Origin of the sequence: Microbulbifer salipaludis (genome assembly GCF_017303155.1) — a bacterium.
Classification (GTDB): domain Bacteria; phylum Pseudomonadota; class Gammaproteobacteria; order Pseudomonadales; family Cellvibrionaceae; genus Microbulbifer; species Microbulbifer salipaludis.
Window position 1 is genome coordinate 461,372 of the sequence record NZ_JAEKJR010000002.1, and the last position, 115,343, is coordinate 576,714.

Annotated in this window: 101 protein-coding genes, 1 other RNA gene and 1 riboswitch (2 of these 103 running past the window's edge); of the genes, 54 read left to right on the forward strand and 48 right to left on the reverse strand. The window is 59.3% G+C overall.

What is annotated here, in order from left to right; all coding sequences use genetic code 11:
* Both JF535_RS07570 and zntB read left to right on the forward strand, forming a co-directional pair.
* Positions 1 to 85 carry the end of an aldose epimerase family protein gene (locus JF535_RS07570; RefSeq protein WP_207000872.1) on the forward strand. It extends 791 nt beyond the left edge of the window, so the window shows 85 of its 876 coding nt (coding positions 792-876); its start codon lies off the left edge, out of view; its stop codon occupies positions 83 to 85.
* A gap of 5 nt (positions 86 to 90) precedes the next feature.
* Positions 91 to 1,083 carry a zinc transporter ZntB gene (zntB, locus tag JF535_RS07575; RefSeq protein ID WP_242523753.1) on the forward strand — a complete coding sequence of 331 codons (993 nt, stop codon included), beginning with the start codon at positions 91 to 93 and terminating at the stop codon, positions 1,081 to 1,083.
* Between the two features lie 43 nt (positions 1,084 to 1,126).
* On the opposite strand, the gene JF535_RS07580 is transcribed toward zntB, so the two are convergent.
* The 10 genes from JF535_RS07580 to dksA all read right to left on the reverse strand — a co-directional run bounded on the left by JF535_RS07580 (position 1,127) and on the right by dksA (position 12,785).
* Positions 1,127 to 1,954, reverse strand: coding sequence for a thioesterase family protein (locus tag JF535_RS07580; protein ID WP_207000874.1), 828 nt, complete (start codon positions 1,952 to 1,954; stop codon positions 1,127 to 1,129).
* A gap of 57 nt (positions 1,955 to 2,011) precedes the next feature.
* Positions 2,012 to 2,827: a 3-methyl-2-oxobutanoate hydroxymethyltransferase gene (gene panB, locus JF535_RS07585; RefSeq protein WP_207000876.1), complete on the reverse strand. Its 816-nt coding sequence runs from the start codon at positions 2,825 to 2,827 to the stop codon at positions 2,012 to 2,014.
* A gap of 64 nt (positions 2,828 to 2,891) precedes the next feature.
* On the reverse strand, positions 2,892 to 3,554 hold the full coding sequence (locus tag JF535_RS07590) for a deoxynucleoside kinase (RefSeq protein WP_207003626.1): 663 nt from the start codon (positions 3,552 to 3,554) through the stop codon (positions 2,892 to 2,894).
* 91 nt (positions 3,555 to 3,645) lie between these two features.
* Entirely contained in the window at positions 3,646 to 4,119 is a 474-nt protein-coding gene (gene folK / locus JF535_RS07595) for a 2-amino-4-hydroxy-6-hydroxymethyldihydropteridine diphosphokinase (protein ID WP_207003627.1), read from the reverse strand.
* Positions 4,120 to 4,135: 16 nt separating this feature from the next.
* Positions 4,136 to 5,596 carry a polynucleotide adenylyltransferase PcnB gene (gene pcnB, locus JF535_RS07600; protein ID WP_207000878.1) on the reverse strand — a complete coding sequence of 487 codons (1,461 nt, stop codon included), beginning with the start codon at positions 5,594 to 5,596 and terminating at the stop codon, positions 4,136 to 4,138.
* Positions 5,597 to 6,610: 1,014 nt separating this feature from the next.
* Positions 6,611 to 8,008 (reverse strand): sigma-54-dependent transcriptional regulator, encoded by a 1,398-nt coding sequence (locus JF535_RS07605; protein WP_207000880.1) that lies wholly within the window; start codon positions 8,006 to 8,008, stop codon positions 6,611 to 6,613.
* Positions 8,009 to 8,136: 128 nt separating this feature from the next.
* The gene (locus tag JF535_RS07610; RefSeq protein WP_207000882.1) at positions 8,137 to 11,133 is read right to left on the reverse strand and encodes an ATP-binding protein; all 2,997 of its coding nucleotides are present in this window, start codon (positions 11,131 to 11,133) and stop codon (positions 8,137 to 8,139) included.
* Positions 11,123 to 11,299 carry a hypothetical protein gene (locus JF535_RS07615; protein WP_207000883.1) on the reverse strand — a complete coding sequence of 59 codons (177 nt, stop codon included), beginning with the start codon at positions 11,297 to 11,299 and terminating at the stop codon, positions 11,123 to 11,125. Before JF535_RS07615 ends, JF535_RS07610 begins: the two co-directional genes overlap by 11 nt.
* A 105-nt stretch (positions 11,300 to 11,404) precedes the next feature.
* Positions 11,405 to 12,262: a tRNA glutamyl-Q(34) synthetase GluQRS gene (gluQRS, locus tag JF535_RS07620; protein WP_207000885.1), complete on the reverse strand. Its 858-nt coding sequence runs from the start codon at positions 12,260 to 12,262 to the stop codon at positions 11,405 to 11,407.
* Between the two features lie 85 nt (positions 12,263 to 12,347).
* Positions 12,348 to 12,785, reverse strand: a complete 438-nt coding sequence (gene dksA / locus JF535_RS07625; protein ID WP_207000892.1) for an RNA polymerase-binding protein DksA — start codon at positions 12,783 to 12,785, stop codon at positions 12,348 to 12,350.
* 295 nt (positions 12,786 to 13,080) lie between these two features.
* Here dksA and sfsA point away from each other — a divergent pair, with 295 nt between their 5' ends.
* Positions 13,081 to 13,791 carry a DNA/RNA nuclease SfsA gene (sfsA, locus tag JF535_RS07630; protein ID WP_207000894.1) on the forward strand — a complete coding sequence of 237 codons (711 nt, stop codon included), beginning with the start codon at positions 13,081 to 13,083 and terminating at the stop codon, positions 13,789 to 13,791.
* Between the two features lie 6 nt (positions 13,792 to 13,797).
* On the opposite strand, the gene JF535_RS07635 is transcribed toward sfsA, so the two are convergent.
* From JF535_RS07635 to JF535_RS07650, 4 genes are all read right to left on the reverse strand, one after another.
* On the reverse strand, positions 13,798 to 14,142 hold the full coding sequence (locus JF535_RS07635; protein WP_078083414.1) for a Rieske (2Fe-2S) protein: 345 nt from the start codon (positions 14,140 to 14,142) through the stop codon (positions 13,798 to 13,800).
* 148 nt (positions 14,143 to 14,290) lie between these two features.
* Positions 14,291 to 15,352, reverse strand: a complete 1,062-nt coding sequence (locus JF535_RS07640; RefSeq protein WP_207000896.1) for a S1C family serine protease — start codon at positions 15,350 to 15,352, stop codon at positions 14,291 to 14,293.
* Positions 15,353 to 15,422: 70 nt separating this feature from the next.
* Positions 15,423 to 16,310 carry a protease HtpX gene (gene htpX / locus JF535_RS07645; protein WP_207000897.1) on the reverse strand — a complete coding sequence of 296 codons (888 nt, stop codon included), beginning with the start codon at positions 16,308 to 16,310 and terminating at the stop codon, positions 15,423 to 15,425.
* 185 nt (positions 16,311 to 16,495) lie between these two features.
* Positions 16,496 to 16,780 (reverse strand): TfoX/Sxy family protein, encoded by a 285-nt coding sequence (locus JF535_RS07650; protein WP_066966556.1) that lies wholly within the window; start codon positions 16,778 to 16,780, stop codon positions 16,496 to 16,498.
* A gap of 313 nt (positions 16,781 to 17,093) precedes the next feature.
* Here JF535_RS07650 and JF535_RS07655 point away from each other — a divergent pair, with 313 nt between their 5' ends.
* The 3 genes from JF535_RS07655 (at position 17,094) to JF535_RS07665 (ending at position 19,405) form a co-directional block, all read left to right on the forward strand.
* The gene (locus tag JF535_RS07655) at positions 17,094 to 17,822 is read left to right on the forward strand and encodes a M15 family metallopeptidase (protein WP_207000899.1); all 729 of its coding nucleotides are present in this window, start codon (positions 17,094 to 17,096) and stop codon (positions 17,820 to 17,822) included.
* A gap of 150 nt (positions 17,823 to 17,972) precedes the next feature.
* The gene (gene cysE / locus JF535_RS07660; RefSeq protein ID WP_207000901.1) at positions 17,973 to 18,731 is read left to right on the forward strand and encodes a serine O-acetyltransferase; all 759 of its coding nucleotides are present in this window, start codon (positions 17,973 to 17,975) and stop codon (positions 18,729 to 18,731) included.
* An 83-nt stretch (positions 18,732 to 18,814) separates the two neighbouring features.
* On the forward strand, positions 18,815 to 19,405 hold the full coding sequence (locus JF535_RS07665) for a hypothetical protein (RefSeq protein ID WP_207000903.1): 591 nt from the start codon (positions 18,815 to 18,817) through the stop codon (positions 19,403 to 19,405).
* Here JF535_RS07665 and JF535_RS07670 read toward each other — a convergent pair.
* Together JF535_RS07670 and ppa are read right to left on the reverse strand one after the other, a co-directional pair.
* Positions 19,394 to 20,008, reverse strand: coding sequence for a DNA-3-methyladenine glycosylase I (locus tag JF535_RS07670; protein WP_207000905.1), 615 nt, complete (start codon positions 20,006 to 20,008; stop codon positions 19,394 to 19,396). The two genes, JF535_RS07665 and JF535_RS07670, sit on opposite strands and share 12 nt — an antisense overlap.
* A gap of 243 nt (positions 20,009 to 20,251) precedes the next feature.
* On the reverse strand, positions 20,252 to 20,788 hold the full coding sequence (gene ppa / locus JF535_RS07675; RefSeq protein ID WP_207000906.1) for an inorganic diphosphatase: 537 nt from the start codon (positions 20,786 to 20,788) through the stop codon (positions 20,252 to 20,254).
* Positions 20,789 to 20,999: 211 nt separating this feature from the next.
* On the opposite strand from ppa, the gene JF535_RS07680 reads away from it, so the two are divergent.
* The 4 genes from JF535_RS07680 to JF535_RS07695 all read left to right on the forward strand — a co-directional run bounded on the left by JF535_RS07680 (position 21,000) and on the right by JF535_RS07695 (position 26,515).
* On the forward strand, positions 21,000 to 22,466 hold the full coding sequence (locus tag JF535_RS07680) for a glutamine synthetase family protein (protein WP_207000908.1): 1,467 nt from the start codon (positions 21,000 to 21,002) through the stop codon (positions 22,464 to 22,466).
* Between the two features lie 74 nt (positions 22,467 to 22,540).
* The gene (locus JF535_RS07685) at positions 22,541 to 23,938 is read left to right on the forward strand and encodes an aldehyde dehydrogenase family protein (protein ID WP_207000909.1); all 1,398 of its coding nucleotides are present in this window, start codon (positions 22,541 to 22,543) and stop codon (positions 23,936 to 23,938) included.
* An 8-nt stretch (positions 23,939 to 23,946) separates the two neighbouring features.
* On the forward strand, positions 23,947 to 25,143 hold the full coding sequence (locus JF535_RS07690; protein ID WP_207000911.1) for an iron-containing alcohol dehydrogenase: 1,197 nt from the start codon (positions 23,947 to 23,949) through the stop codon (positions 25,141 to 25,143).
* Positions 25,144 to 25,399: 256 nt separating this feature from the next.
* Entirely contained in the window at positions 25,400 to 26,515 is a 1,116-nt protein-coding gene (locus JF535_RS07695) for an acyltransferase family protein (protein WP_207000913.1), read from the forward strand.
* A gap of 25 nt (positions 26,516 to 26,540) precedes the next feature.
* Here the strand turns inward: JF535_RS07695 and JF535_RS07700 are convergent, their stop codons facing one another.
* The 4 genes from JF535_RS07700 to JF535_RS07715 form a co-directional block, all read right to left on the reverse strand.
* Complete coding sequence (locus JF535_RS07700; RefSeq protein WP_207000915.1) at positions 26,541 to 27,446, reverse strand: choline kinase family protein; 906 nt, start codon at positions 27,444 to 27,446, stop codon at positions 26,541 to 26,543.
* The gene (gene pnuC / locus JF535_RS07705; protein WP_207000917.1) at positions 27,412 to 28,068 is read right to left on the reverse strand and encodes a nicotinamide riboside transporter PnuC; all 657 of its coding nucleotides are present in this window, start codon (positions 28,066 to 28,068) and stop codon (positions 27,412 to 27,414) included. The genes JF535_RS07700 and pnuC overlap by 35 nt, the downstream gene beginning before the upstream one ends.
* Before the next feature lie 3 nt (positions 28,069 to 28,071).
* Entirely contained in the window at positions 28,072 to 28,332 is a 261-nt protein-coding gene (locus JF535_RS07710; RefSeq protein WP_066966529.1) for a YkoF family thiamine/hydroxymethylpyrimidine-binding protein, read from the reverse strand.
* A gap of 189 nt (positions 28,333 to 28,521) precedes the next feature.
* On the reverse strand, positions 28,522 to 30,666 hold the full coding sequence (locus JF535_RS07715) for a TonB-dependent receptor (RefSeq protein WP_207000919.1): 2,145 nt from the start codon (positions 30,664 to 30,666) through the stop codon (positions 28,522 to 28,524).
* A 60-nt stretch (positions 30,667 to 30,726) separates the two neighbouring features.
* Positions 30,727 to 30,842: riboswitch (TPP riboswitch) on the reverse strand.
* A gap of 223 nt (positions 30,843 to 31,065) precedes the next feature.
* On the opposite strand from JF535_RS07715, the gene JF535_RS07720 reads away from it, so the two are divergent.
* Positions 31,066 to 32,454, forward strand: a complete 1,389-nt coding sequence (locus JF535_RS07720) for a glutamine synthetase family protein (RefSeq protein WP_207000921.1) — start codon at positions 31,066 to 31,068, stop codon at positions 32,452 to 32,454.
* Between the two features lie 4 nt (positions 32,455 to 32,458).
* Here the strand turns inward: JF535_RS07720 and JF535_RS07725 are convergent, their stop codons facing one another.
* Entirely contained in the window at positions 32,459 to 34,537 is a 2,079-nt protein-coding gene (locus JF535_RS07725; RefSeq protein WP_207000923.1) for an acyltransferase family protein, read from the reverse strand.
* 235 nt (positions 34,538 to 34,772) lie between these two features.
* Positions 34,773 to 36,041, reverse strand: a complete 1,269-nt coding sequence (locus tag JF535_RS07730) for a 6-phosphofructokinase (protein WP_207000925.1) — start codon at positions 36,039 to 36,041, stop codon at positions 34,773 to 34,775.
* Positions 36,042 to 36,409: 368 nt separating this feature from the next.
* On the opposite strand from JF535_RS07730, the gene mpl reads away from it, so the two are divergent.
* The 5 genes from mpl to JF535_RS07755 all read left to right on the forward strand — a co-directional run bounded on the left by mpl (position 36,410) and on the right by JF535_RS07755 (position 42,193).
* A complete protein-coding gene (mpl, locus tag JF535_RS07735; protein WP_207003628.1) occupies positions 36,410 to 37,792 on the forward strand; it encodes a UDP-N-acetylmuramate:L-alanyl-gamma-D-glutamyl-meso-diaminopimelate ligase in 1,383 nt (460 codons plus the stop codon).
* Between the two features lie 31 nt (positions 37,793 to 37,823).
* Complete coding sequence (locus JF535_RS07740; RefSeq protein WP_207000927.1) at positions 37,824 to 38,444, forward strand: flavin prenyltransferase UbiX; 621 nt, start codon at positions 37,824 to 37,826, stop codon at positions 38,442 to 38,444.
* 12 nt (positions 38,445 to 38,456) lie between these two features.
* Entirely contained in the window at positions 38,457 to 38,735 is a 279-nt protein-coding gene (locus JF535_RS07745) for an Rdx family protein (RefSeq protein WP_207003629.1), read from the forward strand.
* Between the two features lie 62 nt (positions 38,736 to 38,797).
* Positions 38,798 to 41,431, forward strand: a complete 2,634-nt coding sequence (locus tag JF535_RS07750) for an efflux RND transporter permease subunit (RefSeq protein ID WP_207000929.1) — start codon at positions 38,798 to 38,800, stop codon at positions 41,429 to 41,431.
* A gap of 156 nt (positions 41,432 to 41,587) precedes the next feature.
* Positions 41,588 to 42,193, forward strand: a complete 606-nt coding sequence (locus JF535_RS07755; RefSeq protein WP_207003630.1) for a lipase family alpha/beta hydrolase — start codon at positions 41,588 to 41,590, stop codon at positions 42,191 to 42,193.
* A 9-nt stretch (positions 42,194 to 42,202) separates the two neighbouring features.
* Here the strand turns inward: JF535_RS07755 and yjgA are convergent, their stop codons facing one another.
* The 12 genes from yjgA to JF535_RS07815 form a co-directional block, all read right to left on the reverse strand.
* Positions 42,203 to 42,733: a ribosome biogenesis factor YjgA gene (gene yjgA, locus JF535_RS07760; protein WP_066966510.1), complete on the reverse strand. Its 531-nt coding sequence runs from the start codon at positions 42,731 to 42,733 to the stop codon at positions 42,203 to 42,205.
* A 52-nt stretch (positions 42,734 to 42,785) separates the two neighbouring features.
* Positions 42,786 to 44,129, reverse strand: a complete 1,344-nt coding sequence (mgtE, locus tag JF535_RS07765) for a magnesium transporter (RefSeq protein ID WP_422880014.1) — start codon at positions 44,127 to 44,129, stop codon at positions 42,786 to 42,788.
* A gap of 99 nt (positions 44,130 to 44,228) precedes the next feature.
* Positions 44,229 to 44,498, reverse strand: a complete 270-nt coding sequence (locus JF535_RS07770) for an HPr family phosphocarrier protein (RefSeq protein WP_066966504.1) — start codon at positions 44,496 to 44,498, stop codon at positions 44,229 to 44,231.
* Positions 44,499 to 44,530: 32 nt separating this feature from the next.
* Positions 44,531 to 45,391 (reverse strand): RNase adapter RapZ, encoded by an 861-nt coding sequence (gene rapZ, locus JF535_RS07775; protein WP_207000933.1) that lies wholly within the window; start codon positions 45,389 to 45,391, stop codon positions 44,531 to 44,533.
* A 97-nt stretch (positions 45,392 to 45,488) separates the two neighbouring features.
* A complete protein-coding gene (gene ptsN / locus JF535_RS07780; RefSeq protein ID WP_207000935.1) occupies positions 45,489 to 45,950 on the reverse strand; it encodes a PTS IIA-like nitrogen regulatory protein PtsN in 462 nt (153 codons plus the stop codon).
* 54 nt (positions 45,951 to 46,004) lie between these two features.
* Positions 46,005 to 46,298: a ribosome hibernation-promoting factor, HPF/YfiA family gene (gene hpf, locus JF535_RS07785; protein ID WP_207000937.1), complete on the reverse strand. Its 294-nt coding sequence runs from the start codon at positions 46,296 to 46,298 to the stop codon at positions 46,005 to 46,007.
* Between the two features lie 169 nt (positions 46,299 to 46,467).
* Positions 46,468 to 47,943 carry an RNA polymerase factor sigma-54 gene (locus tag JF535_RS07790; RefSeq protein WP_207000939.1) on the reverse strand — a complete coding sequence of 492 codons (1,476 nt, stop codon included), beginning with the start codon at positions 47,941 to 47,943 and terminating at the stop codon, positions 46,468 to 46,470.
* 233 nt (positions 47,944 to 48,176) lie between these two features.
* Complete coding sequence (lptB, locus tag JF535_RS07795; protein ID WP_207000941.1) at positions 48,177 to 48,902, reverse strand: LPS export ABC transporter ATP-binding protein; 726 nt, start codon at positions 48,900 to 48,902, stop codon at positions 48,177 to 48,179.
* Between the two features lie 84 nt (positions 48,903 to 48,986).
* Positions 48,987 to 49,532, reverse strand: coding sequence for a lipopolysaccharide transport periplasmic protein LptA (lptA, locus tag JF535_RS07800; protein ID WP_207000943.1), 546 nt, complete (start codon positions 49,530 to 49,532; stop codon positions 48,987 to 48,989).
* Entirely contained in the window at positions 49,519 to 50,082 is a 564-nt protein-coding gene (gene lptC, locus JF535_RS07805) for an LPS export ABC transporter periplasmic protein LptC (RefSeq protein WP_207000945.1), read from the reverse strand. The genes lptA and lptC overlap by 14 nt, the downstream gene beginning before the upstream one ends.
* Positions 50,083 to 50,171: 89 nt before the next feature.
* Positions 50,172 to 50,735, reverse strand: coding sequence for an HAD-IIIA family hydrolase (locus tag JF535_RS07810; RefSeq protein WP_207000947.1), 564 nt, complete (start codon positions 50,733 to 50,735; stop codon positions 50,172 to 50,174).
* Positions 50,736 to 50,783: 48 nt separating this feature from the next.
* Positions 50,784 to 51,755 (reverse strand): KpsF/GutQ family sugar-phosphate isomerase, encoded by a 972-nt coding sequence (locus JF535_RS07815; protein ID WP_207000949.1) that lies wholly within the window; start codon positions 51,753 to 51,755, stop codon positions 50,784 to 50,786.
* A gap of 504 nt (positions 51,756 to 52,259) precedes the next feature.
* On the opposite strand from JF535_RS07815, the gene JF535_RS07820 reads away from it, so the two are divergent.
* From JF535_RS07820 to hisD, 5 genes are all read left to right on the forward strand, one after another.
* Complete coding sequence (locus JF535_RS07820; RefSeq protein ID WP_340674140.1) at positions 52,260 to 52,913, forward strand: MlaC/ttg2D family ABC transporter substrate-binding protein; 654 nt, start codon at positions 52,260 to 52,262, stop codon at positions 52,911 to 52,913.
* A gap of 104 nt (positions 52,914 to 53,017) precedes the next feature.
* Positions 53,018 to 53,251 (forward strand): BolA family protein, encoded by a 234-nt coding sequence (locus tag JF535_RS07825; protein ID WP_207000951.1) that lies wholly within the window; start codon positions 53,018 to 53,020, stop codon positions 53,249 to 53,251.
* A 103-nt stretch (positions 53,252 to 53,354) separates the two neighbouring features.
* Positions 53,355 to 54,617 carry a UDP-N-acetylglucosamine 1-carboxyvinyltransferase gene (murA, locus tag JF535_RS07830; RefSeq protein ID WP_207000953.1) on the forward strand — a complete coding sequence of 421 codons (1,263 nt, stop codon included), beginning with the start codon at positions 53,355 to 53,357 and terminating at the stop codon, positions 54,615 to 54,617.
* Positions 54,618 to 54,782: 165 nt separating this feature from the next.
* Entirely contained in the window at positions 54,783 to 55,421 is a 639-nt protein-coding gene (gene hisG, locus JF535_RS07835) for an ATP phosphoribosyltransferase (RefSeq protein WP_207000963.1), read from the forward strand.
* An 88-nt stretch (positions 55,422 to 55,509) separates the two neighbouring features.
* Positions 55,510 to 56,826 (forward strand): histidinol dehydrogenase, encoded by a 1,317-nt coding sequence (hisD, locus tag JF535_RS07840; protein WP_207000965.1) that lies wholly within the window; start codon positions 55,510 to 55,512, stop codon positions 56,824 to 56,826.
* A 79-nt stretch (positions 56,827 to 56,905) separates the two neighbouring features.
* On the opposite strand, the gene JF535_RS07845 is transcribed toward hisD, so the two are convergent.
* Both JF535_RS07845 and JF535_RS07850 read right to left on the reverse strand, forming a co-directional pair.
* Complete coding sequence (locus JF535_RS07845) at positions 56,906 to 57,394, reverse strand: nuclear transport factor 2 family protein (RefSeq protein WP_207000967.1); 489 nt, start codon at positions 57,392 to 57,394, stop codon at positions 56,906 to 56,908.
* A 25-nt stretch (positions 57,395 to 57,419) separates the two neighbouring features.
* Positions 57,420 to 58,568, reverse strand: a complete 1,149-nt coding sequence (locus tag JF535_RS07850) for a S1C family serine protease (protein WP_340674141.1) — start codon at positions 58,566 to 58,568, stop codon at positions 57,420 to 57,422.
* Positions 58,569 to 58,737: 169 nt separating this feature from the next.
* Here JF535_RS07850 and sat point away from each other — a divergent pair, with 169 nt between their 5' ends.
* A complete protein-coding gene (sat, locus tag JF535_RS07855; RefSeq protein WP_207000969.1) occupies positions 58,738 to 59,928 on the forward strand; it encodes a sulfate adenylyltransferase in 1,191 nt (396 codons plus the stop codon).
* Positions 59,929 to 60,001: 73 nt separating this feature from the next.
* On the opposite strand, the gene JF535_RS07860 is transcribed toward sat, so the two are convergent.
* Positions 60,002 to 60,478, reverse strand: a complete 477-nt coding sequence (locus tag JF535_RS07860; RefSeq protein ID WP_207000971.1) for a ZapG family protein — start codon at positions 60,476 to 60,478, stop codon at positions 60,002 to 60,004.
* A 258-nt stretch (positions 60,479 to 60,736) separates the two neighbouring features.
* Between JF535_RS07860 and zapE the strand changes: the two genes are divergently transcribed.
* The 8 genes from zapE (at position 60,737) to JF535_RS07900 (ending at position 68,134) form a co-directional block, all read left to right on the forward strand.
* Positions 60,737 to 61,876, forward strand: a complete 1,140-nt coding sequence (gene zapE / locus JF535_RS07865) for a cell division protein ZapE (RefSeq protein ID WP_242523755.1) — start codon at positions 60,737 to 60,739, stop codon at positions 61,874 to 61,876.
* A gap of 136 nt (positions 61,877 to 62,012) precedes the next feature.
* Complete coding sequence (rplM, locus tag JF535_RS07870) at positions 62,013 to 62,441, forward strand: 50S ribosomal protein L13 (RefSeq protein ID WP_010132512.1); 429 nt, start codon at positions 62,013 to 62,015, stop codon at positions 62,439 to 62,441.
* A 13-nt stretch (positions 62,442 to 62,454) separates the two neighbouring features.
* Entirely contained in the window at positions 62,455 to 62,847 is a 393-nt protein-coding gene (gene rpsI / locus JF535_RS07875; protein WP_010132513.1) for a 30S ribosomal protein S9, read from the forward strand.
* Between the two features lie 508 nt (positions 62,848 to 63,355).
* Positions 63,356 to 63,955: a ubiquinol-cytochrome c reductase iron-sulfur subunit gene (petA, locus tag JF535_RS07880; RefSeq protein WP_066966450.1), complete on the forward strand. Its 600-nt coding sequence runs from the start codon at positions 63,356 to 63,358 to the stop codon at positions 63,953 to 63,955.
* Complete coding sequence (locus JF535_RS07885) at positions 63,952 to 66,153, forward strand: ubiquinol-cytochrome c reductase (RefSeq protein ID WP_207000973.1); 2,202 nt, start codon at positions 63,952 to 63,954, stop codon at positions 66,151 to 66,153. The genes petA and JF535_RS07885 overlap by 4 nt, the downstream gene beginning before the upstream one ends.
* Positions 66,154 to 66,278: 125 nt before the next feature.
* Entirely contained in the window at positions 66,279 to 66,908 is a 630-nt protein-coding gene (locus tag JF535_RS07890; protein ID WP_066966445.1) for a glutathione S-transferase N-terminal domain-containing protein, read from the forward strand.
* A 23-nt stretch (positions 66,909 to 66,931) separates the two neighbouring features.
* On the forward strand, positions 66,932 to 67,324 hold the full coding sequence (locus tag JF535_RS07895; RefSeq protein WP_066966442.1) for a ClpXP protease specificity-enhancing factor: 393 nt from the start codon (positions 66,932 to 66,934) through the stop codon (positions 67,322 to 67,324).
* Positions 67,325 to 67,516: 192 nt separating this feature from the next.
* Positions 67,517 to 68,134, forward strand: a complete 618-nt coding sequence (locus JF535_RS07900) for a Yip1 family protein (RefSeq protein WP_207000975.1) — start codon at positions 67,517 to 67,519, stop codon at positions 68,132 to 68,134.
* Positions 68,135 to 68,195: 61 nt separating this feature from the next.
* Here the strand turns inward: JF535_RS07900 and JF535_RS07905 are convergent, their stop codons facing one another.
* Complete coding sequence (locus tag JF535_RS07905; RefSeq protein WP_207000978.1) at positions 68,196 to 70,205, reverse strand: M48 family metallopeptidase; 2,010 nt, start codon at positions 70,203 to 70,205, stop codon at positions 68,196 to 68,198.
* Between the two features lie 9 nt (positions 70,206 to 70,214).
* Positions 70,215 to 70,811 (reverse strand): LemA family protein, encoded by a 597-nt coding sequence (locus tag JF535_RS07910; RefSeq protein WP_207000980.1) that lies wholly within the window; start codon positions 70,809 to 70,811, stop codon positions 70,215 to 70,217.
* Positions 70,812 to 71,015: 204 nt separating this feature from the next.
* On the opposite strand from JF535_RS07910, the gene JF535_RS07915 reads away from it, so the two are divergent.
* Complete coding sequence (locus tag JF535_RS07915; RefSeq protein WP_207000981.1) at positions 71,016 to 72,206, forward strand: acetyl-CoA C-acyltransferase; 1,191 nt, start codon at positions 71,016 to 71,018, stop codon at positions 72,204 to 72,206.
* Positions 72,207 to 72,312: 106 nt separating this feature from the next.
* Here the strand turns inward: JF535_RS07915 and JF535_RS07920 are convergent, their stop codons facing one another.
* The 4 genes from JF535_RS07920 to JF535_RS07935 form a co-directional block, all read right to left on the reverse strand.
* Positions 72,313 to 72,912 carry a BON domain-containing protein gene (locus tag JF535_RS07920; RefSeq protein WP_340674142.1) on the reverse strand — a complete coding sequence of 200 codons (600 nt, stop codon included), beginning with the start codon at positions 72,910 to 72,912 and terminating at the stop codon, positions 72,313 to 72,315.
* 3 nt (positions 72,913 to 72,915) lie between these two features.
* Entirely contained in the window at positions 72,916 to 73,509 is a 594-nt protein-coding gene (locus JF535_RS07925; protein ID WP_207000983.1) for an SIS domain-containing protein, read from the reverse strand.
* 28 nt (positions 73,510 to 73,537) lie between these two features.
* Complete coding sequence (locus tag JF535_RS07930; RefSeq protein WP_242523756.1) at positions 73,538 to 73,915, reverse strand: YraN family protein; 378 nt, start codon at positions 73,913 to 73,915, stop codon at positions 73,538 to 73,540.
* 66 nt (positions 73,916 to 73,981) lie between these two features.
* A complete protein-coding gene (locus tag JF535_RS07935) occupies positions 73,982 to 75,895 on the reverse strand; it encodes a penicillin-binding protein activator (protein ID WP_207000985.1) in 1,914 nt (637 codons plus the stop codon).
* A gap of 35 nt (positions 75,896 to 75,930) precedes the next feature.
* Between JF535_RS07935 and rsmI the strand changes: the two genes are divergently transcribed.
* Positions 75,931 to 76,773, forward strand: a complete 843-nt coding sequence (gene rsmI, locus JF535_RS07940) for a 16S rRNA (cytidine(1402)-2'-O)-methyltransferase (protein ID WP_207000987.1) — start codon at positions 75,931 to 75,933, stop codon at positions 76,771 to 76,773.
* 56 nt (positions 76,774 to 76,829) lie between these two features.
* Positions 76,830 to 77,207: RNase P RNA component class A (gene rnpB / locus JF535_RS07945), an RNA gene on the forward strand.
* Positions 77,208 to 77,329: 122 nt separating this feature from the next.
* On the opposite strand, the gene JF535_RS07950 is transcribed toward rnpB, so the two are convergent.
* The gene (locus JF535_RS07950) at positions 77,330 to 78,007 is read right to left on the reverse strand and encodes a phosphoadenosine phosphosulfate reductase domain-containing protein (protein ID WP_066966420.1); all 678 of its coding nucleotides are present in this window, start codon (positions 78,005 to 78,007) and stop codon (positions 77,330 to 77,332) included.
* Positions 78,008 to 78,573: 566 nt separating this feature from the next.
* On the opposite strand from JF535_RS07950, the gene mraZ reads away from it, so the two are divergent.
* From mraZ to mutT, 19 genes are all read left to right on the forward strand, one after another.
* On the forward strand, positions 78,574 to 79,017 hold the full coding sequence (mraZ, locus tag JF535_RS07955) for a division/cell wall cluster transcriptional repressor MraZ (RefSeq protein ID WP_207000989.1): 444 nt from the start codon (positions 78,574 to 78,576) through the stop codon (positions 79,015 to 79,017).
* Positions 79,018 to 79,070: 53 nt separating this feature from the next.
* Complete coding sequence (gene rsmH / locus JF535_RS07960; protein WP_207000991.1) at positions 79,071 to 79,997, forward strand: 16S rRNA (cytosine(1402)-N(4))-methyltransferase RsmH; 927 nt, start codon at positions 79,071 to 79,073, stop codon at positions 79,995 to 79,997.
* A gap of 10 nt (positions 79,998 to 80,007) precedes the next feature.
* Positions 80,008 to 80,292, forward strand: coding sequence for a cell division protein FtsL (gene ftsL, locus JF535_RS07965; RefSeq protein ID WP_340674143.1), 285 nt, complete (start codon positions 80,008 to 80,010; stop codon positions 80,290 to 80,292).
* A gap of 100 nt (positions 80,293 to 80,392) precedes the next feature.
* A complete protein-coding gene (locus JF535_RS07970) occupies positions 80,393 to 82,156 on the forward strand; it encodes a peptidoglycan D,D-transpeptidase FtsI family protein (RefSeq protein WP_207000993.1) in 1,764 nt (587 codons plus the stop codon).
* Complete coding sequence (locus tag JF535_RS07975; protein ID WP_340674144.1) at positions 82,153 to 83,691, forward strand: UDP-N-acetylmuramoyl-L-alanyl-D-glutamate--2,6-diaminopimelate ligase; 1,539 nt, start codon at positions 82,153 to 82,155, stop codon at positions 83,689 to 83,691. Before JF535_RS07970 ends, JF535_RS07975 begins: the two co-directional genes overlap by 4 nt.
* Positions 83,688 to 85,058, forward strand: coding sequence for a UDP-N-acetylmuramoyl-tripeptide--D-alanyl-D-alanine ligase (locus tag JF535_RS07980; RefSeq protein WP_207000995.1), 1,371 nt, complete (start codon positions 83,688 to 83,690; stop codon positions 85,056 to 85,058). Before JF535_RS07975 ends, JF535_RS07980 begins: the two co-directional genes overlap by 4 nt.
* Positions 85,059 to 85,069: 11 nt before the next feature.
* Positions 85,070 to 86,155 carry a phospho-N-acetylmuramoyl-pentapeptide-transferase gene (gene mraY, locus JF535_RS07985; protein WP_066966399.1) on the forward strand — a complete coding sequence of 362 codons (1,086 nt, stop codon included), beginning with the start codon at positions 85,070 to 85,072 and terminating at the stop codon, positions 86,153 to 86,155.
* Between the two features lie 34 nt (positions 86,156 to 86,189).
* Positions 86,190 to 87,593: a UDP-N-acetylmuramoyl-L-alanine--D-glutamate ligase gene (murD, locus tag JF535_RS07990; protein ID WP_207000997.1), complete on the forward strand. Its 1,404-nt coding sequence runs from the start codon at positions 86,190 to 86,192 to the stop codon at positions 87,591 to 87,593.
* Entirely contained in the window at positions 87,590 to 88,828 is a 1,239-nt protein-coding gene (gene ftsW, locus JF535_RS07995) for a putative lipid II flippase FtsW (RefSeq protein ID WP_340674145.1), read from the forward strand. The genes murD and ftsW overlap by 4 nt, the downstream gene beginning before the upstream one ends.
* A complete protein-coding gene (gene murG / locus JF535_RS08000; protein WP_242523757.1) occupies positions 88,828 to 89,922 on the forward strand; it encodes an undecaprenyldiphospho-muramoylpentapeptide beta-N-acetylglucosaminyltransferase in 1,095 nt (364 codons plus the stop codon). Before ftsW ends, murG begins: the two co-directional genes overlap by 1 nt.
* A 55-nt stretch (positions 89,923 to 89,977) precedes the next feature.
* Positions 89,978 to 91,432 (forward strand): UDP-N-acetylmuramate--L-alanine ligase, encoded by a 1,455-nt coding sequence (gene murC, locus JF535_RS08005; protein WP_207000999.1) that lies wholly within the window; start codon positions 89,978 to 89,980, stop codon positions 91,430 to 91,432.
* Positions 91,433 to 91,450: 18 nt separating this feature from the next.
* Positions 91,451 to 92,293 carry a cell division protein FtsQ/DivIB gene (locus JF535_RS08010; RefSeq protein WP_207001001.1) on the forward strand — a complete coding sequence of 281 codons (843 nt, stop codon included), beginning with the start codon at positions 91,451 to 91,453 and terminating at the stop codon, positions 92,291 to 92,293.
* 92 nt (positions 92,294 to 92,385) lie between these two features.
* On the forward strand, positions 92,386 to 93,621 hold the full coding sequence (gene ftsA / locus JF535_RS08015; protein ID WP_207001003.1) for a cell division protein FtsA: 1,236 nt from the start codon (positions 92,386 to 92,388) through the stop codon (positions 93,619 to 93,621).
* Between the two features lie 63 nt (positions 93,622 to 93,684).
* Positions 93,685 to 94,893, forward strand: coding sequence for a cell division protein FtsZ (gene ftsZ / locus JF535_RS08020; RefSeq protein ID WP_207001005.1), 1,209 nt, complete (start codon positions 93,685 to 93,687; stop codon positions 94,891 to 94,893).
* 487 nt (positions 94,894 to 95,380) lie between these two features.
* Positions 95,381 to 96,292, forward strand: a complete 912-nt coding sequence (gene lpxC, locus JF535_RS08025; protein WP_066966379.1) for a UDP-3-O-acyl-N-acetylglucosamine deacetylase — start codon at positions 95,381 to 95,383, stop codon at positions 96,290 to 96,292.
* Positions 96,293 to 96,532: 240 nt separating this feature from the next.
* Positions 96,533 to 97,471, forward strand: coding sequence for a M23 family metallopeptidase (locus JF535_RS08030; protein ID WP_207001007.1), 939 nt, complete (start codon positions 96,533 to 96,535; stop codon positions 97,469 to 97,471).
* A gap of 172 nt (positions 97,472 to 97,643) precedes the next feature.
* Positions 97,644 to 100,391: a preprotein translocase subunit SecA gene (gene secA, locus JF535_RS08035; protein WP_207001009.1), complete on the forward strand. Its 2,748-nt coding sequence runs from the start codon at positions 97,644 to 97,646 to the stop codon at positions 100,389 to 100,391.
* A 222-nt stretch (positions 100,392 to 100,613) separates the two neighbouring features.
* The gene (argJ, locus tag JF535_RS08040; RefSeq protein ID WP_207001011.1) at positions 100,614 to 101,810 is read left to right on the forward strand and encodes a bifunctional glutamate N-acetyltransferase/amino-acid acetyltransferase ArgJ; all 1,197 of its coding nucleotides are present in this window, start codon (positions 100,614 to 100,616) and stop codon (positions 101,808 to 101,810) included.
* Positions 101,810 to 102,220 (forward strand): 8-oxo-dGTP diphosphatase MutT, encoded by a 411-nt coding sequence (mutT, locus tag JF535_RS08045; RefSeq protein ID WP_207003643.1) that lies wholly within the window; start codon positions 101,810 to 101,812, stop codon positions 102,218 to 102,220. Before argJ ends, mutT begins: the two co-directional genes overlap by 1 nt.
* A gap of 373 nt (positions 102,221 to 102,593) precedes the next feature.
* Here mutT and nagX read toward each other — a convergent pair whose 3' ends face one another.
* From nagX to JF535_RS08065, 4 genes are all read right to left on the reverse strand, one after another.
* Complete coding sequence (nagX, locus tag JF535_RS08050) at positions 102,594 to 103,691, reverse strand: transmembrane glucosamine N-acetyltransferase NagX (RefSeq protein ID WP_207001013.1); 1,098 nt, start codon at positions 103,689 to 103,691, stop codon at positions 102,594 to 102,596.
* Between the two features lie 264 nt (positions 103,692 to 103,955).
* The gene (locus JF535_RS08055; RefSeq protein ID WP_207001015.1) at positions 103,956 to 107,087 is read right to left on the reverse strand and encodes a glycosyl hydrolase family 18 protein; all 3,132 of its coding nucleotides are present in this window, start codon (positions 107,085 to 107,087) and stop codon (positions 103,956 to 103,958) included.
* A 258-nt stretch (positions 107,088 to 107,345) separates the two neighbouring features.
* Complete coding sequence (locus JF535_RS08060) at positions 107,346 to 107,804, reverse strand: hypothetical protein (RefSeq protein WP_066966356.1); 459 nt, start codon at positions 107,802 to 107,804, stop codon at positions 107,346 to 107,348.
* A gap of 207 nt (positions 107,805 to 108,011) precedes the next feature.
* The gene (locus tag JF535_RS08065; RefSeq protein ID WP_207001017.1) at positions 108,012 to 109,154 is read right to left on the reverse strand and encodes an acyl-CoA desaturase; all 1,143 of its coding nucleotides are present in this window, start codon (positions 109,152 to 109,154) and stop codon (positions 108,012 to 108,014) included.
* A 598-nt stretch (positions 109,155 to 109,752) separates the two neighbouring features.
* Between JF535_RS08065 and JF535_RS08070 the strand changes: the two genes are divergently transcribed.
* Both JF535_RS08070 and JF535_RS08075 read left to right on the forward strand, forming a co-directional pair.
* Complete coding sequence (locus JF535_RS08070; RefSeq protein WP_242523758.1) at positions 109,753 to 111,852, forward strand: sensor histidine kinase; 2,100 nt, start codon at positions 109,753 to 109,755, stop codon at positions 111,850 to 111,852.
* Between the two features lie 77 nt (positions 111,853 to 111,929).
* A protein-coding gene (locus JF535_RS08075; protein WP_207001019.1) for an EAL domain-containing protein crosses the window boundary here: on the forward strand, positions 111,930 to 115,343 show its 5' portion. Its footprint extends 75 nt past the window's final position; 3,414 of the gene's 3,489 nt are visible here — the first part of the coding sequence; it begins with the start codon at positions 111,930 to 111,932; its stop codon lies off the right edge, out of view.

The window sequence follows — 115,343 nt, forward strand, 5'->3', positions numbered from 1 at the left end:
CGTTGAGCACGGCAATGCGTTTGCCAATAGCTGGCAGTTGGCGGCTGGCGAAACGGCCCATGCCAGCCTGACCCTGAGCCGCTGACTCCCATGTCTGATGACGGAAATGTGCCCATGCAATCCGGATTGATTCACGCTTACCTGCTGGATGGGCAGGGCCGCGGAACACGTCTCCGCTGGCCTGAAGTGGAGGCCTGGGTACCGGAACAGGGCAAATTGTGGCTGCATTTTGACTACACCGATCCGCAGGCGCGGGCGTGGATCAGCGGGCCGGCAGGGCTCGATACGCTGGTCGCCGATGCACTGTTGACGGAAGAGACCCGGCCGCGCACCAGCGGTATTGGGGATGGGCTGCTGATCGCCCTGCGCGGTGTCAATCTCAACCCCGAATCGCAGCCGGAGGACATGGTCTCGATCCGCCTGTGGGCGGAAGAGCACCGGGTCATCAGTACGCGCAAGCGCCAGCTGTTGTCGATTAGTGATCTGTGCCAGCAACTGGAAAGCGGCCGCGGGCCTCGCACCTGTGCGGCACTGGTGGTGGAGCTTGCCGACCTGCTGGTATGGCGGATGAGCGACACGGTGGATATGTTTGAAGACACCATCGACGAACTGGAAGACCGGGTTGTCACCGGCGCCAGTGGCGGTTTGCGACTGGATCTTGCGATGCTGCGCAAACAGACGATTACCCTGCGGCGCTACCTCTCCCCGCAGCGGGAAGCGCTGGCGCGGTTGATGGTGGAGAAACTGGACTGGATCGAAGAGGCCGATCGGCTGCAGTTGCGCGAGGTAAGTGACCGCTTGCTGCGTCACATCGAGGATATCGATGCAGTGCGTGAACGCGCCGCGGTGACGCAGGAAGAGTTGATGAGCCGCATTTCAGAGCAGCTCAACAGTCGCATGTACGTGCTGTCGATCATTGCCGCAATTTTCTTACCCCTCGGTTTCCTTACCGGGTTGCTGGGCATCAATGTGGGCGGCATTCCCGGGTCGGAAAATCCCCGGGCGTTTGCGGTTTTCAGTGTGTTACTGGTGATTACCGTGGCCATCCAGTTGGTGGTGTTTCGCTGGAAAAAGTGGCTCTGAAAAGTGGCTCTGAACCGCGCCGGCGGTCAGCGCCATCTCGTTTTCAGCCGAACACCGTGACCGTCTGGCGCGACAGCGCGATCAGCTGCCCCTGGTTATCCCACAAGCGCGCGCGAATTACCGCGTAGCCATCCTCTGACTGTTCCACTTCCGCCAGGTACTGCCACCAGTCGTCACTGTGGGCGCTGGCGTTCGCTTTGGCGCGATGGGCCGCCGGTGTCATTTCCAGTGTCCAGGTGAGGGAGCTGGCCGCCGCGAAGGTGTTCAGTTGCGCGAGCACCGCCGGTGGCCAGGCGTCAATGAGCGCAAGCAGGTGGGCGGTGGTGATCGGGCCCGCCGGTGTCCTGAAGCGGATCCAGCCACCCACCCGGGTCTCGTTACTGCCGGTAAAGGGCAGGGCACCGCAGGCCAGGCGGTGATCGAAGTGCTGCGCGAACTCCGGCACCAGGCCCTCGATGTAGGGCAGGGCTTCACACTGCTCCGGGGCATCAAAACCGGGCGCGGGCTCGGGCGTGACAGCAATGGCGGATTCGCGCGGCTTGCCAAAGCTGGCCAGTGCCGCGGTGACCACCTGGGTACCCTGGGAAGCCTGCGCCTCGATCTGAACCGCGGAGCGGCCTGCACGCAATACCTGTGTGCGGGTATCTAGTTCGCCGGCTTGCGCGGGTGCGATAAAGGAAATGGTCAGTGAGCGCAGCGGTGTCTCCGCAATACTGCCCTGAGTAGCACTTTCCAGTGTGGCCTCTATGGGCTGGTACAGCAGGGCTGCAGCGAGGCCGCCAAAAGTGGCGCGGCCCTGGCTCCAGCCGCCGGGGATGACGCAGGCACTACCTGCGTCGCGGGCGCCGTCGAGAATGGCCTTGAATTCCATCCGATACCTCTACTACTAACTGCTTTTCTACTGCCTGCTTTTATGGCGATTGCGCGATCAGCTGAAGCTGTGCGCCGCATCGGGGAAAGAGCCGTTCTTCACGTCTTCCGCATACTTGCGCAGTGCGCCGGGGATGTCGCCCGCTTCCACCAGGAAGTTCTTGGAAAACTTGGGCGGTGTTTCCGTGAGGCCGAGGATGTCATTGATGACCAGTACCTGCGCATCGGTATGCGGGCCGGCGCCAATGCCGATGGTGGGCATCGAGACCGTATCGGTGATGCGCTTGCCCAGCTCCGATGGCACGCACTCGAGTACCAGCAGATCGGCCCCGGCCTGGTCGAGTTGTACGGCGTCGTCGAGAATTTCCCTGGCGCGATCATCGTCCCGCCCCTGTACCCGGAAGCCACCGAGTTTGTGCACCGACTGGGGTGTCAGGCCGAGGTGGGCGCACACTGGAATGCCGCGCTCGGTGAGCATTTTCACAGTGGGAGCAAGCCAGGCTCCTCCTTCGATTTTCACCATGTGCGCGCCCGCCTGCATGATGCGGGTCGCGTTGGTGAGTGCCTGCTCCGGTGTGGCGTAGGTCATAAACGGCAGGTCTCCCATGATCAGGGACTTCTTGTTGCCGCGCGCGACCGCCTCCACGTGATAGATCATCTGCTCCATGGTCACCGGAATCGTGCTGTCGTAGCCCAGTACCGTCATGCCCAGTGAGTCGCCAATCAGTACGCTCTCCACACCGGTTTTCTGCGCCATGGCGGCCATGGGAGCATCGTAGAGCGCAACGCAGATAAATTTTTCTCCATCCGCTTTCATCTTGCGCAGTGTTTGCACGGTCACTGGCTTGGTCAGTTCACTGGGGGCGTAGGGCATGGTGGTGGCTCATGTGGTGGGCTTGTGGCCCGGTAATACGTTGGGCAGTAGTCCCGGAATCGGGTTACTTGCCGGGGTTGTAGTAGTGGCGGCCGCTGGACACATTCAGCAGGTACTCCACCAGCTGCAGGTAATCATCCTGCTGATCGACAATATCGATTTCCGCGCAGTTCACGATCAATAGCGGCGCCTGATCGTAGTAGTGGAAAAAGTGGGTGTAGGCCTCGTTGAGTGTGGCCAGATACTCGTTACTGATGTTGCGTTCGGCGGCGATACCCCGCTTGTGGATACGCTCCTGCAGGACGTCCAGCGGTGCCTGCAGGTAAATCACCAGGTCGGGCTTGGGGGCTTCCAGGGTCAGGTGCTGGTACACCTGCTGGTACAGCGCCAGCTCATCACTGTCGAGGGTGACCTCGGCGAACAGGTAATCTTTTTCAATCAGGAAGTCAGCCACCCGTACCGGCTTGAACATATCGTCCTGGCGCAGGGCCTGGATCTGCTGTGAGCGCTGCAACAGGAAGTGCAGCTGGGTGGGCAGGGCGGCGCTTTTGGGGTCGCGGTAGAAGCGCTCGAGAAAGGGGTTTTCCTCGGGGAGCTCCAGCAACGTATCGTAATTGAAGGTTGCCGCGAGCTTCTTTGCCAGCGTGGTCTTGCCCACGCCGATATTGCCCTCCACGGCAATAAAGCGCGGCAGGGTCTTGCCCTCCAGGTCGAGTTCCTGGGCCAGGTTTTCGGCGCTGTAGTCTGCGCCGTGAGCGGTGTCAGAAGTGGGATGTCTTGTCACCGGGGTGCACCTTTTCTTGCGGTTTAGTCCCTGATTACAGTCGGTGTAACCGGTTGGGCGGGCACTGTTTCAGTAATGCCTGCAGCGATGTACCACCGGGCAGGATCAGTGCCGGCGCCAGCTCCGCCAGGGGTTCCAATACAAAATTACGCTCTGCTATACGTGGGTGCGGCACCTGCAGGCGCACCGTATCGATCTGTTGATCGCCATACAGCAGAATGTCCAGGTCCAGCGTGCGCGCACCCCAGCGCAGGGTGCGTTCGCGACCATGAGAATTCTCTATGGCCTGCAGGGCGTCCAGCAGGGCCTCGGCCGCCAGGTCGGTGTCCAGTTCAGCCACCGCATTGACATAATCCGGTTGCTCGCCGGGGCCGATGGGCGCGCTGGCGTAAAATGCCGAACTCGCGCACAGCGTTGTTTGCGGAATGCCCTGGATTTGCTCAAGGGCACGGCGCAGTTGCGCGGCCGGGTCATCCAGATTGCTGCCGAGGCCAATATAACAGCGAATCACTTGGGAATTCCGCTCAATTTGATGGGTGTTCCGCGCCGTTATCCGGGCGCTTGCCGCGGTTTCGGTTGCGCCCGCCACGGCTGCGGCGACCGCGACTCTTACTGCCGCGCGGACCGCTGCGGGCGGCGTCGCGGACCATTTGCTGGCGCTGTTCTTCATCCGCTGCCTGGAAATCGGTCCACCACTGGCCGAGGCCGGCGGGGATCTCGCCGCTGTCTTCACGCAGCAGCAGGAAGTCGTAGGCCGCGCGGAAGCGGGGCATTTCCATCAGGCGGAAGGCGCGTTCACCACCGCGGCGCGACAGGCGCGACTGCATATCCCAGATCTCCCGCATGGGCAGGGAGAAGCGCTTGGGGATGGCGGTGTGTACCAGCTGGTTGCTGGTAATTTTCTGGGCCGCCTGCGCCAGTGCCGGCACCGGAGGTATGCCCTTCTCGATCAGGAATTTCTGCTCGGAATTGACCGCCGGCCACAACAGCGCGGCGTACAGGAATGCCGGAGTTACGCGCTGGTCGTTACGAATACGGTCGTCGGTATTGCGCAGTGCCTGGCGGGTAAGCGCCAGCGCTTCCGGCGTATCCAGCTGCAGGGCGTTATCCGGGAACAGGTGCGGCCACAGCCCGTGTTCGCACAACAGTTCAAAGGTGCGTTCGCCGTTGCCGCTCATGAGCAGCTTGAGGATCTCATCAAACAGGCGCGCGGGTGCGATATTGCGCAAAAGCGGCGCCAGCTCTGCGAGCGGTGCGGCCGTGGCGGGCTCGATGTCGAAGTCCAACTTGGCGGCAAAGCGCACCGCGCGCAGCATCCGCACCGGATCTTCCTTGTAGCGGGTTGCCGGGTCGCCAATCATGCGGATGAGGCGTTGCTCGATATCGCGGATACCACCGGTGTAATCGTGAATTTCGAAGCCGTTGATGGTGTAGTAGAGCGCATTGACGGTGAAGTCCCGGCGTACCGCGTCACTTTCCAGGTCACCGTAGACATTGTCCCGCAGCAGCATGCCGTGCTCCGACTGCTGCGCCTCGTGCGCCTCGCCGTCGCTGTGGTGGCCACGGAAGGTGGTGACCTCAATGACTTCACGGCCGATGCGGGCGTGCAGGATGCGGAAGCGGCGGCCGACGATGCGCGCACCGCGGAACAACTGCTTTGCCTGCTCTGGAGTGGCATCCGTGGCCACATCGAAATCCTTGGGGTGTCCGCCCAGCAGCAGGTCGCGCACACCACCGCCGACGATGTAGGCCTCAAACCCGGCCTCCTGCAGCCGTTTCATCACGGTCAGAGCCGCACGACTGACGTCGCGGCGGGAAAGGCAGTGATCACTGCGCGGCACAATCACGCGGGAGGTTTTGGGGGAGCGGTTTTTTTGGGGGGCGGGCTGGCGGCCTTTGCCGGAACGGGAGTCGGCTTTTGAGCCTTTTCCATCCTTGGGCTTGCTGTGCCAGCGCTTGATACTGCTGATCAGGGAATTGAACATACGGCTTACTGTGTTATCCGCTGCCGCTGAGTTAAGGGGCAGCTGTGGTATTCCGGGCCTGTATCTTTGGGGCGCCGGGGCATGGCTCCGGGCATCTTACCAATTGGGCCTGCTAGGGCCCGGTTCCGGACGATTGTCAGGCGGATTCTAACACACACAGCGAAACGCACAGCTGCCGGGCCCGCTCCTTGCGGGGACCAGCGAATTGTGTGCATTCATTGAAAAGAAAGAAAAGAAGGGAATTATTCTTATTCGGTATGAAGGCAGCGGCTTCCTTGCGCTATCAATTTGCTTTTCAGCAAACCCTCTCCCAGGCACAATCAGTCAGTTTGTCACGTGCTTGTCGTTATTTTTGTTGTCTTCTACAAGTTATTGTTCTTGTTATTACTCTTTATTCTTATTGTTTATTTTTATTATTTTATTTATAACTTTTAGTTATTTTTATTGTTGTTCTGAGCCTTATTATTTTTATTGCTCAAGCTTTGCTCCGGCATCGATCACTTTGGCTTTTATTATCGATCTGCCCGTTCTCTTATTGTTATTGCGCTTCGCCCGCTTATTGTCAGTTGTTATTAGGGCTTAAACAGTCATTTATTTTTATTCTTGGCTGTTATTGTTGTTTGACCTATACAAAGCAGATAGCGTGCCAACTTTATTAATTCCTTATAAATCAATAACTTAACATTTCTTGGAACTTTTTTACGCCGCGTGAACACAGATTTACGTTACACATCGTGCGGTGGTTGTTACTCCGGTGGGAGTGGGGGTAACACTTTCATTTGTTACCAATTTGCGCCACGCCGAGGGTATTGGCTGGGCTGCGTTTTGCCTCGCCAGTCTGCCCTTAACTGGTTGATTTTTAAGTATTTTCTATTGGGATGGTGGCGTGGGGTGACACAGGGATGGCGCAAGGGGTGGGCGCTAGCGGCGATCTGTCGGGCACAAAAAAGCCCCGGTCAGCTGGCTGTCCCGGGGCTTCTGCGGTGTGTCTGGTGTCTTGCAGCGGCCGACGACTCAGGCTTCGGCGACGCGTTTGGCTTTTTTGCGCGGAATGCCAAGCTTCTGGCGCCGTTCCCACAGGCACTTGCGGCTCACACCCAGCTTCTTGGCCAGCTCGGTCTCGCTCATGGTCTCCTGGTGCTCCAGCACGAACCGGGCGAAATAGTCTTCCAGAGACAGGTCTTCCCGGGGGTCGGCGTGCAGGCTGTTGATGCGGGGGCGACGCTCCGGGTCGGCATCCTCGATCGGGACCAGGTCGAGATCAATATCCAGAGTGCGGTGATCAATTTCACTGACGTCTTCGGTGAGGATGACGGCGCGCTGGATCGCATTTTCCAGTTCGCGCACATTGCCCGGCCAGGTATAGGTGGTCACTGCCTGGATTGCTTCCGGTGACAGCTTCAGGGTGGGGCGATTGATCTTGGCGCAGAACTTCTCCAGCAGGCTCTCGGCAATAGAGAGCACATCTTTGCCGCGCTCGCGCAGTGGCGGCAGTGTCATCTGAACCACGTTGATGCGGTAGTAAAGGTCTTCCCGGAACTTGCGCTCCGCGGCCAGCTGCCGCAGGTTTCTGTGGGTGGCCGCCACCAGCCGCACGTTGACCTTGCGGGACTCGATAGCGCCAATGGGGCGTACTTCACCCTCCTGCAGTACCCGCAACAGGCGCGCCTGGGCTTCCAGGGGCAGTTCACCGATCTCATCCAGGAACAGGGTCCCGCCATCAGCAGCGGCGATCAGTCCCTCGCGCGCGGTCTGGGCGCCGGTAAAGGCACCTTTTTCGTGGCCAAACAGTTCCGCTTCGATCAGGGTTTCCGGGATGGCCGCGCAGTTGACGGAAATCAGGGGTTTACCGTTGCGCTTGCTTTCTTCGTGAATTGCGCGTGCAACCAGCTCTTTACCGGTGCCGGTTTCACCGTGCACCAGCACCGTGGCGTCGGTGGGGGCGACCTTGTGGATGCGCGCGTAGAGATCGCGCATCACCGGGCTGTCGCCAATCATGCCGGTTATCGCGCGGCCCTCGGCCTTGCTGTCGGCTGCGGCGGCACCGGCGGCGCGATGCTGCTCCGCCTTGCCGATGACCCGGCGTACGGTAGCGAGCATTTCGTCGTGGTCGAAGGGTTTGGCGATGTAGTCCGCGGCGCCCATACGCATGGAGTCGACGGCAGAGCGCAGGCTGGCGTAGCTGGTCATGATCAGCACCGGCACATCCCCCGCCAGCTTCAGCAGGTCCGTACCGGGGGCGCCCGGCAGGCGCAGGTCGGAGATGATCAGATCCATGTCCGTGATGCGAAACTTGGTGGTCGCTTCACGCACAGAGCCGGCCTCACTGATCTTGTAACGGTGCCTCTCCAGCAGCTTGCGCAGCGCAGTGCGGATAATGGCTTCATCTTCTACGATCAGGATGTGGCTCATGTGTTACGCCTGGTTACAAATTGTTCAGGGGGAGCTAAGTTTTACCTGTTGGGCGTTTCGATGCAACCCAAACAGGTCCTGTTGTTCAAAAAATGTTCAAATTTGGCCGTTTGCGCGTAACAGTTGGGTCAGTTTTGCAGTGGATTTTCCCCGGCTTCTAGGGGGAGCTGCACGATAAACCGTGCGCCGCGGCCGGTATCCGGGTGGGCGGGGCTGACCAGCTCCAGTTGTCCGCCGTGCTCTTCCACGATGCTGTATACCATGGCCAGCCCCAGGCCCGTGCCTTCGCCGGGTTCTTTGGTGGTGAAGAAGGGCTCCAGGATGCGCTCCCGGTGGGCGGCGGAGATGCCTGGGCCATTGTCGGTCACCGCGATGCAGGCGAGACCGGCGCGCACGTAACCTTCAACTTCGATATGCCCGCCATCGGGGCTGGCATCACGGGCGTTGCTGAGCAAGTTGATAAACACCTGAATCAACCGCTGATTGTCACCCAGTGCGTAGAGGTCATCGGGCACCAGATTGGAGAAGGTCACCCGGGTCTTGTCGAGTTGCAGTGACAGCAGCTGCACCGCCTCTTCCACGCACGCGTGCAGGTCCACAGGGGCCTTCTCGCTCTCCTGGCTGCCACTGTGGGAAAAGCTCACCAGAGAGTGGACGATGCGGCTGATACGCTGGGTCTGGCTGAGAATCTGGTCCGCGGTTTCCAGCACTTCGGGGTTGTCCGAATCGAACTGCAGATTCTGCGCGAGGCACGCGATGCCGGTGACCGGGTTGCCCACCTCGTGCGCGACCCCGGCCGCCAGACGACCTACGGAAGCGAGGCGTTCGCTGTGCATCAGCTCCTGTTCCAGCACCTGGGTTTCGGTGATGTCTTCCACCAGCAGCATCTGGCCATCCCCGCGGTTGTCCCTGCCACCGTCCTTGTATTCGCGGCCGTATTTACCCGTGCGCTGTTTGAGACGGGTCTTGTGCAGGTTGAGCCAGCGGTGAGTACCCTCCATTTCCACCTGCTGTTTAAAGCGGCTGCCATCGGCGGATTCTGCAAATTCGATTAACAGGGTGCGCCAGGGCTCCTGCAGGTACTCCAGTTTGGAGCCGATCACCTCGCTGGCACCGACCCCGGTCAGGTCGGCCATGGCGTAGTTCCACAGCAGAATCTCGCCGTCGCGGCCCAGGGAGCAGGCCGCCATCGGCAGCTCTTCCAGCATCTGGCGGTGGTACAGGCGCAAGTTGTTCAGTTCCGCGGCGAGGCCGGTGAGCTGGTTTTTGTAGCGGCTCAGACGAGTTTCAATCAGGTTGATGTCTTTGTTGGCAGGCTGGTCGCTGGTCACAAACGGCAGGTGACGGTCCACGATCTGGCCGGCGAGCACCCGTCCCAGCAGGCCGGACAGATTCGCTTCCAGCTTGTCGCGCAACTGGCGCAGGGCATAGGGGCGGCGCTCGTCTTCCGGCAGGTTGAGCTGTCGCAGGGCGCGGCTCACTTCCTGGCTGGCGGTGGCGGCACCGAGGCTTTCCGACAGTCGCAGGCGGAAATCCGTGGCCGATTGCACATCGAGTTCCAGACGCAGTGCCTGGCTGATGGAGTCGTCACTGCACAGGTCCGCGGCGTAGCGTTCGAGGCTGCTGGCGCGGGTAAAAATCGAGAGTCCCACAAACAGCAGTACATTGACCGACAGCGACAGCGTGGTGATCTGCGGCCAGATCTCCATGCCCAGCGGGATCCGGTACTCACCGACCGCAAGGCCACTGTTACCCACCATGGCGGGGAGCAGTAGCCCTGCCGCCCACACGAACATCCCGGCAAGCAGGCCGCCAATAAACCCGCGGCGGTTGCCCTGGGGCCAGTGAATCACCGCGAAAATACCCGGCAGAAACTGCAGCGAGGCAATGAATGCAATGATCGCCAGGTCGGAGAGGGACAGTCGGTTGTTGAGCAGCAGGTAGAACCCGAAGCCCGCCAGAAACAGTGCCGCTACCAGCGCCCGGCGCAGCCACAGTAGCTGGCGGTACATATTGTCATCGGACTGCCAGCGGGTGCCGGGTAGCAGCCAGTGGTTCATCACCATGGTGGAGAGTGCCAGGGTGATCATGATCAGCGCGCCGGTGGCAGCAGACAGACCGCCGATAAACGCGAGAATGGTGAGCAGCGCGGACCCGCTGGCGCGTGGTACTGCCAGCGTGAAGTACTGTGCCGGTTCCGTGACATCCAGGGCAAAGCCCGCCCACATGATGGGGAAAATGGGGAGCGCCATCAGCAGCAAAAACAGCGGGAATCCCCAGCTGGCAGTCCGCAGCGCATGGGTGGCGGGGCGCTCGGCAATACTGAGGTAAAAAATGTGCGGCATTGCCACCGCGGTGGCAATGAAGACCAGTAGTAGTGTGTGGGATGAACCCTGCTTGATCGGGGAATACAGCAGTTGCTGCATATCGTTGTTTTGCACCAGCCATTGATCGAGGCCACCCAGGCCGCCGAATACGCCGTACACCGCATAGAGCCCAACCGCCAGCAGTGCCACCAGTTTTACCAAGGATTCCAGCGCCATGGCACTGGCGAGGCCGGCCCTTCTTTTACGGGAGGCGCCATAGGTACTGGTGAACAGCGCCAGCAGAACACAGTAAAGGAACGCGATGAGGTTTTTGCTGGTAACGCCACTGTCCGGCAGTGCCAGCGCGGCAGCATCGTCGCGGGAAAGCAGGGCCAGGGTTTCTGCCACGGCCTGAATCTGTAGCGCGATCAGCGGCAGCAGTCCGAGCAGCATAAACAGGGTGGCGAGGGTGCCGGCCTCGCGGCTGTGGTAGCGGAAAACGAGCAGGTCGGCGGGGGAAGTCAGCTGGTAGCGCTGCGCCAGCCGCGCGAGCGGTTCCAGCGCCACCGGCGCAAACAGAAACATGGCGCCGGTGCCCAGGTAGTAAGCGAGCACCCCGTAACCATGCTGCCACGCCAGGTCCACGATGCCGTAATAGGTCCAGGCGCTGAGAGAAACCCCCAGGGACAAAACGTAAACGAAGGGATGCCGCACCCAGTTACTGGGCAGCCACCCCTTGGATGTGGCGAAGGCGACGAAGAACAGGGCGAAAATATACGCGACGCCAATCAGCGCAATGTTGACGATCTCAAAGGTCATCGGGCTTGCGCCTCCGCTGAATAACGATCGCCAGCAGGATGAGCACGAACCATAGAATGAACGGGCGATACCAGGCGCCGGTTGGATTGATCATCCAGGTGAATACGGTGGGGCTGAACACGTAGCCCACCAGTACCAGCAGGATTAACAGGGTGCGGTTGCTCATCAAAGGCCTGTCGGTGCGTCCTGCGGCGAGAGGGTGCGGCGGAACGGGAAAAGTTGGCGCAAAATGGTAATGCGCGCACGGGGGGGAGTTCAACTGTCGTGTTGGTTACGGTGCGAGCAGCCGATTGCGGGTGTCCACCTGCGGCCGCTGCCAGCGCGCACAGGCCCAGGCCAGAATCTGTTGTGGCGCCTGTTCCGCTAGCGCTGCGGATGGATGAAAACCCAGAAACTGCAGTGCCTGGCAGAGATTGTGTGCCGCACGGGTATCGTCAAGCGCGGCGGCATGGTTCTGCTTGCTGAGCTTCTGGCCACCTTCATTCATAACCAGTGGCAGGTGGCCGAATTGCGGCGGCTCGGCACCCAGGGCGCGAAACAGCTGCAGCTGCACACCGGTGCAGTCCAGCAGGTCGGCACCCCGCACCACGCAGGACACCTGCTGGGCAACGTCGTCGACCACCACTGCCAGCTGATAGGCGTAGAGCCCGTCCTTGCGCTTGAGTATCGGGTCTTCGGCGATAGGCTGGGTTTGTGTCCCTTGCCAGATATCCACAAACGTCTCGGTGGCGCCGGCGCAGTGAAAACGCAGGGCGTGCTCACCCAGGTTGCCCACGCAGTTTTCCCGCCGGTGGCCGCCGGCCTTGCGCACTTGTTCGCGGGTACAGGAGCAGGGATACACCCGGTTATCCTGGCGCAGTTGATCCAGTGCTTTCTGGTAATGAGTATGTCTGCGGCTCTGCCATTGCACCGGGGCGTGTGCATGTAGGCCATGGGCATCGAGAGATTTCAGGATGCGTGCAGCGGCACCGGGCATTTCCCGGGGCGGGTCCAGGTCTTCCATGCGCACCAGCCAATGTCCTCCGTGGGCCACGGCATCCAGATAGCTGCCCAGCGCACACACCAGTGAGCCGAAGTGCAGCGGGCCTGTGGGGGAGGGGGCGAAGCGGCCGGTGTAGTGTTCGGGCATGCCGTAAACCGGGGCAGGGAAGGCGGAAAAGAACAGGATGAGGGTGGAATGCCGGGCGGCTCAGGCGCCGCCCGTGCAGCGAGCATCAGCCAGAGATCTGCTTCTCTTTGATTTCCGCCAGGGTCTTGCAGTCCACGCACAGGGTGGCGGTGGGCCGGGCTTCCAGGCGGCGAATGCCGATTTCTACACCACAGGCTTCACAGAAGCCGTAATCATCCTGGTCGATCAGTTCGATGGTGGCATCGATCTTTTTGATCAGCTTGCGCTCACGATCGCGGGTACGCAGTTCCAGGCTGAATTCTTCTTCCTGGCTGGCGCGATCTGCCGGGTCCGGGAAGTTTGCCGCTTCATCTTTCATATGAGATACGGTGCGATCCACCTCTGCCATCAGTTCAGCCTTCCAGGCCAGCAGCAGCTTGCGGAAATGCTCCTGCTGCTTCTCATTCATGTACTCCTCGCCCTTCTGTTCCTGATAGGGTTCGAAGCCATGTAGAGAATCGGATTTCGCAACAGTATTGGGCATAGTCATTGCCTCTCTCGTAATACGGGCCCTGATAAATAGGGGCTCTACAACCAAATTCAAGCCTAGCAGGCTGCACAAAGCCTAAGCGACCGCCGGCTGTATCTTTCAGGCCACTCGCGCGACCGAGGCGAGGAAACTATCAAATCTCTCTGGACCGCGCCACAAAATGTTGCCCGTTAATGACTCCGACGACGATCCTCCGGTAATTAATTGGCCCGATGGTGTATTCTGGCGTTCGTTTTTTCGGCAGGATCGTGTTCAATCTTGCCATAACTGACTTTTTGTAAGGCCTCGTGTGAAACTTGACCCGCCATTGACCAGAGGAAAATTGCTGCACCGCTACAAGCGGTTTCTCGCGGATGTGGAAACCAGCTCTGGTGAAATTATAACCATTCATTGCCCCAACACCGGGTCGATGAAAAATTGCTGGCAGGAAAATACTCCCTGCTGGTATTCCGACTCTGGTAACCCCAAACGCAAGTACCGCCATACGCTGGAAATTACCACCACACCGGAGGGCGCTTTAGCCGGGGTCAATACCGGCCGCGCCAATCACCTGGTGGAGGAGGCGATTCACTCAGGCGTCGTCAAGGAGCTGCAGGGTTACTCGCAATTGCGCCGCGAGGTGAAGTACGGCGAAGAAAACAGCCGCATTGACCTGCTGCTGAGCGGGGAACGTGGCGATTGCTACGTTGAGGTGAAAAACGTGACGCTGGCGGAGGGTGCGCGGGGGTTGTTTCCCGATGCGGTCAGTGCCCGCGGGAGCAAGCACTTGCGCGAGTTGCGCACACTGGCACGGTCGGGCACGCGCGCGGTGCTGTTTTACTGTGTACAGCACTCGGCCATCGAGACCGTAGAGGCCGCCGTAGAGATCGACCCGGCGTATGCGGCGGCACTGGAAGAGGCAGTGGCGGCGGGTGTGGAAGTGATTGCTTACCGCGCCACACTCGGCCCGGGCGAAATCGCGCTCGATACGCCGATTCCGTTTCTGGCACTGGGGCGCTAGGCCCGCTCAGTCCGCCAGCAATACATAGAGCCCTTCCTGGGCGTATTCCACCGGTACCGGTGTCAGCGCATCACCGGCGCAGGGGCCCGCGATGCACTCGCCGGTGGTGATCTCGAACAGGGCGCCATGGGAGGCACACTGGATCAGCGCTTTTTCCGAGTCCAGAAACTGGTCTGGTTGCCACTCCAGGTTGATTCCCCGGTGCGGGCAAATGTTCTTGTAGGCGAACACCTCGCCATCTTTCTTTACCGCAAACACATTGTTCATGCCCGCGCTGTTGTCGCCGAGGGAAAAGCCTTTGGAGTCGCCTTCGTTGAGGTCTTCGTAGCGGCAGAGAAAGTGTTTTTGCATGACGGTTCGCAGTCGTGGTCGGGAAATTTTGAGGGGCGAGTGTACAGAATTTGGCAGGAACTGCGAAAGGTCGGGGCAAAGGTCTTGCCTGCATATGCTACATGCTCAGGCCCGGTGGCGGCATCGCCACCGGGATTTCATAACGCGATCAGGGAGCGGCCAGGGTGAGAGAGGTCTGGTAGGCCTCGCCATCGCGCAGGTAATCCACCCTCACCTTGTCGCCCGGGCGTCGGTTCTCCAGCACGTTCATCAGGTCGTCGTAGTTGCTGATGGGCAGGCCATCGATGCCGATGATCACATCGCCCAGCTGCCAACCGCCGCGGTTGCTGCGGTACACGCCACGCAACCCCGCGCGCTCGGCCGGCAGCCCCGGTGCCGTGCGCAGCACTGCTACGCCGGTGAAGTCATAGCGGCTTGCCCATTGGTCGGGTGCCGACTCGATACCCAGAATGGGGCGTACCAAGCGCCCGTGGGCGATCAATTCGGGAACGATCTTTTTCACCGTGTCTACCGGTATGGCAAAGCCAATACCCACGCTGGCACCACTGGGGCTGTAGATCGCGGTATTGACGCCGATCAGGCGGCCGCTGCTGTCCAGCAGTGGGCCGCCGGAATTGCCGGGATTGATGGCCGCATCCGTCTGGATCACGTTGCGGATGGTGCGGTTGCCGGCGGCCTCGATCTCGCGCCCCAGGGCGCTGACCACACCGGTGGTCAGGGTGGTATCCAGGCCGAATGGATTGCCGATGGCGAGCACTTTGCGCCCCACGGACAGTCCCGCTGACTCGCCGGGAAGCAGTGGCTTGAGCAGGGCTCTGGGCGCCTCGATCTTCAGCACCGCCAAATCTTTTTCCGGTGCAGAACCCACCAGTTCTGCCGGCCATTCGCTGCGATCCTGCAGGGTAATGGTGATCTTGCGCGCTTTTTCGACCACGTGATAGTTGGTCACCACATGGCCGCGGTCGTCCCAGATAAACCCACTGCCGGAACCCTTGGGCACCGTGTGCAGGCGCAGGGTCCAGCGGTCCCGTACCACGGTTTCGTTGGTGACATACACCACCGAGGGGCTGGCGAAGTTGAACACCTGCATGGTGTTGACTTCGTCGTCGGTGGCGAACTGGGGAATGCGGGATTCTGCCTGTACGTTGACGGTCAAGCAGAGGAGTAGGACGGTGAGAGCGAGACGGGACAGAGATGGATTCAATCGCATTGGTCGACAGGTTCCTGCGCCTGGGTTTTGCTTCGGACGGGGCCCCGCAGGGGGCCCCCGTTTTTTGCAATCAGCGTGCGGAATTTTGCAGGGCCAGGATGCGATCCTCAAGGGGCGGGTGGCTGGCGAGCAGGGCGGCCATGCTGTTGCCGTAAATACCAAACGCTTTCATGTTGGCAGGCAGCGGTTGCTCGCGGCCGGCTTCCGATTCGGACTTGATCCGCGCCAGCGCGGCCATCATTGCGTTGGGGCTGGCCAGGTGCGCACCGGCGGCGTCGGCGCGGTACTCGCGGCGGCGACTGAACCAGGCGACGATCATCATTGCAAATACCCCGAAAACCATATCCATGATGATCGACGTGATGTAGTAGCCAATGCCCAGGCCTTGTTCATTGCGCAGCAGTACCCGGTCCACAAAGAAGCCGACGAGACGCGCAAAAAACATCACAAAAGTATTTACCACGCCCTGGATGAGCGCCAGGGTGACCATATCGCCGTTGGCCACGTGGCCGATCTCATGGCCGATCACCGCACGTGCTTCATCACGATTGAAGCGCTGCAGCAGGCCTTCACTCACCGCCACCAGCGCATTGTTGCGGTTCCAGCCGGTAGCAAAGGCGTTGGCCTGGGGCATAGGGAAGATCCCTACATCCGGCATGCCAATGCCCGCTTTCTGAGACAGCTCACGCACGGTTTCTACCAGCCAGCGCTCGTCTGGGGTTTGTGGCTGGGTGATTACGTGGGTGCGCGTGGACCGGCGCGCAATGGTTTTTGACAGAAGTAGTGAAATCAGTGCACCGCCAATACCGAAAATGGCGCACATCAACAGCAGGCCGGGAAGGTTTAAATTGACCCCGTTGGCATCGAGAATGCCCTGAATACCCAGCAGGTTGAAGATGATGCCGACAAGCACCATCACCGCCAGGTTGGTAAGAAGAAACAGCCCTATTCGCAACATCAGACTTCTCCGGAAGATATTGTGGAAACGACAGAAACAGGTTTGTGTGGCGCTTTAGACTGCGCGCACGGAAATAGGATCCAGCGGCATAGGCCACACGCGCTGGCGGTGGCGTTTGAGGCTAGATAGGGGCTGTGCGCGCCGTTTACAAGTCTGTTCCGGCACAATTTCAGGGGAGTATAGTGTCAGGCGCTGTCTTTGCGGGCGATCAGTTGCTCGGCCTCGGTGACCAGAGAGGCTTTGAGATCGGGATCCAGATCATTCCAGTGCACATCCAGCAGTGCACCCTGCAGGGCATAGAGCAGCACGCGGGAAACGTTGATGCCGCGGCGCCGAATGCTGGCGAATGCTTCCACAGGGCCAACCCGATGGAGGTCATCCTGCGTGCGGATGCCGATGGAATGAAGGATATTGACGGAGGCGAGTCCCAGGTTTTTCAGCTTCAACAACTCTGATTGACTAGGGTGCATAAATTCATTCCCTGAACTGTTGATACTTCGCATAGGTTGCGGTGACAACCGATCACCGCGGTACTATGTCGGCTCGTTCCTGAGCCAACTGCAACGGTCGTCCAACATAGCACAAAACAAACAAAGGCCAAACCGCACCGCCGGTGAGAGGCATTTCCACGGCGCGGAGTGCACGTCTTGCGGGAGGTGTCGGGGCCCGGCACACTTGTTCTATTTGGAGGTGCCCGCTGCAAAAGCCTAGCCTGTATTATCGGGTTTTGCAGTACTTCATTATTGTGCTCAGTGGCCACGGCGGGAAACAAGGTCTGCCTTTATGCATCAACTTGTGAAAAATATTTTGTTCGGACTCACCGATGCGCACGTCATCCTCGAGCCGGTTTCCGGGCAGCTGATGCACCCGGAGGCACTCACCGCATTTGATCAGTTGCGGCGGGATGCCCGGGCCGCAGGATTTGATCCGAAAGTCGTTTCGGGATTCCGGGATTTCGAACGTCAGCGTGCCATCTGGAATGCCAAGGCCTGTGGCGTGCGGCCGGTGTTTGACTGTAATGGTGATGTGCTGGATGTGGCACGCATGTCGCCAGAGGAAATAGTATTCGCTATATTGCGCTGGTCGGCGCTGCCCGGTGGATCCCGCCACCATTGGGGTACTGACTTCGATGTGATTGATGCGGGCGCGGTTGCGAGCGATTACCGGGTGCAGCTGACCCCGGAAGAGGTGGTCGATGAAGGCGTCTTTGGGCCCTTCCACTGCTGGCTCGACGAGCGTATTGCCGCCGGTAAAAGTTACGGCCTGTTTCGCCCCTATGCGGAAGATCGCGGCGGCGTAGCGCCGGAGCGCTGGCACTTGAGCTATGCGCCGCGGGCCAGGGAATTTCAGCAGCTGCACAGTGCCGAGGCACTGCAGGCGCAGCTGCAGCAGTGTCAGGCCGACAGCGAACTGGCCCTCGCAGACACGGTTTGCGGCGCTATCGGCGAGATCTACCCGCGCTTTGTGGCGGTGCCGGAAACGGCCTACCCGCTGAATATGGATCGTTTGTGACGGGCGTGAAGGGTGTGATGGGTAGAGAGCACGCGGTGATGGGAAACCACACCGTTACCGCCAACCGCGCAGCCCCGGAAAAGCCACCCGGCAAGAGGAACTTACGTTATTAACGCCAGCGAATTGAACCGCCGGGATATCTGGTGCTCCATGCGTGCGGAAGCGGCGGCCGCCGCGGCCGGGGAGCCGGTACTGGCCAGCTATTTTCACAACACCGTGCTGCGCCACCGCAGCCTGGACCGGGCGCTGGCCTATCAGCTGGCCTCGGTGCTGGATCACGCCGCGCTCACGGCCACGGCGTTGCAGGAGGTCATCGCCGCGGCACTGGCGGACGACCCCGAGATCTCCCGCTGTATGCAGGCCGACATCTGCGCCTGGTACGACCGCGACCCTGCCTGCGATCAATACCTTACGCCATTCCTTTACTTCAAGGGGTTCCATGCGCTGCAGTCCCACCGTATTGCCCACTGGCTGTGGAAAAAGGGGCGCCATACGCTGGCGCTGTATTTCCAGAGCCGGGTCTCCGAGCAGTTTGCGGTGGATGTCCACCCCGCTGCCCGCTTTGGCTGCGGCATCATGATCGACCACGCTACCGGTCTGGTGGTGGGGGAGACCAGCGTGGTCGAAGACGACGTGTCCATCCTGCATTCGGTCACCCTCGGGGGCAGCGGCAGCGGTGGCGGTGATCGCCACCCGAAAATCGGCCGCGGTGTGATGATCGGCGCCGGCGCCAAGATCCTGGGCCCGGTGACGATCGGTGAGGGCGTGAAAATAGCGGCGGGCAGCCTGGTGCTGCGGGATGTGGCCGCGCGCTTGACCGTGGCCGGGGTGCCGGCGCGGGTGGTGGGCGGCAAATGTGAAGGCGCGCCGGCCTACACCATGGACCAGACACTGGATTCTGACGACTGAATTGGTTATCAATAGCGACCACCACTGCGGACAAACCCGAAGAATAACGAGCCGGGATAGCGGCGACACGATCGAGGTGCCCCATGAGCGAACTTACCTATAGCGTGATTTTCCGCGGCGACCTGCAGCCGGGGTATACCGCTGCGGACGTCAAGGCGAACTTTGCCCGCTTGTTCAAGACGGGCCCGGACACGGTGGAAAAACTGTTCAGCGGCCGCCCGCTGGCGATCAAGAAAGGCCTGCCCCGAGCGCAGGCGGAGCAGCTGCAGGCGACCCTGGCCAAATTGGGTGCCGTATCCGCTGTGAAGGCCGAAGAGAAGGTGCAACAGGAGACGGCCACCGATGGCGCGACTGCCCCCGCCAAGGCGGCACCGACGAGCGCGTCAGTCAATCCTGTCGCGGCAGAAGAATCAGTTGCGCAGGCGCCGCAAAACCAGTCGTCGGAAGCTGGTTTGACCCTGGCGCCGATGGAGGGTTACCTGCTGAAGGAGCACGAGCGCAGCAAGGTGGAGCCGGTGCAGGTGCCCGTGAGCCATCTCAGCCTGAAGCCTGCCACGGGCAACCTGGTGGAGCCGAGTGAGCAGCCGTCCCCGCCGCCGGTTCAGGTCCAGGTCCCCAACTGGCAGCTGGGGAGCCATGTTACCGGCAAGGCTTCGTTCAAGTTACCGGAATGACGGGCGCCTGAACTTCTTTCTGGCCCTGTCGACGGCCTTGCGCGTCACACAGTCTTCCACGTGGTCATTGATCAGCCCCATGGCCTGCATAAATGCATAGGCGGTGGTGGGCCCCACGAACTTCCAGCCGCGTTTTTTCAGGTCTTTGGATAGGGCCCTGGAAACGTCGGAGGTGGAAACGCTTTGCGGTGCAGTGCTCGCGCTTTCTTCCGGCTCGAAGCGCCAGAAATAGGCCGCCAGCGACCCTTCTTCCCTGACCATCTCCCGTGCGCGCTGGGCGTTGTTGATCACCGCCTCGATTTTTCCCCGGTGCCGGACAATCCCTGCATCCTGTAGTAATCGCTCCACATCCTTGTCGGAAAATTTTGCCACCTTGTTGAAGTCGAACTGCTGGAAGGCCGCGCGAAAGTTTTCCCGCTTGGCCAGAATGGTTCGCCAGCTCAGACCGGACTGGAATCCTTCCAGGCAGATTTTTTCAAACAGCCGTTGGTCGTCGTCCACCGGAAAGCCCCATTCGTTGTCGTGATAGGGAAAGAAATCGTCGGTGGCCGCGCACCAGCCGCAGCGGGGTTTGCCATCGGGCCCTTGGACGGTGTTTGGCATACAGGCTGCTCCGTGATTTCAGAAACGAGAGTGGGTAGTGACAGTATTTAACGGGCACAAAAAAGCCGGCGCAAGGCCGGCTTCTTGTGAGTGAGAAAATTACCCACCTGTTAAACAGTGCGGGCAACAAGCACTCGATTGCCATCCATGGCGAGGCTCACGTGTGTTCGATCTGGCCCCGGCCCCGCCTTCCTTGGCGGGTCGCTAAACCACGCGCAAAGCAATGCTTTGCAAACGCGCGGTTTAGCCTTCTTCTTTCAGGTAGCGCTCGCGGGAGGCCATGACTTCGGCGCGCGCGGCTTCAGCGTCGGCCCAGCCGTCTACTTTCACCCACTTGCCCGCTTCCAGCGCTTTGTAGTTTTCGAAGTAGTGCTCGATCTGCTTGATCAGCAGCTCCGGCAGGTCGCCGATTTCGTTCACGTGATCGTACAGCTTGGTCAGCTTGGTGTGCGGTACCGCCAGCAGTTTGGCGTCTACGCCGGATTCGTCGGTCATGTTCAGCACGCCGATTACACGGGAGCGGATCACGGAGCCAACCATCACCGGGTAAGGGGCTACAACCAGCACGTCCAGGGGGTCACCGTCTTCAGACAGGGTCTGGGGTACGTAGCCGTAGTTGGCCGGGTAGAACATGGGGGTGGCTACGAAACGGTCTACGAATACCGCGTCTGCGTCCTTGTCGACTTCGTACTTGATCGGATCGTGGTTGGCGGGGATCTCGATGATTACGTTGATATCGTTGGGCAGGTCTTTACCTGCGGAAACCTTGTCGAAGCTCATTGCTGGTCCTGACTAATGTGTGATCGGAAAATTTGGAGGCCGGATTATATACCCTGAGCGGTCGCTAACATAGGTGTCAGTGTGACCGTACAAATATTGTTCAAAGCCCCGTGCTGCGGGGCTTGGGCTATCCTGTAGGCAAGATTCTGCCCATCGCATTCCTGCTAACTTAGCCGGCGCTGGTGGTGCGGTAACAATAACGGAGCATCTCATGGACGAGTCCACAGAATTGCCGTCATCCTCGTCGGCACCCCTCAATACCACTGTATCTTCCCCGTCACCGGCGGCCACCGGCACACCTCGGGTACTGAACCCGCGCCAGGTGCGCACGGTGGCGGAGGCCCGGCAGATCGTCGAGGCGCGTGGCCTCACCCATGTGAAGGTGGGCCTGTTTGATAACGACGGGGTGATGCGTGGCAAGTACATGAGCCGGGAGAAGTTCTTCTCCGCCCTCGACAAGGGCTTTGCCTTCTGCGATGTGGTGCTGGGCTGGGATATTCAGGACCAGCTCTACGACAACGCCCGCTACACCGGCTGGCACACCGGCTACCCGGATGCTCCGGTGCGGATTCTGCCGCACACCTGCCGCGAGGTACCGTTTGAAGACGGCATGTTGCTGTTTCTGGCGGAGTTCGAGGGCGCGGCGGAGGCGGTGTGCCCGCGGGCACTGTTGCGGCGGGTGATCGAGCGCTGTGACAAGTTGGGCTTTGTCCCCTTTGGTGCGCTGGAGTACGAGTTCTTCGTGTTCGATGAGACCCCGGACAGTGCCCGCGCCAAGGGCTACCGCGACCTGAAGCCCTTTACGCCCGGCTGGTTTGGCTATTCGATGATCCGCAACTCGGTGCATGCAGACCTGTACCACGAGATTCTCGCGCTGGCCGAGCAGATGGATTTCCCGATCGAGGGGCTGCATACGGAGACCGGCCCCGGCGTGCTGGAGGCGGCTATTGCCGTGGATACGGCGGAGGCTGCAGGCGACAAGGCGGCGCTGTTCAAGACCTTCATCAAGGTACTGGCAGAGCGACGCGGGTTGATGGCGACCTTTATGGCCAAGTGGTCCAACGACTACCCCGGCCAGAGCGGGCACATTCATCTCTCCCTGCGCAATAAAAACGACAATACCTCCGCATTCTTCGCCGAAGGCGAGCCCCACAGCATGAGTGATACGCAGCGGCATTTTCTCGCCGGGCAACAGCGCCTGATGCCGGAGTTGCTGTGCATGGTTGCGCCCACCATCAATAGCTATCGCCGCATGATCCCCGGCTTCTGGGCGCCCACCGATGCCACCTGGGGCGTGGAAAACCGCACCGCCGCGCTGCGGGTGATTCCCGGCAGTGATAAATCCCAGCGCCAGGAATATCGTCTCGGCGCCGCCGACGCCAATCCCTACCTCGCGCTGGCGGTTGCGCTCGGCTCCGGGCTGTATGGCATCGAGCAGGGCTGGGAACCGGGTGAAGCGGTGGCAGGCAATGCCTACGCCGTCGACCACCCGGCAGAGCTGTCACTGCCGCGCACCCTGTGGGAGGCAGCGCAGCGTCTGCGGCAGTCGCCGGCTGCCCGGGAGCTGTTTGGCGATGACTTTGTCGAGCACTTTGCCGCCAGTCGCGAGTGGGAGGAGCGCGAGTACCGCAAGCATGTCGGCGAGTGGGAGCTGCAGCGCTATTTCGAGATTATTTAACGGGGTGGATAAACCCCACAGGTTTTGCACGCCCACAAGGCGTTGCGTGATTCAGGCAGGAAGCCATTGTTCCCATGCAAAAACTCCAGTGTATCTCGCCGGTCGATAACAGCATTTATGTCGAGCGACCGCTGGCCACAGACTATGAAATCCAGAACGCACTGAACCGTGCCCAGGGTGCGCAACTGGGCTGGCGGCAGGTGCCGGTCGCCGAGCGCGCGGCACTGGTGCGTGCGGCGGTGGATAACCTGCGTGCCCTTAAGGCGCCGTTAGCGGAAGAGATTTGCTGGCAGATGGGCCGTCCGATTGCCTTCGCCGGTGGTGAAATCGACGGTCTCGCCGAGCGCGCCCTGTACATGGCTGAGCTGGCGGAGTCCGCAGAGAGTCCACTGCGCGACATCCAGCTGCCGGAGAAGAAAGGGTTCCACCGGTTTATTCGCCGCGAGCCACTGGGAATCTGCTTTGTTATTGCGCCCTGGAATTATCCCTATCTCACCGCGATCAATGCGGTAGTGCCCGCCCTGCTGGCGGGGAACAGTGTCATTCTCAAACACTCCGCACAAACGCCGTTGTGCGCGGAGCGGCTGGTGAATGCCTTTGCTGAAGCCGGTCTGCCACAAGGGGTGTTTCAATACCTGCACCTGGATCATCGGGACGCGGAGCAGATGATCATCAATGGGGGCGTTCAGCACGTTGCCTTCACCGGGTCGGTCGCCGGTGGGGCGGCGGTGGAGGCGGCGGCCGCGGGGCGCTTTTTGTCCGTGGGCCTCGAACTGGGCGGCAAAGATCCAGCGTACGTGCGCGCGGATGCGGATCTCGACAGCGCGGTGGCGTCGGTGGTGGACGGCGCCTACTTCAATTCAGGGCAGTCCTGCTGTGGTATTGAGCGGCTGTATGTCCACCACACCCTGTTTGATGAATTTGTTGAGCGTGCGGCGTCGCTGATCCGCGGTTATCGGCTCGGACGCCCGGACGATCAGAAAACCACCCAGGGCCCCATGGTGCGCGCCAGTGCGGCGGACTTTGTGCGCGACCAGATCGACGAGGCAGTGGCGCAGGGCGCGCGGGCATGGATTGACGATGGCGCGTTCGAATTCGATCAGCGGGGCAGTGCCTACATGGCTCCGCAGTTGCTCACCAACGTCGATCACAGTATGCGCATCATGAGCGAGGAATCCTTCGGCCCCGTGCTGGGGGTGATGCCGGTGGCCGATGATGCGGAAGCGCTGGCGCTGATGAACGACAGCGAATACGGCCTGACCGCAGCCATCTATTCCGCAGACGAAAAGGCTGCACTGGCCCTGGGGGACGAATTGCAGACCGGCACGGTGTTTTTAAACCGCTGCGATTATCTCGACCCGGCCCTGGCCTGGACCGGGGTAAAAAATTCCGGCCGTGGCTGTACCTTGTCTGGTATTGGTTTTGAGTATCTTACCCGCCCAAAGTCTTTCCATTTCAAACTTGCACGGTGATCTTTGCGATGTCCGGTTCTTCGATGGTTACCAACTGGAACTACCCCACCGCCATGCGTGTCGGCCCCGGGCGCATTAGTGAGTTGCCGCATTTGTGCCGGGAGATGGGCATGGCCACGCCGATGCTGGTGACCGACCCGGGCCTGGCGGCGCTGCCAATGCTTCAGGGTATTGTGGAAAACTGTCTGGTGGCCGGGTTACCGTTGACGGTTTTCAGTGGAATCAAGGGGAATCCCACCGGCACCAATGTGAGCGATGGGGTCGCTACCTTCAAGGCGCATGGCTGTGATGGCGTTATCGCGCTGGGGGGTGGTTCCGCACTGGATGCAGGAAAAGCTATTGCGTTGATGGTGGGGCAGACACAACCCATCTGGGCATTTGAGGATGTGGGGGACAATTACCTCAAGGTAAATACCCAGGGGATGGTGCCGGTGATTGCCGTACCTACCACCGCTGGAACCGGCTCGGAAGTAGGGCGTTCCTCGGTGATTACCGATGAGCAGGCCAGGCTGAAGAAAATCATTTTCCACCCGCGCATGTTGCCGGCCATCGTACTGCTCGACCCGGAGCTCACCCTCGGGTTGCCGGCCCCGATCACCGCTGCCACTGGTATGGATGCGCTGTCGCACAATCTTGAAGCTTTCTGCGCAAACAATTTCCACCCCATGGCGGAGGGGATCGCACTGGAGGCCATGCGCCTGATCCACGTGTATCTGCCGCGGGCTGTGGCCGACGGCAACGACCTCGAGGCCCGCATGCAAATGCTGGTGGCCTCCAGCATGGGTGCCACCGCGTTTCAGCGCGGGCTCGGTGCGATGCATGCGCTGGCCCACCCGCTCGGTGCGCTGTTCGATAAACATCATGGGCTGCTCAACGCCATCCTGATGCCCTATGTGCTGGCCGCCAATCGCGTAGCCATCGAAGAACCCATGAGCCGGCTGTCCCGTTACCTGGCGCTGCCCAGCGCCGGTTACCAGGGCGTGCTGGACTGGGTTCTGTTCCTGCGGCGTGACCTGGGAATTCCCCACAGCCTGGGGGAAATCGGCATCGACGTGGCGCAGTCCGGCAGAGTGGGCACCATGGCTGCGCAGGACCCCTCTGCGCTTGGGAATCCTGTCGCGTTTGACGCCGGGAGCTATCAACGGCTTTTCGAAACTGCCTGTGTCGGTGACCTTGACGGCGCTGGGCATATTTCACCGATTTAATCCCATAAAACCGATTGGCCTCCCGCCGATGGATCGCCCTGCTGCTGGCTAAAATCGCGATGCCGGTTGAGACAATTTCCGCTGTTTGCTCGCGCCTAATGCAATACGCGCCAATATTTCTGGTATTTCCACGCGGTGGGTCAATTCCCATAGCTCCGGATGCTGTCCCTTCTATACCATGTGCCCCCTTAGCGGTCAGCAGAATGGCCGGTTCATTGCATGTAAGTTATTAGTCGTTGGGAATGAAGGGGGAGACATGGATCGTCGGCTTTATCATTTGGATTTTCTCAGAGCCTTCGCGCTGTTTGTCGGTGTGTTTTATCGTTCGGCCCATGCTGATGCCGGCTCGGGGGATTACGATTTTGTGCGGGATGCCTCCGGTGCATTCAGGATGGCTTGCTTTTTTCTGATATCCGGGTACTTCTCGGTTGCTCTGATCGAGCGGAAGGGGGCCTGGCCTTTTCTGAAAAGTCGCCTGGTGATGTTGACGGTACCCGCATTGGTCTGTGTTGTCTTGTTGGCACCGCTCACTGCTGAGTGGATGACCTCGTACTACCGTGAGGCTTCGACTGGCAAGGACTTCAAGATGTTCTGGATGTACCATGCATGGTTTCTGTTTTCGCTGTTGGCGTATACCCTGGTGTTAACCTATACGGTGCGTATAACCAAAGCTTCCGTTCAGTGGTTATCGCGTTTTATGCCGGAAAATGTAGCGAGATTTTCCCTGTTTTTTGCGGTTGTACTTGTGTGTGCAGTTTCCTATAAGCTGCTATTGCCGAGCTTTATGTGGGACATTCCATATATTCATCTGGTCGGTCTCTTCGTTCTTGTTACTGTGCATCACTTTCCCTATTTCCTGCTTGGCGTATTCATGTTTCTGTGGCGGGACCTGTACGAGAAATTTAACAGTGGCTATATCGGCTGGGGTTTGACCGCCCTGGCCTGTATTGGCGGGGCCATGCTGCTCGGTAGTTTGACGGATTACTATCAGGAGCAGGGTGAAGTGGCACGTTTTCTCGATATTTTTTCTGTAGTTTACGATTACATCCTGGCAATTTTGTTGTCCATTTTTCTGTGTGCGTTTGGTGCGCGTTTTCTGGATAAAGATTTTTGGATTGTCCGGGTTATGTCGCAGTCGGCGTACACGGTTTATGTTGTGCACTTTATCGTTGTGGCGTTTTTGCTGTTTGTCCTGCAGCGCGCAGGTGTGCCGATGGATGTGCGTATGGGGCTTTCTGCGATTGGGGCTTGCCTGGGCGGGATGCTATTCCACTTCGCGATTGTGAAACGCTATCAATTCCTTTCCTTGTTGTTTAACGGCAAGCTGAATTATGGCTCTGGCGGTGTAGCAGGGCGCGCGGTGAAGGCGTGAAGTGTGCTGCAGGGGCGGTGAGGGCTCAGTCGTGGCCAGTGTGCGCCGCCCAAGTGGTGAGGCGCTGGCAAAGCGCGGTGATACTCTCTTCCAGCCCAGCCTGGAGGTTTTCACCGGTGGTGCGCGGTATGGCGTACCAGAGAGCGGACAGGTAGCGGTAAGCAATCTGCCAGTGACCCAGCCTTTTAAGGTCGCCTGCGCCAACAGGACGCTGCAGGTAATGCTGAAGCAAGGTGCGCCGCTTTCCCTCTGGCAAGTGGTGCTCTTCAGTAATCACGGCAAGATCGTAGAAGGGGTCACCGGTGCAGGCATACTCCCAGTCGATAACCAGCAGCTGACCACCTCTTGAAAATATCAGGTTTTCTGGCTGCAGGTCGTTGTGGCAAAGCACCGGGGAGCAAATCATGGCTTGTGCGGCGGCAATATGCGGGCGTACTTGATCTTCCAGCTGCCGCAGCCGATGGGTAAAGCTCGAGTTATCCGCAATGGACTCCCAGTAACGGGCTATCTTGGCGTGAATATCCAGCGCGCTGTCAACGATGGGCAAGCGGTGAATCGCGCGGGTGAGTGCCGCCAATTGTGCCAGCGCCGTTGCGTTGCCAGGTCGCGCTTGCTTCCAGGTGTGGCCATCGATGAAACCGGTTACCAGGTAGTTGTGGCCTGGGTCGCAGTAGATCAGGCGCGCGCCCAGCCCGGCATCGCTCGCCTGGCGTAAGGACTGTGCCTCGGTGCGGCGGTCCAGGTCGAGGGCGTTGCTGATAGGGGAATTCCAGCGCAGGACGACGTTTGCGCCATCGGCGTTCAGTAGAAAGCTGCGGTTGGTGAGCCCGCTGGCCATTGGCCGCACCACGGTCGGTTGGGTGGCACTCCAGCGCTGCCAGTCGCTGGGGAGGATGTCAGCGGGCGGCAAGGTCATTGGTAGTGGCCGCAAAACGGTTTCCGGGTGCTTGTTTCCGGTACAGTGCAAACCACTGTATAAAGCCGATAATCACCAGAATCACATACAGCACAAACAGCAGGGCGGTGAGATAGAGTTCGCGGTCAATGTACAGATAGATGGCGGCGCCATCGATGACAATCCAGTAGAGCCAGTTCTCCAGTACCTTGCGGGTCACCATATAGGTGGTCACCACCGCGCCCCAGGTGGTGAATGAATCCAGGTAGGGCAGCACGGCACTGGTGTATTGGTCGAGCAGGTAGCCGAACACCAGGGTAAGCACACCGATGGCGGCGAAGGCGCTCAGGTGCGTGGTGGCCGACCAGCGGTGAATATGCAGTGTTTTGCCGTCGCGTTTTCGATGTCGCCACTGCCACCAGCCATAGATGGCCATCAGCAGATAAAAAACTTGCAGGGCGGACTCCATCAGCAGGCTGACATCCCAGAACAGGAACAGGTAAATCGCGGTGCTGGCGAAGGCGGCGTACCAGCACAGGATGTTTTCCCGCATGGCCAGTAGCAGGTAGGCAAGCGCCAACAGCACTGCCGCCACTTCCCACAGGGTCATGGCCGCGTAGGCGCTGGCGATGGCTTCGCGGATCTCCGGGCTGAGCATGGATCAGAGTCCGATATTGGGGTTCAGGTCGCCGTCGATAAATTTGCACACGAAAATCGCGCGCCCGAACTGCTCCCAGGACTTGCGCATTTCCGCTTTCAGCACATCCATCACCACATCGTAGTCACCGAACACCTGAGTACTCATGGTGTTGGAGATCACCTGTAGCTGCGGCTGTTCGTTCAGGCGCTGGATAAAATCCTTGATGGCCGGAATGTACTCGTCTTTTAGCGGGTACATACTGATTTCTACGGAGAGTTGCATATCAAATCTCTTGAGTTATTGGGGGTGTTCCATTGAACCAGCTCGAGGCTGTACCGCTGCCGGGTATACCTTTGCGAGACACGTCGTGAACCCATCCATGGGGGCTCGGCTGCGGCCATCCAGGCCGCAGACGGTCTCGCAAAGGTATACCCAGCATCGGTACCTTCACAGCAAGTTCAGTTCACTGAATCAAAATGTATAGCTGCCGGAGATGCCTGCCGTGCGCGGCTCACCCAGCTGGTAGTAGGCTTCCGGCGCGTAGCCATTGGCCGGGTTGTTGCCAAACTGGTTGCTGAAATAGAAGCCGCGGGTGTACACCACCTCATCGGTGAGGTTTCTGCCCCACAGGGAGACATGCCAGCGGTCCTCGCGGTAGGTCAGCTTCGCATTGACCAGCTCGTAGGCGGTGGACTTCTCGTTGTGGCTGTTGGAGAAATAGAAGTCGTCCTTGCCCTCCAGTTCGACGCGCGCCGTAAGGTTGCTGCTCAGCGCGTATTCCGCACCGGCAAAGAACTGGTAATTCGGCGCGTGGGCCAGGTCGCGGCCGTCGAGGTTCACCGGCGGAAGCGCTTCACCGTTGGAGTCGTCCCGCGCATCCACATGGGCGGCGGTAACGAAATCATCGAACTCGGCGTTCAGCCAACCGAAGGTGGCGAACAGCTGCAGGGCTTCGGATGCCTGGAACTGGAGCTCGGCTTCGATACCGCTGCTGTATCCACCCGCGGCGTTGGTCAGGTAGTCGTCGAAGGAGAAATCGTCCGGGTTGAAGATGGACTGTTTGGCCTGGACGTCGTTGCGGTCCTGATAAAAGGCCGCGAGCTGCGCCTGCAATCGGTTTTCCAGCCAGTCGCCTTTTATGCCCAGCTCGTAGTTCAGCATGCTTTCGGTGTCGAACAGGTAGGTATCTTCCCCGATGGCAGGGTTGCTCGCGGACGCCGAGATAATCCGCCCGTTCACGCCACCCGCCTTGTAGCCGCGCGACAGGGTGCCGTAGAGCATGGTGTTATCGGTCGCGCTGAATTGCAGGGTGATATTGCCACCCCACAGGCTTTCGTCGTTGCGATTGGCCACCTGCAGATTGTCACTGTAGTCCGCGCGGCGCTGCTCCAGGCGCAGGCCGGTAATCAGTTCAACGCGCGCGCCCAGGGCGGTATTCAACTGGCCGTAAAGCGCGGCATTGTCGGTGTCGAACTGGCTGGTGAAACTGGCGTTGCGTTCGAGCCCTTCTTCTTCGGTGCGTAAATATACCCCGGCCACCCAGTCGGTGCTGTCACCGAACAGGCGGCTCTGGTCGGTGGAGGCCAGTCGCACATCGGCACTCAGGTTGTTGCGCTCACGCTGGTAGTTATCGGTGGAGCTGTATTCCCAGGGGTGGAAGCCCTCATAGGTCCAGTCTTCGTCGTAGCCGTATTCGGTGTCGGAACTGGCGGCGCTCAGTACGGATTTAACGGTGAACAGCGGACTACCGCTCCAGGTTGAGCTGACCGCGCCGGCGAGGGTTTGCTGGCGGTCCCAGCCGGGCTGGTCGGAGAGGGTATTGCGGGAGTTGTCGAAGCTGAAGGCGTCGTAGCCGTTGTCCGCATCCAGGTACAGCAGGGTGAAATCCAGCTGCAGGTCATCGCTGGCCTGATAGCGCAGCTTGCCGCGCGCCACGGTCTCGTCGATGTTGTTGGTGTCTTTGCGGTTCAGGTAACGGTTATGCACGTAGCCGTCGGACTGCTGGTTCTGTAGCGCGAAGCGGTAGCTCAGCTGCTCGGACAACGGGCCGCTGGTGACGGCGGACAGGGTGTGGGAGCCGTAGCGGGCGGCTTCCGCGGAGACTTTTGCATAGTTCTCGGTAGTCGGCGCATGACTGGTCATGGTGACCAGGCCGGCCAGGGCGTTGGCACCGTATACCGTGCCCTGGGGGCCGCGCAGGATTTCTACCTGCTGCATGTCGAGGGTGCTGGCGGCAAGGCCCAAACCGGTAAAGTCGATGCCGTCGACGATCAGGCCCACTGAGGAATTGACCGGGTCGATAAACTGGCTGCGCTCACCGATACCGCGAATCTGTACAAAGCGGCCCCGGGAGGCGCCACTGGAGAAATTCACGTTGGGGGCCAGGTTCAGCAGTTGCTCCAGGTTGGTGGCGCCGCGGGTTTCGATGGCGCTGGCATCCAGCACGCTGACACTGGTGGGGGTGTCGAACTGGCCAGCCGCGCGCAGCTGGCCGGTTACCACCACCTCCTCGAGGGCGGTTTCGGCCAGGGTAGCACTGCTGATCAGCACGATTCCGGCGCTGACAGCCTGGGCGATCGGTTTGATGCGGGATTTGAGGCGGTTATCGATATTCATGGCTCTCTCAGTGATGTCAGTGATGTCGGTGAGAGACCCGGTGTGCGACGTGAAGAGGAGAGCTGGAGGACTACCTATTCCTACGCCGGTATTAGCCGGATCAGGTTCAAGGGTTTGCGGGCCGGGTCGCTTGGAACCGGCAGCATCTCAGGCGTTTGCCACCCCTTAGGTTTTACCGGCGCGATGCTATCAGATATACGTTGGCACAGGAACTGCGGCGGGGCCGCGCGGGTTATCTGGCTGGTGGGCAGAGCCGATTCGTTGTGATGGTTGCAGCGGGCATGACGGTACTGGCTGTGCCAGGTCTTTATCACACAACGATTTTTTTTAACTGGCTGGATTTGCTAGGCGGCAGATTCCTTTACACTGCGGACTCTTATCCAATGTACTGGAGCCTGTATGAGTCAGCCCGATGCAAATTCCTGGCTGGAAACCCTGCCCGAAGCCTTCCTCGCGTACCTGAACGGGCGCCGTCTGGACGAGGTGGAGTGCATAGTCCCGGATCTGAACGGCATGTCCCGCGGCAAGGCGATGCCGCTGAACAAGTTCTCACCGGATGCACCGATCTTCCTGCCCATCTCCATTTTCTACCAGACCATTACCGGTCAGGACGTGGAGATGGCGATTGAAAACCAGTGGGCGGAAAGTGATATGGCGCTGGTCGCGGACATGTCCACCGCCATGGCGGTGCCCTGGGCGAAGACACCGGCGCTGCAGATCATTCACGACCTGCAGGATCTCGACGGCAACCCCATTCCCTGTGCGCCGCGCAATGTGCTGAAGCGGGTAATTGGCATGTACCGGGAGCGCGGCTGGCAGCCGATTGTGGCTCCGGAACTGGAGTTTTACCTGACCCGTCCGAACGTGGACCCCAATGAGCCGATCCAGCCGCCGGTGGGACGCAACGGCCGTTCGGGCACATCGCTGCAGTCGTACTCCATGACTGCTATCGACGAATACGGCCCGGTGATCGACACCATTTACGAATTTGCCGAGGCCGCCGGCCTGCATATCGATTCGGTGATTCAGGAGGACGGTGCCGGGCAGGTGGAATTCAACCTGACCCACGGTGACCCGCTGCTGCTGGCGGATCAGGTGTTCTACTTCAAACGCATCATCCGCGAGGCCGCGCTGAAAAACGGTATGTTCGCCACCTTCATGGCCAAGCCCATGCGCGACCAACCCGGCAGCGCCATGCATATCCACCAGAGCGTGGTGGATATCGAGACCGGTAAAAACGTGTTCTCCGCGGACGACGGCAGTGCGACGGACCTGTTCCGCTATTTTATCGGCGGCACCCAGAAGCATATGCGGGAAGTGATGCCGTTTATCGCCCCGAATGTGAACTCCTATCGACGTTTTGAATCCGAGGCGAACTCCAGTGCGCCCACCAATATCGGCTGGGGTTACGATAACCGCGCCACCGGTCTGCGGGTGCCCAATTCCGGGGCTCAGGATCGCCGCCTGGAAAACCGGGTGGTGGGGGTGGACTCCAACCCGTATCTGGCCATTGCCGCCAGTCTGGTATGCGGCTATCTCGGTATGATCAACGGTGTCGAGCCCAGCGCGCCCGCGACCTCGGAATTGAATGAGGAGCAGGAAGAAAACTTCTATATCCCGCTTACCTTCGACGAAGCGCTGCGTATCTTTGACGATGCCGACGAGGTGCGCCAGGCACTGGGTGAGGACTTCTGCCAGCTGTACGCGGCGGTGAAATACGAGGAGATGCGCCTGTTCCACCGGGAGATTTCTCCCTGGGAGCGGCAGCATCTGTTGTTGAATGTGTAGAGGCTCAGCCCTGCGGAGGGTTGAGCCTGTCCCGCTCTGACAGAAGCACGCGCCCCAGTTCCCTGATCGGCGGTGTCTGCTCGGCTAACGCCGGCAGCAGCTGGCGAGCCGCAAATACTGTCAGGTGGTCATCGTCCCGGTAGAGGAGCTGGTCGTCGATGGCGATTTGGCAGTTGTCGTCGCACATCATTTCTCGCGGGTTCAGGGTATAGGCACCATGGCGTTCAGCCACCAGGTCGATCATCCTGTCGGCCTGCCGGTGCCGTTTTTCCACACGGCTGACTGGGGGCCCCGCGCCGAGAGCGGTTCCGCCAAAGGCGGTTGTGGCCAGAGCCGCCGGAACGGAGTATTCAATTTCAGGGACGCCCTTGATCAGCACCACCTGCCGCCCGGTGGCGCGAATGGTTGCGACCGTTCGGTCGAGTGCGTCAGCAACCATGGCTGCTCTGCGGGTTCCCGTTGCCTGCGTGGCCCAGCTGGGGATGGGGGTAGTCCGGGTGGTGACAGGCTCCAGTTGCATATCGTCACCGCCTTCGGGGCGGGTCCCTTCACTCGCTAATGCCCAGCGCGCGGCCAGCACGACGACGGGGAGGTCTTCCCTTTTCTGCAATAGCGACAGCACCTGATCATTGAATTGGTCACAGCTGTGCGAGCGGGACTTGTCCGGTCGGTACAGCCCGAGTAACGGTGGGCAGCCGGATTTAAGTGCCGCCATACCGATGGATTTCTTTTCTGTGTGCAGGGGCTCAAAGCCTGGAAGCCAGGCCGCAGCATGAGAATCTCCCCACAAGAAAACGCCGTTTTTTTGTGAGCGATCGAGAGGATCCTGGCCGATCGAGCACAGATTTGCCGCGGGAGATTTCTCCATGCACCGCTCCTGACGGTCGATTCCGCTGAACGCCTGCTGGTAGGTGGCAAGATAAGGATCTGGCAAACGGAGTGGAAAGCCGTCGTAGGTCTTGATGGTCGCGCCGATGCCAACGAGTAACAGGGATGAGACCAAGGAGAACCTTACCAGTTGGGGACGGGATACCCTTAGTACCCGGCCACCGCGAAATGGCTGTTCGATATATTTCCAGCTGGCCCAGGCAATAACCAGGGAAAGCGCCACCGCAAACAGCGCAACAGTTGTCGGGAGGTGGGCGCTGCCTTGCAGCAGGCGCAGGCCCACCAGCACCGGCCAGTGCCAAAGATACAGCGAGTAGGAAATCAGTCCGATACCGACGAGCAGGCGGTTGCCGAGCACCCGGGAAACCCGGTTGCCCGGGGCTTCACCGGCCCATATCAGGGCCACAGCACCCAGTACGGGCAATAGCGCCGCAGTTCCGGGGAAGGGAGTTTGTGAGTCGTACAGGACCACGCCGCTGGTGATCATCAGCAGCCCGGCGAGGGCAATAAACTCGGCCGCAGTGCGCTGCTGCAACTTCGGCAGGGCGCCCATGGCAAGCAGGGCGCCGGCACCCAGTTCCCACATCCGTGCAGGCGTGAGGAAGTAGGCCGCTGTGGGCGCGGTCCGGGTTTGCCACACGGCGAAAAGTAGTGAAGCCACGGTCGCGATGGCGACCCCAGTGAGCATGCGGGCTCGAGGGCCCCGGGCCAACAGGCACAGCAGCAGAGGAAAGCCCAGGTAGAACTGCTCCTCGACCGACAGCGACCAGGTGTGCAACAGCGGCTCCCACTCCGCGGCCGTGCCAAAGTAGTCCTCGGTGCTGCGCAAAAACCAGACGTTGGAAAGAAACAGGACGGCCGCGATCATCGAGCGGCCCAAAGCACCAAAGGCATCTGGCGGCATCAGCAGCCAGCCGGCGACCACGCAGGCCAGCATCATCGCAAACAGTGCGGGCAGGATCCGGCGGGCGCGGCGGTCGTAGAAGCGCGCCAGGGAGAATTCACCGCTGGTGATTTCCCGGATCAGGATGCTGGTGATCAGAAATCCGGATATCACGAAAAATACATCGACGCCGATAAAGCCGCCGGAAAAGCCCGGGAGGCCCGCATGGCCAAGTACTACCGGCAATACTGCCAGAGCCCGCAGGCCGTCGATATCCGGGCGGTAACCATTGATTTGCTTGTTGCCTGCCAATTGAATAATGCCCCGCAAATTCACTTCATTCAGGGTAAAACGGTGCGTCTCTGGCGCCCTTTCGGCACAGACGCGGAGGCGCGTAATTCTACCACCTTGCGGTATGGAAATACGTGCGCCGGGTGACGGGAGTGTGAACCTGTGCAGCTCGCCAGGGGAGGGGGAGGAAGAGGGGGAGAAGGAGAGGGAGAAGGCGCCCTGGGCCTGATGGCGGCCCGGGGCGGGAAGTCACACCTTATACGGCGAAGCTGTCACTCAGTTTCTTCTCCACCAGCACTTTCTTCAGGCGCGCGTACTGCGGAATACCGTTTTTGTAAGGCGGGTAGTCTTCGCCCTGAATCAGGGGCTCGAGATAGTTGCGGCCGGCCTCGGTGATGCCAAAGCCGTCTTCGGCAATAAATTCCGCGGGCATGAACTTCTCGACATTGGCCACTTCGGCCAAGGGTGCCTCGCCAATGGTCCAGCTGTAATCCGCGGTGGTGGTGCCGTTGCGTTCGATGGTGGGCATGATCGCATTCTTGCCGGCAACCGCCGCTTCCACCGCGGCCTTGCCCACGGCGTAGGCCTGCTCCACGTCGGTGGCAGACGCAATGTGGCGCGCGGCCCGCTGCAGGTAGTCGGCCAGGGCCCAGTGGTATTTGAAGCCCAGCTCGTCCTTCACCATTTTCGCCAGGGTGGGCGCGACACCGCCCAGCTGCTTGTGGCCAAAAGCATCCACACTGCCGGCGTCGGCGAGGAAGGTGCCATCGGCGTACTGGGCGCCTTCAGAGGCGACGATCACGCAATAGCCCTTGTCGGCAACGGTCTGCTGTACCTTGGCCAGAAACTTTTCTTTGTCGAAGGCCACTTCCGGCAGCAGGATGATGTGCGGGGCATCGCCTTCCTGTTCCTGGGCCAGGGCGCCGGCGGCGGCAATCCAGCCCGCGTGGCGACCCATCACTTCCACGATGAATACCTTGGTCGAGGTGGCGCACATGGAGGCCACATCGAGGGCGGCTTCCTTGGTGGAAACGGCCACATACTTGGCCACGGAGCCAAAGCCCGGGCTGTTGTCGGTAAACGGCAGGTCGTTGTCCACCGTCTTCGGGATATGAATGGCCTGGATCGGGTAGCCCAGCTTTTCCGACAGCTGGGAGATCTTGAGGCAGGTGTCGGCAGAGTCGCCGCCACCGTTATAGAAGAAGTAGCCGATGTCGTGGGCCTTGAAGACCTCGATCAGGCGCTCGTACTCGGCGCGGTTCTGCTCCAGGCTCTTCAGCTTGTAGCGGCAGGAACCGAAGGCACCGGACGGGGTGTGGCGCAGGGCGGCGATGGTCTCGGTGGATTCCTGGCTGACATCGATCAGCTCTTCCTTGAGGGCACCCACAATACCGTTGAGGCCGGCGTACACCTTGCCAATCTTGTCGCCGTGCTGGCGGGCAGTCTCGATGACTCCGCAGGCGGAGGCGTTGATAACGGCGGTAACGCCGCCGGATTGCGCGTAAAAGGCATTCTTCTTCGACATGTCTATCCTATGGCTTCTCGTCTAAAGTCACCCTCGGCGTGGGGGTGGTGCAGGCGGGTGGCTCTTGACGGCTACCTCACGCGGCGCGAAGTCTAATGTATTCCCATGGCAATTGCATGGAATTGCGGGCCTTCGACACGTACTGTGGCGAAGTGCCGTGATAAGCTTGCGCGGCGCCGGTATTTCAGGCGCTGCGGGCGATCCCTGCCGTTGACAGGGAAGCAAGCAAAAACCGCGCCGAGCCACAGGGTTTGTCGAAAATTTGCCCGCCGTTGGAGAATGATTGCGTGAACAGCCGGTCCGCTGAGAGGCCGGTGCGGGTGGTGGTAATCGCGCGTATTGGTAGTGAACAGAGTGAACAAATTGGCATGCATATTCATATTCTAGGCATCTGCGGCACTTTCATGGGCAGCCTGGCGCAGCTGGCGGTGGCCGAGGGACACAAGGTCACGGGCTCTGATGCCAATGTGTATCCGCCCATGAGCACGCAGCTGGAGCGCGCCGGGATTGCCCTGACCGAGGGCTATGATCCCGCGCAGCTGGATCCGGCACCCGACCTGGTGATTATTGGCAATGCCCTGTCGCGGGGAAACCCTGCGGTAGAGGCCGTTCTGGAGAGGGGCTTGGCGTACACCTCCGGTGCGCAGTGGCTGTGTGATCATTTCCTGGGAGGGCGCTGGGTACTCGCGGTTGCCGGTACCCACGGCAAGACCACCACCGCCAGCATGCTGGCCTGGGTGCTGGACTATGCGGGCATGGACCCGGGGTTCCTGATTGGTGGCGTGCCGCAAAATTTTGATGTGTCGGCGCGCCTGGGCAGCACGCCTTTTTTTGTGGTTGAAGCCGACGAGTACGACACCGCCTTTTTTGACAAGCGCTCCAAGTTTGTCCATTACCGTCCACGCACGCTGGTGATCAACAATCTGGAGTTTGATCACGCGGACATTTTTGAAGATCTGGCCGCGATCCAGAAGCAGTTCCATCACCTGGTGCGTACGGTGCCCGGCAGCGGCCTGGTGATCGCTGCTCAGGAAGATAGCGTGACCCAGGTGCTGGAGCAGGGTTGCTGGAGCGAAGTGCAGCGTTTTGACGTGGCCCAGGGCGAGCGCCCGTGCATGGGAGACTGGTGTGCGGTGAATGTGGCCGCGGACGGCAGTCGCTTCGATGTGCAGCTGCAGGGCAGCACCGTGGGCACCGTGGAGTGGGATCAGACCGGTCTGCACAGCGTCAAGAACGGCCTTGCGGTGATGGCGGCTGCCCGTCATGTCGGGGTCGAGCCGGCGGTGGCCGCCGAGGCACTAGGGAAGTTTGGCGGTGTGAAGCGGCGCATGGAGTGCCTGGGGGAGGTTGAGGGCATACGCCTCTACGATGACTTTGCCCATCATCCCACCGCTATTGAAACCACGCTCAATGGGCTGCGCGCCAAGGTCGGTGGCGATCGAGTCATCGCATTGATTGAACCGCGATCCAACACCATGCGTATGGGGCATCATCAGAATCAGTTGGCGCGCGCCTGCGCGGGGGCAGATCTTGTGCTGTGGTACCAGCCAGAGGGTATGGACTGGTCACTGGACGAAGTGGTCCACCACTCTACGGTGCCGGCGAAGGTTCTCCACAGCATCGACGCTGCGGTAGAATCCGTGCTCGACCTGTCAGGCCCCGGCAGTCACGTGATCGTGATGAGTAACGGTGGCTTTGGTGGTGTGCACCAGCGGCTGCTGCAGGCGCTGCAACAGAAATACGACAACTAACCCCACGTTCGGGCGGACACGGAATCTTTTTTTGGCTGAGCCGATTTTTCCCAAGACAGTAACTCTGGCGATCACCGGTGCCTCCGGCGCCCAGTACGGACTGCGCCTGTTGCAGTGCCTGCTGGCGTCGCGCGTGCGGGTATGGCTGCTTCTTTCCGATGCCGCACGTATTGTGATTGACACGGAAACCAGTGTGTCCCTGCCAGAAGACGAAGCCGATACGGCGCGTTTTCTGGGTGAATTGTACGGCGCCCAGCCGGGGCAGTTGACCCTGTTTGGCAAGCGCGACTGGTTCTCGCCCGTGGCATCTGGCACCGGTGCCGCCAGCAGTCTGGTGATCTGCCCGGCGAGCGGCGGCACCCTGTCGGCGATTGCCTGCGGTGCTTCCAACAACCTGGTTGAGCGTGCGGCGGATGTCGCGCTGAAAGAGCGCCGACAATTGATCCTGGTGCCGCGCGAGGCGCCGTACTCGGAAATTCACCTGGAGAATATGCTGAAGCTCACCCGCATGGGCGCGGTGATCCTGCCGGCGAGCCCGGGCTTCTACCAGAAACCACAATCGGTGGAAGACCTGGTGGACTTTGTAGTGGCCCGCATCCTGAGTCAGCTGGGCATCGAGCAGTCTTTGTTGCCAGCCTGGGGTAACGGCTGAGTGCAACCCGTGATGCAAAAGACGGTCACCATTCATTACTGCGTGCAGTGCAACTGGATGTTGCGCGCCACCTGGATGGCGCAGGAGCTGCTGTACACCTTTGCCGAAGACCTGGAGCAAGTGGTATTGAAGCCCGGTAGTGGCGGTGTCTTTGAAATCCATGTGGGCGACCAGCTGATCTGGGAGCGCAAGCGGGATGGCGGCTTTCCCGGGCCGAAAGCGTTGAAGCAAAAAGTGCGTGACGTACTTTTTCCCGAGCGTGATCTGGGCCATGTGGATAAGCCATCGTGATTTCCCTGAACAAACCTGCACCGTCTCTGGTGCGCATTTTCTAAAACAAAAGCGAATTCATTATGCTGTTGGGCTTGAAGACCTGGTACGAAAAGCTGGTTCTCGGACACCCGAAAATCATACTGGCGCTGGTGGCATTGCTCACCCTGGCGGCTGCCGCGGGCCTGCCGCGCTTTAAGTTGGATGCTTCGGCTGATTCACTGACCCTGGAAACCGACGATTCGCTGGATTTTTTCCGCGAAATATCCGAGCGCTACAACTCCGGGGATTTCCTCGTGGTGACCTATCGCTATAAAGGGGGCGACCTGTTTAGTGACGAGTCACTGGCGACCATGCGGCGCTTGCAGGACGAGCTGGCCATGGTGGAGGGCGTTGCCAGTGTGCAGTCGGTGCTGAACGTGCCGCTGCTGTACAGCCCGAAGCTGTCGATTACCGAAGTGGCCGAGGGGATTCGCACCCTGTCCTCAGCGGATGTAGACCGGGAGCTGGCGCGCCAAGAATTTCTCGAAAGCCCTATTTATAAAGATCTGATCCTGAGTGCCGATGGCGAGACGACCGCCATCATGCTCAACCTGACGCTGGATCAGAAAGGATTGGACCTGGTGCGTGAGCGGGATGCCCTGCGGCGCCAGCGCAATGAATCTGGTCTCGATGCCGCGCAGGCACAACGCCTGGAAGTGGTGTCGGCGGAGTATCTGCAACACCGCACCGCGCAGGAAGATGCCGCGCGTGATCGGGTGCAGGAGGTGCGCGAGATTCTCACCCAGTATGAAGGCAGCGCCGAACTGTTCCTCGGCGGCCTCACCATGATTACCTCGGACATGATCGCGTTTATCCAGAGCGACCTGATGGTGTTCGGTGCCGGTATCCTGATCTTTATCGTGGTGACGCTGCTGCTGATCTTCCGCCAGGCCCGCTGGGTACTGTTGCCCCTGACTACCTGTGTGACCACGGCGGTCATTATGCTCGGCCTGTTGTCCTGGCTCGACTGGCGCCTGACGGTGATCTCCGCCAACTTCGTGGCCCTGCTGCTGATCATTACCCTGGCGATCACCATCCATCTGGCGGTGCGCTACCGGGAGTATTTTGCCGAACACCCGGAGTGGGATCGTTTCCAGCTGGCCTCTGCCACCGTGGCGTTTATGGCAAAGCCCTGCCTGTATACCGGGCTTACGACCATGGTGGCATTTATCTCCCTGGTGGTCAGCGGCATCCGCCCGGTTATCGACTTCGGCTGGATGATGACCATGGGCGTGACCGTGGCACTGGTGCTTTCATTCCTGATCATTCCCGTGAGCCTGATGTTATTGCGCAAGCGCGATGCCGGTCAGGGTGCGGATAATTCGCACGCGTTTACCCAGGTGTTTTCCCGTTTCGCTGAACATCATAAAGGTGTGGTGCTGGGTGTCGCGGTGGTGGCGGCCATTATCAGCGCGGTGGGCATCTCGCGCCTGAAAGTGGAAAACCGCTTTATCGATTACTTCGACGATTCCACCGAGATCCATCAGGGTATGCTGGTGATTGACCAGCGCCTCGGCGGAACCATCAACCTGGATGTAGTATTGAACAAACCGGAGCAGGCCGAACCGGCGTTCGAGGGTGAGGACGATCCCTTTGCGGCGGATTTCTCCAGTGACGATGATACGGCGGCGGAGGCTGAGGCGGATCCATTTGCGGCGGATGACCCATTTGCTGCCGAGGACCCGTTTGCCGCAGACGATCCCTTTGCCGCGAGCGGCAGTGAAAGCCAGGGGCCAGACGCCTACTGGTTTACCGTGGCTGGCCTGAACCAGATCGAGCAGCTGCACGACTTCCTCGAAGCCCAGCCGGAAATCGGCAAGGTTCAGTCACTGGCCACCCTGTACAAAGTGGCCCAGGATCTCAATGACGGCGGCCTCAATGACTTTGAGCTGGCCATTGCCCGCCAGAGCCTGCCGGAGGAAATCAATCAGGTGCTGGTGAACCCCTATTGGTCGCCGCAGGCGCAGCAGGCCAGAATCACCATGCGTGTGATGGAAACCGATCCCAACTTGCGCCGGGACGAACTGATTCGCCGTATTTATACCTACGCGGAAAATGAAATGGGCATCGCGCCGGAAAACATCCGTCAGACCGGTATGCTGGTGCTGTACAACAACATGCTGCAAAGCCTGTTCAAGTCGCAGATTCTCACGTTAGGCGCGGTGTTTGCGGGTATTTTGCTGATGTTCCTGGTGCTGTTCCGCTCGCTGTCGCTGGCGGTGATTGCCCTGGTGCCGAACATGCTGGCAGCCTGTGTGGTGCTCGGCGGGATGGGCCTGGCGAATATCCCGCTGGATATGATGACCATTACCATTGCCGCGATTACCGTGGGTATCGGCGTCGACCACGCGATCCATTACCTTTACCGGTTCCGCGCGGAATTTGCCAAAGATGGCGACTATATTGCGACCATGCACCGCAGCCATGCCACCATCGGGCGCGCGATGTTCTACACCGCCATTACCATCATTGCCGGTTTCTCGATTCTGGCACTGTCCAAGTTTGTGCCGTCCATCTACTTCGGTTTACTGACGGCGCTGGCCATGTCGGCGGCCCTGCTGGGATCCCTGACGCTGCTGCCATTGTTGCTGGTGCTGATCAAGCCGCTGCCCAAGCCGGCGGAGGGCAGCGGGCCGGGAAAGCCCGCAGCGGCCGCTGAGGCCTGTGCCGGCTGAGCGGGCCGATCTGGCGCCACACGATGATGGTTGATTGATTGTTCGGGCCCGGGGGGTTACCTCCGGGCCCGAATTCGTTTTCGCACAGCACTATTGCCTTCTAACCTTATTGGGTAGAGAAGGGTGATTCGTGGCTGGGTGGATCTTGCGGAAATGATGAAGAGCCGTATTGCGATACTGATTCCCGGGATTTTCGACCGGGGCAGGTCGATGCAAAGGATGCAGGGCGCGCTGGAGCGGTCAGGTTTCGTCGCGCGCACCATCCGCTTGCAGACCAACAGTGGCTGGTATGGGATGGAGCCGATGGCGGCACAGTTGCGCGACCTGGTGGAGGAGGTGACCCGCGAGGATGAGAGTTGCGCACTGGTGGGGTTCAGCATGGGGGGGATTGTGGCGCGCTATTACCTGCAGAGACTGGGCGGCGCGGAAAAGGTACACAAGTTTATTGCCCTCTCCAGTCCTCACTTTGGCAGCCTGTGGGCCCACCTGTTGCCCTACAAAGGTGGGCGGCAACTGCGCATCGGCAGTGAATTTCTCAGTAGCCTGAACCGGGATGCCGCAGTGTTGGAAGGCGCCGCGCCCGTATCCATCTGGACACCGTACGACGCCACCATTGTGCCCCGCACCAGCTCGCGCCTGCCGATCGGCAATACCTATCAGGTCCCGGTCAGCCTTCACCGCTGGGTGCCCCAGAACCCGAAGGTGATCGACATTGTCCGCACCGAACTCGCCGGCGCACTGGAGGACCCTGACGGGCGCTGACTCGACGGATCAGCTTTCCTGCATGAAGAAGTCCCGCAGATAGCGAAACAGTTTGCGCTGGTTGGTCGGTGCTTTCTTGTTCGCGATTTCTTTGTTGGCCTCGCGAATCAGGGCGCGCACCTGCTGGTGATCAGCGCCGGGATGGGCGTCGAAAAACGCACTTTGCGCCTCTTTCCCCTGTTCCAGCAACCGTTCCCGCCATTCTTCCGCCATACGGTCAAAACGCAGGTGCAGGTGGTCCTGTTCCCGGTGCTTCTCCAGTACCGCCTGGATCGCCTCGACATCGGCCTTGCGCATGAGTTTGCCGATGTACTGCAACTGGCGGCGGCGCGCTTCCCGGGACTTGATCCGGTGCATGGTGTCGATAGCCTCGCTCAGCACCGCATCCATGGGGACCTCGGCCAGCTTCGCCGGGTTCAGCTCGGTCAGCTGCTTGCCGAGTGCCTGCAGCTCGTGCATTTCCTGCTTGACCTGGGTTTTGCTTTTGAAATTCTCGTCCTCAAATTCGTCAAAAGCGCCGGGATCATCTGAATTGTGCATGGTATATCTCTGAAACAGTACTGGGGTAAACGGAACCTGAATAGGCTGCGCGTCAAATAAAAAACCAGGTCGCGAGGCCGAGGAAAGACATAAAGCCCACCACATCGGTGACCGTGGTCAGGGCCACGCCGCCGGCCAGGGCGGGGTCGATGCGCAGGGCACGCAGGGCCACCGGTAGGATAGTACCGGCGAAGGCCGCGGTGACCAGGTTGATGACCATGGCCGCTATGATAATCAGGGCAATGCGGGTATCGCCAAACCAGAGCGCGGCGATACCGCCCATCACCGCAGCCCAGAGAATCGCATTCAGCGCGCCACTGGCCAGCTCACGGGACAGGAGCCAGCTCAGGTTACTGCGCCCGACCTGGCCCAGGGCCATGCCGCGAATGATGACCGTGAGGGTCTGGCTGCCGGCGACACCGCCCATACTGGCGACAATCGGCATCAGTACGGCGAGGGCCACCACCTTGTCGATGGTGTCCTGAAACAGGTTGATGACCCAGGAAGCGAGCAGGGCGGTGAGCAGGTTGATGCCGAGCCAGATCGCGCGACGGGGCGCGGTGCGCTTTACCGGTGCGAAGGTGTCCTCTTCCTCGTCGAGGCCCGCCAGGCTCATCAGCGAGTGGTCGGCGTCTTCCCGGATCACGTCGACCACGTCGTCGATGGTGATCCGCCCCAGCAGGCGATTTTCCTCGTCCACCACCGGCGCGGTAATCCAGTCGTATTTGGTAAACAGGCGAGCCACTTCGTCGTCCGGCATATCGGCGGGAATGGGGTCCACGTCGGTGATCATGATTTCACGTACGGTGACGGAGGGATCTGTGGTCAGTAGTTTGGTCAGTGGCAGCAGGCCGATAAAGCGGTCTTTGCGGTTGACCACAAACAGGTTGTCGGTGGATTCGGGCAGCTGCTCGTGGCGGCGCAGGTAGCGCAGCACCACATCGAGGTGCAGGTTGGGGCGCACGGAGACAATTTCCGTGTCCATCAGGCCGCCGGCGGTCTCCTCGTCGTAAGCGAGGACGTCTTCCACCCGCTGGCGGTCGTGCTCGCTCATGGCAGACAGTACTTCCGCCATCACCCGCTCGGGCAATTGCTGGAGGATGTCTGCCACATCGTCCGCATTCAGCCCTTCCATCACGGCCACCATCTCCTCGGTGTCCATGGTGGAGAGAATCTGGCCCTGTACCTCGTCCGGCAGTTCCTGCAGTACCTCGCCCTCGACCTTGCGGTCGATCAGTTTCCACAGTACCTGGCGGATGCGCGGCGGCGAGCTCTCGAGCAGCTGGGCGATGCTTTGCGGGGAGAGTGAGGACAGCATGCGCTGCACTTCCCGCCCGGTGCCACTGTCCAGCGCCGCATACAGCGCACCGAGCTGGTTCTGAGCGCGGAATGAGATGTCGGCGTTGGAGGGCTTGGGCACGTAAACACCTGCTTGTTGGGGGGTACTGCGAGGGCCGGCATTATAAGGGTAGAAAGGGGGGCGGCAGGCGCCTTTTTATTCGCCCTCACCAAAGCGGTCGTTAATCAGCAGGCAGATGGCCTCGTGCGCAGCATCTTCATCGCGGCCGCAGATTTCCAGTTCCAGCTCCACGCCTTTGCCCGCGGCAAGCAGCATGAGTGCCATCACGCTTTTGCCGTCGACGGCCTTGCCCTGGCAGTGCACTTTCACTTCAGAGGAAAAGCGCGCGCTGGTCTGGGCAAACTTGCTCGCGGCGCGCGCGTGTAGCCCCAGTTTATTGATAATGGTGATGCGGCTTTTTTGCATGGTGGGTATCTATCGTATGCTCCGGCCCGGGCTCATTTTTGCTGTTCGCGGTGTCGAACCTGGATATTCTCGAAAATCCCGGCAAAGGCTTTGGCCAGCTGCTCCACCATGTACACCGAGCGGTGGCGGCCGCCAGTGCAACCGATCGATACCGAGGTATAGCTGCGGTTGCTCTGCTGATAACTGGGTAGCCAGCGTTCCAGGAACTGGGTGATGTCTCGCTGCATATCCCTGGTCTCCTGGTGAGACTGCAGGAATTCGGCCACTTCCGGGTCCATGCCGGTTTTGTTGCGCAGTTCCGGTATCCAGTAGGGGTTGGGCAGACAGCGCAGGTCAAACACCAGGTCCGCATCAACGGGCACACCGTGCTTGAAGCCAAAGGACTGGAACAGGATGGCCATGCCGGGTGAATCTTTGCCCACCACCCGGGATTTCATCTGGTCGCGCAGCTGATGCAGGGTGAGGCTACTGGTATCGATGACCAGGTCGGCCATGGATGCGAGCGGTGCCAGCAACTCCTTTTCACGATTCAGTGCTTCGAGCAGGTGGGTGTGGCTGTCACTCAGGGGGTGTTTGCGGCGGGTTTCACTGAAGCGCTGCACCAGTACCGGCGAGCGCGCATCCAGATAGATGACGTCGCAATCGATACCGCTGTCGCGCAGGTCGTTGATGACTTTGGGGGCCTGGCGCACGTCGTGCCACAGGTTGCGGGCGTCGATACCGAGCGCCAGCTGGGTGTTTTCCTGCGAGGGTTGCTCGGTTACCCGGCGGATCAGTTCGGGCAGCAGGCTGGCCGGGAGGTTGTCGATGCAATTGAAGCCAACATCTTCCAGCAGTTGCAGCGCGGAGCTCTTTCCGGAGCCCGAGCGGCCGCTGATTATGACCAGTCGCATAGAACACGCACTCCTTGCTGAATCCGGCACGGCATGTGGCCGGAATGGCTAACTTGAGCGGCTCCGGCAACGGGCTGTCACCGGTAGTCGCGGCCTATTATGCCGCGGCGGCGCTATTGATGGCCAGTGCGTAAAGTTCATCGCTGGTGGTGGCCGCACGCAGTTTTTCCCGCACACGGCTATCGCTGAACAGGGCTGCAATTTCGGCGAGGGTGTCCAGGTGCTCCTGGTCCGAGTCTTCGGGCACCAGCAGGGCAAACAGCAAATCCACCGGCTGGCGGTCGATGGCATCGAAGTCCACCGCCGGGGATGTGGTACACAGTACGCCGATCGGGCCAGCACAGCCGGGCAGGCGGCAGTGAGGGATAGCAACGCCTTCGCCGATGCCGGTAGAGCCAAGGCGCTCCCGGGCAACCAGCTGGTTGAAGATCGTGTCGGAATCCAGATCGGGATATTGCTCGGAAATCGCCTGGGCGATGTTGAGTAACAGCTTTTTTTTGCTGCTCCCCGCCAGATGGCAAAGGCTCAGGCGGGGAGAGAGTAATGCTTCCAATGTCATAACGTACTGATGATCTAGCGGTGCAGGCCAGCCGGTAACCTGGTTATGTTACGACTAGCGGTGACTGCGTAACTTCTCTTTGTGTTTCAGCAGTTGCCGGTCGAGTTTGTCAGTCAGCGAATCGATCGCTGCGTACATGTCCTCAGACTCCGAATCGGCAAAAATATCCTTGTTGCCGCTCACGTGAACCCGTGCTTCGGCTTTCTGGATCAGTTTGTCGACGGAAAGAATGACCTGTGTATTGGTAATCAGGTCATTGTGGCGGGAGAGCTTGTCCAGTTTGGTCTGGCAGTAATCGCGAATGGCCGGAGTAACGTCTACATGGTGGCCACTGATATTGATCTGCATGGATTTCTCCTCATCGGGTGCAACACAAATCTGGCTGGACCCCCGCACAGGGCGGCAACCCTACTAGGAAGTGCGCCAGAATGGAAGGATACACTCAATGTATAGCCATTGGTTGTACAGAAAGCGCACACACGAAGGCGAAGAGTGCTTCCATATGTGACTGCCCTCGCTAAACCAGTCGTTTTCTCTCGCTGGACGAGGGAATGCCCATGGATTCACGGTACTTGGCCACTGTACGTCGCGCGACCTTGATGCCCTGGGAGTCCAGCTCCTGAGTGATTTTGTTGTCCGACAGCGGCTTGCGCGGCTGTTCGGCATCAATAAGCTTGCGGATCAGGGCGCGGATGGCGGTGGACGAGGCATCCTCCCCGGAGTCGGTGCTCACATGGCTGGAGAAGAAGTATTTCAGCTCGAAGACACCGCGGGGCGTGAGCATGTACTTCTGCGTGGTCACCCGGGAAATGGTCGACTCGTGCATGCCGATGGTCTCGGCAATGTTCGCCAGTACCATGGGTTTCATGCCTTCTGGCCCCAGTTCAAAAAAGCCCTGCTGCTTTTCCACGATGCAGCTGGCCACCTTGAGCAGTGTCTCGTGGCGGCTTTGCAGGCTTTTCAGGAACCAGCGCGCTTCCTGGAGGTTGTCGCGCAGATAGTTGTTGTCACTGGAGTTATCGGCGCGCTTGATCAGTGAGGCATAGGCGTCATTGATGCGCAGCTTGGGCGTGGTCTCGGGGTTGAGCTCGACGACCCAGCGGTTGTGCTTGCGGCTGACGATCACATCGGGCACCACATACTGGGGCTCTTCACCGCCGAAGGCTTCGCCCGGGTAGGGGGTGAGAGTCTGGATCAGTCGCATGACCTCGCCGAGCTGTGACTCGTTGAGCCGCGTGCGGCGGGTCAGTTGGCGGAAGTCCCGCTTGCCCAGCAGGTCGAGGTGCTGGCTCACCACCAGCAGGGCCTCGGTCATCCATGGGGTCTGTTCCGGCAGCTGGCGCAGTTGCAGCAGCAGGCTCTCGCGCAGGTCGCGGGCACCACAGCCGGCGGGCTCCAGCTGTTGGATGGTCTTCAGTACGGTCAGTACTTCGTCGGCTTCCACCTCGAAGGTGGCGGCCACCTCGTTTAGGTCCGCGTCGAGGAAGCCGTTGGGGGCGATGGCGTCGATCAGGGTTTCGCCGATGAGCTTGTCGATATCCGTCAGCGGGGTCAGGTTCAGTTGCCACAGCAGGTGGTCCTGCAGGCTTTCGGAGGCCGCGTTGCGCTGTTCCAGCGCGTATTCATCGCCATCGCCGCCGGTATAGCTGCCGCCGGTGTAGATATCGTCCCAGCGGGTGTCGACTGGCAGGTCGTCCGGGATTTCGCTGTTCCAGTCACCATCGGCCGTAGACTCGCCCTGCGTCTCGCGGGCAGCTTCCTGCGCGCGGGTCTCCGGCTCTTTGGTTTCGGATTGCGCAGGGGTGTTCTGGTCCTGATGGGGCTCGCCGGTGTGTTCTTCGAAGTCGGATTCCAGCAGGGGGTTGCTGTCGAGGGCCGACTGGATTTCTTGTTGCAGATCCAGCGTCGACAATTGCAGCAGACGGATCGCCTGCTGCAACTGCGGTGTCATCGTCAGCTGTGTGCCGAGTTTTAACTGGAGTGACTGCTTCATATGGGGGTTTGCCGGCAGAAAATTCTGGCATTGGCCCGCCGCAGCAGATTTGATGCTTGATGCGGCGGCGTAAAGCTCATTTCCTGCAGACTACCTTGCGGCAAATCGGAACACAAGAGGCAGCTTAAGCAATAAGCATGCCGAAAAATTTTGTGGATCCGGTCACAAGGTTTCTGTGTGTAATGGCGGCCTACAGAATGGGGTATCGTGAAGATGAACCCCTAAAAAACCGCTCAAATGGTGAATTCGTGTCCCAGATAGACATCTTTCACCTGTTTGTTTTCTGCTACGTCTCTGGGGTCGCCGGAGGCGATGATGTGCCCCTCGCTGACGATAAATGCGGTCTCGCAGATATCCAGGGTTTCGCGCACATTGTGGTCGGTAATCAGTACGCCGATACCGCGGTCCCGCAGATGGCGGATAATTTGCTTGATATCGTTGACCGAAATGGGGTCGACACCGGCAAAGGGCTCATCCAGCAGGACAAAGGCGGGGTTGGTCGCCAGGGCCCGCGCAATTTCAACGCGACGGCGCTCGCCGCCGGACAGCGCCATCCCCAGACTGTCGCGGATGTGGGTGATGTGGAATTCCTCCAGCAGGGCCTCAAGTTGCGCCATACGCTGGCTACGGTTGAGGTCCTTGCGGGTTTCGAGAATGGCGAGAATGTTGTCCGCCACGGTCAGGCGGCGGAATACCGATGCTTCCTGAGGCAGGTAGCCAATGCCCTTGCGGGCGCGGCCGTGCATGGAAAGACCGGTGATATCTTCGTCGTCGATCATGACCTGGCCGGCATCCGCCTGGACCAGGCCGGCGATCATGTAGAAACACGTGGTTTTGCCGGCACCATTAGGGCCCAGCAGGCCCACCACCTGTCCGCTGGATACGCTCACGGACACATCCTGAACGACTTTGCGTTTTTTGTACTGCTTGGCGAGATGTAACGCTTTGAGCGTCGGCATGGCGAATTCCGCTATCTAGTGCAGTGGCAATGGCCACATCTGTCTGGTGAGTTCTGCAGGCGCTGGCCCCATGGGGCGGATGGCCTACTGGCCGTCTTCGACCGGTTTGGGGGCGGGCTGCGCTTCGGGCTTCCAGATCATTTCCACGCGCTTCTTCTCCGATTGGCCCTGGGCCTGCATCTGCTCGCTATTGAGGTCGTAATCGATGCGCTCGGCGGAGAGGGTGTTGCCGTCCCGGTCGACGAAGGCTTCACCGGTCAGCTGCAGGGCATCGGTGCTCACCAGAAATTCAATCCGCCGGGCGCGCGCCTTGACCGGGCTGGTGCTTTCTTCCACCTGCTGCTGGAAGTGAGCGGGGGTGCCGATGGCGACCACCTTGCGGATTTCGCCGCTGGCATTGCCGTGTACCTCAACCCGGTCTGCGCGGATCTGCAGGGAGCCCTGGGTAATGACCACATTGCCGCTATAGACCGAGAGGTTTTTGCTGCGGTTGGCCTCCAGGTTGTCGGCGGATACTTTCACCGGCTGCTGGCGATCATTGGGTAGAGCCTGCGCCTGCAGGCTGGCCAGCGCGACCACCGCCGCCAACGTGGTTGCGAGCAGTGTGCGGGCGGCATTAGCGGACTTCATAGCGGCTTTCCACATCGGACAGAATTTCCACCTTGTCTTGTTTTAGATCGGCGCGCAGGCCCTTGCCGGTTGTGAGGTTGGGGCCGTCGGTAATGGTAACAACTTTGTCAGTCTCGGCGAATTCTTCGCGAGGCCTGATTTCGATTTTCGGTGTCCGCAGGGTAATACCTGGCCCCGGCAGCTCCTTGATGGAGACATCCCCCTTCAGTACGACCCTTTGCCCATTGTTGTAGGCGACACCAGAGCGCGATTCCGTGCGCCAGCGGGAGTCTTCGCCCTGGTAGAACATCATGCGTGGCTCGGTGAGGTCGGCCCGATCCCGCCGCGCAAACTGGAAGAAGGTGACGCGCTCGGCGTCGACTTCATAGGCGAGATTGCCGTTCACATCGTAGTGACGCGTGCGGGCACCCCGGATGATGAGATCCGCGGCCCTGTTGTGTTCCTGCTGGGTGGGGCGCTTGCCCATTAGCTGATCTGGCGGGCTCTCGGTAAACCAGAGTCCCAGGGTAATCAGCATCACCACAATCACCAGTGGTAGCCAGGTGCGCATGTATCGAGTGTTTCCTGTTAGCCTGCCGGCCCGCGCAACGCGGTCTGACAGTTAGTCTGTGTGGGTGCGGTCAGGTTCCGGCCTGGCGATTATTTTTCTACGTGTGTCAGGTAAGGTGCGAGTGCGGCGTCAAAGGTGCCCTGTGCCTGCATGATGCGGTCGCAGACCTCTCGTACCGCGCCAAGTCCCCCTTTGCGCTCGGTGGTGAACAGCGCGCGCTCCTTTACTGGCGGTGCTGCGTCGGGCACGGCAATGGGGCAGCCGACGCGGGTCATCAGCTGCAGGTCCGGGTAGTCATCGCCCACGTAGGCAATGTTTTCCAGCGTGTGGGGTTCGTTGGCGAACAGCTCCTGAAAGGCGCTGTATTTGTCTTCACGCCCCTGAATCAGCCGGGTGATTCCCAGATCATGCGCACGTTTTTCCACCAGGGAGCTACGTCGACCGGTAATGATGGCGACGGCCACACCCGATTGCTGCAGCATCTTGATGCCATGCCCATCGAGGGTGTGGAAGGTTTTCAGTTCATTGCCGTGATTGTCAAAATACAGTCGTCCGTCGGTCAGTACGCCGTCCACGTCGAGAATCAGATGGCGAACCCGGCTGAGTCTTTCCTGGATTTCCTGGTCGCTGGGCGCGTTGTCGGTGTGGCTCACGGGGTTTTTCCTTTATTCCTTTTACGGTATCCAGAGTGCCGCTGCGTGTCAGATGACACCAGCGCGCAGTATGTCGTGCATGTGCAGCAGGCCGATCGGGTGGTGTTCGGAATCCTCCACCACCAGCGCGGTGATCTTGTTGTCTTCCATGATGCGCAATGCTTCCGCTGCCAGTGTATGCGCACCGACGGTTTTCGGTCGACGGCTCATGACCTGATCCATAGTGGCGCTGTCCAGCTCGAACTTCTGGTCAATGACGCGCCGCAAATCGCCGTCGGTAAATACGCCGAGCAGCTGACCCGCGCTGTCGACCACTGTGGTCATACCGAACCCCTTGCTGGTCATTTCCAGCAGGGCGGTGGCCAGGGGTGTATCGGGTGTCACTTGTGGCAGTTCGTCGCCGGCGTGCATTACGTCTTCCACCTTGAGCAGCAGCTGGCGGCCGAGTGCGCCACCGGGGTGGGAAAAGGCAAAGTCTTCAGCGGTGAATCCGCGGGCTTCGAGCAGTGCCACCGCGAGGGCATCGCCCATGACCAGCGTCACCGTAGTTGACGAGGTTGGGGCGAGGTTCAGCGGGCAGGCTTCGGTGTCGACCGCGATATCCAGGTTTACGTCGGCGGACTGGGCAAGTGGGGAGTCCGGCTTGCCCGCCATGCTGATCAGGGGGATGCCCAGGCGCTTGAGCAGCGGCAGCAGAGTGAGTACTTCCGCGGAGGAGCCAGAATTGGAAATGGCAATCACCAGATCCTGGCGGGTGATCATGCCCAGGTCCCCGTGGCTGGCTTCGCCCGGGTGCACAAAGAAGCTCGGTGTGCCTGTGCTGGCGAGGGTGGCGGCTATTTTGCGCCCAACATGGCCAGATTTGCCCATGCCAGAAACAATAACGCGCCCCTTACACGCCAGGATCAAGTCGCACGCCTGCCTGAAATCGGCACCGATGCGCGCTTCAAGGGCGGCTACGGCCGCGGTTTCCATGGCAATGGTGCGGCGCCCGGCCTGAATGATCAGATCTGTTCCCATGATAACTCTCGCTGGATGATCCAGGGCGGCGCCGTGTGGGGCGGCTGGCCGCGATAATTCCGTTGATTCTAGAAAATGATGGACGGAGCGGCCGCTGCAGGGCGCCGTCAGAGATGCCGGTGCTCCTTTATATAGTAGTGGCCCGGATGCGGTTAACGCTTCCGCTGTGCCGGCTACTGACGTGCTAACCTTTTAGAGACGGTCAGAGCCAGTGTGGATCTGGGCGCCTGCGAGTCTTGCCGGTGTGCAAGCTGCTGGCCCTGCGAAAGTGATCCAGTGCCGCTTGTCCAAAGCGCGGCCATGGTATAGTTTGCCGCCGCTATTGTCAGCTACCGAGACAAACTGAGGGGCGAGGTAAGAGGGGCGTGACGGGATTTCGGGCGCGTCTGATCGCTTGCCTGGGCCGTACAACCTCTGTAGTCGCCAATCAATTTTCGGTATGGCCGTGACACTTTTTGCTGTCGCGAGCATCCAAGGGACGAATTTGCCATTAGGAGATATTCTGTGAGCGCACTCATCACTACCCGGATCCACACCGCCAGCAAGCCGCTGGGCAAGGTTCGGGCGCTGGTTTCTGTATTTCTGCTGTGCTGTGTGGCGCCATTCGCGGCGGCATCGCAAAACCCCTACACCCTGATTGAGGGGGTTTCCAACGAGCTTCTCGGGGTGATTCGCAGCGAGGGTCGGAATGTCAGTGCCAACCCACAGCGTTACTATTCTGCGGTGGACCGCGTGCTCGCACCGGTCGTGGATTTTGATTTTATCGCCCGGGGTGTCATGGGCAGTCATGCTAAAAAAGCGACTCCGGCCCAGCGCGCCAAGTTTGCCAGTACGTTTCGGCGCGATCTGGTGGCCACCTTTGCCCGCGGTGTGGCGTCTTTCGGCAACATGGATGTGAAGGTGTTGAATCCCGGCTCTGCCCCCAGTGGCAATCGTGTCAACGTGCTGCAGGAGGTGCGCAGTAAGGAGGGGGTGACCAAGGTTTCCTACACGCTGGTGCGCAACCGCAGCGGTCAGTGGAAGTTGATTAATGTGATTCTGAACGGGGTCAACCTGGGCAAGACGTTCCGCGGACAATTCTCGCAGGCCATGCAGGCAAATGGCGGCGATATCGACAAGGTGATCGCGGGCTGGTCGGCGGCAGACCAGGTTGGCTGAATTTCGCTTGCCGGATGCACGCCGGCGCTGCCGCGGGTTGCGGCTGCGTCGGTTGCCGTATTCCAGTACACTTGCGCGCTTTTAACACGACTGTAATTCCTGCTATGCAACCAGATCAGATCAAAGCCCTCATTGAAGGGCAAATTCCCGGCAGCCAGGTTGAAGCTGCGTTTGAAGGCAGCCACCTGCAATTGACCGTTATCAGCGACGCATTCAATGGCCTGAGCCGTTTGAAAAAGCAGCAGCTGGTGTACGGTGCGCTGTCCGACAAGATTGCCGACGGCACCCTGCACGCCGTGCAGATGAAAACCCTGACGCCGGAAGAAGCCGGCCAGTAAATTTTACCCGCGCTCATCCCAGGCTGAGTGCGGGGTTTCGCTTCCCTTCAGCATGCCAGAACGAGGCAGTCGTAGCGGGAAGCCAGAGTGGAAGCCATATCGAATGGATAAACTGATTATCGAAGGGGGTAGCCCCATCTCCGGAACCTTGAAAATTTCCGGGGCCAAGAATTCTGCGTTGCCGATCCTGGCGGCAACGCTGTTGGCCGATGGGCCTGTGCAGATTCACAATCTGCCGCACCTCAACGATATCACCACCATGATTACCCTGCTGCGGTGTATGGGGGCAGATATCACCATCGATGAGCGGCTGGGTGTGGAGATTGATCCGCGTTCGGTGAATGAGCTGACCGCCCCCTACGAGCTGGTGAAAACCATGCGCGCCTCCATTCTGGTGCTGGGCCCGCTGTTGGCCCGTCACGGGGTGGCCAATGTTTCCTTTCCCGGTGGCTGCGCCATTGGCAGTCGCCCGGTGGATATCCACCTCAAGGGGCTGGAGGCCATGGGAGCGGAAATCACCATCGATGAGGGTTTCATCCGCGCGCGCAGTAATGGACGCCTCAAGGGCGCCAATATTGTGATGGAAAAAGTGACCGTCGGCGGTACAGAAAACCTGCTGATGGCCGCTGCGCTGGCAGAAGGTACTTCCGTGCTGCACAACGCTGCGCGGGAGCCGGAAATTGTCGACCTGGCGGAATTTCTGATGGCGATGGGCGCACAGATCGAGGGTGCGGGTACCGACACTATTCGCGTGCACGGTGTGCCACGCCTGCATCCCTGCTCTTATACCGTGATGCCGGACCGAATTGAAACCGGAACCTTCCTGGCAGCTGCCGCAGCCGCGCGTGGCAAGGTGCGCTTGACGCATACCCGCGCCGATATTCTCGATGCAGTGCTGGTGAAGTTTGAAGAAGCGGGTGCCCATATCAGTATCGGTGACGACTGGATTGAGCTGGACATGAAGGGGAATCGTCCGAAGGCGGTCAGCTTCCGCACCGCGCCTTACCCCGCCTTCCCGACCGATATGCAGTCCCAGTTCACCGCCATGAATGCGGTGGCCGAAGGACGCGGCACGGTGGTCGAAACCATTTTCGAAAATCGGCTGATCCAGGTGCATGAGCTGAATCGTATGGGAGCGAATATCGTTCTCGAGGGCAATACCGCTATTGTGACCGGTGTGGAAAAACTGAAGGGTGCGCCGGTAATGGCGTCCGACCTGCGCGCCTCCGCGAGTCTCGTGATCGCGGGGATGGTGGCCGAGGGGACGACGATCGTAGACCGTATTTACCATATCGACCGCGGTTACGAGTGCATTGAAGAGAAACTCCAGCAGCTGGGTGCCAACATTCGCCGCGTTCCAGGCTGAGTTCAGCGGGAAGGCGGGGTGCCTGGCTAGATGCTTCTCATCTAGATGTATTCCAGTTTTGTATTGGCGCGGTATTTCTTGAGGGGATAAGCTCGCACACGCTTAGGAAAACCGCCGTTACTTTAGCCTGGATGTTTCCGGGCTCTCCAGATAATCATAATCGTTATGCAGATCACTATTGCCCTGACCAAGGGGCGTATTCTCAAGGAAACGCTGCCACTACTGGCTGCCGCTGGCCTCGAGCCGCTGGAAGATATCGCCAAGAGTCGCAAGCTGATCTTCGCCACCAACCAGGAAAACGTTCGCCTGCTGATCCTGCGCGGCTCCGATGTGCCCACCTACGTACAGCATGGGGCGGCGGACATGGGCGTGGCGGGCAAGGACAACCTGCTTGAGCATGACAACAGCAACCTTTACGAACCCCTGGATTTGAATATTGCCCGCTGTCGCCTGATGACCGCGGGCATCAAGGGTGCCCCGTTGCCCAGTGGTCGCATCAAGGTGGCGACCAAGTTTGTGCAGTCAGCGAAGCGCTACTATGCGGCGCAGGGGCGTCAGGCGGACATCATCAAGCTGTACGGAGCCATGGAGCTGGCACCGCTCATGGATCTGGCGGACGAAATTGTGGATATTGTGGATACCGGCAATACTCTCAAAGCCAACGGTCTGGAGGCGCGAGACCACATTGCGGACATCAGCAGTCGGCTGATCGTCAACAAGGCCTCCATGAAAATGAAGTACAGTGCCATCAATGCGCTGGTGGAGCAGTTGGCAAAAGCCGTAAACGTGTCCAAAGCCGATTGAACGGCAGCGCGCAGACACTTTCCATCGACCATTTCATCGATGTTACTCATCAGCTACCGGAATACTGAACTTCCATTGATCAAACACTATGCGTGAATTCTCTATTCGCCGGCTGGATGCCGGCAGCCCGGATTTTTCCAGCGAACTGGACCACTTGCTGGCGTGGGAGTCGGTTGCAGACCTGCAGGTAGAGGCGGCAGTGTCCGAGATTCTCCAGCAGGTAAAAAACCGGGGCGATGCAGCGGTCATCGAATTTACCAATCGCTTTGATCGCCGCAACCTGCAAAGTGCGGCCGAGTTTTGCCTGGGTAAGGATGCTCTGCAGCAGGCGTTGCAGCGTATTCCGGCAGAAAGCCGCGAGGCGCTGGAAACTGCGGCCAAGCGGGTGCGGGAATATCATCAGCACCAGCTGCAGTCGTCCTGGCAATACCGGGAGGCGGACGGCACTCTTCTTGGCCAGCAAATCACCCCGATGGAGCGCGTTGGAATTTATGTGCCCGGCGGCAAGGCCAGCTATCCGTCTTCCGTATTGATGAACGCAATTCCGGCGAAAGTGGCCGGGGTTGATGAAATTCAAATGGTGGTGCCTGCCCCCGATGGCCAGCTCAATGACCTTGTACTGGCGGCGGCGGCGATTGCCGGTGTGGACCGGGTATTTACCATTGGTGGCGCCCAGGCTGTGGCCGCGCTGGCCTATGGGACAGATTCCATCGCACGGGTGGACAAGATTGTGGGCCCGGGCAACATTTTTGTGGCGTCAGCCAAGCGCGCGGTGTTTGGTCAGGTGGCCATCGATATGATCGCTGGGCCCTCGGAAATTCTGGTGATCTGCGACGGCAAGACCGATCCGGACTGGATTGCCATGGACCTGCTTTCCCAGGCGGAGCACGACGAGCAGGCGCAGTCGATCCTGCTGAGCCCGGATGCTGATTTTCTGGATGCGGTGGAAAAATCTCTGCAAAAGCTGCTCGCGGATTTACCCCGGGAAGCCATTGCCAGTCGTTCCATCGCCGATCGCGGTGCCCTGATCCTGGTGCGGGATATTGCCCAGGCCATCGAGGTGTCCAACCGGATTGCCCCTGAGCACCTGGAGGTTTCTGTGGATGATCCGGAACAATATCTGCCGCAGATTCGCCATGCCGGTGCGATTTTCCTCGGCCGCTATACCGCCGAGGCGCTTGGCGATTACTGTGCCGGCCCCAACCATGTGTTGCCCACCAGTGGCACGGCCAGGTTTTCCTCGCCACTAGGTGTTTACGACTTTCAGAAACGCAGCTCGATCATCTTTTGCTCGCCGCAAGGGGCGGATACATTGGGCCGAGTGGCTGCCACGCTGGCGAAAGGGGAGGGGCTCGATGCGCACGCCCGCTCCGCGGAATACCGGGTGCGTGATACCGCGGATTGATTAGCATCGCGGATTGATTAGCACCGCGGATTGATTAGCGCCGTGGATCGATTGGCGCGGACCAGGCTGCAGGGATTGGTTATTGGTCGGAGGAGTTGGCCGGTGGGATTTTTGTGGCCTGCCAGGCCAGCGCCCGCCATTCGCCATCGCGCTTAACGAACGTACCGGTGTTGAAAAATTCCATTCTTTTCGCTTGCTTGTCGCTGTTGGACGCAGGCTCCGCGATCAGCCGAAAGGCGATGATCGCGGTACTGTCGAGTAGGCGAATATCTGTATCTTCCGCGCGGTAGCGCATCGGCGCGGAAGCCTCGTCCTCTTCATTCCTGCTGTTCTTTTCTTCTTTCACCTTTTGCATCCCGTCGATAATCACTGCTTTTCCAAAGCGTTGGCCCGAAGAGCTGGTATAGATCAGATCGTCGGCCCAGAAACGCTGGTGCACCTGAATATCGTTAGCGGCCCCGGCGAGAAACTGGTTGAGCAGATCGTTCAATGCTTCGCGATCATCGGCGAAGACGCTACCGCTAAATAGTGTGAGCAGTAGAGTTAATCGAATTGTCTTGAGTGGCATTGCTAAGTGCTCCTTTTATTTGGGGTCAGCCCTCGCCTTGTGTTTGGCGTTCCTCGCTCTGAGGTCTTTCAGATACCGCTGCGCGCGTGGTGAGGGGTTCTCCGTCGCGAATATAGGTGATGGTTACCACTTCGCCAGGGCGTAGGGTGGCCATAGCCGCGTTGCCATGTTTGCCATCATTGATGGGGGTGGCATTGATATGAGTGATGACGTCACCAGGCTTGAGGCCCGCCTGATGTGCGGGTCCATCCTTGTAAATCGCGGTGACGATCACCCCGTTGGTGGATGCCAGGTTGAAGGACCGCGCCAGCAGTGGATTGAGGTTTTGCGCTTCGATCCCCAGCCAGCCGGGCACCACGCGCCCGAACTCGATGAGGTCCTGCATGACTTTCAGGGCGATATTGGCGGGAATCGCAAAGCTGATGCTGGGGACGGTTTGATTCAATGCCGACGTGGTATTGATACCGAGTAACCGTCCGCGGGAATCGACAAGGGCGCCACCGGAGTTGCCGGGGTTGATCGCCGCATCGGTCTGCAGAAAATTCTGCAGATAGCCGCCAACACCCGCGTTCTCCACGTCTCGGCCTGTCGCACTGATAATGCCTTGGGTTACCGTTTGCCCAACTCCGAATGGGTTGCCAATGGCGAGCACTACATCGCCCACCTGTGCCCTGTCTGGATCGCCCACCTCGATGGCTTTCAGGTTGGGGAGGTCAATCTTTAGAACCGCCAGATCGAAATCTGCGTCTGAGCCTACCAGGGTCGCCCGGGCCTCGCGGCCGTCAGCCAGCACCACGGCAATCTGTTCTGCGCCAGAAATAACATGGAAGTTGGTCAGTACATACCCCGCCTCATTAACAATGACCCCGGAGCCGAGATTTTGTTGCATGCGCTCCCGTTGCAGCGGGGTCATCTTGTTCAGGTAGTAAGGGAAAAGGGGGTGGTTTGCCAGCGGGTGGTTGCGCAGGGCTCTCTTGCTAAACACGTTGACCACCGCAGGAGCCGCCAGATTAACCGCGCTGGAATAGGTTTCTGGGCCCGAGGAAAAAGGGGGGGGAGCGCTGTTGCTGGGCTTATCGCGCAAATGCGGAAAAATGAAGAGCAGCGCTGCCGCCATCGCCAGGCCGATCACGGCGGGAATGGCCCAGTCTTGCAGAAATCGTTGTAATGACACCTGAGACTCCTTGGTTTGCAGCCATTATACGTCTTTCGGTTCTTGTGTCCTCACCAGAAGATCTAACCGCGGTCGCGTCTGGTCCTTGGTGTAGCGCGGGTTATGCGTATAATGTGCGGCTCAAAATTTCGCCAGAATCCTCATCTACAGATATAACACAGGAGTGACTATGTCCTTGGTTCGCCCACACGGCAGTGTCGAGCTGCAGCCCCGCTTTGTTTACGACAGTGAGCGCCATCACCAGCTCGCCCACGAAGCGGAATCCCTGCCATCCATCGTGGTGAGCTCTGCGGCGGCGGCCAATGCGGTGATGCTGGGCGCCGGTTACTTCAACCCGCTGCACGGCTATATGAACCTCGCCGACACCCTGAGTGTTGCCGAAACCCTGCGCACTGTGGACGGCCTGTTCTGGCCGGTGCCCGTGGTCAACATGGTGGAAGACACGTCTTCAATTGCCGGCGCCAAGCGCATCGCGCTGCGCGATCCGAATGTAGAGGGCAATCCGGTGCTTGCCATTATGGATGTGGAGGCCATCGAGACGGTGTCGGATGAGCAGGTCAATACCATTGCTGAGCATGTATTCGGTACCCTGGATGACAAGCACCCGGGCGTCGCTACCTTTAAGGGCGCTGGCCGTCAGCTGATTTCTGGCTCCATCGAAGTGCTGAACTTCAGCTATTTCCAGGCGGACTTCCCGGATACCTTCCGCACGGCAGTAGAGATCCGCAATGAGTTTGTCGAGCATGGATGGAGCAAGGTTGTTGCCTTCCAGACCCGTAACCCCATGCACCGCGCACACGAGGAGCTGTGCAAAATGGCGCTGGAGGCGGTGGACGCCGATGGTGTGCTGATCCACATGCTGCTGGGCAAGTTGAAGCCCGGTGATATTCCGGCCCACGTGCGCGATGCCGCGATCCGCAAAATGGTCGAGGATTACTTCCCCAAGAACACGGTAATGGTCACCGGTTATGGTTTTGACATGCTGTATGCCGGCCCGCGGGAAGCTGTGCTGCACGCGGTGTTCCGTCAGAACTGTGGCTGTAGCCACCTGATTGTCGGCCGCGATCACGCGGGCGTGGGTGATTACTACGGTGCGTTCGATGCCCAGACCATCTTTGATGACAAGGTACCTGAGGGCGCGCTGGAAATTGAGATTTTCCGCGCTGACCACACCGCCTACTCAAAGAAACTGAATAAGGTGGTGATGATGCGCGATGTGCCGGATCACACCAAAGAGGATTTCATCCTGCTGTCGGGTACCAAAGTGCGCGAGATGCTGGGTAACGGTATTGCACCGCCTCCGGAGTTCTCTCGTCCGGAAGTCGCTCAGATCCTGATGGATTACTACCAGAGCCTGTAACAGCTCTGGCGAATCCAAGGCACAAAAAAGGCGGGAACCTCCCGCCTTTTTTGTGCCTTGGATTTACCTGAGGTCAGCGATTGACTGCTCCCTCGGAGCTGGGTGTGGCCGTTGGGGCCGGTGCTTGCGCTTCTTTCTCCAGGCCGAACTCTTCCGAGAGCGTGCCCGCAGCGCCGGGTGCCTTGGGTGCCCAGTCGCGGGGCGGGAGGACGCTCAGGCTCTCGTCATTGTCGCTTAACTGACCACTGCCGGCCTCCAGCATCTGGCGTCCGATATCCTGGCTGGACAGGCGCATAGCACTGTTGGCTAGATACTCGTGGACCTCTCTGTAGCTCTGGGTCAGGTTGTGAACCAGTTGCGAGGTCTGGTCAAAATGCTCGTTCACCTGCAGCTGGAAGTCTTCCAGGCGGGTATTGGCCTCTTTCAGGCGAAGCTCCAATTCCTGGGTGCGGTCGATGTTCTGGCGGCCGCGGGTAGCGAGGAAAGCCAGAAGGGCTCCCAGGGCGAGGCCGACTACGCCGACCAGAATCAATACCGAAGTTGAGTGCACGTTACATCCTCCTCAAGATAAATAGTGGCACCAGTCATCCCTGACGGTGACCTCATTATACGCAATTACGTCCGTCGCGCCCTGCTGAGGTTTGTGTCAAGACGTGATGGATTTGGTAAAGTGCGCGCCAATCGCTGTGCGCCACGGTTTTTTCTTTGTTTTGGGGCGGTGTGTAGTCGGTTGTTTCCCCGGGCAGAGTATCTGTTGTTCGGCTTGTCATGATTGATAGTTCAATAATTTGAAAACGGTTTTGAATAGATGGTCACGGAATCCTCCTCGTCCGATCCCATGCGCCTGACGCCGATGGCGCGCTATCGGCGAGACCTGCAGCGTCCCGATTTTGTTGAGGACCCAGCTCAGCGGGCCGCCGTGGAAAAGTTACAGGATCTGTATGAGCGGTTACGCGCAGCCGATGCGGGTGGGGGCAGGGTGGTACGCCGCCTGAAAGCGCTGTGGCAGAAGCCGCGGGGGCCGGTGAAGGGTCTCTATTTCTGGGGGGGCGTGGGTCGTGGCAAGACGTATCTGATGGATGCGTTTTTCGAGTCGCTGCCGTTTGAAGAGAAGCAGCGTACGCATTTCCACCGCTTTATGCGCGATGTACACCGGCAGTTGAAAGCACTGTCGGGAGAGAAAAACCCGCTGGACAAGGTGGCAGATCGTATTGCCGGCAGGGCGCGCGTGCTGTGTTTTGATGAGTTTTTTGTCTCCGATATCACCGATGCAATGATCCTGGCCAATCTGCTGGACGCCCTGTTCGCGCGGGGTGTGACGCTGGTGGCGACCTCCAACATCATACCCGAAGGCCTATATAAGGATGGGCTCCAGCGGGCGCGATTTTTGCCGGCGATCGACCTGTTGCTCGCGCACACCGAAGTGGTCAATGTGGATAATGGGGTGGATTATCGGTTGCGCGCGCTGGAGATGGCCGAGCTGTATCACAGCCCGCTGGATGATCAGGCCGATAACAGCCTGCACCGTTCCTTTGCCAGCTTGATGGTGGAGGGCTCTGAAGTGCGCGAGTCGGTTACCCTGGATATTGAGGGGCGACCGATCGTCGCCAGTCGCCTGGCGGATGACGTAGCCTGGTTCGAATTTGCCGAGCTGTGTGACGGTCCGCGCTCGCAGAATGACTACATCGAGCTGGCGCGAGAGTTTCACACCGTATTGCTTGCCAATGTGCCGAAAATGGACGGTCGTATGGAAAGTCAGGCGCGGCGTTTCATCAATCTGGTTGATGAGTTTTATGACCGCAGCGTCAAACTGGTTGTGTCCGCCGCGGAGCCGATCGAGTCCCTGTACGGTGGTCGCCAGTTGCGCTTTGAGTTTGATCGAACCATGAGTCGCCTGCAGGAGATGCAGTCGCGGGAGTATCTGGGTCGGCCCCACCGGCCGGAATAGGGAGTCCTGCGGACGGCTCCGGTTGGTCACATATCGCCCAATTTTGAGCTTGAAAAGCCCGTGGTGCTTATGTAGTATTCGCGCTCTTTTCGTGGGACGGCTCCATTCCCGGGGCCATATACAGGTGTTTTATAACATGAAGACTTACAGTGCCAAGCCGGAAGCGGTCACTCGCGACTGGTACATTGTTGACGCTGCGGATAAGACTCTCGGCCGTATTTCCGCCGAGATTGCTCACCGCCTGCGTGGCAAGCACAAGCCTGAATACACGCCCCACGTGGACACCGGTGACTACATCGTAGTAATTAACGCCGAGAAGGTTCGCGTGACCGGCAACAAGGCCAAAGACAAGATTTACCACAGCCACTCTGGCTACCCTGGTGGTCTTAAATCCATCAGCTTTGAGAAGCTGATCGACAAGGCGCCTGAGCGCACTATCCAAAGTGCGGTAAAAGGCATGCTTCCTAAGGGTCCTCTGGGCCGCGCCATGTTCAAGAAATTGAAGGTGTATAAAGGTAGCGAACATCCTCATGCGGCGCAGCAGCCGATTGAACTGTCGATCTAAACGGAACATTCTCATGGCAACTACTCAATACTACGGTACCGGCCGTCGCAAGACCTCTACCGCTCGCGTATTCATCGCGCAGGGTGAAGGTAAAATCAGCGTCAACGGTCGCACTCTGGACGAATATTTCGGCCGCGAAGTGGCGCGCATGATCGTGCGTCAGCCGCTGGAAATGGTCGACATGGTTGAAAAATTTGACATCAACGTCACTGTGAAGGGCGGCGGTTCCTTTGGTCAGGCGGGTGCTATCCGTCACGGCCTGACGCGCGCTCTGATGCAATACGACGAGTCCCTGCGTCAGCCGCTGCGTGCAGCCGGCTACGTGACTCGCGATGCGCGTGCCGTTGAGCGTAAGAAAGTCGGCTTGCGCAAAGCGCGTAAGAAGCCGCAATTCTCCAAGCGTTAAGCGAGAATTTCTGGATTTTTGGCCCGGCAATTGCCGGGCTTTTTTTTGCCTGCAGCGCCTTTCCTGCGCAAGGCTGCAGGTGGGGGCTGGTTATAATTTCGCCGGTCCGTCGCAGGGCCGCCGGTGTTCCCCGCCGGTTTCACCTTGTATCAATTTGGCATTTTCTTTAACATTGCGCGGATTTCTAGCCGCTTGCACTTGGGGTTTGGCTACTTTGTTCTATGGTCAAGCGAGCGGGCCAGTTGTAGGGGAGTTTCTCGAGTAAGTTTTGGCGTTCGCAGTGGCGGTTTGTGCGCCACTGCATGGATGCTCGTTCTATCTGGTCTCGAACATCAGCTCGAACCATTGGGATGGCGTCCTGTCTGCTCTGTGCGTGTCATTTGATGCAACGCGCAAGGTGGCTTTGTCGATTTACCGTAGAGAGCTTCCAGAATTTTGGGTTTGGGCCAGTCAGTCTCGGACTTATCTTGCGATAGGTTACGGGGCGCTGTGATGGGAGATCTACGTCATGAGTGATGACGGTGTAAATGTGGGGCGTCGTCGATTCCTGACCGCGGCCACCTCCGTTGTGGGTGGTGCCGGTGCGGTTGGGGTCGCAGTACCTTTTGTCGCTTCATGGAATCCGAGTGCCAAGGCCAAGGCGGCCGGCGCGCCGGTGAAATACAATATCGGCAAGCTGGAACCGGGCCAGATGGTCACGGTAGAGTGGCGTGGCAAGCCGGTTTATGTGGTACGCCGTACCCAGGAGGCGCTGGATAACCTCCCGAAAGTGGCTCAATTCCTGCGCGACCCTGAGTCCGCGGAATCCAAACAGCCTGCCTATGTCAATCCGGAAAACCGCGCGATCAAGGCCCAGACACTGGTTCTGGTTGGCCTTTGCACCCACTTGGGTTGCGCGCCAATGTATCGCCCAGAAGTTGGTACGGCCGACCTCGGCGGAGACGAGTGGATGGGTGGCTTCTTCTGCGCCTGTCACGGCTCCAAGTATGACCTGGCCGGGCGCGTCTATACCGGTGTGCCTGCACCGCTGAATATGGAAGTACCTCCTTACTCCTATGAAGGTGATGATGTAATCGTGATTGGTGTGGATCAGGAGGGCAGCGCATGAACTGGTTAACGGCACTGGGTGATTGGGTCGATCAGCGTCTGCCAATCTACCGCGCGTGGGATACCCACATGGGCAAGTACTACGCGCCCAAAAACTTCAACCTGTGGTACTTCTTCGGTGTTCTGTCCATGCTGGTTCTGGTGAACCAGCTGCTGACCGGCATCTGGCTGGTCATGAGCTACAACCCCACCGCCGAGGGCGCATTCGCGTCTGTTGAATACATCATGCGCGATGTAGAGATGGGGTGGATTATTCGCTACCTGCACTCTACCGGCGCCTCCGCATTTTTCGTGGTGGTGTACCTGCACATGTTCCGCGGCCTGATGTATGGCTCTTACAAGCCGCCACGCGAGCTGGTGTGGATATTTGGTATGTGTATCTACCTGGTGTTGATGGCCGAAGCCTTCATGGGCTACGTGCTGCCCTGGGGCCAGATGTCCTACTGGGGCGCACAGGTGATCGTATCCCTGTTTGGTGCTATCCCGGGTATCGGTGAGGACCTGGTGCAATGGATTCGCGGTGACTACCTGATCTCCGGAATTACCCTGACGCGCTTCTTCTCTCTGCATGTGATCGCCCTGCCGCTGGTTCTGGTCTTGCTGGTTGTGCTGCACATTCTTGCGCTGCATGAAGTGGGCTCCAACAACCCCGACGGCATTGATATCAAGAAAAACAAGGACGAAAACGGCGTACCGCTGGATGGCGTTGCCTTCCATCCGTACTACACCGTGCACGACCTGGTTGGTATCGCGGTGTTCTTGTTCGCGTTCTGTGTGGTGGTGTTCTTCTTCCCGGAAATGGGTGGATTCTTCCTCGAATACGCCAACTTCGAAGAGGCGAACCCGCTGAAGACCCCGGAGCATATTGCACCGGTCTGGTATTTCACCCCCTTCTATGCAGTGTTGCGCGCGGTCACCATTGATATTGGCCCGCTGACCGCGAAGTTCCTCGGCCTGGTGGCCATGGGTGCGGCGATTGCGATCCTGTTTGTGCTGCCCTGGCTCGACAAGAGCCCGGTCCGGTCCATCCGTTACAAGGGAATTTTGCCCAAGGTGCTGCTGCTGGTATTCGCCGCGGTGTTCATCATCCTGGGTTATCTCGGTGTGAAGTCCCCGACTCCTGGACGTAACTTCCTGGCGCAGGTCGCGACTCTGTTCTACTTCGCGTTCTTCGTCACCATGCCGATCTGGACGAACCCGACCACTCGCAAAGGTCTGGCTTCCTGGATTGTGAGCGGCATCTTCGGTGTACTGTTCCTGTGGATGGCGGTGGTTAACTGGAAGGCGAGCCTGTTCGTCTGCGCCATGTCTCTGGCATTCGCGGCCTTCTTCGCACTGCTGCCGTGGCTGACCGATCGAGACGTGGTTCACCCGGAACCTGCGCGTGTTACCAGCCCGTCCGGTAGCAAGACGTTCATTGTGCTGTTTGGCGGCATCATCGCGGTACTGCTGCTGACCTTTATCCCGATCAAGGCAGTGGGTGCTGAGAGCATCGTCGAGCTGGACTACATCAATGTAGACCTCAACGACAAGCCCTCGCTGCAGCGCGGTGCCAAGTACTTTGTGAACTACTGCATGGGTTGTCACAGTGCCAACTTCTCTCGCTGGGAGCGGGTGGCCACCGATCTGGATATCCCGACGGAATTGATGGTTCAGAACCTGGTGCTCGGTGACAGCAAGATTGGCGATCTGATGCAGATTTCCATGAAGCCTGAGGATTCCAAGACCTGGTTTGGTACAACCCCGCCGGATCTGACCCTGGTTGCACGCGCTCGCTCTCCGGAATGGCTATACACTTATCTGCGTAGTTTTTACAAAGATGACAGCCGTCCGCTTGGTGTAAACAACAAAGTGTTTCCCAACGTGGGTATGCCGCACGTGTTGATGGAGCTCCAGGGGCTGCCAGAGTGTGCACCTGGGCCCAAGCGGGATCACGGCAAGGTGGTTCGCGACGAGCTGGGTAACCCCATCATGGATGCGGACTGTGGCAGCCTGCAGGTGGGTTCTGTGAAAGGCTCCATGGATGACGTGCAGTACGATCAGGCCGTGTACGACCTGGTGAACTTCATGGAGTATATTGCCGAGCCCATGGCGGAGACCCGCAAGCGCATTGGTTTCTACGTGCTGGCCTTCATTCTGGTGTTCTTCATCTTCGCGTGGCTGCTGAATCGCGAATACTGGAAAGACGTACACCACTAAACGCCGGCCAGGCAGATTTTCCCGGGTGGTGGGCCGCCGGTTTTCCGGTTGTGGCCCAACCGCCCGGTTTCCGTTTTGAACAGGTGCCGGACTTCGTCTGGCCAGTAGACTGAGGTAGTTCCACAATGGGTGTGCCGACTAACAAGCGCTCCTCCATGACCTTCTTTTCTGATGGTCGTTGTCATTTCAGCCACAGGGTACGTATTGTCCTGGCGGAAAAAGGCGTCTCCGTAGACATTATTGATGTTGATCCGGATGATAAGCCGTCGGAACTTGCGGACATGAACCCGTATAACTCCCTGCCAACCCTGGTGGACCGTGAGCTGGTGCTGTTCGAGACCAAGGTAATGATGGAGTACCTGGACGAGCGTTTCCCGCATCCGCCGCTATTGCCGGTTTATCCGGTGGCCCGCGCCCAGAGCCGTCAGATCATGTATCGGATTGAGCGCGACTGGTGCCCGCTGGTCGACAAGATTCTCGCCGGCGGCAAAGATGTGGCGGCAGCTCGCAAGGAGCTCCGCGATAGCCTGGTGGGTATCGCGCCGATGTTCACCGACCTGCCGTACTTCTTTAATGAAGAGTTTTCACTGGTGGATTGCTGCATGGCACCCTTGCTGTGGCGTCTTGACCAGCTGGAAATCGCGCTGCCCAAGACCAAGCAAGCCAAGCCGCTGCTGGATTACATGGACCGCCTGTTTGCCCGCGAAGCATTCCAGCAGAGCCTGACCGAGTTCGAGCGCGAAATGCGCTCATGAGGTGCTGATTGAACAAGCCGCCGATGACCTCAAACCGCCCGTATTTGTTGCGGGCGTTTTACGAATGGATCACCGACAACAAGTGCACCCCATATCTGCTGGTGGATACGCACCTGAATGGTGTTCTGGTTCCCCAGCAGCACGTAAACGAGGACGGTCAGATTGTGCTGAACGTCTCGGAGACCGCTGTGATGGGGCTCACCATGGACAACTATGCCATTCGGTTTAACGCGCGTTTCGGCGGCGTGCCCACGGATATTCAGGTGCCGGTAGGGGCAGTGGTGGGTATTTACGCACGCGAAAATGGCCAGGGCATGGTGTTCGAGCCGGAAGAAACCCCGGAGCCGCCAGAGCCAACACCGCCCACAACCCTCAAAAAGCCGTCCAAGAAGCCGTCCCTGCGGGTCGTCAAGTAGTCTTACTGCTTCCGATAACCTCTGAACCCCGGTTTCACCGGGGTTTTCTTATGCCTTTTCTCTGCTGGCAGGTGCTTTGCGCCTGTTGATTGACCGCTGGCGTAAAAAATGACGCCGTATTCCTGTTATTGATTGGTGAATTGCCGCCGCCCTTCCGATACTGCATGCATGCGGTGCACAGGAGGGACACTAATGAGATTACTCAGTCATACCATCGGCATATTTACCAACCCAGACAAAGAGTGGCAGGCAATCCGGTCTGACAAGCACTCGTTTGTGCAGGTTTTCTTGAGCCATGTACCTATTCTGGCACTGATTCCGGTTGTCTCGGCGTATATCGGCGTGACCCAGGTGGGCTTTACCATCGGTGACAATGTACAGAAGCTGACGCCGGGCAGTGCTCTCACACTCTGTGTGATCACCTACTTCGCCATGTTGTTTGGTGTGTACATATTTGGTGAATTCATCAACTGGATGGCGAAAAGTTTTAAAGTGGAAGGCGATGAGGAGATGCGGCACTACGAGGGCACGGCCCTGGCGGTGTTCGTCACCACGCCTATTTTCCTTGCCGGATTTATCGGTCTCTACCCGAACCTGTGGCTGAATGCGGCTGTTACCCTCCTGGCCACTGCGTATTCCATTTATCTCATCTACGAGGGTATTCCCATCCTGATGAATATCGACAAGGAGCGCGCGTTTGTGTATGCGTCGTCGGTGGTCACGGTGGGATTGGTATTGCTGGTATCGATTCGTGTAGGAACCGTGATCCTCTGGAGCATGGGTGTCGGCCCGGTATACCAGCACGGGTAGTGTGCGCTGCCTGAAGCGTGCGCCAGAAAGAAGCCGGGCGCGTAGAGCACCCGGCTCCCGGTCAGCTGGTGTGGGCTGAAAGGCACCCCGTACTCGCCGCTCCAGCAGGCGAGGTTCCCGGTACGGGGGGCATCGGGCAGTCCAGGCAGTCCGCGATCGCCCGGAGTAGCTCGATCTCGCGCCCGGCAATCACGCCATCATGGGCCAGTGTGGTGGCCAGGGCCTTCAATAGTAGTGGCTTCTGCAGGGGTGCCGTATCGCTGGCGATCGCTATCGCCTTGTCCAGTCGTTGCAGGGTGATGTCCGAGCCTGCCGGTAGCGGGACGGGTGTGATACCCAGTGCACGGGCGCCCGCCTCGAAAGCGCGCTTTGCTACCAAATACTCTGTGTTATCCGCATGGGCCATGGCTGCCAGTAGAAACTGCTGGGCATCCGTGACGCTTCCCGATCTATTCTTGCGCGTATCGATTTTGCGGTGCCGATCTGGCGTGGATTCCAGTGCGTGCATCAGTACCCGATACAGCGCCCACTCCCTCACTTCAACCTTGCCGTCGGCGCGCAGCAGCTTGATCACGTTGCGCTTAAAGATCTGGTATTGCTGAGGGGCAAGCGCCTTGAGTGCAGGAATGCTCAGGTCGACCAGCGGGAGTCGGTATTCTTCCGGCATTTGTGCCAGCGCCGGTTGCAGTTTAGCGAATTCCCGCAGCACGGCGGGGTGTGCGGAGCGTGTCAGTATGTCGAGCTGCAGAGCCTGCTGTTCAGGCGACATGAGCAGCCCGTAAACCAGTGCCCTGGCCGCGAAGGGATCGTGTGCGGCGGCCTTGAGGCTCTCAGGCGCTCTAGACAGCAGGTTGCGGCCAAATTCCAGCTGAGTGGGGGAGGGTGCCGCGATATTGTTGTCGACGGTTTCCATCACCTGATTTAACTGCGCCTGATAGGTGTTGTTGGTCGCTCGCTGGCCGGTAGCCCCGGGGTGAGTCTCTGCCTGATCGAGCTGCGACACCGGGGCCGCACCGGCGACTCCCGCAAGCCCAGCCCCCGATGGCGCTTGGGGCTCCGGGCGTGACGTTGCGCGGAAGCCTTTCCACTGGGGATCCAGGCGTGTGATGCGCGCAGCGAGCGGCGGGTGTGTGGCAAACAGTCCCAGCAGTGAATGCTTGAGGCTACTGGCAAAATACATGTGGCTGAATTCACTGGCGTTGGTCGCCTGCAGGTTGGAGCCTGCGGTGTGGCCACCGATTTTTTTCAGTGCGCCGGCGATGCCCCGGTTGCTGCGCGTGAACTGCACCGCGGAAGCATCCGCCAGGTATTCCCGCTGACGGCTCACGGCCGACTTGATCAGGTTGCCAAAAAACGTGCCGGTATAACCGATAACCAGCAGCCCCGCACCAATGCCGAACAAGGCCGCACGACCTCGGCTGTCGCGGCCGCCAAAGTGGCCACCGCGGATCAGCCAGCCTCCCACGAGCCCGATAATCAGGATGCCGTGCAGCAAGCCGACGATACGAATATTGAGGCGCATGTCGCCATTGAAAATATGGCTGAACTCGTGCGCCACGACACCCTGCAGTTCCTCCCGGCTCAGTTGTTCGATACAACCCCGGGTCAGCCCGATCACCGCGTCGGTGGGTTTGTAGCCGGCGGCAAAGGCGTTGATGGCTGCGTCCTCGATAACGTACACGTCGGGCACCGGTGTGCCCGAAGCGAGCGCCATTTCTTCCACCACGTTCAACGCGCGTTGCTCGGCGAGGGTGTTTGGCGCGATGTTGATCTTCTTGCCACCCAGCGACTCCGCAATGGCGCGCCCGCCTGCGGCGAGTTGACGCAAACGAAAGTAGCTCGCTATAGCGATAATCGCGCTGATGGTTGCGGCAATACCTGCGATCGTGTCCCAGCCCAGTTCTGTGATCATCTGCACCAGTGAGGCGGAGTCCTGGCCGCGAGAGTAGTGGGTCAGCAATGCGATAAACAGGGTCGTTATCCCGATCAGCCCGAGCACCGCCAGCGAAAAGAGGGCCACCAGCAGTGTGGAGTTGCGACGGGCCTTATCCTGATAGTCAAAAAAATTCATGGCGGTACGTCAGAACTGGACCTTGGGGGCGGCCTGAAAGGCCTCGGAATCTGCGAACTCCAGTAACTTGCCGTTTTCCCGGTGACCGAAGAAGCCGGCAAAAAATACCGGTGGGAAGCTCTGACGGAACGTGTTGTAGGCGGTGACACCGTCATTAAATGCCTGACGGGCGAATGACACCTTGTTTTCCGTGGTAGTCAGCTCTTCCATCACCTGTTGCACGGTCTGGTTGGCCTTCAGGTCCGGGTAGGCCTCCATCACCACATTCAGCCGCCCCAGAGCGCTGGAAAGGATGCCCTCTGCGTTGCCGAGGTCGGCCATGGCAGCTGCAGATCCCGGGTTATTGGCTGCGGCCTTGAGGCCGGCGAGGGCAGAGTTTCGCGCGTTGATAACGGCTTCCAGTGTTTCCCGCTCGTGTTTCAGGTAGGCCTTGGCAGACTCCACCAGGTTGGGAATCAGGTCGTAGCGGCGCTTAAGCTGAACTTCTATTTGTGCAAACGCATTTTCGTAGCGGTTCTTCAGGGAAACCAGCTTGTTGTAAATGCTGATTACGTAAAACCCCAGTGCGGCCAGCACTACCAGCCAGACGATGGTTGAAACTTCCATTGATGGTCTTCTCTTCCTGTTGTGAAAATTCAGTGCTATCGGTTTATCCCACGATTGCGCCAGATACTACCATGGACACTACAACGAAAGGCGGATAGCCGGGGCACTGGCGTGTTAGGGTATACTGTGCCGCGAAATTACGCCGCGCCGCAATACTGGTCATCTTTTTGTGGCGGTTGCCGTTAAAACTGGAGTCATAACAGCATGAGTGAGCAAATTACAGACCCCGTGGTCATTGTTGGAATTTCCCGCACGCCCATGGGTGCGATGCAGGGCGCGCTGTCCGGCCTGAGTGCCCCTGAGCTTGGTGCCGTCGCGATTCGCGGCGCGCTTGCCGATGCCGGTGTAGCGGCCACCGACGTTGATGAGGTTCTGATGGGTTGTGTGCTGCCTGCAGGTCTGGGGCAGGCGCCCGCGCGTCAGGCAGCACTGGGCGCCGGCATTCCGGAGGCGACACCCACCACTACCGTGAACAAGGTGTGTGGCTCGGGCATGAAAACAGTGATGATGGCGCGCAACGCACTGCTGGCCGGCGATGCCAAGGTCGTTGTGGCTGGTGGCATGGAAAGCATGAGCAATGCGCCTTACCTGCTGCCCAAGTCCCGCGGCGGCATGCGCCTCGGTCACGGGGAGGTGCTGGATCATATGTTCACCGACGGCCTCGAAAATGCGTATGACGGTCAGTTGATGGGCAAGTTTGCCGAGTGCACCGCAGACAAGTACGACTTTTCCCGGGAAGAGCAGGACGCGTTTGCACTGGAATCGCTGGCGCGTGCCAGTGGGGCGATTGAAGCCGGTGCCTTTAAGCGGGAAATTACCCCGGTGACCATCCGTGGTCGCAAAGGGGATGTGGAAGTGTCGGTGGACGAGGGGCCTGGCAATGCGCGCCCGGATAAAATCCCCCAGCTGCGCCCGGCCTTCCGCAAGGATGGCACCGTCACCGCAGCCAATGCCAGTTCTATCTCCGATGGTGCGGCCGCTCTGGTGCTGATGCGCGAAAGCGAAGCCAAAGCCCGCGGCGCCAAAATCCTGGCGGTATTGAAAGGGCAGAGCCAGTTTGCGCACGCACCGGAATGGTTTACCACGGCGCCGGTGTCCGCCATGGCGAACCTGATGGAGCAAGTGGGTTGGAGTGCAGGCGAGGTCGATTTGTTTGAGATCAACGAAGCCTTTGCGGTCGTCACCATGGCGGCCATGAAAGAATTGGACCTGCCCCGTGACAAGGTCAACGTGAATGGTGGTGCCTGTGCCCTGGGGCATCCCCTGGGTGCCAGCGGTGCGCGCGTTATCGTGACCCTGCTTGCAGCGCTGGAAAATCGCGACCTCAAGAAAGGGGTGGCGAGCTTGTGTATCGGTGGCGGTGAGGCTACAGCGGTTGCGCTAGAGCGCCCCTGATGGTCTTTTGCCCGGCATAAAACCCGGCATAAAACCCGGCATAAAACCCGGCACAAAAAAACGGAGGCTTTGGCCTCCGTTTTTTTTGGTCAATTCCAGCGGTACGTCAGTCGATGTACTCCACCGCCTTGACCACTTTCTGTACCCCGCCCACAGTGCGTGTTTTTTCCGCCGCGTTTTCCGCTTCCTGACGGGTCAGTAGGCCCATTAGGTAGACCACACCGTTTTCGGTAACCACCTTGATGCGACCGCTGTCGATTTCCTTGTCGGCGAGCAGCGCGCTTTTCACTTTGGTGGTCAGCCAGGTGTCGCTGGTGCGGGCCAGCATGGACGTGGTGCCTCGCACCTGAATTTCATTGTAGACCTGGCGAACGGAGTGCACCTGTTGTGCGGTGGCACCAGCCAGGTTGCGCAGTTCGTTGCTGGGAACCTGCCCGGTGAGCAGGACCACCCCATTGAAGCTGACTGCGTCGATATTGGCCGCCTTCAATTGCGGGTGGGCCTTGCCAATATTCACCTTGGTGATGGTTTCCAGCTGCTGGTCATCGATATAGGTTCCGAAGCTACGCTCACCCGGATCCGGTTGAATGGGGCCGTCATGGGTTGCGTCCAGAACGGTGGCACAGCCACCCAGAATGGAAAATGTGCAGGCCGCAATGGCCAGCTTGACCGGTTTCATAAAGGGTTTACCTGTAATCAGTTGCATGGATCATTCCTCGTATCCGCCAAACAGGCTGCTGTCGATCAGGTCGCACAGGCAGAACAGGGTCAGCAGGTGAACCTGATGCACTTCCGATGCCACCGGCGAAGGCACGCGTAGTTCGATGTCGTGCACATCCAGCAGCGCCGTACAGTTGCTGTCACTCTCGCCACCGGTGAGCGCGAGAACACCCATCTCCCGGTCGTGGGCCGCACGTATGGCCTGGACCAGGTTGGAGTCACTGCCATCGGTGCTGATGAGAACCAGCAGATCACCCGGCTGGCCCAGTGCCCGGATCTGGCGCGCGTAGGACTCGGCGCGACCGTGATTGCGTGCCACGGTACCCGTGGTAATTGCATCGCCATTGAGCGCAAGCGCAGGCAGGCCTGGTCGCTCCCGCTCAAAGCCTCCCATTAACTGGGCTGAAAAACTTTGTGAGAGTGCACCGCTCAGGCCGTTGCCACAGATCAGGAGTTTATTTTCAGCCAGCAGAGTGTGCACGATCATCTCGCTGGCTTCGGCAATCAACGGTGCCAAAAGTTCACCAGCATTCATGGTTGCTTCAATGCTGTGGTGAAACAGGGTTACTACGCGCTGTTCCATTTATTCTGAGGTTCCCATCAGTGTGAGCCTATTGCCCGAAGGCGTTTATTATCCAGTCGATATTCAGTGAAGTGCCACCACTATTGCTTTGTTCAATGGTGATGACATCGAAGCGGCACGGGCAGTCCAGTTTTCGGTATTGCAAGTAGCCGCTGGCGGTGGCCAGCAGCTTGCGCTGTTTACGGAAGTCTACCGATACACCTGCGCCACCAAAACGGCGGCTGCGTCGGTAGCGCACTTCCACAAATACCAGGGTTCTGCCGTCGCGGGCAATCAGATCGATTTCGCCAAAGCGGCCGCGAAAGTTCCGCTCCACAATCCGCAGCCCGGCGTCCTTGAGATGCCGCTCGGCAACCGCTTCCATTTGGTTGCCAACATCGGTTGTATCCATGCGTACGGTATCCATACCATTCTTTATTCACTGCCCTCGCATCCGTGAGAGGGTTGCCTGGCGGGCACGTATTTTCCACAACTATTCAGCGATGCTCACACGGTCGCTGCTGTTTGCAGGCAGCTGGCTGCTCTCACTGGTAGTGATTGGAACCGGTGCGCCTTTATCGATTTTTGCCCAGATTTGTTCCCGCACGATACGGCCATCTGCCGTCAGGCTCAGGGCTCCCGTCAGCCCATACACCTGTTGTTCAGGAAACTGACGGAGTATGGGCAGGCGCGGATACAGGCGGAAGGCGTCGGCACCGAGGGCATAAAGACGTGCAAATGCCGGAGCGGGTGCGGCCTGCCGTTCGATATTCTGCTTGGTCTCGTTGTCGTCTTCAAACAGCCAGGGCAGGGCGGTAAAGCGTACGCCGTTGATGTCCCGGTCCCTTTGTCGGTCCACAGTGCCGGCAAAGATCTGTGAGGTGGAAAAAACCGGAAGCTCGCCCGCGTAGAAAAATGACAGCATGGGTTTGATCTGGCGTGCCTGTTGCGGCTGGGCCAGTACAAACAGCATGTCCACATCGCCGCGGCGACGCGGGGTGAATTTCAATGGCGATGCCAGTTTGCTGCGCAATTCCCGCTCGCGCTCTTTGCTCTCCGGGATCAGCAGGGCATCGCTGACCAGCTGTGAGAAGTTGGAGTTATCCCGATAGTTGCGGCTCTCGGTCACGCTGCCGCCGAGCTGGTTCCACTCCTCGGTAAAGGCCGCAAGCCCGCGTTGCCCCCAGCTGGACTCCGGGGCCAGAATCATCGCCTGGCGGTGTCCCTGCCGGTAGGCCTGGCGCGCCACCTGACGGGCTTCATCTTCAATGGCGAGGCCGAACTGCACCAGGTCGTGCGTCAGCCGGCCCTGGTCCCCGTAATTGAGAGCGAGGGTCGGGACTGGCAGCATTTCTGTGGCGAGCAGGTTTGCGACCTTGCTTTTGTCCAGAGGGCCTACAATGGCCTGCGCACCGTTGTTGATTGCGGTCTGGTATATCTCTTCAAAGGGCTGGTCTCGGCCCGTGTCATACACCTGGACCTGAGGGGTGGGTGCACCGGCGTCCAGAGCACTGTAATAGGCGGCCATAAAGCCATCCCGGATGGCCCGGCCCGCGCTTCCGAGGGGGCCGGAGAGGGGCAGCAGCAGGGCCACGTTCTGTGCGCGTTGCGAAGCCAGTTGCTCCAGCAGTTGCAGGGCCTGTGGCGGGTGCGAAACGGCCGTGTGATTCGGCCACTGCTGGCGCCAGCGGTTCAGGGCGCTCAGCTGGGTGCTGATGTCCGCCTGGGTGTCGCGGCCGAGCAGGGCGAGCTCGTACCAAGCGCGCATTTTTGGGTCCAGGCTCTCCTCGGCGCGCAGACGAAGCTCCGTTGAGGGGAGCTGGGTCAGCAGCTGCCAGAGCCCGTTGTTATTGGCGGCGATGGCATCGTCTTCCCGCGCCAGTGGCGCAATACGCTGACGTTCCGCGATACCACTGTCGATATCGCCCATCAGGTTCCACAGATCGGCGCGCAGGTTGCGCAGTGGCAGGGCGGTATCGGCCGGAATCTGGAACCAGGCCTGCTCCAGGCGCGGGGCGCTCACCAGATCCAGGGCAGTGAAAAACTCGTCGTCTGCCGCCAGGGCGCTGCCGTACACCTGGGCGTACTTGGCGTACTCGGTGTCGGTCAGTTGTTCCGCATCAATAGTGCTCGCCGCTTGCCGAAGCGTCGCGTTATCGCCCAGAGTGTATAGAATGGCGGCCGCTTGCAGTTGCGCGCGGTCTTTCTCCGGGGATGGAAGCTGGCGCGCCTGGTTCAGCAAGCGCACGGCGCTTTGGCGGCTGGCAGTGGTGGTATCACCGGGTGTCGCCGGTATCTGGGCGCCGGGCTGGCTGCTGGGGGTCTGGCAGCCCGCCAGGGCCAAAGCCAGGGTGGCGGCGGCCAGGCCATTGAAAATGTAAGGAATTCGCCGGTACAGGGCGGACATATTCTTCTCCCACAAAACTTATTCTGGAGTGAACTATGGGGCTGGATACAGCGGTGCTCTATATCGTCGCGACGCCCATTGGCAATTTGGCGGATATGGTACCGCGAGCGGTGGAAGTTCTACAATCGGCGGATCTGGTGGCGGCGGAAGACACCCGTCACAGTCAGCGACTTTTTTCCCATTTTTCCATCGATACACCGTTGGTGGCCTATCACGACCATTCCGATGACCAGCGGACCACGAAAATTCTGCAGCGTCTGGAGCAGGGGCAGACGGTCGCCCTGATCTCCGATGCCGGCACCCCGCTGATTTCTGACCCCGGGTACCGGCTGGTGCGCGAAGCGCGCGAGCGGGGCTTCAGCGTGGTTCCTATTCCGGGGCCCTGTGCGTTTGTGGCGGCACTGTCGGCGGCTGGCCTGCCCAGTGACCGTTTTACCTTCGAGGGTTTTCTGCCTGCCAAGGCGCTGGCTCGTGAGAAGGCGCTGCGCGGGCTGGAGAAAGAAACGCGCACCATGGTTTTCTATGAGGCGCCACATCGGGTGCTGGACACCCTCGATACCATGCGGCAAGTGTTCGGAAATGCCCGCGAGGCGGTGATCGCCCGGGAGTTGACCAAGGCGTTCGAGACGATTCACCTGCTGCCGCTGGCGGAACTGGTGGAGTGGGTGCGCGCCGATAGCAATCAGCAGCGCGGCGAGATCGCCCTGTTGGTGCGCGGTGCCGATGAGGGGCAGTCCGCAGAGTTGGATGCCGAGGCCGAACGGGTCATGAGGTTGTTGCTGGCCGAGCTCCCTCCCAAGCGCGCTGCTGCGGTGGCGGCAGAGATTACCGGCGTGAACAAGAAGCTGCTCTACAACTGGTCTCTCGCGCAAAAATAGCGGGCAAATGCCACGAACGAGTTGCATTCCCGTGGGGGCGTCATTACTCTTCGCGCCGAGCCAGCCAGGCAATCGCTGTTTCACTGCTTTCGAGTGGTGAGGTGGAGGAAAGTCCGGGCTCCATAGGGTGGAACGCCAGGTAACGCCTGGGGGGCGCGAGCCTACGGAAAGTGCAGCAGAGAGTAGACCGCCGATGGCTTCTTCGGGAGCACAGGTAAGGGTGAAAGGGTGCGGTAAGAGCGCACCGCGCGACTGGTAACAGTTCGCGGCACGGTAAACCCCGTTCGGAGCAAGACCAAATAGGCCCCCGATAGCGAAAGCTTGTAGGTGTGACCCGCACTGGGGGCGGGTAGGTCGCTTGAGGTGTCTGGTGACAGGCATCCCAGATGAATGATTGTCCTCGACAGAACCCGGCTTATCGGCTGGCTCAACAAATTCCCTGTGCTCGACCGTTGCGGTGCGAAAGTGCGCCGCAGGTCGAAAGCCATCCCTGGCAGTACGTCCGTGTAACTTCCTTAAAACTCCCAATTCGGTTGTGCGGACCGATTTTGCCGCGTTATTTCTGCAGCAGCAGCCCGCACTCGCGGTGTTCCTCGCCCTTGGTGGGGTCGAAGTACACATCGTTGTCCGGCAGGTCGTGCTCGTAAACATACTCTTCCACGTCAATCTCCCGCAGGTGGAACATCGGCGCCACACGAATAGTGCCGTGATTACCCTTGGTGAAGATATCGAGCCCCTTGCGGTGGGCATTCTGGTCGTGGCGGATGCCATTCAGCCAGACGTCGGGCTTCAATTCCTGCATGGCGCGATTGAAGGGCTCCAGCTTGACCGTGCGGGAGAAGAAATCGTGCTCCGGCGTGTCCAGCGGGGGGATGCCGCCGTGCACGGCATTGAAATGCGCCGCAGACATCTTGGGGGAGTAGGTGTGCAGGTTGAGGTCCAGCAGCTGGATGACCTTCTCGATATGACGATAGGTCTCCGGTGTGTTGTAGCCGTGATCGACCCAGATGACGGGGATGTCGGGTTTGGCGCGGGTGACCAGGTGCAGGAACGCGATAGCCAGAGGGCGAAAGTTGGTGAACACCACCGGGTTTTCTGCCTCGGCGATGGTGAACTTCATGATTTCACTGGGCTTGCAGCCTTTAAAGCGCTGGTTGAGCGCCGCGAGGTCCGCATTGTGGTGGAAGGTTGGGGAGGACGCGGTCTGCTCGCTGAGTCCTGCTGAAACGCCCATGGTCGTGAATTCCTGATGAATACTGAATGGTGCAACGCTACAGCGACTTTGGCGGTGTTAAAAATAATAAAAGCTGATCTTTATATGCTTTCGGGTTCTATGTCGCCCATTCGGCGTGTCAATCCCCGCTGGGTGCGCCGCTGTGAATGGCCGCTTCTGGCGCGATTTTTATTTCTGGTAAAGGCCCCAAGTTAGCGCCCGCTTACAGCGGCGGTTCCTCTTTGCCCTCAGTGGGCTCCCTTCAATACTTAAAGTAACTTGTGAGCTTGCAAAAGTAAGTGCTTGCTTTGTTGAATAATTGCCCGCCTTGGGCTGCGCCTGAAATGTGAACACTTCGCCTGCAGCCCGCGAAAATACTGGGCCTTTTCTATGCAGATGCCTTCTATTTCCTTGACTTTGTGGTGGTCAGATTTATAGTGTCGTAGGTGGAGAAAAGTGGAATTTTGTGGGTCTTGGTGGGTTGAGTGTGGTTGTAAGTGGTTAATCACGCCCTGCTGAGAGAAAACGCGCACTATTTCGCTGGTCACAATGAAAACGCAGCCAGGAACGATCGCGGAAACTGATCCATGTATCTGGGAAGCCACGCAATCAATATGGACGCCAAGGGGCGTCTGGCCATTCCGGCGCGGGTCAGGGACTCGCTGCTGGAAGATTGTGCTGGTCGTCTGGTTGTGACGGCGCATACGGAAGAGCGCTGCTTACTCGTCTATCCTGAGGCACAGTGGCGTGAAATTCTTCCCAAGATTGAGGCACTATCCAGCTTTAACAAGGTGGCGCGCCGGGCTCAGCGCCTGCTGATCGGTTATGCCTGTGAGTTGCAGGTGGATGCCAATGGTCGCGTCCTGATACCGCCGACCCTGCGCGAGTACGCGGGGCTGGAGAAGAAGCTGATGCTGGTCGGTCAGGGCAAGAAGCTCGAGTTGTGGAGCGAAGACCGCTGGATGAACTGGCTTGACGACAGTGAAGGTGATGGTGAGATGCCAGAAGAGATGGCCTCGCTTTCCCTGTAAGGCGCTGTCGGCTGGCGCATTGAAACAAAATTTGGCAAACGCAGGAGAGATGGGTGTCCCAGGATCTGCATCGCAGTGTGTTGTTGCGCGAAGCTGTGGACGCCCTGGTGGTGGATCCTGACGGCTTTTATATCGATGGAACCTTCGGGCGTGGCGGGCACAGTGCCCTGGTGCTCGAACGGCTGGGGCCGGCGGGGCACCTTCTGGCGGTCGACAAGGACCCGCAGGCCATTGAGTTTGCCCGTGAGCGATTCGCCGGTGAGCCCCGTTTTGATATCTGGCACGGCTCTTTTGCCGACATGGACCAGGCCGCGGCGAGCCATATGGGGCAGGTCAGCGGAATTTTGCTGGACCTGGGCGTGTCGTCACCGCAGCTGGATCAAGCGGAGCGCGGCTTCAGCTTTATGCAGGATGGGCCGCTGGACATGCGAATGGACACCAGCCGGGGCATCAGCGCCGCGGAGTGGGTGAACACCGAGTCTGAGGCAGAGTTGGCGCGGGTGTTCAAGGAGTACGGGGAGGAGCGTTTTGCGCGCCGTATGGCCGGGGCGATTGTGCGCCGGCGGGCGGAAAAGCCATTTGCGCGCACGCTGGATCTCGCCGAGGTGGTCAAGGCGGCAAACCCAGCGTGGGAAAAGGGCAAGCACCCCTCCACGCGGGTGTTCCAGGCCATCCGGATTCACGTCAATGGCGAGCTGGATGATCTTCAGGGGGCGCTGAAAAAGTCGCTCGCACTGCTCAAGCCGGGCGGGCGCCTGGTGGTGATCAGCTTCCACTCGTTGGAAGACCGCATCGTAAAGCGGTTTATTCGCGAGCAGGAAAAGGGGCCGCAATTACCCCGTGGACTGCCGGTTATGGATAGCCAGATCCACAGGACACTGCGTTCGGTGGGGAAGGCGGTCAAAGCCGAGTCGCAGGAAGTGGGGGAAAACGTGCGCTCGCGCAGCGCGGTGATGCGTATCGCCGAGCGGCTGGGCTGAGCATTGTGTGGTGAGTGAAGTGCGCGCAAATAAATGGATGCTGGCAGTGCTTTGGTTGTTGGTGATGCTGTCGTCGCTGGGCGTCGTAAGCACCACCCAGCAGAGCAGGGCACTGACCGCAAAGTTGGAGCAGGCGCAAAGGGTGCGCGATGAGCTGCGTTACGAACAAGAACGTTTGTTGCTGGAGCGCGGAGCCTGGTCTGCCTACAGCCGGATCGAGCAAGTGGCGCGAGAAGAATTGAACATGCGAGCGCCAGCACCCGATGAGAGGGTTCTGGTGACCTCCGGGCGCTAGTAGCGGCAGTGTGGGGGCGGCGTTGAGTTGAGCCGCGTTCGTGTGTGGGGAAACAGCAAATTATAAAGAGTGCGCGAGCAGCGCAGGGAAATGATCCGTCATGGGTGCAGTGAAAAAACAGCCACAACAGCCGGGAATTGCCCGCTGGCGCTTTGCGCTGGTGGCCGGTTTGCTGTGCCTGCTGGCTGTGGCCCTGGTTGTGCATCTCGCCGGTTTGCAGGTACTGCCGGAGCAGGATAAAGGCTACCGCTTCCTGCAGGATCAGGGGCGTGCGCGCACCATTCGCACCGAGGAAATTGCCGCTTACCGGGGTTCCATACTCGACCGCAACGGTGAATTGCTGGCAGTAAGCACCCCGGTTCAGACGATCTGGGCCAACCCTCAGTTGTTGAAAGAGGCGAGCGCGGAAGAATTACGCGCCCTTGCGGCAGCCGTGGGTACGCCTCCCGCGCGCCTGGCCAAACGCCTTGAGAAGTACCGCAACAAAGGTTTCATGTATCTGCGCCGGCATATGATGCCGGAGCAGGCCGGCGCAGTGCTGGCGCTGGATATTGCCGGGGTCTACAGCAAGAAAGAATACCGCCGCTTTTACCCAGCCGGTGAGGTCACGGCGCAGCTACTGGGCTTTACTAATATTGACGATCTCGGACAGGAGGGGCTGGAGCTCGCCTACGAGCAGTCTCTGGCGGGTGAAGCGGGTAAGCGCCAGGTGGTGAAAGATTTGAAGGGGCGCACCGTGCAGGATCTGGCGGTCAAGCAGGAGGCCCGCCCGGGGCGCGATCTTCAGCTCACGATCGATATGCGGCTGCAGTACCTGGCGTACCGGGAACTCAAAAAAGCGGTGTCGGAAAACGGCGCCGCTTCGGGCTTTATGGTGATTCTGGATACCCGCAGTGGGGATGTGCTGGCCATGGCCAATCAGCCGTCCTTTAACCCGAATAACCGCCAGGGTGTAAAGGCGGCGGCGATGCGCAATCGAGCACTCATCGACCAGTTTGAGCCCGGTTCCACCATCAAGCCGCTGACTGCGCTGGCGGCGCTGGAAACCGGACGCTACCAGCCGCACACCCGCATCGATACCAGCCCCGGGTATATCCGCCTGCCGGGCAAGACCCTGCTGGATCCGGTGAATTTTGGCGAAATTGATCTGACAAAGGTCATCACCAAGTCCAGCCAGGTGGGCATCACCAAGGTGGCGATGGATTTGGAGCCAGAGTCCCTGCGCGGACTCTTCTATCGGATGGGGCTCGGCGAGGCGGTAGGTAGTGGGTTCCCCGGGGAGGCGCCGGGAATTTTGCCCACCCGGGATCGATGGCATCCCATTGAACTGGCGAATTTTGCTTTTGGCTATGGGTTGACGGTGAATGCCGTGCAGCTTGCCCAAGCCTACAGTGTGGTCGCTAACGCCGGGCTCAAGCGCCCGGTTTCGCTGATTTTGGCTCAGGGTAAAACGGCGTCTGTAGACGGTGAGCGCGTTGTCGATGCGGCACTGGCGCGGGAAGTGACCGCCATGCTGGAGACCGTAATCGGCCCCGAGGGCACCGGTAAGCGCGCGGCGGTTGACGGCTACCGGGTAGCGGGCAAGACGGGCACCGTGCACAAGGTCGGAAGCGAGGGCTATGTGGACAATCGCTATCGCTCGGTGTTTGCCGGATTCGTGCCCGCAGAAAACCCGCGCCTGGCCGCGGTGGTGGTGATTGATGATCCCAGCCACGCCAAATACTACGGCGGTGAAGTCGCCGCGCCGGTTTTCGGCAAAGTTATGACCGGAGCGATGCGCCTGCTGCAGGTGCCGCCGGAGAAGATCGTCCCTGCGGAACGGCAGTTGGCGACACAGCTGGACGAGAGAGGTACAACATCGTGACCCAGCCTAACGAACTACAGAATCGCACAGCATCCCTGGTTAATCTGGTGCCGGGCTATGCGGGTATTCCAGATGTTGCGGTGACGGGCGTGGCCCTGGATAGTCGCCAGGTGAAGCCCGGGGATGTGTTTATGGCCCTGCGCGGTACCGTGGTGGACGGCCGGGAGTATATCGATGCCGCGATCGACAATGGTGCCGCGGCAGTACTCGCCGATGGCGATGCGCTCGGCACCCGGGCGCATAACGGTGTGCAGATTGTTACCGTGCCGGGGCTTGCGGCGCGGGTAGGTGAAATCGCGGCGCGTTTTTACGGGCATCCCTCAGAGTCCATGTACCTGGTGGGAGTGACCGGCACCAACGGCAAGTCCACCTGTGCCTACCTGACTTCGCAACTGCTCGCCAAGCATTTTGGCTGTGCGGCCGTAATGGGCACGATCGGCAACGGCGTATGGAAGGACGGTGAAATTACCCTGCAGGAAACCGGCCTGACGACCCCCGACCCCGTGCGCTTGCAGGCGGATTACGCTGCGTTTCTCGACGATGGCGCGCGCGCCGCGGCGATGGAAGTCTCATCCCATTCTCTCGCGCAGGGGCGGGTACACGGCCTGGTTTTCGACACCGCGGTGTTCACCAACCTGACCCGGGACCATCTGGATTACCACGGCAACATGGCCGCCTATGGCGCAGCGAAAGAAAAACTGTTTGGCCTGCCAAAACTCAAGCGTGGCGTGATCAATATCGATGACCCGTTTGGCGCACAGATGGTGGAACGCTGCAAACTGCGTGGACTCAAGGTGATTACCTATGGCCTGCAGTCCGGCGATCTGCAGGTGCGTGATCTCAAACGTCTCGACGATGGATTTTCCGTGCGTCTGATTACTCCCTGGGGTGAAGGCGAGCTGCACGCTCCGCTGATCGGCGACTTCAATATTCACAACACCTTGGCGGTAGTGGCTGCTGCTGCGTCTGCAGGAATGCCGCTCGACAGCATTCTCGCGGAGTTCCCGAATATCCAGCCGGTTCCCGGTCGTATGGAGAGGGTATCCAGCGGTGAAGTGAATGAAATCAGCGTGCTGGTGGATTACGCGCATACCCCGGATGCCCTGCGTGCCGCCCTGGAAGCTGCGCGTCCCTATTGCCGGAACAAACTGTGGTGCGTGTTTGGTTGTGGCGGTGATCGCGATAATGGCAAGCGTGCGCCAATGGGCCGGATCGCCGCGGAGCTAGCGGATTATGCGGTAGTGACCAGTGACAACCCCCGCGGTGAAGACCCGCAGGCCATCATCGATGAGATCCTTGCGGGCATTGACGGCGGCACCGACAGCGATCGCTGTATGGTAAAGGTCGATCGCGCCGAGGCTATCCGGCACGCCATCCATGCGGCCGCCCCTGGCGATACCATTTTGATTGCCGGCAAAGGACATGAAGACTACCAATTGATTGCGGGTGAAAAGCTGCATTTCTGTGATCGCGAGCAGGCCTCCAAGGCCATGGCGGATCGTAAAGGCCAGACACTGGAGGGTAGCCGCGGATGATTGCCCCCCTGTCTTTGCAGCAGTTGCAGCAGCGCTTCGGTGGCGAGTTGCTGAACGGTTCCATCGAGTTTAGTGCGGTGTGCACTGATACACGCAAGCTCGACAATGAAGCACTGTTCGTTGCTCTGCGTGGGGAAAATTTCGACGCGCACGATTTCCTCGGTCAACTGGAGGGGAAAGTCCGTGGTGTTGTCACCGAACAGCCGATTGAAGGTTCGGAGCTACCCCAGTGGGTGGTCGCTGACACCACCATCGCACTCGGGCAGATTGGCCTGCTGTGTCGTGAGCAATTCGACGGGCCGGTGATCGGCATAACCGGATCCTGCGGCAAAACGACCGTCAAGGAAATGCTGTCGGCCATTTTTGGCCAGCGCCACAAGGTGTGCGTGACCCAGGGCAACCTGAACAATCATTTTGGCGTTCCCATGACGCTCTTCTCGCTGGAGCCTGAACATCAGGTGATGATCGTGGAGATGGGCGCGAGTGGGCCAGATGAAATCGGCTATTTGTGCAGCATTGCCAAACCGCAAATCACCGCGGTGAACAATGTCATGCCGGCGCATGTGGAAGGCTTCGGCTCGATCGATGGCATTGCCACTGCCAAAGGGCAGATATACACCAGCCTGCAAAACGGCGGTGTTGCGGTGGTCAACGCCGATGACAATTACGCAGACTACTGGCGCGGCAGAATGCCCGAGGGCGTGCGCACCTTGGAGGTCGGTTTTGGCCATCAGTGGGCGGTGCACCCGGACAACATCGTGTTGAACGCACTGGGTTGCCCGGCATTTGACCTGGTGATTGAAGGTGTGTCGCACCCGGTGAAGCTTCAGCTACTGGGCGAGCATAACGTGCATAACGCTTTGGTGGCTGCCGGCTGCGCCTATGCCGCAGGTATCCCGGTGGCGGAAATCGCCGAGGGGCTTAGCCTTGCCGGCAGTGTCGGCGGACGCATGCAGTCTTTCCGGGGCAAGTCCGGTGCCGCCGTAATCGATGACAGCTACAACGCAAACCCCGGATCCGTCAGTGCGGCAATCGAGCTGCTGGCACAGCGCGACGGTAAAAAAATTCTGGTGCTTGGTGATATGGCGGAGCTGGGGCCAGACGCCGACAAGTCGCACCGTGAAATGGGGCGCCTGGCGTTGGAGCGCGGAATCGATCAACTGTTTACTCTCGGTCCATTGAGTGCGGCGGCGAGTATTGAGTTCGCCTCCGGCCATCAACACAACCCGAGAAATTTCTCCGAGCGCGAAGCCCTGATTCAGGCGCTGGTGCCGGAGTTGGATGAAGGCACTACGGTGCTGGTGAAAGGTTCCCGCAGCGCGCGTATGGAACTGGTGGTACAAGCGCTTACCGACGGGAATCAATAAAGGTTTTAACGATGCTGCTATGGCTGGCTGAATATTTACAACAGTACGTGAAAGGCTTTTCGGTCTTCAACTACCTGACCGTGCGCGCCATTCTTGGCGCGCTCACTGCGTTGGGTATTTCGTTGCTGGTGGGCCCCCGCATGATTACCTGGCTGAACCGCCTGCAGGTGGGCCAGGCGGTGCGCGATGACGGTCCGCAATCGCACCTCAGCAAATCCGGGACGCCAACCATGGGCGGCACCCTGATTCTCGCAGCCATTTTTTCCGGTGCGTTGCTGTGGTCGGACCTGAGTAATCGCCTGGTGTGGGTGACGCTTCTGGTGACGTTCGTGTTTGGTGCTGTTGGGTTTGTCGATGACTACAAGAAAGTCGTCGAGAAGAATTCTCGTGGACTGATCGCGCGGTGGAAGTATTTCTGGCAATCGGTAGCGGGTCTGGGCGCGGCGATTTACCTGTATATGAGTGCGACCTCACCGGCGGAGACGCAATTGTTTGTGCCGTTTTTCAAGGACGTTGCGATCAACCTGGGCCCAGTGGGCTTTATTGTGCTGACCTATTTCGTGGTGGTTGGCTCGAGTAATGCGGTCAACCTCACGGATGGCCTGGATGGTCTCGCGATTATGCCCTCGGTGATGGTGGGCGGCGCCCTGGGTGTTATTGCCTATCTGGTCGGCCACGTGGAGTTTGCCACCTACCTGCATATCCCGTCGATTTCGGGTGCCGGTGAGCTGGCGGTGTTCTGTGCGGCGCTGGGCGGGGCAGGACTTGGCTTCCTCTGGTTTAACACCTACCCGGCACAGGTTTTTATGGGTGACGTGGGTGCACTCGCACTGGGTGCAGCGCTGGGAATCATCGCGGTGATTACCCGCCACGAAATTGTGCTGTTCATTATGGGTGGCGTGTTCGTGATGGAAACAGTGTCGGTTATTTTGCAGGTCGCATCCTTCAAGTTGACTGGCAAGCGCATTTTTCGAATGGCGCCGCTACACCATCATTTCGAATTGAAGGGCTGGCCAGAGCCGCGAGTGATTGTGCGTTTCTGGATTATTACCGTAGTTTTGGTGCTCGCCGGACTGGCGACCCTGAAGCTGCGCTGACGTGAAGATACTTACGGAAACTGAATAAGAACCAATGAACCTCATCGCAACCTCAGAGAAAAAAGTGGTGATCGGGCTGGGCGCTACCGGGCAATCGGTCGTGCGCTTCCTGCTGCGCCAGGGTTTCTCGCCGGTTGTGGTGGATAGCCGCGATGCACCACCCGCACTGGACGCGTTCCGCGCCCAGTACCCGGACGTGCCGGTTGAATGTGGCCCGCTCAGCAAAGAAACCCTGCTGGCGGCCAGTGAGATTATCGCAAGCCCTGGAATCGGGGTGGCCGAGCCGGCCATCGCCGCGGCTGTGGCGGCAGGCGTTCCCGTGATTGGCGATATCGAGTTGTTTGCGCGTGAGCTGGCCAAGGCTGACCCCGCGCCCAAAGTGATCGCAATCACCGGCTCCAACGGCAAAAGCACCGTCACCACGCTGTTGGGTGAAATGGCGCGAGCGGCGGGCGTGGATGTGCGAGTGGGCGGCAACATCGGCGTGCCGGTACTGGATCTTCTGGCCTCTGGCGAAAAGCTACCGGAACTGTTTGTGCTGGAGCTGTCCAGCTTTCAACTGGAAACCACTTACTCCCTGCGCTCCGATGTTGCGACGATTCTGAATATGAGCGCCGATCATATGGACCGCTACCCGGGCATGGCGGCCTATCACCGCGCCAAGCAGCGGGTGTACCGGCATGCGCAACAGTTTGTCATCAATCGCGCCGACCCGTTGACCCGTGGGCCCTTGTCGCGGGAAAGCCGCGAGTGGAGCTTTGGTCTGGACCGCCCGGACCTGCAGCAGTTTGGGTTGATTGAGGAGGCGGGCGATCGCTGGCTGGCACAGGGTGCGAAAAAACTGATGCCTGCGCGTGAGCTGGGGATGGTGGGTAGCCACAACATAGCCAATGCGCTGGCTGCTCTGGCGCTGGGTAATGCCGTGGGCTTGCCGATGGACGCAATGCTGGATTCGCTGCGTCACTTCGCTGGCTTGACCCACCGTTGTGAGCGCGTGGCCGATTGTGCGGGTGTCACATTTGTGAACGACTCCAAGGGCACCAATGTGGGTGCGACGCGCGCAGCCCTGGATGGGCTTGCCGATAGCCAACGCAAGATCGTCTTGATTGCCGGCGGCGATGGCAAGGGAGCGGACTTCTCTGCACTTGTCGACGCGGCGCATACCCTACGTGGCCTGGTAACCATCGGTGTCGACGGTGCGAAAATCGCGCAGGTGTTTGCGGACAAGGTGCCCCAACAAGCCGCTGAAACGATGGATCAGGCGGTAACAAAGGCCGCCGACATGGCGCAGCAAGGCGATTACGTGCTGCTCTCTCCGGCCTGCGCCAGTTTCGATATGTATCGCAATTTTGAAGCGCGTGGCGAAGACTTTCGCCGTGCGGTGAATGATCTGGTGGATACCTCTGTGGCGGCGCAAGGCGCAGGAGGTAGTCAGTGAGCCGGAAAGAGCGTGTAGCCCTCGAGGTGGCGGCAAATGACCAGGCTGACGAGTTTGCCTGGGTGTTGCCGTTCTGTGTTCTGGCCCTGGCGAGCATCGGTGTGGTGATGGTGGCCTCGGCTTCCATCGCATTCGCCGCCGATGTGTATGGTGATTCCTGGTATTTCCTGAAGCGCCATCTGGTATTCCTGGCGGCCGGCGCTTTTGGGGCCTTCGTGGTGAGCAGAGTGTCTCTGGCAGTCTGGTCCAACCTGTCTTGGACACTGCTGTTTTTTGCACTGGGTATGCTCCTGATCGTGCTGATCCCCGGTGTGGGGCGTGCGGTGAATGGCAGTATGCGCTGGATTGCCTTGGGGCCGATTACGGTACAGCCGGCGGAAATTGCAAAATTCTGCTGCCTGATTTTTTTCGCCAGTTTCCTGACCCGCAGGAATGAAAAGCTGCGCCACTGGAGCAGTTTTATGGTGCCCATCTCGGTGCTCGGCGTGGTGGCGGTACTGCTGTTGCTGGAGCCGGATTTTGGCTCTGTGGTGGTTATTTCGGGCACGGCCCTGGCGATGGTGTTTCTCGCCGGCGCGCGCTTGCCACATACATTTTTACTGGTGGGGCTCGCGGCCTGTGGGCTGGTGTTGATGGCTCTGGTGAGCCCATATCGGCTGCAGCGCTTGACCACCTTCCTGGATCCCTGGGGCGAGCAGTTTGCAGGCGGGTACCAGTTGACGCAGTCACTGATCGCATTCGGCCGCGGCGAATGGTTTGGTGTGGGCCTGGGGAATAGTGTGCAGAAACTGTTTTATTTGCCCGAGGCGCATACGGATTTTGTATTTGCCATTCTGGCGGAAGAGTGGGGCATGCTGGGTGGGCTGGTTGTGATTGCGCTCTATGCGACTCTCACCTGGTCGTTGCTGCGCCTGGTGAGAAAGGCGCTGGCGAAGCAGGCCTTTTTTGCCGCGCTGCTGACTTTCGGCATTGCGGTACTGCTTGCCGGGCAGGCCTTCGTCAACATGGGTGTGGCATCCGGCCTGTTACCCACCAAAGGGCTCACGCTGCCCTTTGTCAGTTCCGGTGGCTCCAGCCTGGTGGTGTGTTTTGCCCTGTTTGGCTTGGCCTGGCGTACGCAGAAGGAATTGAGTAGCGAAGTGCCGGTCGCTGAAGGGGGCATTGCGGGTATCCGACAGTTGCCGATTTTTAACCCCCTGCAAATGGGTGATCGAAAAACCGGGGAGGCGGCCTGATGGCGGAAATGAACAGCGCTCCTTTTGCCGGTAAAAAATTTCTGGTGATGGCCGGCGGCACCGGTGGGCATGTGTTTCCTGCCCTCGCCGTGGCCCGTGCCCTGCAAGCGCAGGGTGGTTCGGTAGAGTGGCTCGGCACCATGCGCGGCATCGAGGCACAGTTGATCCCCGCGGCGGAAATACCATTGCATTTCATCACGGTGGAAGGGGTTCGCGGAAAAGGTGCCGGCGCATTGTTGAAAGCACCCCTGCAGATCAGCAAGGCGATCTGGCAGGCGCGCCAGGTGGTCAAGTTAGTACAGCCAGATGCGGTCTTGGGCTTTGGCGGATTCGCGACCGGACCCGGCGGTGTCGCAGCGCGACTCGCGGGTATCCCGTTAATTATCCATGAGCAGAATGCAGTGGCAGGTACCACCAACCGCTTGCTGGCAAAAATCGCCAGCCGGGTACTGGAAGCTTTTCCCAGTGGCTTGCCGGCGGCAACCGAGGTGGGTAACCCGGTGCGGCCGGAAATTGCCGCACTGCCGGAACCGGCGACGCGTGTGGGCAAGCAGGCCCCGGCCCGATTACTCGTTTTGGGTGGCAGCCTGGGTGCAGTGGCGATTAACGAGCTGGTGCCGCAAGCGCTGGCAAGAATGTCCGAAGAAAAGCGCCCGCAGGTTGTTCACCAGGCGGGGCAGCGACATCTCGACTTGGCGCAAGAGGCCTACGAGCGTGTCGGCGTGAAAGCAAACGTGGTGCCGTTTATTGCGGATATGGCAGAAGCCTACGGGCAGGCGGATTTGGTGATCTGTCGCTCCGGTGCACTGACCGTATCGGAAATTGCTGCAGCGGGTGTGGGTGCCATTCTGGTGCCCTTCCCGTTCGCCATTGACGACCATCAGACGAAGAACGGTGAGTGGCTCGAAAAGGCCGGGGCAGCATGCGTGATCCAGCAGGATGCACTGGATGCTGAAGAGTTGGCGGGTCTGCTGGAGTCCCTGTTTGCCGCACCGGAAAAATTACTGGCCATGGCGGAGGCGGCACGCCGCGTTGCCCGGCCGGATGCGACCGATCAGGTATTGGCCGTATGTCGCGAAGAGATGGGGTGTTGATATGTCTCGCGAAACGAACAACGAAATTGAAAACCCGAAAGCTATTGGACAAAACATGAAGTCAGGCGAAAGCCACTACCACGTGCCGATTATGCGCCGTACTCGCCGCATCCATTTTATTGGTGTGGGTGGTGCCGGTATGAGTGGTATCGCCGAGGTACTACAGAATCAGGGCTACGAAGTGTCTGGTTCGGATCTGCGGGACAGCAAGGTCACCGAACGACTGCGCAAGTTGGGGGTCAAGATTCAGATTGGGCACACCGCAGAAAATGTGAGCGATGTGGATGTCGTGGTGAATTCTTCGGCCGTTTATGGCGATAACCCGGAGCTTGTGGCTGCGCGGGAAAATCGTATTCCGGTAGTGCGCCGTGCAGAAATGCTCGGTGAGTTGATGCGCTATCGCTACGGTATCGCGGTTGCCGGTACCCATGGCAAAACCACAACCACCAGCCTGATCGCCTCTATTTTTGCGGCTGCGGGCAAGGATCCGACATTCGTAATCGGGGGGCTGGTGAACAGTGCCGGCACAAACGCGGCGCTCGGGGAGAGTCGTTACCTGATTGCGGAAGCCGATGAAAGTGATGCGTCCTTCCTGCACCTGCAGCCGATGGTCACGGTGGTGACCAACATCGATGCGGACCATATGGAAACGTATGGCGGAGATTTCGAGAAGGTTAAGCAGATCTTTATCGATTTCATCCAGAACCTCCCGTTTTATGGCCTTGCGGTAGTCTGCGGGGATGATGCCAATGTGCAGGAAATTATCCCGCGGATGGCGCGGCCGGTGACGACCTACGGGTTCACAGAGGATAACGATTTTCGTATCAGCGATGTGAAGCAGGAGCCACTGCGCAGCTGTTTCACCGTGCATCGTCCCGGAGGCGACACGCTGGATGTGTGCGTCAATACGCCTGGTATTCACAATGTACTGAATGCGACCGCGGCGATTGCGGTGGCAACAGAAGAGGGCGTCAGTGACGAGGCCATTCGTGAAGGCTTGAACGGATTTCAGGGGGTTGGTCGCCGTTTCCAGATTTACGGCGAGTATCCGGTGAGCGACGACACCGAAGCAGAAAAAGTGATGCTGGTGGACGATTACGGCCACCATCCGCGAGAAGTGGCAGCCACCATAAAAACCGTGCGCGACGGCTGGCCAGAGCGCCGCCTGGTTATGGTGTACCAGCCCCATCGCTATACCCGTACCCGCGATCTGTTCGAAGACTTTGTGCAGGTGTTATCGCAGGTCGACAAACTGGTTCTTCTGGATGTATATAGCGCCGGTGAAGCAGTCATTCCGGGTGCGGATGGCCGTACCCTCGCGCGTAGTATTCGTAATCGGGGGCAGATAGATCCGATTTTCGTGGAAAGCGTGGATCAGGTCCCCCCGATTCTGGCGGACCTGCTGGAGCCCGGCGATATCGTATTGACCCAGGGTGCGGGCAATGTGGGCGGGCTCGCGCAGCAATTATCGGAATGGCGGTTGGGCGATCACGCGGGCTCTGCGGACTAGGTGACAAGCGGGAATACCGTGGCAAAAGCGAAAAACGTGGCGAGAGAAAAGGCCCAACCCAAGAAGGGCCGTGGCAAGCAGGCGCCCCGCGGTGCGCGTGCACTGCCCAATGCGGATGCCCCGACGGGACTGCGGCCCCTCCGGTTACTGCTGATGCTGGGTTTTCTGGTCATGGTGGCGGCGGGGCTTGGATACAGCGCCCGCTGGTTGTGGCAGCAGGCACCCGCGGTGGAGTTGAGCCGTGTGGATGCGCTGGAAAATGTGCGGGTTAAGGCACCCTTTCGCGCCGTCACCGAGCGAGAAGTTGAAGACATCTTGCTGCCACATCTGCGCAACGGATTCTTCTCGCTGGATATTGGCGAGCTGCGGGCGGCCCTGATGGCCAACCCCTGGATTGTAAATGCAGCGGTTAGTCGTCGCTGGCCCAACGGTGTTGAGGTGGTGGTGGAAGAGGCTGAGCCTCTCGCCATCTGGGGTGGGGATCAGTTACTTATCGCGAGTGGCGAATTGCTGCCCCGGCCAGATAATTTGCAGGATTTGCGCTTACCGGAGTTGGCCGGCGACGCAGAGCTGGTGGAACGCATCATGGTGCAGTACCAGGCGCTGGCCGGGTTGCTCACCACAAAGGATATGGAAGTACGCCGTCTGTCGTTTGACGATTTGGCGGGGTGGCAACTCGAGCTGGTCAGCGGAATTCGCCTGCAGCTCGGCCACGACGAGTTGCTGGAGCGGGTGGGCCGCTTTCTCAGCTTGACGCGGGGCGTACTGGCGCCGCATCTGCAAAAAATTGTGGGGGTTGATACCCGCTATAACAATGCAGTTGCCGTGCAATGGAAAACGAAAGACAAAATAGAAAACTGACAACAAAATAGGCAGATAAAAAGCCGGGCCTGGCCCTGATCCGACATGTGCAATGTGGGTCGGCGCGAGAGTCCAGCGAGGTTGAAAATCCAATGACGCAAACAACTGAACCACGCATGATCGTTGGCCTGGATATCGGTACATCCAAGGTCGTCGCGATTGTCGGTGAGGTCACCGGAGATGGCGAGCTGAATATCGTCGGTATCGGTTCCCACCGCTCCACCGGTATGAAGCGGGGCGTGGTAGTAAATATTGAATCTACGGTGCAGTCCATCCAGCGCGCAGTCGAAGAGGCGGAGCTGATGGCTGGCTGTGAGATTCACTCGGTCTACGCCGGGATTGCGGGTAGCCATATCCGGAGCCTGAACTCCCACGGCATTGTTGCGATCAAGGATCGAGAGGTGACTCAGCAAGACCTGGACCGGGTGATTGACGCTGCGCGCGCAGTGGCCATTCCGGCGGACCAGAAAATTCTGCATACGCTGCCGCAGGAGTATCTGATTGACAGCCAGGAGGGCGTGAAGGAGCCGCTGGGCATGTCCGGTGTGCGCCTGGAAGCCAAGGTGCACCTGGTCAGTGGCGCGGTCAATGCGGCGCAGAACATCGAGAAGTGTATTCGCCGATGTGGCCTGGAAGTGGAAGACGTCATTCTCGAGCAGTTGGCATCGAGTTATGCCGTGCTGACCGATGATGAAAAAGAGCTCGGCGTATGCATGGTGGACATCGGTGGCGGTACCACGGACATCGCCGTCTTTACCGGCGGCTCCATCCGGCACACCGGGGTCATTCCCATTGCGGGTGACCAGGTGACCAACGATATCGCCATGGCCCTGCGTACGCCGACACCGCATGCGGAAGAACTCAAAATCAAGTACGCCTGTGCGCTGGCCAAGCTGGCGCGTGAAGGAGAGACCATCAAGGTTCCCAGCGTGGGTGATCGCCCGCCGCGGGACTTGTCGCGCCAGGCACTGGCGGAAGTGGTGGAACCTCGTTACGACGAATTATTCACCCTGGTTCAGGCCGAGCTGCGCCGCAGTGGATTTGAAGATCTGTGCGCTGCGGGCATCGTACTCACCGGTGGTTCATCAAAGATGGAAGGGGCTGTGGAACTGGCGGAAGAGATCTTCCATATGCCGGTGCGTCTGGCCGTGCCCCAGGGGATTTCGGGCCTGACGGATATCGTCAGTAATCCGATTTATTCCACCGGCGTTGGTCTGCTGATGTATGCGATCAAGGTGGAGGATAACAAGCGGGGTAATACCACGGTTCAGCGCAGCGAAAACCAGTGGTGGGATAAGGTGAAGCACTGGTTCAGGGGCAACCTCTGAAGCAGAAAATAATTACCGGGATCGATAATTAAATTTGGACATGAGCAAAAAAGGGGAACAGCAATGTTCGAACTCGTAGATAGCGTACAGGACAAGCCTGTCATTAAAGTGATCGGAGTGGGCGGCGGTGGCGGTAACGCCGTCAAGCACATGATCGCCAGCGAAGTCGGTGGTGTGGACTTCATCTGTGCGAATACCGATGCGCAGGCTTTGAAAGATGTGGAAGCGCAGACCATTCTGCAGCTGGGTAACACGATCACCCGCGGTCTGGGTGCCGGTGCCAACCCGGATGTGGGCCGGCAGTCTGCGCTGGAAGACCGCGAGCGCATTGCTGAAGTGCTGACCGGTGCGGATATGGTGTTTATCACTGCTGGTATGGGCGGTGGCACAGGCACCGGCGGAGCGCCGATTGTTGCGGAGATCGCCAAGGACCTGGGTATTCTCACGGTTGCCGTGGTGACTCGTCCGTTCATGATCGAAGGGCGCAAGCGCAGCACCGTTGCCGAAGAGGGTATTCTCGAACTGCGCGACAAGGTGGATTCACTGATCACCATCCCCAACGATCGCCTGCTGGAGGTGCTCGGCAACAAGATCACCATGAAGGCGGCCTACCGGGAAGCGGATAACGTATTGCTGGGTGCCGTGCAGGGCATTGCCGATCTCATGATTCGCCCGGGCATCATGAATGTGGATTTCGCGGATGTGCGCACTGTCATGTCTGAAATGGGCATGGCGATGATGGGCTCCGGCGCTGCGGTTGGCGAAAACCGTGCCCGTGAGGCGGCCGAGAAAGCCGTTCGCAGCCCGTTGCTGGATAACGTCAACCTGCAAGGTGCACGCGGTATCCTGGTGAATATCATCACGGGTAGTGAAGACGCAGGCTGCCAGGAGCTGACCTTGGGTGAATACTCCGAAGTGGGCCAGATTGTGCAGGAGATTGCCTCGGACGACGCCACCGTAGTGATTGGCACCGCGGTGGATGACAAACTGGGCGACGAAATGCGCGTTACGGTCGTGGCCGCCGGTCTCGGTGAAGCCAGTGCCCAGGCTGCTCGTCCGACGAAAGTGGTGGATAACACGCGCCGGCCTGAGCCGCGAGAAGCCGCTCGTGCGGCGGCACCGGCTGAGACCGCGCGTGAACCGCAAGATGTGCGCGGCAGCCGTGTTGAAAGCGATCGCTCCAAGCCGCGCTCAATGCCGCCCCTGAACCCGGCGGACCAGGATATGGAATATCTGGATATTCCGGCGTTCTTGCGTCGCCAGGCAGACTGATTTCCGTCCCGCTCCTACCGGAGTGTGGGGCGGAACCCATCTGCTCATGTCCTTGCCCGGCGTTTGCCGGGCTTCCGCCCGCTCCGGTGTGCGAGTCACTGGCACCGGTGAAGGGGCGCGTTGCGCCCCAAGTCCGGATCCGTGGGATCGGGAATTCAGAAGGTCGAGAGAAAGCACAGTTGCCGGGAGCTGCTCCAGGCCTTGGTGACTGTGCGGTTTTGGTGTCGCCGCTGGCGCGAATACATCCACCGTCAGTGGGAAGCGCCGTCCAATCGCGCGCGTGTTACATTTCTGTGCACTGGTTTGGCATTGCAGTCTTCTCGCTACGCTATGCTTAAAAGACTAAGCACTGGAAGTTCGGCCTGAAACACAAGTCCGATCAATTTGTGACCGATGCGTTACTTGTAGTTTTGGCGTGTTTTTTCTGTTACTATCGCCGGCTCGCTGCGATTCGTGCGCAGCTCACCGATTGGGAACCAAGACATAGATGATCAAACAGCGCACTCTCAAAAATGCTATTCGAGCCACGGGTGTTGGCCTGCACACCGGTAAGAAGGTCGTTTTGACCCTGAAACCGGCGCCGGTAAACAGTGGCATCGTGTTCCGTCGGGTCGATCTGGATCCGGTAGTTGAGATTGAAGCGCGTGCAGAAAACGTGGGCGACACTCTGCTCTCCACCACACTGGTGAAGGGAGATGTGCGGATTGCCACGGTTGAGCACCTGCTGTCCGCCATGGCTGGGCTGGGCATCGACAATGCGATTGTCGAACTGTCCGCTCAGGAAGTACCGATCATGGACGGTAGTGCCGGTCCATTCGTATTTTTGATCCAGTCCGCAGGCATTCAGGAGCAATCTGCTGCCAAGAAATTCCTGCGTATCAAGAAGCCGGTTACCGTGGAAGAGGGCGACAAAGTGGCCAGCTTCCTGCCGTTCAACGGCTTCAAGGTGTCCTTCACCATTGATTTCGATCACCCGGTGTTCCAGGGGCGCAACCTCAGCTCCTCGGTGGACTTCTCCAGTACCTCTTTTGTGAAAGAGGTGAGCCGTGCGCGTACTTTTGGGTTCATGCACGAGATTGAATATTTGCGCTCCAAAGGCCTGGTGCAGGGTGGCAGCGTGGATAACGCGATTGTTATCGACCAGTACCGAATCCTGAACGAAGGCGGTCTTCGCTACGAAGATGAGTTCGTCAAGCACAAGATTCTCGACGCCATTGGCGACCTTTATCTCTTGGGTACCAGTGTTATTGGTGAGTTCAAGGCGTTCAAGTCCGGTCACGCACTGAACAACAAGTCCCTGCGCACCCTGATGGCTCAGGAGGACGCCTGGGAAATGGTGACCTTTGAGGATGAGCAGGAAGCGCCAATCTCTTACGTTAAGCCGATTTTGGCGGTGTAAGAGGCAGAAATGGAAAAGCCGGCACAGAATTTGCCGGCTTTTTTACGTGCCCTGATCGGGCACAGTGATGTTTGAGGCAGCCTGACAGCACCCAATGCTGGACAGGGTGTCAGTGGCCAGTGGGATGGCCAGGGGCAATGCAGGAAGCGACAGCCCTTTCACTGTTGGAGCGCAGCAGCGCCTGAACAGGTGAAAAATTAATATAAAACAACAAATTGTCGCAATTCTTGCACGCCAGATATGAAAATTATTCTCGTTAACGAGCGTGGGGGTGTCTCCCGCAGCTTCAACTTTGGAGGGCTGAGCAAAGCATTGCTCGGCCTCTGCCTGTTGGGGTTGCCCGTGGGTGCCTTGTGGCTAGGTGCGAATCTCCCCGCCAAAGAATCCGACGTGTTCGACACTCGTGCGGTCAAAGCCTGGAATAAAGCACTGCGCAAGCAGCAGGAAGATATCCAGGAGGCCGACCAGCAGGCCCGCGAGCAGCTCACTGCTCTGACCGTCAAGCTTGCGGAGATGCAGGCCCGCCTGACCCGCCTGGATGCGCTCGGTGAGCGCCTGACCACCATTGCCAAGCTCGACGAAGGTGAGTTCCAGTTTGGCAGCGTGCCGGCCCTGGGCGGCCCGGAGGATCCGGGTATCAGTGGTGGCAGCGAGCTGCCCTACCAGCCCCCCGAATTCCTTGAGGTCATCGGTGCTCTGTCGGATCAGATTGAAGACCGGCAGATGCAGCTATCGACACTCGATTCTCTGATGGCCCGGCGCCAGCTACAGGATGAGCAGTTTATCGCCGGGCGTCCGATTACCCGCGGCTGGATGTCGTCCCGCTACGGCTATCGCACCGATCCCTTTAGCGGGCGTCGCTCCTGGCACAAGGGAGTGGATTTCGCTGGCAAGAATGGCTCCGACGTCGTCTCTGTGGCGGCGGGCGTCGTGACCTGGGCGGAAGATCGCTACGGTTACGGCCAGCTGGTGGAAATCAATCACGGCAATGGCTACAAAACTCGCTACGGTCACAACAGCGAGCTCAAGGTCAAGGTCGGCGATATCGTGAAGAAGGGGCAGGTCATTGCCCTGATGGGCTCCAGCGGCCGCTCCACCGGCCCCCACGTCCATTTCGAGGTGTACAAAAACAACCGCCCGGTAGACCCCGCCACCTATATCCGCCGCACCGGCAGATAACAACTATCCTCTATCATTGCGCGGCAGGACACTTGTAATCCTGTAGTGGCGCCCGCAACTTCAATCATGGTTGCGGCGCCTGGCGCCTTCCTGTTTACTTGCACCTTTTCCGCGCAGTGGCTCACAGCCCCGGGCCCGCGGGCACACTCAGCTTTAATGTGGTTTCTGAATAATGATTGGCAAACTGATAAAAACGGTCTTTGGCTCAAAAAATGACCGAGAACTCAAGCGTATGCGCAAAGTGGTCACCAAGATCAACGCGCTGGAAGATGAGTACAAGGCGCTGGACGACACCGCGCTGAAAGCCAAAACCGATGAATTCAAGCAGCGCCTGGCCGACGGTGAGACCCTGGACCAGATTCTGCCGGAAGCCTTCGCCGCGGTGCGTGAGGCCAGTGACCGCACCCTCGGCATGCGCCATTTTGACGTGCAGATGATCGGTGGCATGACCCTGCACGAGGGGCACATCGCGGAAATGCGTACCGGTGAGGGTAAAACCCTGGTGGCCACCTTGCCCGCGTACCTGAATGCGCTCGAAGGCAAGGGTGTGCACATTGTTACCGTGAACGACTACCTCGCCAGCCGTGACGCCAACTGGATGCGCCCGGTTTACGAATTCCTGGGCCTGACCGTGGGCATCGTCGTGTCCCAGCAGCACCCGGAAGACAAGAAGGCCGCGTACCAGGCCGACATTACCTACGGCACCAACAACGAATTTGGCTTCGACTATCTGCGCGACAATATGGTACTGCGCAAGGAAGACCGCACCCAGCGCCCACAGAATTTCGCCATCGTGGATGAGGTGGACTCGATCCTGATTGACGAGGCGCGTACCCCGCTGATTATTTCCGGTGCCGCGGAAGATTCTTCGCAGCTCTACATGGCTATGAACAAGCTGGTTCCGCAGCTGGAGCGCGGTGAAGAGGGTGGCGAAGGGCATTACACGGTGGACGAGAAGACCCGCCAGGTGGAAATGACCGAAGACGGCCACCAGTTGATCGAAGACCTGCTAACACGCGGCGGCCTGCTGAAGGAAGATGAGTCCCTGTATGCTCCTGGCAATCTGGGCCTGTTGCACCATGTCAATGCGGCACTGCGTGCCCACGTACTGTTTAATAAAGATGTCGATTACATCGTGCAGAACGGTCAGGTGGTGTTGATCGACGAGCACACGGGCCGCACCATGCCCGGCCGACGCCTTTCGGAAGGCCTGCACCAGGCGCTGGAAGCAAAAGAAAACGTACAGATCCAGAGCGAGAGCCAGACCCTGGCGTCCACCACCTTCCAGAATCTGTTCCGTTTCTATCCCAAGCTGGCCGGTATGACCGGTACCGCGGATACCGAAGCCTTCGAATTCCGCCAGATCTATGGTCTGGACGTGGTGGTCATTCCCACCAACAAAGAGAAGCAGCGGCAAGACCTGAACGACCTGGTGTACCTCACCAAGGACGAGAAGCTCGAAGCCATCATCGAAGACATCAAATACTGCCGGGACAAAAAAGCGCCGATTCTGGTGGGTACGGCTTCCATCGAGACCTCGGAAGAGATGTCTCGCATGCTGCAGAAGGCCAAAATCCAGCACCAGGTGCTGAATGCCAAATTCCACGAGAAAGAAGCCCAGATTATTGCCCAGGCCGGACGCCCGGGCACCGTGACCATCGCCACCAACATGGCGGGCCGCGGTACGGATATCGTGCTGGGCGGTAACTGGGAAGCAGAAGTTGAAGAGCTGCAGCAGCGCGAGAGCCGCGAAGCGACGGCGGAGGAGATCGACAAGATCAAGGCGGAATGGAAAGAGCGCCATGCCACGGTGATTGAGGCCGGTGGCCTGCACATCATCGGCACCGAGCGCCACGAGTCCCGCCGTATCGACAACCAGCTGCGCGGTCGTGCCGGCCGTCAGGGTGACCCGGGCGTGACCCGTTTCTACCTGTCGCTGGAAGACAACCTGATGCGAATCTTTGCCTCCGACCGGGTGAAGAACTTTATGCAGATGCTGGGTATGGAGCGCGGAGAAGCGATTGAGCACCGCATGGTTTCCAATGCCATTGAGAAGGCCCAGCGCCGTGTGGAAGGTCGCAACTTCGATATCCGCAAGCAGTTGCTGGAATACGATGATGTGGCCAATGACCAGCGCCAGGTGATCTATTCCCAGCGTAACGAACTGCTGGAAGCGGAAAATATTGGCGATACCATCACCGCAATCCGCGATGATGTGGTCAACGAGCTGATTTCCAGCCACGTTCCGCCGCAGAGTGTGGAAGAACAGTGGGATATCCCGGCTTTGGAACAGCAGCTGGCGAGCGAGCTCGGTTTGCAGTTGCCCGTACAGCAGTGGCTGGACGAAGACCGTACCCTGCATGAAGAAAGCCTGCGCGAAAAAATCGTCGAGGCTGCGCAGCAGGGCTATCAGGACAAGCTCGCGCGTATAGCGGAAAGCACCGGAGACGAAAGCCTGATGCCGACGATCGAGCGTCAGGTGATGCTGCAGGTCCTCGACCAGCTGTGGAAAGAGCACCTGTCCAGCATGGATCACCTGCGTGCGGGTATTGGTTTGCGCGCCTATGCGAACAAAAACCCCAAGCAGGAGTTCAAGCGGGAATCCTTCCACCTGTTCCAGAGTTTGCTGGATAACCTGAAGCACGAAGTGATTCGGGTGCTGGCGCACGTGGAGCCCATGACCCGCGAGCAGATGGAAGAGATGGAGCAGCGCCGTCTGGAGGCACAGCGCCGCCAGCAGCTGGAGCTCCAGCATGCCAAGGCCTCTGCGATACCTGAGGTGGAAGCGGCTGCTGAACCGGCTGCACAGGAGCCGGCACGCCGCGGCCCACGGGTGGGGCGCAATGATCCCTGCCCCTGTGGTTCCGGTAAGAAGTACAAGCAGTGCCACGGTAAGCTGACCTCTTCGACGCCAAGCTGAAAACTACTGCGCGGGCGCCTGGCGGTGTCCGGCGGTGCTGGTACGCCAGCCCGGTCCAATCCTCACGTACTCGAGTACGCTCTGGTTGTTGCGCTCCGGCGGCCACCACCAGCCACCCGCTCGCTACGTTTTCACCGGCATCGCAAAAAGGCCCGCTCTTACCAGCGGGCCTTTTTATTTATAATGCGCGCACATACTGACATTGCTCAAGGACGTAATCGCATGGCGCCGCCACTCCCCCCGATTCCCGGTATCCGTCTCTCTGCCGTACCTGCCAACATTAAAAACTGGCAGCGCGACGATCTGCTATTGATCGAAATCGCCGAAGGCGCCAGTGTCGCGGCGACATTCACCCAGAACGCCTTTTGTGCGGCGCCGGTACTGGTTGCCAAAAAGCATATTCGCGAGGGTCATATCCGCGCGCTGCTGATCAATGCGGGCAACGCTAACGCGGCCACCGGCACGCGCGGCTTGAAAACGGCCGAGCAAAGCTGCGAAGGGGTCGCCGAGGCACTGGGTATCAAGGCGGAACAGGTATTGCCATTCAGTACCGGGGTGATCGGCGAGCATCTGCCGGTACAGAAAATTCTCGACGCGCTGCCGGCTGCTGTGGACAACCTCAAGGCAGATGCCTGGGAGGCAGCGGCCAGGGCCATTATGACCACCGATACCCGCCCCAAGACGGCCAGCCGCAGGGTGGAGGTGGCCGGAGAAACCATCACCATCGCCGGTATCGCCAAGGGTGCGGGCATGATCCAGCCAAACATGGCGACCATGCTCGCGTACGTGGCCACCGATGCGCGTATTGCGCAGCCATTGCTGGATGAGTTGGTAAAAGACGCCGTAGGTGCGTCGTTCAACCGCATCAGTGTCGATGGGGATACTTCCACCAATGACGCTTGCGTGCTGATTGCCAGTGGCGCCACCGGCAGCGAAATCGAACGTGTCAGCGAGGGCTATGCGCAGTTGAAAGCGGCCATCGTCGATGTGCATATCGAACTGGCACAGGCGATCGTGAAAGACGGTGAGGGCGCGACCAAATTCGTGACGGTGCAGGTCAACAATGCGGCGAGCTCGAAAGAAGCGTTGCGGATGGCGTTTGAAATCGGCGAGTCGCCGCTGGTGAAAACCGCGATGTACGCCTCCGACCCGAACTGGGGGCGTCTGGTAATGGCAATCGGCAACGCCGGTGCTGAGAATCTGGATACTAGCAAGATCGATGTGTTTCTCGACGATGTGCAGATTGTTGAGGCGGGTGGCCGCGCGGACAGTTACACGGAAGAGGCGGGCCAGAAAGTTTTCCAGCAGCCGGCATTCACCATTACGGTCGATTTACAGCGCGGTGATGCCTGTGAACATATCTGGACCTGCGACTTCTCCCTCGAGTACGTGACCATTAATGCGGAATACCGCACGTGATGGGCGAGTCTGTGGTTAAACATATTCATGTGGCGGTTGGGGTTATCCTCGGTCCAGACGGCCGTATTCTTCTCGCCAAACGACCGGATCACCTGCATATGGGGGGGCGATGGGAATTTCCCGGTGGCAAGGTCGAGGACGATGAGTCGATTCAGCAAGCGATGACTCGCGAGTTGAAAGAAGAGCTCGATATCCAGGTCGAAGCCATGAAACCGTTGATTGAGGTTCGGCATGATTATGGGGACAAGCAGGTGTTTCTGGATACCTGGTTCGTTACCCGGTTCAGCGGAAAAGAGCGCGGTGTGGAAGGCCAGGAACTGGCTTGGGTTTCTGTTTCAGAGTTATCTGATTTTCGTTTTCCGGATGCTAATCAGCCTATTGTTGAGGCTTTGCTCGAGCGCCTTGGTTAAGTCCGGGGTCTGCTAAGTTCTTTTTTTGCAGGTTGGGTGGCGGAAAAGCACTGGGTACGGGTTTTCAGGACCGAGCTAGGCGCCCCCCTGTGAACCCATCCCTGGGCGCTGCGTCGCAAACATCCTGTTTGCGACGCTCCTGAAAACCCGTACCCAGCACTTTTCCTTAATTCCGGACTACATTTCTCCGTAACTCATATCTTGAACACCGCTCAGGCTTCGATGCGAAGGCGGGGCGCCGGGTAGGTATTTTCGAAAGCGTCGGCGACATGGACGTCGCCGACGCAGCGTACAGGGAAGTATCCACAGCGGTTTCGAAAATACCTACCCGGTGCCCTGCCGCCACGAAAAATATTGGGTTGGTCCACAGGTCTCAGGGGCTAATAAAAATCCCACGCTTGTACAAGAACCGCAGTACCAACCACTGCAGCAAAATCACGCCACAGGCTATCACTAAAATTCCCGCCGCTTCGGGCAGGGCTGAAGCAATCCCGCCAAACACACTTTTACTGGTGTACTGCCAGTTCACCAGACTGGTACCGAGATAAACCAGAATCGCATTACAACCAATCACCGAGAAGAAGTAGGTGAAGGTTTTCCAACGCCACATATCCACAACCAGATAGAAAATACCCAGCAGAAGTAAGCAGCAACCGCAGGTAATCAGTACAAACGAACTGGTCCACAGCTCCTTGTTCACCGGGTAAATCCAGTGCCATAAAAATCCGACGAGTAGGCAGGCCGCGGCTCCGATAAACAGCCCCTGGAGAATGGCCCGGTGATCACCCGCATTCTTGCTAAGCCAGCGGCCTGCGAAGACACCGAACAGCGCATTGGCAATCGCCGGAATGGTGGAGAGAACACCTTCCGGGTCGTAGGCGCGGTTTTGATAAGTGATGCCGGGCAGGAAGTGTTGATCCACCCAGGCGTTTACCGAGCCTTCCGGTGTGTAGTCGCCGGCAACCGCCTGCAGAAGCCAGTAACCCAAAAGAATACTCGCGGCGATCACATACTGTGTGCGAATGCCAAAGTGCCACACAATCATGGCAGCAAAGAACCAGGCGAATCCGATGCGGGCCAGAACACTGGCGTAGCGGATTTCACTGAGATCCGCCGGAATGCCCGTTCCCCAACCGTGGTTGTAAAGAACCCCCAGCAGAATCAGCAGTAAAAGCCGTTTTACCGCCTTGCGATACACCGGTGTCCGCTGGCCCATGGGCAGTCCCCGCAGAGCCTTGTTGGCAAGCCCGAGGGTGACGCCGGAGAGAAAAATAAACAGCGGGAAGATCAGGTCGTAGAAGCTGAACCCATGCCATGGGGTGTGCTGCATCTGTCCGTGACCGAATTGGAATATCGTCCACCCGGTAAGCGCGAACAGTGGCAGGAACAGGGCCTCACCCCCGATGATCCAGAACATGTCGAAGCCCCGCAGGGCATCTACCGAGGCAAGTCGTTGTTTTTTATTGGTCATGATTGTTACTGCTAATCAATTTAGAAGGAGTAAGCCCAGCTTTCTTTAAGTGCCATGATAGGCCATCGGTAGCGATGAAATCACGGCGGCCAGAAACGAAAAAAGCCCCGGCCGGAGCCGGGGCGAACGTAGGAGTAATTCCTGTACAGGAGTTCCTATCGGTCACAACGCAGAGAGATATTTTAAAACACTTTTCAAACAGCCCATCCTGTGAGAGTTGGCCGGCGCTGCGTCGCCGGCCGGGTAAATCCATTTAATGCTTGATCAAATCGAGCAGAGGAATTGCCAGCTGCCGTCCGCAGTACCGGGTACCGATTGGGTCCACCATTTGGCTTCGAAGACACTGCCATCGTGGATGATTCGGTCACCGCCTGCGGCATGGTTGCTGCGCGGCCATTCTGGATAGGTCACGAGGCCAGCAGTGCTGATGCCCAGGTCGGCACAGGTCTCGCTGCCGCCACCGGACGAGCTGCCACCAGAAGAACTGCCTCCAGAAGAGCTACCGCCGCCACTGCTGAGTTGGACTACCGGCAGATCCGGATATTCGAACGCCAGTGCATAGGTGGTGTCATTTACGGTGGCGGTGTACGCCTGCGGACCGGATACCGGCAGGTAATAGTTCAGGGTCATATCCCAGCTTTCACCGTCTGCCAGATCCTGCCACGCCGGCAGGCTGAAGCGTACGCGGTGGAACTCGTTTTCCAGGCCGCCCACGTTACCGCCGCCGGCATTAGCGCCGTCTTCAATCACTTCCAGGCCGGCACCGCTCTGGTCGGTGATGATGTTGGAGGTGGAGGTCGGCATGTCGAACTCGAACACGGTGCCGCCGGGCAATACACCACCGGTGTTGTTGGTGATGTACAGCTTCGGATTCAGCGGGTAGTTCTGGTCGCCCAGTTTGAACTCGGTGACTTCGATGCCGATATCCAGTGCCTCGCTCGGTACCACACGGTCGGTGCGCAGGTGGCGGTAGTCGCTGGCGTTGGCGAACTTGTCGTAAGCCAGGGTGGTGAGCGTGTCACCCATGTAGTACTCGCCCTTCGCCGCGTCCCAGCTGTAGTCGCCGGCCAGCTCCCAGAACATGATGCCGCCGACACCCTGGTCGATCACGTACTGCACCTTGGCGTCCATGGACTCTTCATCTTCGGTGGAGATGAATACGCTCTTCTGCGCGTTCCACAGCCAGGGTGCCTCGGAAATCGCGTCGTAATTGCGCACGTAGGTGCCTACCAGCGCGTCATCCGGATCGTTGGCAGGGTCGAGGCCGTACTCGGTGATGTAGCTTCCGAGAATGCCATTTTCCAGGTTCTTGGCGTGCCACATGGGGTTGGAGCCGGCGCCCATTTCGTTGCCGTTCTCGTCCAGGTCGTGCCACATGTTGTCGATGCCAATGGCGCCGTGGCCGCAGTCCGCTGCACCACCGGTACCTTCGGGGCATTCGGACTGGGACGGCAGGGCAGCGGAACCGCCGAGACCGTTGTCACCGCCGGATACGCCCTGCCAACCGCGGGTGTAGTAGGGGATACCCACGTTGATGCGGCCCGCAGGCATGGAACCGCGGAAGTACTTCACGGCCCAGTCGATATTCAGGTAGCCGATGCCACCGTACTGGGAGGTGCTGTACACGCTCGCAGCCGCCAGTTCCGGATCGTTGCCGTTGTCGAACAGCGCCGAATTGTGGCCAACATATTCATTCCACGCGCCGTGCAGGTCGTAGGTCATGATGTTGACGTAATCCAGGTACTGGGTGATCTGCATGGTTTCCATACCGCGCAGCAGGTAGCCGGAAGAGGGGGAGGCGATGGTCAGCATGTAGTGGGTGCCGTCCTCCTGGCCCGCCTGGTCCAGCTTCTCGCGCAGTACCCGCATCAGCTCAACGTAGGATTCCATCAGCGACCCGCGCAGCGGGTTGGCGATACCGAAGTCCATCGGGTTGCCCGCGTCGTTCATGCTGGTGGGGTATTCGTAATCGATATCCACACCGTCGAAGCCGTACTGGCGAATGAAATCTACAGAGGAGTTGGCGAAGGCCTCGATTCCCTGGTGGTTGATGCTGCCATCGGCATTGGTGGTCATGGTGTAGAAACCACCATCGTTTACCCGATCACCGTTTTCATTGAAGTGGCCACCGGTTTCGGCCCAGCCGCCCACGGAAACCAGGGTTTTGACCTCCGGATACTGTTCCTTGTACTTGGACAACTGGTTGAAGTGGCCCTTGTAGGCATAGTCCGGATCGGTTTCCGCGCCGGCAATACCGGGCCATTCCATGCCGGTGGCCGGGTTGCCCGGGTCACTGGTGTTGCCCACGGATACCGAGTAATCACTGGCTACATGGGCGAAGGCGTAGTTGATGTGGGTGATTTTGCCCCAGGGGATGTCTTTCACCAGATAGCTGGGCTGCCCGTTGGCACCGTTACGCCAGCTGGTGAAGTAGCCGATGATGCGGCGGGGATGATCCGCCCCCATATCTTCGCGGCCCTCGGCATCATAGATGTCGCAGTAGTTGGGCGCGGTGCCGGGGGTGGTGTACAGGCCATCGGGGCGGCATGGGTGGTCGCCGATGACAACCTGCTCATCTTGTACGGAAATCGCCGCTTCCGCGCTGCCTTCCAGGCCATCGTTATCGGTGGCCACGGCGGAGAGGGTGTGGCTGCCCAAAGTGGCAGTCCAGTTGGCGCTATAGGGTGCGCTGGTGTCGGTACTGATCAGGGCGCCGTCCACATAGAAGGCGACCTGGCTGATGGTGCCGTCGCTGTCAGAGGCGCTGGCGGTAAGGGTCAGGTTGTCGCCGGTGTTGTGGCTGGAGCCATTGGCGGGCGCGGTCAGGCTTACCTCTGGCGCCACTGGGCCAATCACCACGTCCTCTTCGACAGTGAACGAGACCGGCGCGGTGGTAGTACTGAGGCTGTCGTTATCGGTGATACGCGCGGTGAGGCTGGGTTGGCCGGGCACTGCGCTCCAGGTGGCCTCCCAGGGTGCTGCCGTGTCGGTGGCGACCAGCGCGCCGTCGACGAAAAATTCAACGGAAGTCACCTGGCCATCGGAATCGGTGGCGGAAACGCTGAAGACAACGCTGTCATTTTCGCTGAAAGTGGCCCCGGCGGTCGGTGCGGTAATCGAGCCCTGGGGCGGCGTCAGCGGCGGATTCACGTCGTCGCCGCAGGCGCCGAGCAGTTGCCACTCCTGATACTGGCCGGAGTATTGTTCGGGGTTCTGGTTTTGGGTCCACCACTTGGCCTCGTAGGCGTTGTCGTTATATTGGACCTGATCCCCACCGGAGTAGGCGGGGCCCGCTTCCCAGACCGGGAGGGAGGTGCAGTCGACGGCGGCGTAGCCGTGCCCTGCGGAGAGCATGGCAGCGGCCACCAGGCCGAGCCGGAGCTTGTTGCTGATCATATAATGTTCACCTTGCGGCAGATTATTTTTATAGAAATACGACGCTAGACTTCGGCGCCGCCAAATGACATCGCTGTCAAAATAGCAATGGAAGCTGTCTCAGGCAACACAGGAAATCGGGGGAACCGTGGTTTCGGTAGAAGGGTGCGCCAAATTCGTGCAATTTGACCTGACTTTGCGAGTCCCGTCACAGTCCCCGCGCCAAAAGTTGGCGCGGATTACGGCAGAAAAGCTGGCAGGGAGTTGATGGGGGGCGCGTTACATGTCCCAGAGGGAGTTGGTGGCCATGGACAGGGTGATGCGCTCTTTGTCCTGAATGTGCTTGAGGTTTTCGAAGATCTCTTTCACCTCGGCGGACTCGATAGACCCATAAACGGAGTGGTAAAGCTCGGAGAAGTAGCGATCGACCTCCTGCCCCAGCTTGTTGATTTCTTCGATGCTCGGCTTGTCACTGAGGTACAGGTTTTTTACCAGATCGCCGGCGGACTCTTCGTTGGTGTACTGCAGCCAGGTCTGCATGACCTTTTGCTCCGCCACCGCACCGTAATTCTTGAGGTTGTTTGCCATGCGCAGTTCGTGCTCATACAGGTGCTTGAGCAACAGCTGGGTGCGGTTGTCCTGCGCGTTTTCCAGAAGTTGCTGGTAGACACCGGCCATGTCCAGGTGGAATTTCTGGGCGTTTTTGAGAACTTCATGGGCCTGTTTGAACGTCTTCATCTCTGCGCCTTCTCGGTTGTTCACTCAATTATAGTTTTCTCAACGGGGCCGTCGGAGGGGAACTGCCTGGTTCCTGTAATGGTTGTACCTCTAATGGTTATAGTGCATATCCGCGGGCGTTCAAGTCCTCTTTCAGGTTGCCAACGCTAGTAGCTGGGTGTCCCGTAGATACAAAAAAGGCGACCCTGGGGGTCGCCTTGTGTATTTTTACGCCGCGGCTGGCGCCAGGTGGAATTGTTCCATCATGATTTGCAGGCGTTTGCGCTGCATCTTCAGGCTATATTCCAGCTCCTTGACCCGGGTGCGGATGGCGGCATTTTCCCAGGTGCTCAGCAGGCGCTCGCGCGCGTTCTCATAGCGCTGCTGCTGCAATTCCTTCCATTCTGCGAGTGCGGCGGAGAAGTCCTGGGACTCACGCTCCAGCAGCTGCTTCCAGCTTTCCCGGTGCTTCGAGTGCTCGAGTTTTTGTTCCGCACGCTTGAACTGCATGGTGAGCATGGCCCGCTGGATGCGGATTGCCGGCACCGTCTTCAGGTTGCGCGCCATGCCCAGCCAGCTGGCGGTTTTAATCAGCCATTTGGTCGGGTCCCAGTGGTACCAGCGGATGCCGTTGCGGTAATCGGTCTGAAAGATGTGGTGGTAGTTGTGGTAGCCCTCACCGAAGGTAAAGAACGCGAGCAGATCGTTGTCCCGCGCGGTGTTTTCGTCGGTGTAAGGGCGGCGACCCCAGATGTGGGCCAGTGAGTTGATGAAGAAGGTAGTGTGGTGGTTGACCACGATACGCAGCACGCCGGCCAGCAGCAGCATACCGAGTACGTCACCCGTCAGCAGGCCGAGGACCAGCGGAACACCGACATTCATGGCGACGGTAATGGGCACATAGTGGTTGTGCTGCCACATCACAATTTTGTCGCGCTGCAGGTCTTTGGCGTTGTCGAAGTCGACTTTTCCGCTGGGGTAGTCACGCAGCATCCAGCCGATATGGGAAAACCAGAAACCGCGATTGGCGGAGTAGGGGTCGTTGTCGTTGTCGTCACAGTGACGGTGATGACGGCGGTGACCGGAACACCAGATCAGGGCACTGTTCTGCAGCGCGGCGGCGCCAAACAGAGCAAAAAACAGGCGCAGAGACCAGTGGGCCTCATAGGTGCGGTGGGACCAGAGACGGTGGTAGCCAGCGGTAATGGAGAGACCGCAGAAGGCGCCGAGAACCGCAAACGCCAGCCACTGGTACCAGTGGTAGCCAACCAGAACACCGTAGAGGGGGACGAGCACCAGAGCCACCAGGGCGGTACTGGCAAACAGAATGGTTGTCAGCCAGATTCGGGGGGCTTCGGGGACTGCTTTCATACTTACAACCTTGTTAGAGCCTTTCTAATTCGTGTGGGCCCATTGGCGGACCCGGGCATCGAGGTGCGCCGTCGCTGCTTACTCGCAGTCGGCGCACGTCTTGGCGTGGCCAATGAGAATAGATGCTACCGCAGATGGGCGCTTTCGACACCCGCACAAAGGGACGAGAGCGCGCAATTTGCGAATGGTTAGTCAGTTTATCCGGTTTTGGGTGGCGCGGTGCGCTACTTTGGTGCGGAAACGTATTTTCGCGTTCGCCCTTGGGTCAAGCGCTGTCATTTTGTTGTCATAACGGCGTCATGGTTCCCTCGGAGTGCTGAAACTTTATGCGCCAGAGGTGAGCGCTGGTGAAACTTTGCGCAATTTGTGGATTTTAGACGATTTACAGTGTGATTTTAAAAGTTGGCACACCGATTGCTTTATCTATCGTGTAGGCCAATTGGCCTGCGCTCCGGGAATCCATCACGGGTTATGGCAATTGCAATAATGCGTGACTTCCCGTTTTCTCTCATCATCGCTATTTTGGGCCCCGCACTGCGGGGCCTTTTTTTATCTGCGGATAAGTGCTTCACTAGCCTTCGATGTTTCCCGAATGCATATGGGGGCCGGCACCGCGCTGGCGCCCATGGCAGTAATGGCTCTGACGGCAAACAGTGACGGCAATAGTGTGTCGAACTCCGATCTTTCCCGAACCAAGGCGGTCCGCCTGAACCTCGCCACCCCCGGCGAGCTGGACGGACTGCAGCCAACGCAGGCACTCACCCAGGTGCGCTACCTGCACAGCCTGCTATTGAGTGCAAATCGGGGCATTTGGGAGTGGCACCCGGACAGCGGCACCCAGCGCGCGACCGGCAACCTCTGGTTACAGTTGCACCGGGACCCGGAGGCGGCCTTATCCGGTGTCTGGAGCGGTGATCTGGCCCTGGTTCACTCCGATGATCGCGACGGGCTGCTGGCGCTGCGTGCGCGGCTATGTCAGCAAGGCACCTTTGTCGATACCACGATTCGTGCCTATTCCCGGGACGGGCAGCCGGTCTGGCTGCGTTTGTGGGCGCGTGCGTTTACGGCCCCCTCCGGTACGCGTTTCTTCCTCGGTGGTTGTACCGATTACAGCGAATCTCTTTCGTCCCGTTCTCTTTCCTATTTCTCAGGTGAGCGTTTCCACTATGCGCTGGATTCGGTGGGCGACGGCCTGTGGGAGTGGGATCTGCGCGTGGACGAAGTGGTTCTGGATGACGCCTGCTGGCGGATGCTGGGGTATCCCCGCGGCCAGAGCGAGTCGGACGCGCGGGCAGCGCTGGCGCGCTGGAAGACCCATATGGTCGAGGATGACTATCCCGACGTAAAGCAGGCAATGGAAGACAATGTGCGCGAGCAACTGCCGCTGGATATCGATTTTCGACTCAAGCACCGGGAGCGCGGGGTTGTTTGGGTGCGGTGCCGCGGAAATGTGCAGCACAGCAGCGCTGGGCAGCCAATCCGGGTGCTGGGTACCTTGCAGGACATTACGGCAAGAAAAAAGAAACAGCTCAAGCAGGAAGAGGAACTGGCCAGGTTGCGGCAGGAGAGCCAGGACCGGGCGGAGTTGATCTCCAGTCTCAGCCATGAGCTGCGCACGCCACTGAACGCCATTCTCGGGTACAGTCAGATGGTCGAGTTCGACCAGAGCCTGAATCCGGATCAGCGCCGGCGCCTGGCGGAGATTCGCAAAGCCGGGCAGCACCTGCTGCATCTCGTGGGCGATGTACTGGACCTGGCCCGCATCGACAGCAATCGCCTGGCGCCGTCGATCGAACCCGTACAACCGGCAGCGCTGGTGGCCGATTGTCGCCAGCTTCTGGAGCCCCTGGCCGAAACCCGCAAAGTGTCACTCACCTTCGAGCCACTGGGGTGGGAGCATGCCTATGTGCTCGCGGATCCCATCCGCTTTAAGCAGGTGGTGTTGAATCTGGTGGGTAACGCGATCAAGTACAACTGTGAAAACGGACGTGTGGTGATCACCTTTTCCCCGCAGGCCGAGGGTTGGTTGCGCATGAGTGTACTCGACACCGGCAGCGGTATAGCCGCCAGTCAGCAGGCACATGTATTTGAGCCGTTCAACCGCCTGGGGGCAGAACAGGGAAAGATTGAGGGTACCGGGGTGGGGCTCGCCATCGCCAGGCAGCTGACCGAAGCCATGGGCGGGCGTATTGGTTTCGATAGTGAAGAGGGGCAGGGCTCCGTATTCTGGGTTGAGTTCATGATGAACGATGCCCCGTGTGAAGTGTTGCAGATGGCGGCCCGTCCCGATTTCACCAGCACGTTGCCCGCCTGCCGGGTATTGTATGTCACAGCTAGGTCCTCCTGGGCGAGCCGGATGAAAGCGGTGCTGGCGGCAGCGCAACAGGTGGAGTTACAGGTGGCAAGTGATGCGATGAAAGCCATCTTTGGCGCCCGCACCGGCGCTGCCGATGTCATTGTCGTGGATGGCGAGTTGCCGGGCATATCCCTGCAGGAGTTCTCGGCGATTGTGCGTGGTGACAAGACAATTGCAGGTATACCCCTGATGGGGGTGGTCGATCAGTGCAGCGATTGCCTGGATGTCTGTGTGCCGGCGAGCTACGACCTCCAGATACTGGCGGAAGGGTTGCGCTATTGCCTGTCCCTGAATGGTCAATCTGGCAGCGCTGCTGCCACAGGGCCATCTTCCGCCCAGTGACACCGAAGGATGACTGAGACAGCCTGAGTTGACCGGCTCTCAACAATAATAATTCCAGCCAAAAGGAAGTTTGGTCGATGTCCGTTCGCTTTCCTGGCGGGGTCAATCCGCCCCCGCCCACTGTTGGGCTTGACGGTGCGCGAGCCAATCATTTGGTGGTGGCCTTACTGCTACTGCTGGGGAACTTTTGTCTTGCCTATGTCTGCAAAAAGTTTCTCTCCACTGGCGATGGTATCGCCGCCATCTGGCTTGCCGATGCACTCACCATTGCTGTGCTCTATCGTTTTCCCTACCGGGACTGGGTCCTGCTGTCACTTGCCGCTTTCGCAGGGTGTGCAGTAGCTGCGATGGCCAGTGGCCTTGAGCGGCATATCGCACTCCTGTACTCCGTGGCGGGGCTGGTTGAGTCAGTAGTCGGGGCTGCACTACTGCGCTTTTTCTGTGCGGATGGTAATTTTTTTGACAGCGTGTTGCGCTGGTTGCGGTTCCTATTCTTCGGCGCTGTGTTGTCGACCCTGGTGGGGGCCGGCGTGGGTGCCACCATTGCCGCCCTGTTTCGCGGGCTGCCGTTCGGCGACGTTTTCCTGTTCTGGTTTTTGGCCGATACCGTCGGTATTAGCGTACTGCTGCCGTTTCTTCATTTGCTCAACTTCAGGGCACGCGCGGATTTGCTGGCGCCGCGGTCGCTGGCCCGCTTGTTTTTCGTCTCCGCCGTTTCACTGGTTGTTATCCTGGGCATTCTGCTCTTTGTGCCGCATCCGTTTGTTTTTATCGCGCTACCGCTGATCTGGGCCGCTTCCCGCCTGACTTTGCCGCAAACCTTGTTTTTAGTGTTTACCACGGTACTGGTGTCACTGGTGGTGCTCATCAACGGCAGTAGTTGGTTACCGGAAAATCTGCGTGAGGTGGCCAGCCCGCTGGAATATTTACCGCTGTATGTGGCGATGATTCCTGCCTATATGATGGCGGTGGCGTCGAGTGTGGAACGCAAGCGCAGTCAGCGCATCATTGAAATGGAAAGCAGTTTTCGCGCAGCCATGAATGCATCGCGTATCGGTATGCTGCTGGTGTCACTGGATAACCGTATTATTCAGGCCAACCCGAGTTTCTGCCGGTTTATCGGTTACTCGGAGGCCGAGCTGCGGGGTTTGGATCTTCGCGAGGTCATCGCGCCCGCGGAAGAGCAACCCAATGGCCCGCTACCACAGTGCGGCGCCGGGAGTGATAGCCGGGGGCTGCTGTTCGATTTCGAGCGCGGGTATGTACAGGACGCCGAGTGGCGGTTTTTATGCAAAAACGGTGCGCGAGCGTGGGGACATTGGTCCTGCAGTCTTGCCCGCGGAGCGAGCGATGAACCCCTGTACGCCGTGGTACAGGTTGAAGACATCGACTGGAGAAAGCGCAGTGAAGCGCAGCTGGCAAAAGCCGAGGAGCGCTGGAAGTTTTCCCTCACCGTAACCGGCCAGGTGGTGTATGACTGGGACCTTGCGACTGGCAACACTTTCTATTCCGACTGGTTGCGCAGTGGTGTCGGTATTGATGCCGAAAAGCTGACCAGTCGGCAGGATTGGCTGGCGCGGGTTGCTGAAGAGGATCGCGACCAGCTATTGCACGCACAGTTGGCCCATTTCAGCGGCCAGGTAAAAGACATCGACTGTCAGTACCGGGTACGTACGGATGCCGGTGACGTACGCTGGATCCACGAAACGGCGCGGATCATGGAGTGTTCGGAAGACGGGCGGCCGGTGCGCCTGATCGGTATTTTGCGGGACATAACCGATAACAAGCGGATGGCGCGTTCGCTGGAAGAGGAAAAAGAGCACCTACAGGTAACCCTGGACGCCATCGCGGATGCAGTGATCGCCACAGACAACCTTCGGCAGATCACGTTCATGAATCCTGTGGCAGAGCAGCTCACCGGCTGGTCCCTTGGCGAGGTGCAAGGGCGTGACATCGATGAAGTATTGCAGTTGTCCAGTGGTCGAGAAGGGCAGCGGGTGCAAAGTCCGGTGAGGGATTGTTTGCAACATGTTATGCCTTTTGGGTCTGCGGAGAGCTCCGTGTTGCACGATCGTCACGGCAATAGCTACGACGTAAAGTGCTCCGCTTCGCCACTGTGCAGTAGCAGCAGTCAGGTGCTCGGCGCCGTGCTGGTGTTTCAGGATGTGACGGAAACCCGCCGCCTTATTCGCCAGCTTCGTTACAAAGCCCATCACGACGACCTCACGCATTTGCCTAATCGTGAAGCCTTCCGGCGGGAATTGCTGGAGGCGGTTGCCTCGGTGCGCAACAGCGACCTGGTACACACGCTGGCTTACATGGATCTTGATCGCTTCAAAGTAATCAATGACAGCGCCGGCCACCAGGCGGGTGATGCGCTGTTGCGCAATCTGGCGCGTTTTCTGAAGGGGCAGTTGCGAGAGACCGATTGCGTCGCGCGGCTGGGCGGCGATGAGTTCGGTATTTTGTTGCGTGACTGCAGCAAGGAGCAGGGTCTGTTGCGCTGCGAGCAGCTGGTGAGAAAAATTATTGCGCTGCGTTTTCCCTGGGCCGGGCGGGTGTTCGATGTGGGGGCCAGTGTGGGTCTTACCGAGGTGCGCCGGGACAATAATCAGGTGGCCGATCTAATGAGCCAGGCCGATGTTGCCTGCTATTCTGCAAAGCATGCGGGGCGTGGTGTAGTCATGCTGTATGAGGCAGATAGTAGTGCCGCCGCCGATCAGCATCGTGAAATCCACATGGCCTCGCGCATTCGCGAGGCGCTGGATGAAAACCGGTTGCAGCTCTTTGCTCAGCCTATCGCCGATGCCCGGGATGCATCCCGGATTAGCCACTATGAATTGCTGGTGCGCATGGTGGACGTAGACGGCACGCTGATTTCTCCCGGCGCGTTTATTCCCGCTGCGGAACGCTACGGACTGATGCTGCAGATCGACCGCTGGGTGATGCATGAGTTTCTCTGCAACAAGGCCAAGCTGGCGGCGGCTAGTGGGCTCAGTTTTGCCGTGAACCTGTCGGCAGAAGCGATTGGTGATCGGGGGTTTCAGGACGAGTTTGTTGCACTGCTGGAGCGGGCAGAACTTCCCAGTGCGCGTCTCGGAATAGAAATCACCGAAACGGCGATGATCAATCAGATGGAAAACGCCAGTGAATTTGTCGCCGCCCTGCGGAGTATGGGGTGCAAGATCGCGCTGGATGATTTCGGCAACGGCCTCAGCTCCTTCAATTATCTCAAGGCGTTTTCCATTGATTTCATCAAGATCGACGGCAGTTTTGTGCGGCAGGTTGAGTCGAATTTTGTCGACCTGATGATTGTAGAGTCGATCAACCAGGTCGCCCACCGATTGAACGCGCTTACCATTGCCGAATTTGTTGAGGATGTGGGTGCGGCGGACCGATTGCGGAGCATCGGTGTGGACCTGCTACAGGGTTATCACATTGGCCGGCCCAAACCCCTGGATGCGGTGCTGTCCGCGGTTCCCGACGGCGTT

Excerpts from the sequence above, each read along its gene's own strand:
- zntB (WP_242523753.1), top strand. The coding sequence starts at position 91 with ATGTCTGATGACGGAAATGTGCCCATGCAATCCGGATTGATTCACGCT.
- JF535_RS07580 (WP_207000874.1), bottom strand. The coding sequence starts at position 1,954 with ATGGAATTCAAGGCCATTCTCGACGGCGCCCGCGACGCAGGTAGTGCC.
- panB (WP_207000876.1), bottom strand. The coding sequence starts at position 2,827 with ATGCCCTACGCCCCCAGTGAACTGACCAAGCCAGTGACCGTGCAAACA.
- pcnB (WP_207000878.1), bottom strand. The coding sequence starts at position 5,596 with ATGTTCAATTCCCTGATCAGCAGTATCAAGCGCTGGCACAGCAAGCCC.
- JF535_RS07605 (WP_207000880.1), bottom strand. The coding sequence starts at position 8,008 with ATGAGCCACATCCTGATCGTAGAAGATGAAGCCATTATCCGCACTGCG.
- JF535_RS07610 (WP_207000882.1), bottom strand. The coding sequence starts at position 11,133 with ATGACCTTTGAGATCGTCAACATTGCGCTGATTGGCGTCGCGTATATT.
- JF535_RS07615 (WP_207000883.1), bottom strand. The coding sequence starts at position 11,299 with ATGAGCAACCGCACCCTGTTAATCCTGCTGGTACTGGTGGGCTACGTG.
- gluQRS (WP_207000885.1), bottom strand. The coding sequence starts at position 12,262 with ATGCCCGAACACTACACCGGCCGCTTCGCCCCCTCCCCCACAGGCCCG.
- dksA (WP_207000892.1), bottom strand. The coding sequence starts at position 12,785 with ATGCCCAATACTGTTGCGAAATCCGATTCTCTACATGGCTTCGAACCC.
- JF535_RS07635 (WP_078083414.1), bottom strand. The coding sequence starts at position 14,142 with ATGCAAAAACACTTTCTCTGCCGCTACGAAGACCTCAACGAAGGCGAC.
- JF535_RS07640 (WP_207000896.1), bottom strand. The coding sequence starts at position 15,352 with ATGCGATTGAATCCATCTCTGTCCCGTCTCGCTCTCACCGTCCTACTC.
- htpX (WP_207000897.1), bottom strand. The coding sequence starts at position 16,310 with ATGTTGCGAATAGGGCTGTTTCTTCTTACCAACCTGGCGGTGATGGTG.
- JF535_RS07650 (WP_066966556.1), bottom strand. The coding sequence starts at position 16,780 with ATGCACCCTAGTCAATCAGAGTTGTTGAAGCTGAAAAACCTGGGACTC.
- JF535_RS07655 (WP_207000899.1), top strand. The coding sequence starts at position 17,094 with ATGCATCAACTTGTGAAAAATATTTTGTTCGGACTCACCGATGCGCAC.
- cysE (WP_207000901.1), top strand. The coding sequence starts at position 17,973 with ATGCGTGCGGAAGCGGCGGCCGCCGCGGCCGGGGAGCCGGTACTGGCC.
- JF535_RS07665 (WP_207000903.1), top strand. The coding sequence starts at position 18,815 with ATGAGCGAACTTACCTATAGCGTGATTTTCCGCGGCGACCTGCAGCCG.
- JF535_RS07670 (WP_207000905.1), bottom strand. The coding sequence starts at position 20,008 with ATGCCAAACACCGTCCAAGGGCCCGATGGCAAACCCCGCTGCGGCTGG.
- ppa (WP_207000906.1), bottom strand. The coding sequence starts at position 20,788 with ATGAGCTTCGACAAGGTTTCCGCAGGTAAAGACCTGCCCAACGATATC.
- JF535_RS07680 (WP_207000908.1), top strand. The coding sequence starts at position 21,000 with ATGGACGAGTCCACAGAATTGCCGTCATCCTCGTCGGCACCCCTCAAT.
- JF535_RS07685 (WP_207000909.1), top strand. The coding sequence starts at position 22,541 with ATGCAAAAACTCCAGTGTATCTCGCCGGTCGATAACAGCATTTATGTC.
- JF535_RS07690 (WP_207000911.1), top strand. The coding sequence starts at position 23,947 with ATGTCCGGTTCTTCGATGGTTACCAACTGGAACTACCCCACCGCCATG.
- JF535_RS07695 (WP_207000913.1), top strand. The coding sequence starts at position 25,400 with ATGGATCGTCGGCTTTATCATTTGGATTTTCTCAGAGCCTTCGCGCTG.
- pnuC (WP_207000917.1), bottom strand. The coding sequence starts at position 28,068 with ATGCTCAGCCCGGAGATCCGCGAAGCCATCGCCAGCGCCTACGCGGCC.
- JF535_RS07710 (WP_066966529.1), bottom strand. The coding sequence starts at position 28,332 with ATGCAACTCTCCGTAGAAATCAGTATGTACCCGCTAAAAGACGAGTAC.
- JF535_RS07715 (WP_207000919.1), bottom strand. The coding sequence starts at position 30,666 with ATGAATATCGATAACCGCCTCAAATCCCGCATCAAACCGATCGCCCAG.
- JF535_RS07720 (WP_207000921.1), top strand. The coding sequence starts at position 31,066 with ATGAGTCAGCCCGATGCAAATTCCTGGCTGGAAACCCTGCCCGAAGCC.
- JF535_RS07730 (WP_207000925.1), bottom strand. The coding sequence starts at position 36,041 with ATGTCGAAGAAGAATGCCTTTTACGCGCAATCCGGCGGCGTTACCGCC.
- mpl (WP_207003628.1), top strand. The coding sequence starts at position 36,410 with ATGCATATTCATATTCTAGGCATCTGCGGCACTTTCATGGGCAGCCTG.
- JF535_RS07745 (WP_207003629.1), top strand. The coding sequence starts at position 38,457 with ATGCAAAAGACGGTCACCATTCATTACTGCGTGCAGTGCAACTGGATG.
- JF535_RS07750 (WP_207000929.1), top strand. The coding sequence starts at position 38,798 with ATGCTGTTGGGCTTGAAGACCTGGTACGAAAAGCTGGTTCTCGGACAC.
- JF535_RS07755 (WP_207003630.1), top strand. The coding sequence starts at position 41,588 with ATGAAGAGCCGTATTGCGATACTGATTCCCGGGATTTTCGACCGGGGC.
- yjgA (WP_066966510.1), bottom strand. The coding sequence starts at position 42,733 with ATGCACAATTCAGATGATCCCGGCGCTTTTGACGAATTTGAGGACGAG.
- JF535_RS07770 (WP_066966504.1), bottom strand. The coding sequence starts at position 44,498 with ATGCAAAAAAGCCGCATCACCATTATCAATAAACTGGGGCTACACGCG.
- rapZ (WP_207000933.1), bottom strand. The coding sequence starts at position 45,391 with ATGCGACTGGTCATAATCAGCGGCCGCTCGGGCTCCGGAAAGAGCTCC.
- ptsN (WP_207000935.1), bottom strand. The coding sequence starts at position 45,950 with ATGACATTGGAAGCATTACTCTCTCCCCGCCTGAGCCTTTGCCATCTG.
- hpf (WP_207000937.1), bottom strand. The coding sequence starts at position 46,298 with ATGCAGATCAATATCAGTGGCCACCATGTAGACGTTACTCCGGCCATT.
- JF535_RS07790 (WP_207000939.1), bottom strand. The coding sequence starts at position 47,943 with ATGAAGCAGTCACTCCAGTTAAAACTCGGCACACAGCTGACGATGACA.
- lptB (WP_207000941.1), bottom strand. The coding sequence starts at position 48,902 with ATGCCGACGCTCAAAGCGTTACATCTCGCCAAGCAGTACAAAAAACGC.
- lptA (WP_207000943.1), bottom strand. The coding sequence starts at position 49,532 with ATGAAGTCCGCTAATGCCGCCCGCACACTGCTCGCAACCACGTTGGCG.
- lptC (WP_207000945.1), bottom strand. The coding sequence starts at position 50,082 with ATGCGCACCTGGCTACCACTGGTGATTGTGGTGATGCTGATTACCCTG.
- JF535_RS07815 (WP_207000949.1), bottom strand. The coding sequence starts at position 51,755 with ATGGGAACAGATCTGATCATTCAGGCCGGGCGCCGCACCATTGCCATG.
- JF535_RS07825 (WP_207000951.1), top strand. The coding sequence starts at position 53,018 with ATGCAACCAGATCAGATCAAAGCCCTCATTGAAGGGCAAATTCCCGGC.
- murA (WP_207000953.1), top strand. The coding sequence starts at position 53,355 with ATGGATAAACTGATTATCGAAGGGGGTAGCCCCATCTCCGGAACCTTG.
- hisG (WP_207000963.1), top strand. The coding sequence starts at position 54,783 with ATGCAGATCACTATTGCCCTGACCAAGGGGCGTATTCTCAAGGAAACG.
- hisD (WP_207000965.1), top strand. The coding sequence starts at position 55,510 with ATGCGTGAATTCTCTATTCGCCGGCTGGATGCCGGCAGCCCGGATTTT.
- JF535_RS07845 (WP_207000967.1), bottom strand. The coding sequence starts at position 57,394 with ATGCCACTCAAGACAATTCGATTAACTCTACTGCTCACACTATTTAGC.
- sat (WP_207000969.1), top strand. The coding sequence starts at position 58,738 with ATGTCCTTGGTTCGCCCACACGGCAGTGTCGAGCTGCAGCCCCGCTTT.
- zapE (WP_242523755.1), top strand. The coding sequence starts at position 60,737 with ATGGTCACGGAATCCTCCTCGTCCGATCCCATGCGCCTGACGCCGATG.
- rplM (WP_010132512.1), top strand. The coding sequence starts at position 62,013 with ATGAAGACTTACAGTGCCAAGCCGGAAGCGGTCACTCGCGACTGGTAC.
- rpsI (WP_010132513.1), top strand. The coding sequence starts at position 62,455 with ATGGCAACTACTCAATACTACGGTACCGGCCGTCGCAAGACCTCTACC.
- petA (WP_066966450.1), top strand. The coding sequence starts at position 63,356 with ATGAGTGATGACGGTGTAAATGTGGGGCGTCGTCGATTCCTGACCGCG.
- JF535_RS07885 (WP_207000973.1), top strand. The coding sequence starts at position 63,952 with ATGAACTGGTTAACGGCACTGGGTGATTGGGTCGATCAGCGTCTGCCA.
- JF535_RS07890 (WP_066966445.1), top strand. The coding sequence starts at position 66,279 with ATGGGTGTGCCGACTAACAAGCGCTCCTCCATGACCTTCTTTTCTGAT.
- JF535_RS07895 (WP_066966442.1), top strand. The coding sequence starts at position 66,932 with ATGACCTCAAACCGCCCGTATTTGTTGCGGGCGTTTTACGAATGGATC.
- JF535_RS07900 (WP_207000975.1), top strand. The coding sequence starts at position 67,517 with ATGAGATTACTCAGTCATACCATCGGCATATTTACCAACCCAGACAAA.
- JF535_RS07905 (WP_207000978.1), bottom strand. The coding sequence starts at position 70,205 with ATGAATTTTTTTGACTATCAGGATAAGGCCCGTCGCAACTCCACACTG.
- JF535_RS07910 (WP_207000980.1), bottom strand. The coding sequence starts at position 70,811 with ATGGAAGTTTCAACCATCGTCTGGCTGGTAGTGCTGGCCGCACTGGGG.
- JF535_RS07915 (WP_207000981.1), top strand. The coding sequence starts at position 71,016 with ATGAGTGAGCAAATTACAGACCCCGTGGTCATTGTTGGAATTTCCCGC.
- JF535_RS07920 (WP_340674142.1), bottom strand. The coding sequence starts at position 72,912 with ATGCAACTGATTACAGGTAAACCCTTTATGAAACCGGTCAAGCTGGCC.
- JF535_RS07925 (WP_207000983.1), bottom strand. The coding sequence starts at position 73,509 with ATGGAACAGCGCGTAGTAACCCTGTTTCACCACAGCATTGAAGCAACC.
- JF535_RS07930 (WP_242523756.1), bottom strand. The coding sequence starts at position 73,915 with ATGGATACCGTACGCATGGATACAACCGATGTTGGCAACCAAATGGAA.
- JF535_RS07935 (WP_207000985.1), bottom strand. The coding sequence starts at position 75,895 with ATGTCCGCCCTGTACCGGCGAATTCCTTACATTTTCAATGGCCTGGCC.
- rsmI (WP_207000987.1), top strand. The coding sequence starts at position 75,931 with ATGGGGCTGGATACAGCGGTGCTCTATATCGTCGCGACGCCCATTGGC.
- JF535_RS07950 (WP_066966420.1), bottom strand. The coding sequence starts at position 78,007 with ATGGGCGTTTCAGCAGGACTCAGCGAGCAGACCGCGTCCTCCCCAACC.
- mraZ (WP_207000989.1), top strand. The coding sequence starts at position 78,574 with ATGTATCTGGGAAGCCACGCAATCAATATGGACGCCAAGGGGCGTCTG.
- JF535_RS07970 (WP_207000993.1), top strand. The coding sequence starts at position 80,393 with ATGGGTGCAGTGAAAAAACAGCCACAACAGCCGGGAATTGCCCGCTGG.
- JF535_RS07980 (WP_207000995.1), top strand. The coding sequence starts at position 83,688 with ATGATTGCCCCCCTGTCTTTGCAGCAGTTGCAGCAGCGCTTCGGTGGC.
- mraY (WP_066966399.1), top strand. The coding sequence starts at position 85,070 with ATGCTGCTATGGCTGGCTGAATATTTACAACAGTACGTGAAAGGCTTT.
- murD (WP_207000997.1), top strand. The coding sequence starts at position 86,190 with ATGAACCTCATCGCAACCTCAGAGAAAAAAGTGGTGATCGGGCTGGGC.
- murG (WP_242523757.1), top strand. The coding sequence starts at position 88,828 with ATGGCGGAAATGAACAGCGCTCCTTTTGCCGGTAAAAAATTTCTGGTG.
- murC (WP_207000999.1), top strand. The coding sequence starts at position 89,978 with ATGAAGTCAGGCGAAAGCCACTACCACGTGCCGATTATGCGCCGTACT.
- ftsA (WP_207001003.1), top strand. The coding sequence starts at position 92,386 with ATGACGCAAACAACTGAACCACGCATGATCGTTGGCCTGGATATCGGT.
- ftsZ (WP_207001005.1), top strand. The coding sequence starts at position 93,685 with ATGTTCGAACTCGTAGATAGCGTACAGGACAAGCCTGTCATTAAAGTG.
- lpxC (WP_066966379.1), top strand. The coding sequence starts at position 95,381 with ATGATCAAACAGCGCACTCTCAAAAATGCTATTCGAGCCACGGGTGTT.
- JF535_RS08030 (WP_207001007.1), top strand. The coding sequence starts at position 96,533 with ATGAAAATTATTCTCGTTAACGAGCGTGGGGGTGTCTCCCGCAGCTTC.
- secA (WP_207001009.1), top strand. The coding sequence starts at position 97,644 with ATGATTGGCAAACTGATAAAAACGGTCTTTGGCTCAAAAAATGACCGA.
- argJ (WP_207001011.1), top strand. The coding sequence starts at position 100,614 with ATGGCGCCGCCACTCCCCCCGATTCCCGGTATCCGTCTCTCTGCCGTA.
- mutT (WP_207003643.1), top strand. The coding sequence starts at position 101,810 with ATGGGCGAGTCTGTGGTTAAACATATTCATGTGGCGGTTGGGGTTATC.
- nagX (WP_207001013.1), bottom strand. The coding sequence starts at position 103,691 with ATGACCAATAAAAAACAACGACTTGCCTCGGTAGATGCCCTGCGGGGC.
- JF535_RS08055 (WP_207001015.1), bottom strand. The coding sequence starts at position 107,087 with ATGATCAGCAACAAGCTCCGGCTCGGCCTGGTGGCCGCTGCCATGCTC.
- JF535_RS08060 (WP_066966356.1), bottom strand. The coding sequence starts at position 107,804 with ATGAAGACGTTCAAACAGGCCCATGAAGTTCTCAAAAACGCCCAGAAA.
- JF535_RS08065 (WP_207001017.1), bottom strand. The coding sequence starts at position 109,154 with ATGAAAGCAGTCCCCGAAGCCCCCCGAATCTGGCTGACAACCATTCTG.
- JF535_RS08070 (WP_242523758.1), top strand. The coding sequence starts at position 109,753 with ATGGGGGCCGGCACCGCGCTGGCGCCCATGGCAGTAATGGCTCTGACG.